This window comes from Acinetobacter sp. ESBL14 (genome assembly GCF_036668815.1).
Taxonomy (GTDB): domain Bacteria; phylum Pseudomonadota; class Gammaproteobacteria; order Pseudomonadales; family Moraxellaceae; genus Acinetobacter; species Acinetobacter gyllenbergii.
Window position 1 is genome coordinate 1,552,895 of record NZ_JAZEVS010000001.1, and the last position, 115,343, is coordinate 1,668,237.

At 41.2% G+C, this 115,343-nt stretch carries 103 protein-coding genes, 1 pseudogene and 1 riboswitch; of the genes and pseudogenes, 37 read left to right on the forward strand and 67 right to left on the reverse strand.

The annotated features are described in order from the left end of the window. Positions 1 to 142: 142 nt before the first annotated feature. On the forward strand, positions 143 to 1,519 hold the full coding sequence (locus V6E90_RS07660; protein ID WP_016540237.1) for an ABC1 kinase family protein: 1,377 nt from the start codon (positions 143 to 145) through the stop codon (positions 1,517 to 1,519). A 61-nt stretch (positions 1,520 to 1,580) separates the two neighbouring features. On the opposite strand, the gene pobA is transcribed toward V6E90_RS07660, so the two are convergent. Next, positions 1,581 to 2,804, reverse strand: coding sequence for a 4-hydroxybenzoate 3-monooxygenase (pobA, locus tag V6E90_RS07665; protein ID WP_332605002.1), 1,224 nt, complete (start codon positions 2,802 to 2,804; stop codon positions 1,581 to 1,583). A 139-nt stretch (positions 2,805 to 2,943) separates the two neighbouring features. Between pobA and pobR the strand changes: the two genes are divergently transcribed. After that, positions 2,944 to 3,759, forward strand: coding sequence for an IclR family transcriptional regulator PobR (gene pobR / locus V6E90_RS07670; protein ID WP_332605003.1), 816 nt, complete (start codon positions 2,944 to 2,946; stop codon positions 3,757 to 3,759). Positions 3,760 to 3,813: 54 nt separating this feature from the next. Here pobR and V6E90_RS07675 read toward each other — a convergent pair whose 3' ends face one another. The 13 genes from V6E90_RS07675 to paaA all read right to left on the reverse strand — a co-directional run bounded on the left by V6E90_RS07675 (position 3,814) and on the right by paaA (position 16,403). Further along, complete coding sequence (locus tag V6E90_RS07675) at positions 3,814 to 5,268, reverse strand: benzaldehyde dehydrogenase (protein WP_332605004.1); 1,455 nt, start codon at positions 5,266 to 5,268, stop codon at positions 3,814 to 3,816. 214 nt (positions 5,269 to 5,482) lie between these two features. Continuing rightward, a complete protein-coding gene (locus V6E90_RS07680; protein ID WP_332605005.1) occupies positions 5,483 to 6,085 on the reverse strand; it encodes a gamma carbonic anhydrase family protein in 603 nt (200 codons plus the stop codon). Beyond that, positions 6,072 to 7,031, reverse strand: coding sequence for a PaaX family transcriptional regulator (locus V6E90_RS07685; protein ID WP_332605006.1), 960 nt, complete (start codon positions 7,029 to 7,031; stop codon positions 6,072 to 6,074). Before V6E90_RS07685 ends, V6E90_RS07680 begins: the two co-directional genes overlap by 14 nt. Before the next feature lie 62 nt (positions 7,032 to 7,093). After that, positions 7,094 to 8,383: a phenylacetate--CoA ligase PaaK gene (gene paaK, locus V6E90_RS07690; RefSeq protein ID WP_332605007.1), complete on the reverse strand. Its 1,290-nt coding sequence runs from the start codon at positions 8,381 to 8,383 to the stop codon at positions 7,094 to 7,096. Between the two features lie 47 nt (positions 8,384 to 8,430). Next, positions 8,431 to 9,642 carry a 3-oxoadipyl-CoA thiolase gene (gene pcaF, locus V6E90_RS07695; protein ID WP_065343865.1) on the reverse strand — a complete coding sequence of 404 codons (1,212 nt, stop codon included), beginning with the start codon at positions 9,640 to 9,642 and terminating at the stop codon, positions 8,431 to 8,433. A gap of 12 nt (positions 9,643 to 9,654) precedes the next feature. Then, on the reverse strand, positions 9,655 to 11,193 hold the full coding sequence (locus V6E90_RS07700) for a 3-hydroxyacyl-CoA dehydrogenase (protein WP_332605008.1): 1,539 nt from the start codon (positions 11,191 to 11,193) through the stop codon (positions 9,655 to 9,657). 2 nt (positions 11,194 to 11,195) lie between these two features. Next, complete coding sequence (paaG, locus tag V6E90_RS07705) at positions 11,196 to 11,987, reverse strand: 2-(1,2-epoxy-1,2-dihydrophenyl)acetyl-CoA isomerase PaaG (RefSeq protein ID WP_065343863.1); 792 nt, start codon at positions 11,985 to 11,987, stop codon at positions 11,196 to 11,198. After that, positions 11,987 to 12,760 carry an enoyl-CoA hydratase-related protein gene (locus tag V6E90_RS07710; protein WP_332605083.1) on the reverse strand — a complete coding sequence of 258 codons (774 nt, stop codon included), beginning with the start codon at positions 12,758 to 12,760 and terminating at the stop codon, positions 11,987 to 11,989. The genes paaG and V6E90_RS07710 overlap by 1 nt, the downstream gene beginning before the upstream one ends. A gap of 10 nt (positions 12,761 to 12,770) precedes the next feature. Further along, positions 12,771 to 13,832 (reverse strand): 2Fe-2S iron-sulfur cluster-binding protein, encoded by a 1,062-nt coding sequence (locus V6E90_RS07715; RefSeq protein WP_023269883.1) that lies wholly within the window; start codon positions 13,830 to 13,832, stop codon positions 12,771 to 12,773. Between the two features lie 23 nt (positions 13,833 to 13,855). Beyond that, positions 13,856 to 14,356 (reverse strand): 1,2-phenylacetyl-CoA epoxidase subunit PaaD, encoded by a 501-nt coding sequence (gene paaD / locus V6E90_RS07720; protein ID WP_332605009.1) that lies wholly within the window; start codon positions 14,354 to 14,356, stop codon positions 13,856 to 13,858. A 16-nt stretch (positions 14,357 to 14,372) separates the two neighbouring features. Then, positions 14,373 to 15,128, reverse strand: coding sequence for a 1,2-phenylacetyl-CoA epoxidase subunit PaaC (paaC, locus tag V6E90_RS07725; RefSeq protein ID WP_332605010.1), 756 nt, complete (start codon positions 15,126 to 15,128; stop codon positions 14,373 to 14,375). 12 nt (positions 15,129 to 15,140) lie between these two features. After that, positions 15,141 to 15,431 (reverse strand): 1,2-phenylacetyl-CoA epoxidase subunit PaaB, encoded by a 291-nt coding sequence (paaB, locus tag V6E90_RS07730; protein WP_004807366.1) that lies wholly within the window; start codon positions 15,429 to 15,431, stop codon positions 15,141 to 15,143. A gap of 33 nt (positions 15,432 to 15,464) precedes the next feature. Continuing rightward, positions 15,465 to 16,403, reverse strand: a complete 939-nt coding sequence (paaA, locus tag V6E90_RS07735) for a 1,2-phenylacetyl-CoA epoxidase subunit PaaA (protein ID WP_016540251.1) — start codon at positions 16,401 to 16,403, stop codon at positions 15,465 to 15,467. 266 nt (positions 16,404 to 16,669) lie between these two features. Here paaA and paaZ point away from each other — a divergent pair, with 266 nt between their 5' ends. The 6 genes from paaZ (at position 16,670) to V6E90_RS07765 (ending at position 25,128) form a co-directional block, all read left to right on the forward strand. Beyond that, positions 16,670 to 18,772 carry a phenylacetic acid degradation bifunctional protein PaaZ gene (gene paaZ / locus V6E90_RS07740; protein ID WP_332605011.1) on the forward strand — a complete coding sequence of 701 codons (2,103 nt, stop codon included), beginning with the start codon at positions 16,670 to 16,672 and terminating at the stop codon, positions 18,770 to 18,772. An 88-nt stretch (positions 18,773 to 18,860) separates the two neighbouring features. Further along, a complete protein-coding gene (locus V6E90_RS07745; RefSeq protein WP_332605012.1) occupies positions 18,861 to 19,151 on the forward strand; it encodes a DUF1330 domain-containing protein in 291 nt (96 codons plus the stop codon). A gap of 414 nt (positions 19,152 to 19,565) precedes the next feature. Further along, positions 19,566 to 20,978, forward strand: coding sequence for a spinster family MFS transporter (locus tag V6E90_RS07750; protein ID WP_332605013.1), 1,413 nt, complete (start codon positions 19,566 to 19,568; stop codon positions 20,976 to 20,978). Positions 20,979 to 21,138: 160 nt separating this feature from the next. Continuing rightward, positions 21,139 to 22,350: an OprD family outer membrane porin gene (locus tag V6E90_RS07755; protein ID WP_332605084.1), complete on the forward strand. Its 1,212-nt coding sequence runs from the start codon at positions 21,139 to 21,141 to the stop codon at positions 22,348 to 22,350. A gap of 276 nt (positions 22,351 to 22,626) precedes the next feature. Continuing rightward, positions 22,627 to 23,913 (forward strand): acyl-CoA dehydrogenase family protein, encoded by a 1,287-nt coding sequence (locus V6E90_RS07760; protein WP_171068270.1) that lies wholly within the window; start codon positions 22,627 to 22,629, stop codon positions 23,911 to 23,913. A gap of 15 nt (positions 23,914 to 23,928) precedes the next feature. Further along, positions 23,929 to 25,128 (forward strand): acyl-CoA dehydrogenase family protein, encoded by a 1,200-nt coding sequence (locus V6E90_RS07765; protein WP_016540256.1) that lies wholly within the window; start codon positions 23,929 to 23,931, stop codon positions 25,126 to 25,128. Positions 25,129 to 25,222: 94 nt separating this feature from the next. Here V6E90_RS07765 and dsbG read toward each other — a convergent pair whose 3' ends face one another. The 3 genes from dsbG to dsbD are packed head-to-tail and all read right to left on the reverse strand — an operon-like array spanning position 25,223 to position 28,760. Next, entirely contained in the window at positions 25,223 to 25,969 is a 747-nt protein-coding gene (gene dsbG / locus V6E90_RS07770; protein WP_023269886.1) for a thiol:disulfide interchange protein DsbG, read from the reverse strand. Then, on the reverse strand, positions 25,966 to 26,814 hold the full coding sequence (locus V6E90_RS07775; protein ID WP_332605015.1) for a TlpA disulfide reductase family protein: 849 nt from the start codon (positions 26,812 to 26,814) through the stop codon (positions 25,966 to 25,968). Before V6E90_RS07775 ends, dsbG begins: the two co-directional genes overlap by 4 nt. Continuing rightward, a complete protein-coding gene (gene dsbD, locus V6E90_RS07780; RefSeq protein WP_332605016.1) occupies positions 26,811 to 28,760 on the reverse strand; it encodes a protein-disulfide reductase DsbD in 1,950 nt (649 codons plus the stop codon). The genes V6E90_RS07775 and dsbD overlap by 4 nt, the downstream gene beginning before the upstream one ends. Before the next feature lie 109 nt (positions 28,761 to 28,869). Between dsbD and V6E90_RS07785 the strand changes: the two genes are divergently transcribed. Together V6E90_RS07785 and V6E90_RS07790 are read left to right on the forward strand one after the other, a co-directional pair. Beyond that, positions 28,870 to 29,541, forward strand: a complete 672-nt coding sequence (locus tag V6E90_RS07785) for a response regulator (protein WP_016540260.1) — start codon at positions 28,870 to 28,872, stop codon at positions 29,539 to 29,541. Then, a complete protein-coding gene (locus V6E90_RS07790; RefSeq protein WP_332605017.1) occupies positions 29,538 to 30,890 on the forward strand; it encodes an ATP-binding protein in 1,353 nt (450 codons plus the stop codon). Before V6E90_RS07785 ends, V6E90_RS07790 begins: the two co-directional genes overlap by 4 nt. Before the next feature lie 29 nt (positions 30,891 to 30,919). Here V6E90_RS07790 and gorA read toward each other — a convergent pair whose 3' ends face one another. Together gorA and V6E90_RS07800 are read right to left on the reverse strand one after the other, a co-directional pair. Further along, positions 30,920 to 32,272, reverse strand: a complete 1,353-nt coding sequence (gene gorA / locus V6E90_RS07795) for a glutathione-disulfide reductase (RefSeq protein WP_332605018.1) — start codon at positions 32,270 to 32,272, stop codon at positions 30,920 to 30,922. A 159-nt stretch (positions 32,273 to 32,431) separates the two neighbouring features. After that, positions 32,432 to 33,676, reverse strand: a complete 1,245-nt coding sequence (locus V6E90_RS07800; protein WP_332605019.1) for an alkane 1-monooxygenase — start codon at positions 33,674 to 33,676, stop codon at positions 32,432 to 32,434. Positions 33,677 to 33,865: 189 nt separating this feature from the next. Here V6E90_RS07800 and V6E90_RS07805 point away from each other — a divergent pair, with 189 nt between their 5' ends. Next, positions 33,866 to 34,798 carry an AraC family transcriptional regulator gene (locus V6E90_RS07805; protein ID WP_032860438.1) on the forward strand — a complete coding sequence of 311 codons (933 nt, stop codon included), beginning with the start codon at positions 33,866 to 33,868 and terminating at the stop codon, positions 34,796 to 34,798. A gap of 49 nt (positions 34,799 to 34,847) precedes the next feature. Here V6E90_RS07805 and lpxA read toward each other — a convergent pair whose 3' ends face one another. The 12 genes from lpxA to rimO form a co-directional block, all read right to left on the reverse strand. Continuing rightward, positions 34,848 to 35,636, reverse strand: coding sequence for an acyl-ACP--UDP-N-acetylglucosamine O-acyltransferase (gene lpxA / locus V6E90_RS07810; protein ID WP_016540266.1), 789 nt, complete (start codon positions 35,634 to 35,636; stop codon positions 34,848 to 34,850). Further along, positions 35,633 to 36,118 carry a 3-hydroxyacyl-ACP dehydratase FabZ gene (gene fabZ, locus V6E90_RS07815; protein ID WP_004653316.1) on the reverse strand — a complete coding sequence of 162 codons (486 nt, stop codon included), beginning with the start codon at positions 36,116 to 36,118 and terminating at the stop codon, positions 35,633 to 35,635. Before fabZ ends, lpxA begins: the two co-directional genes overlap by 4 nt. A gap of 6 nt (positions 36,119 to 36,124) precedes the next feature. Continuing rightward, on the reverse strand, positions 36,125 to 37,195 hold the full coding sequence (lpxD, locus tag V6E90_RS07820; RefSeq protein WP_065343848.1) for a UDP-3-O-(3-hydroxymyristoyl)glucosamine N-acyltransferase: 1,071 nt from the start codon (positions 37,193 to 37,195) through the stop codon (positions 36,125 to 36,127). A 3-nt stretch (positions 37,196 to 37,198) separates the two neighbouring features. Then, positions 37,199 to 37,699, reverse strand: a complete 501-nt coding sequence (locus tag V6E90_RS07825) for an OmpH family outer membrane protein (RefSeq protein ID WP_016540269.1) — start codon at positions 37,697 to 37,699, stop codon at positions 37,199 to 37,201. 42 nt (positions 37,700 to 37,741) lie between these two features. Continuing rightward, positions 37,742 to 40,258 (reverse strand): outer membrane protein assembly factor BamA, encoded by a 2,517-nt coding sequence (gene bamA / locus V6E90_RS07830; RefSeq protein WP_332605020.1) that lies wholly within the window; start codon positions 40,256 to 40,258, stop codon positions 37,742 to 37,744. Between the two features lie 36 nt (positions 40,259 to 40,294). Continuing rightward, positions 40,295 to 41,650 carry an RIP metalloprotease RseP gene (gene rseP, locus V6E90_RS07835; protein WP_065343846.1) on the reverse strand — a complete coding sequence of 452 codons (1,356 nt, stop codon included), beginning with the start codon at positions 41,648 to 41,650 and terminating at the stop codon, positions 40,295 to 40,297. A gap of 5 nt (positions 41,651 to 41,655) precedes the next feature. After that, the gene (ispC, locus tag V6E90_RS07840) at positions 41,656 to 42,852 is read right to left on the reverse strand and encodes a 1-deoxy-D-xylulose-5-phosphate reductoisomerase (protein ID WP_262756569.1); all 1,197 of its coding nucleotides are present in this window, start codon (positions 42,850 to 42,852) and stop codon (positions 41,656 to 41,658) included. Beyond that, positions 42,853 to 43,677, reverse strand: a complete 825-nt coding sequence (locus V6E90_RS07845) for a phosphatidate cytidylyltransferase (protein WP_004653309.1) — start codon at positions 43,675 to 43,677, stop codon at positions 42,853 to 42,855. Between the two features lie 2 nt (positions 43,678 to 43,679). Further along, positions 43,680 to 44,429, reverse strand: coding sequence for a polyprenyl diphosphate synthase (gene uppS, locus V6E90_RS07850; protein ID WP_332605021.1), 750 nt, complete (start codon positions 44,427 to 44,429; stop codon positions 43,680 to 43,682). A gap of 7 nt (positions 44,430 to 44,436) precedes the next feature. Beyond that, positions 44,437 to 44,991, reverse strand: coding sequence for a ribosome recycling factor (gene frr, locus V6E90_RS07855; protein WP_004653307.1), 555 nt, complete (start codon positions 44,989 to 44,991; stop codon positions 44,437 to 44,439). Positions 44,992 to 45,068: 77 nt separating this feature from the next. Continuing rightward, positions 45,069 to 45,797: a UMP kinase gene (gene pyrH / locus V6E90_RS07860; RefSeq protein WP_004772000.1), complete on the reverse strand. Its 729-nt coding sequence runs from the start codon at positions 45,795 to 45,797 to the stop codon at positions 45,069 to 45,071. A 50-nt stretch (positions 45,798 to 45,847) separates the two neighbouring features. Continuing rightward, positions 45,848 to 47,191, reverse strand: a complete 1,344-nt coding sequence (gene rimO / locus V6E90_RS07865; RefSeq protein ID WP_005270747.1) for a 30S ribosomal protein S12 methylthiotransferase RimO — start codon at positions 47,189 to 47,191, stop codon at positions 45,848 to 45,850. Between the two features lie 328 nt (positions 47,192 to 47,519). Here rimO and glnL point away from each other — a divergent pair, with 328 nt between their 5' ends. The 5 genes from glnL (at position 47,520) to V6E90_RS07890 (ending at position 52,596) form a co-directional block, all read left to right on the forward strand. After that, positions 47,520 to 48,629 carry a nitrogen regulation protein NR(II) gene (gene glnL / locus V6E90_RS07870; RefSeq protein ID WP_016540275.1) on the forward strand — a complete coding sequence of 370 codons (1,110 nt, stop codon included), beginning with the start codon at positions 47,520 to 47,522 and terminating at the stop codon, positions 48,627 to 48,629. Beyond that, the gene (glnG, locus tag V6E90_RS07875) at positions 48,616 to 50,109 is read left to right on the forward strand and encodes a nitrogen regulation protein NR(I) (protein ID WP_016540276.1); all 1,494 of its coding nucleotides are present in this window, start codon (positions 48,616 to 48,618) and stop codon (positions 50,107 to 50,109) included. Before glnL ends, glnG begins: the two co-directional genes overlap by 14 nt. Before the next feature lie 142 nt (positions 50,110 to 50,251). Further along, positions 50,252 to 50,893, forward strand: a complete 642-nt coding sequence (locus V6E90_RS07880) for a TetR/AcrR family transcriptional regulator (RefSeq protein ID WP_016540277.1) — start codon at positions 50,252 to 50,254, stop codon at positions 50,891 to 50,893. A 112-nt stretch (positions 50,894 to 51,005) separates the two neighbouring features. Next, on the forward strand, positions 51,006 to 51,926 hold the full coding sequence (gene argF, locus V6E90_RS07885; protein ID WP_016540278.1) for an ornithine carbamoyltransferase: 921 nt from the start codon (positions 51,006 to 51,008) through the stop codon (positions 51,924 to 51,926). 145 nt (positions 51,927 to 52,071) lie between these two features. After that, positions 52,072 to 52,596, forward strand: a complete 525-nt coding sequence (locus V6E90_RS07890) for a protein tyrosine phosphatase family protein (RefSeq protein ID WP_016540279.1) — start codon at positions 52,072 to 52,074, stop codon at positions 52,594 to 52,596. Here the strand turns inward: V6E90_RS07890 and ispF are convergent. Further along, positions 52,584 to 53,075: a 2-C-methyl-D-erythritol 2,4-cyclodiphosphate synthase gene (gene ispF / locus V6E90_RS07895; RefSeq protein WP_332605022.1), complete on the reverse strand. Its 492-nt coding sequence runs from the start codon at positions 53,073 to 53,075 to the stop codon at positions 52,584 to 52,586. The two genes, V6E90_RS07890 and ispF, sit on opposite strands and share 13 nt — an antisense overlap. Positions 53,076 to 53,173: 98 nt before the next feature. Here ispF and V6E90_RS07900 point away from each other — a divergent pair, with 98 nt between their 5' ends. Next, positions 53,174 to 53,821, forward strand: a complete 648-nt coding sequence (locus V6E90_RS07900; RefSeq protein ID WP_016540281.1) for an A1S_1983 family putative colistin resistance protein — start codon at positions 53,174 to 53,176, stop codon at positions 53,819 to 53,821. A gap of 44 nt (positions 53,822 to 53,865) precedes the next feature. On the opposite strand, the gene V6E90_RS07905 is transcribed toward V6E90_RS07900, so the two are convergent. The 5 genes from V6E90_RS07905 to V6E90_RS07925 all read right to left on the reverse strand — a co-directional run bounded on the left by V6E90_RS07905 (position 53,866) and on the right by V6E90_RS07925 (position 60,077). Further along, positions 53,866 to 55,110, reverse strand: a complete 1,245-nt coding sequence (locus V6E90_RS07905) for a D-amino acid dehydrogenase (RefSeq protein ID WP_332605023.1) — start codon at positions 55,108 to 55,110, stop codon at positions 53,866 to 53,868. 182 nt (positions 55,111 to 55,292) lie between these two features. Continuing rightward, positions 55,293 to 55,382: riboswitch (glycine riboswitch) on the reverse strand. Positions 55,383 to 55,520: 138 nt separating this feature from the next. Continuing rightward, positions 55,521 to 56,012, reverse strand: a complete 492-nt coding sequence (locus tag V6E90_RS07910) for a hypothetical protein (protein WP_065343841.1) — start codon at positions 56,010 to 56,012, stop codon at positions 55,521 to 55,523. Positions 56,013 to 56,988: 976 nt separating this feature from the next. Then, positions 56,989 to 57,288: a hypothetical protein gene (locus V6E90_RS07915; RefSeq protein WP_332605024.1), complete on the reverse strand. Its 300-nt coding sequence runs from the start codon at positions 57,286 to 57,288 to the stop codon at positions 56,989 to 56,991. Positions 57,289 to 57,559: 271 nt separating this feature from the next. Further along, positions 57,560 to 58,954: a class II fumarate hydratase gene (gene fumC, locus V6E90_RS07920; protein WP_332605025.1), complete on the reverse strand. Its 1,395-nt coding sequence runs from the start codon at positions 58,952 to 58,954 to the stop codon at positions 57,560 to 57,562. A 115-nt stretch (positions 58,955 to 59,069) separates the two neighbouring features. Further along, positions 59,070 to 60,077 (reverse strand): SDR family NAD(P)-dependent oxidoreductase, encoded by a 1,008-nt coding sequence (locus V6E90_RS07925; protein ID WP_065343839.1) that lies wholly within the window; start codon positions 60,075 to 60,077, stop codon positions 59,070 to 59,072. A 67-nt stretch (positions 60,078 to 60,144) separates the two neighbouring features. Between V6E90_RS07925 and tusD the strand changes: the two genes are divergently transcribed. Genes tusD through V6E90_RS07945 form a run of 4 tightly spaced genes read left to right on the forward strand, consistent with a single transcriptional unit; the run spans position 60,145 to position 61,543 of the window. Then, positions 60,145 to 60,513, forward strand: a complete 369-nt coding sequence (tusD, locus tag V6E90_RS07930; protein ID WP_016660232.1) for a sulfurtransferase complex subunit TusD — start codon at positions 60,145 to 60,147, stop codon at positions 60,511 to 60,513. Positions 60,514 to 60,556: 43 nt separating this feature from the next. Continuing rightward, complete coding sequence (locus V6E90_RS07935) at positions 60,557 to 60,907, forward strand: hypothetical protein (RefSeq protein WP_016660231.1); 351 nt, start codon at positions 60,557 to 60,559, stop codon at positions 60,905 to 60,907. Positions 60,908 to 60,918: 11 nt separating this feature from the next. Then, complete coding sequence (locus V6E90_RS07940) at positions 60,919 to 61,194, forward strand: hypothetical protein (protein ID WP_016540288.1); 276 nt, start codon at positions 60,919 to 60,921, stop codon at positions 61,192 to 61,194. Positions 61,195 to 61,231: 37 nt separating this feature from the next. After that, complete coding sequence (locus V6E90_RS07945; protein ID WP_016540289.1) at positions 61,232 to 61,543, forward strand: TusE/DsrC/DsvC family sulfur relay protein; 312 nt, start codon at positions 61,232 to 61,234, stop codon at positions 61,541 to 61,543. Between the two features lie 10 nt (positions 61,544 to 61,553). On the opposite strand, the gene V6E90_RS07950 is transcribed toward V6E90_RS07945, so the two are convergent. Continuing rightward, a complete protein-coding gene (locus tag V6E90_RS07950) occupies positions 61,554 to 62,417 on the reverse strand; it encodes a DMT family transporter (RefSeq protein ID WP_332605026.1) in 864 nt (287 codons plus the stop codon). 124 nt (positions 62,418 to 62,541) lie between these two features. Here V6E90_RS07950 and V6E90_RS07955 point away from each other — a divergent pair, with 124 nt between their 5' ends. Further along, positions 62,542 to 63,939 (forward strand): aminotransferase-like domain-containing protein, encoded by a 1,398-nt coding sequence (locus V6E90_RS07955; protein ID WP_332605027.1) that lies wholly within the window; start codon positions 62,542 to 62,544, stop codon positions 63,937 to 63,939. 4 nt (positions 63,940 to 63,943) lie between these two features. Here the strand turns inward: V6E90_RS07955 and V6E90_RS07960 are convergent, their stop codons facing one another. The 8 genes from V6E90_RS07960 to V6E90_RS07995 all read right to left on the reverse strand — a co-directional run bounded on the left by V6E90_RS07960 (position 63,944) and on the right by V6E90_RS07995 (position 72,063). After that, positions 63,944 to 64,426: a winged helix-turn-helix transcriptional regulator gene (locus V6E90_RS07960; protein ID WP_016540292.1), complete on the reverse strand. Its 483-nt coding sequence runs from the start codon at positions 64,424 to 64,426 to the stop codon at positions 63,944 to 63,946. Between the two features lie 181 nt (positions 64,427 to 64,607). After that, entirely contained in the window at positions 64,608 to 65,837 is a 1,230-nt protein-coding gene (locus tag V6E90_RS07965; protein ID WP_332605028.1) for a molybdopterin molybdotransferase MoeA, read from the reverse strand. After that, entirely contained in the window at positions 65,837 to 66,760 is a 924-nt protein-coding gene (moaCB, locus tag V6E90_RS07970) for a bifunctional molybdenum cofactor biosynthesis protein MoaC/MoaB (protein ID WP_065343835.1), read from the reverse strand. The genes V6E90_RS07965 and moaCB overlap by 1 nt, the downstream gene beginning before the upstream one ends. A gap of 17 nt (positions 66,761 to 66,777) precedes the next feature. Further along, positions 66,778 to 67,293 (reverse strand): molybdenum cofactor biosynthesis protein MoaE, encoded by a 516-nt coding sequence (locus tag V6E90_RS07975; protein ID WP_332605029.1) that lies wholly within the window; start codon positions 67,291 to 67,293, stop codon positions 66,778 to 66,780. Between the two features lie 2 nt (positions 67,294 to 67,295). Further along, complete coding sequence (locus V6E90_RS07980; protein WP_016540296.1) at positions 67,296 to 67,547, reverse strand: MoaD/ThiS family protein; 252 nt, start codon at positions 67,545 to 67,547, stop codon at positions 67,296 to 67,298. Positions 67,548 to 67,569: 22 nt separating this feature from the next. Next, on the reverse strand, positions 67,570 to 68,601 hold the full coding sequence (gene moaA / locus V6E90_RS07985; RefSeq protein ID WP_016540297.1) for a GTP 3',8-cyclase MoaA: 1,032 nt from the start codon (positions 68,599 to 68,601) through the stop codon (positions 67,570 to 67,572). A 289-nt stretch (positions 68,602 to 68,890) separates the two neighbouring features. Continuing rightward, positions 68,891 to 71,170: a molybdopterin-dependent oxidoreductase gene (locus V6E90_RS07990; protein ID WP_332605030.1), complete on the reverse strand. Its 2,280-nt coding sequence runs from the start codon at positions 71,168 to 71,170 to the stop codon at positions 68,891 to 68,893. Positions 71,171 to 71,187: 17 nt separating this feature from the next. Further along, entirely contained in the window at positions 71,188 to 72,063 is an 876-nt protein-coding gene (locus tag V6E90_RS07995; RefSeq protein ID WP_332605031.1) for a MaoC/PaaZ C-terminal domain-containing protein, read from the reverse strand. A 327-nt stretch (positions 72,064 to 72,390) separates the two neighbouring features. On the opposite strand from V6E90_RS07995, the gene dsdA reads away from it, so the two are divergent. Beyond that, entirely contained in the window at positions 72,391 to 73,716 is a 1,326-nt protein-coding gene (gene dsdA / locus V6E90_RS08000) for a D-serine ammonia-lyase (RefSeq protein ID WP_332605032.1), read from the forward strand. Between the two features lie 84 nt (positions 73,717 to 73,800). On the opposite strand, the gene V6E90_RS08005 is transcribed toward dsdA, so the two are convergent. After that, positions 73,801 to 74,676 (reverse strand): LysR family transcriptional regulator, encoded by an 876-nt coding sequence (locus V6E90_RS08005; protein WP_262756600.1) that lies wholly within the window; start codon positions 74,674 to 74,676, stop codon positions 73,801 to 73,803. A 245-nt stretch (positions 74,677 to 74,921) separates the two neighbouring features. Between V6E90_RS08005 and V6E90_RS08010 the strand changes: the two genes are divergently transcribed. Beyond that, entirely contained in the window at positions 74,922 to 76,067 is a 1,146-nt protein-coding gene (locus tag V6E90_RS08010; RefSeq protein ID WP_332605033.1) for a YbfB/YjiJ family MFS transporter, read from the forward strand. A gap of 25 nt (positions 76,068 to 76,092) precedes the next feature. Here V6E90_RS08010 and mobA read toward each other — a convergent pair whose 3' ends face one another. The 5 genes from mobA to V6E90_RS08035 form a co-directional block, all read right to left on the reverse strand. After that, positions 76,093 to 76,719, reverse strand: coding sequence for a molybdenum cofactor guanylyltransferase (mobA, locus tag V6E90_RS08015; protein ID WP_065343827.1), 627 nt, complete (start codon positions 76,717 to 76,719; stop codon positions 76,093 to 76,095). Next, the gene (locus V6E90_RS08020) at positions 76,716 to 79,496 is read right to left on the reverse strand and encodes a molybdopterin-dependent oxidoreductase (protein ID WP_332605034.1); all 2,781 of its coding nucleotides are present in this window, start codon (positions 79,494 to 79,496) and stop codon (positions 76,716 to 76,718) included. The genes mobA and V6E90_RS08020 overlap by 4 nt, the downstream gene beginning before the upstream one ends. A gap of 319 nt (positions 79,497 to 79,815) precedes the next feature. After that, a complete protein-coding gene (gene nirD, locus V6E90_RS08025) occupies positions 79,816 to 81,435 on the reverse strand; it encodes a nitrite reductase small subunit NirD (RefSeq protein ID WP_332605035.1) in 1,620 nt (539 codons plus the stop codon). 11 nt (positions 81,436 to 81,446) lie between these two features. Continuing rightward, on the reverse strand, positions 81,447 to 83,993 hold the full coding sequence (gene nirB, locus V6E90_RS08030; protein ID WP_332605036.1) for a nitrite reductase large subunit NirB: 2,547 nt from the start codon (positions 83,991 to 83,993) through the stop codon (positions 81,447 to 81,449). A gap of 28 nt (positions 83,994 to 84,021) precedes the next feature. After that, positions 84,022 to 85,374 (reverse strand): MFS transporter, encoded by a 1,353-nt coding sequence (locus V6E90_RS08035; protein ID WP_023269907.1) that lies wholly within the window; start codon positions 85,372 to 85,374, stop codon positions 84,022 to 84,024. A 528-nt stretch (positions 85,375 to 85,902) separates the two neighbouring features. Here V6E90_RS08035 and V6E90_RS08040 point away from each other — a divergent pair. From V6E90_RS08040 to accC, 5 genes are all read left to right on the forward strand, one after another. Continuing rightward, the gene (locus V6E90_RS08040; RefSeq protein WP_016540322.1) at positions 85,903 to 86,493 is read left to right on the forward strand and encodes an ANTAR domain-containing response regulator; all 591 of its coding nucleotides are present in this window, start codon (positions 85,903 to 85,905) and stop codon (positions 86,491 to 86,493) included. After that, entirely contained in the window at positions 86,494 to 87,528 is a 1,035-nt protein-coding gene (locus V6E90_RS08045; RefSeq protein ID WP_332605037.1) for an ABC transporter substrate-binding protein, read from the forward strand. A 723-nt stretch (positions 87,529 to 88,251) separates the two neighbouring features. Beyond that, positions 88,252 to 88,701 (forward strand): type II 3-dehydroquinate dehydratase, encoded by a 450-nt coding sequence (gene aroQ, locus V6E90_RS08050; protein WP_332605038.1) that lies wholly within the window; start codon positions 88,252 to 88,254, stop codon positions 88,699 to 88,701. A 27-nt stretch (positions 88,702 to 88,728) separates the two neighbouring features. After that, complete coding sequence (accB, locus tag V6E90_RS08055; protein ID WP_251117176.1) at positions 88,729 to 89,148, forward strand: acetyl-CoA carboxylase biotin carboxyl carrier protein; 420 nt, start codon at positions 88,729 to 88,731, stop codon at positions 89,146 to 89,148. 17 nt (positions 89,149 to 89,165) lie between these two features. Beyond that, complete coding sequence (gene accC, locus V6E90_RS08060) at positions 89,166 to 90,530, forward strand: acetyl-CoA carboxylase biotin carboxylase subunit (protein ID WP_016540326.1); 1,365 nt, start codon at positions 89,166 to 89,168, stop codon at positions 90,528 to 90,530. Between the two features lie 48 nt (positions 90,531 to 90,578). Here accC and V6E90_RS08065 read toward each other — a convergent pair whose 3' ends face one another. Further along, a complete protein-coding gene (locus V6E90_RS08065; protein WP_065343821.1) occupies positions 90,579 to 91,058 on the reverse strand; it encodes a hypothetical protein in 480 nt (159 codons plus the stop codon). Positions 91,059 to 91,261: 203 nt separating this feature from the next. Between V6E90_RS08065 and V6E90_RS08070 the strand changes: the two genes are divergently transcribed. After that, positions 91,262 to 92,752 (forward strand): amidase, encoded by a 1,491-nt coding sequence (locus V6E90_RS08070; RefSeq protein ID WP_332605039.1) that lies wholly within the window; start codon positions 91,262 to 91,264, stop codon positions 92,750 to 92,752. A 1-nt stretch (position 92,753) separates the two neighbouring features. On the opposite strand, the gene V6E90_RS08075 is transcribed toward V6E90_RS08070, so the two are convergent. The 10 genes and pseudogenes from V6E90_RS08075 to V6E90_RS08120 form a co-directional block, all read right to left on the reverse strand. After that, positions 92,754 to 93,923, reverse strand: coding sequence for an MFS transporter (locus tag V6E90_RS08075; RefSeq protein WP_332605040.1), 1,170 nt, complete (start codon positions 93,921 to 93,923; stop codon positions 92,754 to 92,756). Positions 93,924 to 94,240: 317 nt separating this feature from the next. Further along, the gene (locus V6E90_RS08080; RefSeq protein ID WP_332605041.1) at positions 94,241 to 94,729 is read right to left on the reverse strand and encodes a nucleotide triphosphate diphosphatase NUDT15; all 489 of its coding nucleotides are present in this window, start codon (positions 94,727 to 94,729) and stop codon (positions 94,241 to 94,243) included. Between the two features lie 163 nt (positions 94,730 to 94,892). Continuing rightward, the gene (locus V6E90_RS08085) at positions 94,893 to 95,510 is read right to left on the reverse strand and encodes a MarC family protein (RefSeq protein WP_065343817.1); all 618 of its coding nucleotides are present in this window, start codon (positions 95,508 to 95,510) and stop codon (positions 94,893 to 94,895) included. A gap of 80 nt (positions 95,511 to 95,590) precedes the next feature. Continuing rightward, positions 95,591 to 96,766, reverse strand: coding sequence for a hypothetical protein (locus tag V6E90_RS08090; protein WP_332605042.1), 1,176 nt, complete (start codon positions 96,764 to 96,766; stop codon positions 95,591 to 95,593). 145 nt (positions 96,767 to 96,911) lie between these two features. Continuing rightward, positions 96,912 to 97,265: an ethanolamine utilization protein EutQ gene (locus V6E90_RS08095; protein WP_332605043.1), complete on the reverse strand. Its 354-nt coding sequence runs from the start codon at positions 97,263 to 97,265 to the stop codon at positions 96,912 to 96,914. An 11-nt stretch (positions 97,266 to 97,276) separates the two neighbouring features. Beyond that, on the reverse strand, positions 97,277 to 98,593 hold the full coding sequence (locus V6E90_RS08100; protein WP_332605044.1) for an NAD(P)/FAD-dependent oxidoreductase: 1,317 nt from the start codon (positions 98,591 to 98,593) through the stop codon (positions 97,277 to 97,279). Between the two features lie 17 nt (positions 98,594 to 98,610). Then, positions 98,611 to 99,813: an FAD-dependent oxidoreductase gene (locus V6E90_RS08105; protein ID WP_332605085.1), complete on the reverse strand. Its 1,203-nt coding sequence runs from the start codon at positions 99,811 to 99,813 to the stop codon at positions 98,611 to 98,613. After that, positions 99,802 to 99,963 (reverse strand): annotated as a pseudogene (locus V6E90_RS08110) (rubredoxin); the annotation flags it as partial. The gene V6E90_RS08105 and the pseudogene V6E90_RS08110, both read right to left, overlap by 12 nt. A 27-nt stretch (positions 99,964 to 99,990) precedes the next feature. Continuing rightward, entirely contained in the window at positions 99,991 to 101,421 is a 1,431-nt protein-coding gene (locus tag V6E90_RS08115; protein ID WP_332605045.1) for an aldehyde dehydrogenase family protein, read from the reverse strand. A 1-nt stretch (position 101,422) separates the two neighbouring features. Then, complete coding sequence (locus V6E90_RS08120; RefSeq protein WP_278491835.1) at positions 101,423 to 102,613, reverse strand: aromatic ring-hydroxylating oxygenase subunit alpha; 1,191 nt, start codon at positions 102,611 to 102,613, stop codon at positions 101,423 to 101,425. A gap of 525 nt (positions 102,614 to 103,138) precedes the next feature. On the opposite strand from V6E90_RS08120, the gene V6E90_RS08125 reads away from it, so the two are divergent. Both V6E90_RS08125 and V6E90_RS08130 read left to right on the forward strand, forming a co-directional pair. Then, positions 103,139 to 104,803, forward strand: a complete 1,665-nt coding sequence (locus V6E90_RS08125) for a BCCT family transporter (protein WP_016660227.1) — start codon at positions 103,139 to 103,141, stop codon at positions 104,801 to 104,803. Between the two features lie 166 nt (positions 104,804 to 104,969). Then, positions 104,970 to 106,268: a M24 family metallopeptidase gene (locus V6E90_RS08130; RefSeq protein WP_332605046.1), complete on the forward strand. Its 1,299-nt coding sequence runs from the start codon at positions 104,970 to 104,972 to the stop codon at positions 106,266 to 106,268. Positions 106,269 to 106,352: 84 nt separating this feature from the next. On the opposite strand, the gene V6E90_RS08135 is transcribed toward V6E90_RS08130, so the two are convergent. Further along, a complete protein-coding gene (locus tag V6E90_RS08135; protein WP_332605047.1) occupies positions 106,353 to 107,273 on the reverse strand; it encodes a LysR substrate-binding domain-containing protein in 921 nt (306 codons plus the stop codon). 299 nt (positions 107,274 to 107,572) lie between these two features. Next, entirely contained in the window at positions 107,573 to 108,961 is a 1,389-nt protein-coding gene (locus tag V6E90_RS08140) for an amino acid permease (protein WP_262758182.1), read from the reverse strand. Positions 108,962 to 109,317: 356 nt separating this feature from the next. Here V6E90_RS08140 and fahA point away from each other — a divergent pair, with 356 nt between their 5' ends. From fahA to V6E90_RS08160, 4 genes are all read left to right on the forward strand, one after another. Further along, a complete protein-coding gene (fahA, locus tag V6E90_RS08145; RefSeq protein WP_332605048.1) occupies positions 109,318 to 110,622 on the forward strand; it encodes a fumarylacetoacetase in 1,305 nt (434 codons plus the stop codon). After that, positions 110,609 to 111,241, forward strand: coding sequence for a maleylacetoacetate isomerase (gene maiA / locus V6E90_RS08150; protein WP_332605049.1), 633 nt, complete (start codon positions 110,609 to 110,611; stop codon positions 111,239 to 111,241). Before fahA ends, maiA begins: the two co-directional genes overlap by 14 nt. A gap of 19 nt (positions 111,242 to 111,260) precedes the next feature. Further along, complete coding sequence (locus V6E90_RS08155; RefSeq protein WP_004653219.1) at positions 111,261 to 111,809, forward strand: VOC family protein; 549 nt, start codon at positions 111,261 to 111,263, stop codon at positions 111,807 to 111,809. 283 nt (positions 111,810 to 112,092) lie between these two features. Beyond that, the gene (locus V6E90_RS08160) at positions 112,093 to 112,872 is read left to right on the forward strand and encodes an IclR family transcriptional regulator (protein ID WP_332605050.1); all 780 of its coding nucleotides are present in this window, start codon (positions 112,093 to 112,095) and stop codon (positions 112,870 to 112,872) included. A 66-nt stretch (positions 112,873 to 112,938) separates the two neighbouring features. On the opposite strand, the gene hppD is transcribed toward V6E90_RS08160, so the two are convergent. After that, complete coding sequence (gene hppD, locus V6E90_RS08165; RefSeq protein ID WP_005189102.1) at positions 112,939 to 113,994, reverse strand: 4-hydroxyphenylpyruvate dioxygenase; 1,056 nt, start codon at positions 113,992 to 113,994, stop codon at positions 112,939 to 112,941. 469 nt (positions 113,995 to 114,463) lie between these two features. On the opposite strand from hppD, the gene V6E90_RS08170 reads away from it, so the two are divergent. After that, entirely contained in the window at positions 114,464 to 114,697 is a 234-nt protein-coding gene (locus V6E90_RS08170; protein WP_332605052.1) for a hypothetical protein, read from the forward strand. Here V6E90_RS08170 and V6E90_RS08175 read toward each other — a convergent pair. Then, positions 114,679 to 114,906, reverse strand: coding sequence for a hypothetical protein (locus V6E90_RS08175; protein WP_065343808.1), 228 nt, complete (start codon positions 114,904 to 114,906; stop codon positions 114,679 to 114,681). The genes V6E90_RS08170 and V6E90_RS08175 overlap by 19 nt on opposite strands. Positions 114,907 to 115,343 lie beyond the last annotated feature (437 nt).

Below are 115,343 nucleotides of genomic sequence, written 5' to 3' on the forward strand. Positions count from 1 at the left end.
AAGAGTAGTTGCTCTTATTGCACAAATTTAGACTGATAATTCAAGAGATTGAACTATTTTAATACGTTCAAAAGCTGTAATATCCGCTACAATTCAAGTCTCGGCTTTCAACCCTCCGATTTCAGCATAGGACTTTTCTTTCATGTCAGATCAGAACGATAAGCTTAAGAATCTAAAAACCTCATCGGTGGATCGTCGCTTATCTATTGCAAAAGCTTCTTTACTTGCTGGAACACGTTGGGCGACTGCAAGTGCTACTTCCCTATTTTCGAGTGAAGAAGAAAAAGAGAAGAAACGTAAAAAAGCCATGGCTGAACAGGCGCACTATTTAGTTTCTGAAATTGGGAAATTAAAAGGTTCAATCGTCAAGATTGGGCAAATGATGGCGCTTTACGGCGAACATTTTTTACCTGAAGAAATCACACAAGCCTTAAATACACTCAACAACCAAACTGTTGCCTTGGCTTGGCCTGCAATTAAAACGCACTTACAAGATCAACTGGGCTCGAAACTCGATGAGCTGACGATTGATCATGAACCGATTGGAACAGCCTCACTTGCCCAAGTCCATCGTGCTACCCGTAAGTCAGATGGTTTAGAGTTAGTGCTGAAAATCCAGTATCCAGGTGTTGCTGAAGCCATTGATTCCGACATGAATCTGTTTAAGAACATGCTGAAGCTCACTCGCATGGTACCTCAAACCCGCGAGTTTGATCAGTGGTTTGATGAAGTTCGTGAAATGATGCATCGTGAAGTCGATTATGGCATTGAAGCGGCAACGACACGTCGCTTTGCTGAGCGATTGAAAGATGATCCTCGTTATGTAGTGCCTGAAATCATTGAGGAATTTTGCGCTGAGAAAGTGTTGTGCATGACTTTTGAGCGTGGCGTACCAGTCAATAGCCCAGTAATGCTTTCCCTCCCTCAAGAGCGTCGCAACCGATTAGGCGAAGCCTCTTTAGAAATCGCAGTGCGTGAACTATTTGAATGGGGAGAAATGCAGACTGACCCGAACTTTGGTAACTACTTGGTTCGTTTAGGAAACGGTGAGGATGTTAAAGATAAAATTGTGCTACTCGACTTTGGTGCAATTCGCCAATTTGATAACAATTTACTGACCGTAGCCCGCAATCTGATTCATGCAGGTTATGAGCATGATAAAAATGCCATGGTTAAAGCTATGACAGGCTATGAATTTTTTGATGCCATGCCTGAAAGTGTTAAACCTGGTATGGCGGATGTGTTCCTGATTGCAACAGAGGCATTTAGCTGCCCAAGCAACAATCCAGATATGCCTACAGGGATTATGGATGATCAAGATCGCTATGACTGGAAAAAGAGCCAACTGCATAATCGTGTAATGCAACAGGCTGGTCAATCGATGGCGTCACGCTATTTCTCGATTCCACCAAAAGAATTTATGTTTATTAGTCGCAAATTCATTGGTGCTTATACCTTTATGACCGTGATTGAAGCAAAGACCAATGTACGTAAAATGATTCCGCAATTTGCTGAATAAGTTACTTATTCAATATTTAAAAGGCCTGCCCAACGCATTGGACAGGCCTTTTTTATTTGCTCTATTGAGCAATTGAAACATGGACTTGCTCAGTCATGTTTTTACTCTCATAGGGTAAACCCACATAATTTTCTGCTAAGGTCGTCTTACCCGCTGTAGAGCCAAGGATATAACTGAGTTCGGCTTGTTTAATCTTATGTTCAAACTCAGTTTCTGTTTCAAAGCGATGCAATAAGTGGGTCATCCACCAAGAAAAACGCTCAGCCTTCCAAACTCGTTGTAAACATTTTTCTGAATATTCCTGGATACCCTGATCTGAACCTTCGACATAATATTCAATCAATGCACTTGACAGATAAGCAATATCTGAAGCGGCAAGATTCAGCCCTTTTGCGCCCGTTGGTGGAACAATATGTGCCGCATCACCGGCTAAAAACAGCTTGCCGAAGCGCATGGGTTCAGTCACAAAACTGCGTAGTGGCGCGATACTTTTTTCGATTGATGGTCCTGTTAGCAACTTTTCGCGGCTTTCAGCATCTAAACGCAATTTGAGCTCTTCCCAAAACCTCTCATCTGACCAATCTTCAACTCGATCACTGATCGGCACTTGCAAGTAGTAACGGCTACGTGTTTCTGAACGCATACTGCATAAAGCAAACCCACGTTCTGATTGGACGTAAATCAATTCATCGGCAACGGGAGGCACATCGGCTAACACGCCTAACCAGCCAAATGGATACACTTTCTCATAGGTCTTGATTTTATCCTGAGGCACACTGGCTCGGCATATTCCATGATAGCCATCACAACCTGCAATAAAGTCTGATTCTATCTGGATGGTTTGACCATGATATTCAAATTGCACCTTAGGCTTTTGATAAAAATCGCTAATCTGTACATTTTGAGCTTCATAAAAGGATTTTAGGTGTGCAGCTTCTCGGGCAGCCATCAAATCTTTAGTCACTTCGGTTTGACCATACACGGTGACCTGCTTTCCGCCCGTTAGTGCAGATAAATCGACTCGATGCTTATGGCCATTGGTCAATATCTCAATGCCTGAATGCGGTAATCCTTTCGCTTTTAAATGCTGATCGACACCTGCCTGCTTAAGTAAATCGACAGAAACTTGTTCCAAGATACCTGCGCGTATCCGTGAAGCGACATAATCAGCACTGCGCTGCTCCACGATAATATGCTCAATACCAGCTTGGTATAGGAACTGCCCAAGTAACAATCCGGCTGGACCAGCACCAATAATTGCGACCTGTGTTGTTAAAATTTCCATGACATCTTCCTTGTGATCTCCTGTCTTTTAACTTACTGCTTTTAAGTTGTGTGCACGAGATAGCCAAGTTGAAAAGAACCGTTTATCATTTCATTTGTCCGAATAGCGGACAAAACATCACAATAACAGGAATGGAAGCATGGTTAAGGTTGATGCTGTATTAGAGCACCCTAGTTCATATGAACAGATTCGTCAGGAAGACTACATTGCAGGTTTAGCAAAGGGCCTAGCTTTACTGGAGGCTTTTGGGGTTGATCGACAACGTTTAAATGTCACTCAAGTGGCTGAACGGACTGGAATCAGTCGGACAGCAGCACGGCGTTATCTTAAGACTTTGAAATATCTAGGCTATTTAGAGACAGATGAGCATTATTTCTGGCTCACCCATCGTGTATTACGTTTCTCAAGTTCTTATTTAAGTTCAGCCCATCTGCCTAAAATTGCCCAATCTTTCCTGAATCTTTTATCTGCACAAACCACATTAACCTTTTCATTGGTGGTTCTAGATGATAACGAGGTAGTCCCGATTGCGCGTAGCTATCTGCCTCAACAGGATAATCTTCGTGTCAGCCCTTATGGTATGCATTTGGGCAATCGCTTACCTGCACATGCAACCTCAACAGGCAAAGTATTATTAGCAGCGTTATCTGAACAAGCTCAACGGGACTGGGTGAAAACGTTTGCTTTAAGACGTTTAACCCCTTTTACGATAACCGACGAAATCAAGTTTTTTGAAATACTGAAAGCAATATCACAAGCAGATTACTGCCTATCCAAAGAAGAACACGAACTCGGTGTGATTGCGATTGCTGTACCTGTGATCAATGCCCAAGGAAAAGCGATTGCAGCGCTAAACTGCATGTCACAGACCAACCGAGTACAAGAAGATTATTTAGTCCAGCAGATATTGCCGCTACTGCGCAACACCGCCAATGAACTACGCAATGTGATTTAAAGGGATTTGTCCCTAATGCTTTAGAGACAAATCAGAAGGAATTTCCAAGATAGCTTAGAATGGATAATGAGGCGCTTGTGCCTGAATCGTCATCCATTGCCATTGAGTAAACTCATCCGCATTCGCAGGTCCACCAATCCGTGTGCCATTGCCTGAAGCACCAAAGCCACCAAAGGGATTCACCGTTTCATCATTCACGGTTTGATCATTGATATGCAATAACCCAACATTCAGCTGTTGCCCAAGTTGCATACCACGGCCAACATTGGCAGTAATAATCCCCGCCGAAAGCCCGTAATCTCCATCATTTGCAAGTTCAATGGCCTGTTCATCGCTGTTAAAAGGAATCAGCACGGCAACAGGACCGAAAATTTCCTCAGCAAAAATTGGATTGTCCTGTTTGACATCTGCTAAGACCGTTGGTTCAAAAAACACACCATTGGCCTGTCCACCAACTTCCAGTTTAGCCCCATGCGCTATTGCTTCATTGACCAACTGCTCAACCCGTTGTGATTGTTTGGCATTAATCAAAGGGCCAATCGTGACATCGTTATGCAAAGGATTGCCCACCACAAAATTTTTGACCTTTTCAATCACACGTTGTTTGACTTGCGGATAGATTTTTTCCTGAATCAGGATTTTTCCAGAAGTCATACAGATTTGACCTGAATGCAAAAAAGCACCCCACGCGATATTCTCTGCCGCAAGCTCAATATCGGCATCGTCCAGAATAATTAGCGAGTTTTTACCGCCTAACTCAAGCGATACTTTTTTCAGTGTTTTAGCCGCATTTGCACCCACAATCCGCCCTACATGGGTTGAACCGGTAAATTGAATACTGGCAATATTTTTATCCAAGGTCAGTGCTTCGCCCACTTCAGCACCACCGGGCAGTACATGTAGCAGTCCTTGTGGTAAACCAGCCAATTCAAAAATACGGGCAATCGCATAACCGCTACAGACCGCGGTACGTTCATCAGGTTTTAAGACCACCGCATTTCCAAGCGCCAAGGCTGGCGCAACCGCACGTAGCGCAAGATACAATGGAAAATTAAACGGCGAAATCACACCGACCACACCTAAAGGCACTCGCTTAGCCAAACTCAATTTACCTGCTGCTGTTGGCAATAATGTGCCCTGATCAGCTGCGGGTAATGCAGTACAATGTTTGAGTACTTGAATAGCAATGTTCACTTCAAAACCAGCTTTTAACGGTAGTGAACCACTTTCTTTAACCAGCCATTGGATAATTTCAGCCTGATGTTCGGTTAGAATCTGCACAGTACGCTCAAATACTGACTGACGTTCTTGATAACTGAGCGCCCACCATTGCTTTTGTGCAATCTTGGCTTGCTGAGCCGCCTCGACCACATCGGATGCATCGGCATAACCAATCTGTCCTAAGGACTCACCTGTCGCAACTTCAACCACTTGATAACCGTTTTTGGCAGATTGCCATGTACCACGAAATAATTTTTGATCCCAAATTTCTTTTGTTAAAATAGACATCATTAACCTCGTTGTATTTCCTTAAATAAAGTATTCACTTTTAGGCCGATTTACATCCAAAAATGTAGTGAAAATGCTTTCCTGTATTTTTCTGACTTAAAAAGTAGAAAAATTTACAATCCATCATCAACTAATATTTAAAAACAAACTGTTGCTTTTTGATGTCTGGTTATCGCGGATGTTCAAAAGAAATTGATCAGCTCAAATGTTCTATTTATGCTGTTGTTGGTTTAATCTGATGATTGGACTGAAAATCTTGATAGGTCTTACGTTCAGGTGAATTTTCCACTAAAGGCAGGACTTCTGTCATGCTGTTTAAACAACGCTGCGCCAAGTGAATATATTCTTGCGTTCCTTTGATTTTCCATTCACGTTCTTGTTCGGATAACTCTCGCACAACTTTTGCAGGGCTTCCCATTGCCAGTACATTGGCAGGGATTTGATCTTTAGTTTTGACTAAACTATTTGCACCAACAATGGTATTTTCACCAATTTCAGCATAATCCAGAATCACACTATTCATGCCAATCAACACATTTTTACCAATACGGCATCCATGCAAAGTGGCAGCATGACCAATATGCCCCATTTCTTCAATCAGGGTGATACTTTGTGGAAAACCGTGAATGATACAATTGTCCTGTACATTGGCATTCTGCTTGATATGGATACGACCAAAATCCGCACGTAATGAGGCAAATGGCCCAATATAAGCTCCAGCTTCAATGATCACATCACCAATTAATACCGCAGTAGGGTGAACAAATGCACTGGGGTGAACCACAGGAATCACCCCATCAATGCTATAACAAGGCATGACTCAACCTCTCGTTACTCTGGGTTAAGCCACCAAAACGACGCCAAAAATGTGCAGTTGCATTTGGCATTGGCCCTTCTGAGGTTGCAGCGACTGACAGGAAATAGTCATCTGCCGCTTCAAAAACTTTCTTATAAATATTCATGGATAAAGTACGAGCATTGATTGCAGGCCAGTCCGCAGATAACAGCTCTAGGGGTAATGCAGGGTCTTTGAGTAAAATCCGACGGTAATAATGGATCAGTAAGGTACGAATCTGAAAGGCTTGAATCGGTTCAATCACTTCATCTTCTTGCATCAAGATCGTACCAATCTCTCTAAACATATCCAGAAATTGGAGATAGCGTTGACGCAGTTCATCAATTGGCCAATTGGTTTCTAACATACGGCTAATGGTGTCAGTTGAGTTATTAAACAACTGTAAGGTCTCGGCCTTAAACACCACCACTTGTTCACTCATATTGAGATCAACCAACAACTTTTGCAATTGCAGACGATTCGAACCTGGATAAGCCATCAGATTGGTGGAAATATTGGCAAAGCCCAACCACTCCAACTCTTTCTTTAAAAAAGCCTTATTGTCAGTGTCTAGACTCGACATCAAAATCAAATCCCAAGAATGATCCCATTCTTTCATTTGATCATTATAAATCCGCTGCTCAGCCTGTAAGTATTTTGAACGACTGGCATCGGTAATACGATAAAAACTGGTTCTGCCGATCTTGTCTGAACCAAGCCAATCACTTTTAACCAAGCGAAAAACTGAAGTTCGTACAGCACGATCATTAAAATTAAATAGCTCCAGTAACTGAATCAAGCTGGCAAGGCTAATGTTACCGCCACGATGCAACACCGAATCCCCAAAAATAGTGGAAATGAGCGAAGTTCCGCTTAAGGTTTCATTCTGAATAATCGAATCAATAATTTGCTGTAACTTTGCACTCATACTTTTATCTTGGCGTTTAGATTCAGGATATAGATGATACTATACCCTGAATGGTCATAATGTTAAGCAATCTGACGCATATCAATGACGCGTTTTGCTTTCCCTTCAGAACGTGGCAAGGTCAGTTCGTTGACCACCTCCACAGTGACTGAGATCCCAATCATGGTTTTAATCCGCTGCATCAACTGCTGAGCCAACTGCTGCGCCTGCTTGTCACAGTTATGGCACATTTCGGTACGGATATGCAAAGTATCCATATGACCTTTCTTTGCTACCAAAATTTCATAATTCGGCACCAGACTTGGCACTTGTAAAATCTGTTCTTCAATTTGAGTCGGGAAAACATTAACACCACGAATGATCAGCATGTCATCACTACGGCCTACGATTTTATCCATACGGCGCATGGCAAGGTTCTGTCCAGCCAATAAACGGGTTAAATCGCGGGTACGATAGCGGATAATCGGCAAACCTTCTTTGGTGATGGTGGTAAAGACCAATTCACCGAGTTCGCCGTCCTGACACACTTCACCTGTTTCTGGGTTAATAATTTCAGGATAGAAATGATCTTCCCAAATCGTCAGTCCTTCACCTTCATTCAGACATTGCATGGCAACACCAGGGCCCATAATCTCCGATAAACCATAAATATCCAGTGCTTTGATATTTAAACGCTCTTCGATCTCACGGCGTAACTCTTTTGACCATGGCTCAGCACCAAAAATACCAACCTTTAACGAAGTATTACGGGCACTGCCGAATTGCTGCTCCAGTTTTTCAATAATGCTGACGCAATACGATGGCGTGACCATAATTGCTGTCGGTTTAAAGTCCTGAATCAGTTGCACCTGTTTCTCTGTCTGACCACCTGACATCGGAATCACGGTTGCACCCAAACGTTCAGCACCATAATGGGCCCCTAAACCACCAGTAAACAGACCATAACCATAAGCCACCTGAATCATATCTTTGGCACTTAGACCTGCCATACGCAGACAACGCGCCACGATGTCCGACCAGGTATGAATATCTTTTTGGGTATAACCGACTACAGTGGGTTTGCCTGTGGTGCCTGAAGAGGCATGTAAACGTACAATCTGCTCCTGTGGTACTGCGAACATACCAAAGGGATAGTTCTCTCTTAAATCCTGTTTGGTGGTAAAAGGAAATTTAGCCAGATCATCCAAGTTAATAAAATCATCTGGATGCACACCTGCTGCATCAAACTTTTTCTTATACACTGGGCTATGCGCATAAACATAGGTCAAGGTATCTTTTAATCGTTTGGTTTGCAACGCTCGTAACTCCGCAAGCGTCATTTTTTCTACATCTTCTGTGATGAGGCTATCCACTGCCGTCTCTCCTATGTCGTTATATTATTCGAACCGTTTCAATTGCTTTAAGCTAAATTTTCTAAGATTAGGGCGACACCTTGCCCGACACCGACACACATGGTGCATAGTGCATATTTTCCTTGGCGTCTTTTCAACTCTCGGGTTGCCGTCATGACTAAACGCGTCCCACTCATACCCAGTGGATGACCCAACGCAATTGCACCACCATTCGGGTTGACTCGTGCATCATCATCCTTAAGCCCTAACTCCCGCATACAAGCCAGAGATTGTGCAGCAAAAGCTTCGTTGAGCTCAATCACATCCATTTGCTCTAAACTGAGACCTGTTTGTTTCAACAATTTTTGCACCGCAGGCACTGGGCCAATACCCATATATTTCGGTTCAACCCCAGCACTGGCAAGTCCCACCACACGTGCCAAAGGTGTTAAACCATGCGTATCGGCAAATTGACGATTGGTCAGTAACACACAAGCCGAGCCATCATTGACACCCGATGCATTACCCGCAGTCACGGAACCACCTTCTTTACGGAATGGCGCTTTTAATTTCGCCAAGCTTTCCAGACTGGTCTCTGCTCTAGGATGCTCATCTTGGCTAAAAATGGTGATGTTCTTTTTACGATCAACCAGTTCAACGGGCAAGATTTCATCCCTAAAAAAACCATTTTGTTGTGCCACAGCCACTTTTTGTTGACTACGAATCGCAAACGTATCTTGGTCTTGCCGGCTAATCTGGTATTTCTCAGCCACATTCTCAGCCGTTTCAGGCATGCTGTCAGTGCCATAGTCGGCTTTCATCTTTTTATTAACAAAACGCCAACCGATGGTGGTATCAAATATTTCAGGGCTACGACCAAACGCTTCTGTTGGCTTGGCCTGTACAAAAGGTGCCCGACTCATGGATTCGACACCACCCGCCAATACAAATTGAGATTCACCCGATTTAATTGAACGTGCTGCCAAACCGACCGCATCCAGCCCAGAAGCGCAGAGACGGTTGACTGTCATTGCTGGAACTGACTCAGGTAAACCTGCTAACAACGTCGCCATACGCGCGACATTGCGGTTATCTTCGCCCGCCTGATTGGCACAGCCTAAAAACACTTCATCTAAATCCTGCCACGGTAAATGTGTATGCTTTTCTTTTAGATGTTTGATTGGCAATGCCGCAAGATCATCAGTACGCACCGAACTCAATGAGCCTGCATAACGTCCAATGGGGGTACGAATAAAATCACAAATTAAAACGTCTTCCATGATCGCTCCTGCTTATGCACATTCTGTTAAATTTTTTGAATAGTCAGCAATCACACTTTGCTGCTTTGCCACGTATTGCTTGAGATAAAGACTTGCACGATATTTTTCTTCGCCGTAGATGGCATATAAATTGTTTAGCGTTGCCAAGACGTATTCAGCACCCAATTGCATCATCCATTGAAACGGCCCTTTAGGATAATTGACGCCATAGCGCATGGCATTATCAATATCTTCCATACTGGCAATCCCATGCAGACTGGCTTCACAGGCTTCATTGATCAATAAAACTATGGTCCGTAAAGTTAACAGTGCGGGATGATCGCTGATCCAAAGAACCTTGATCTGTTGTTGAGCAAAAAACGCTTCGATTTTTGCCAGATCTTCAGCTTGGCAAAGATGATTATGGCTCAGTACTACGGCTTGCGCTTGCGCGAAATCATGGTGCCAATCCATCAAGATGGTTTTTCGACTTAAATACTGTAAATTGGCAGATTCACCCTGACTTAAACGTAGATCAATATCATCAATTTGAATGATATTTTCATTGCTTGTTAAAGCACGACTTAAGCCTAGACGTTCTAATAAATGCGAACATTGAGCCCATGTACCTTTAACTTGAACATCAGCATGAAAGGATTGAGTGACAATGGTTTGAGGCTGAAAAGTCGCATACTGATTTTTTTCATCGTAGTGATAGAAACCTTGTTTTGACTTGCGCCCCCATGTACCAGCATCAACTAATTCTTTCTGAATCAAACTTGGACGATAACGCGGCTCATAAAAGAACGCTTCATACACAGTTTGAGTCACGGAAAAATTGACATCTTGTCCAATTAAATCCGTTAATTCACACGGCCCCATCGCAAAACCACCACACTGCTTTAAGGCATAATCCAGTTGGTCATAAGTTGAAACCTGTTCTTGTAAGGCACGAAATGCTTCTGCATAAAATGGACGGGCAATCCGATTGACAATAAATCCTGGCGTTGACTTGGTCAGTACCGGGATCTTTTTCCAAGCCAGCATCAAACTTTTTAAAGCCTGACATAATCCTGCTGGTGTTTTTAAACCTTGCACAATTTCCACCAGTTTCATCACTGGTGCAGGATTGAAGAAATGTAGCCCCACGACACGTTCAGGTTGTGGAATCCCAGCCGCAATCGCAGTGACTGAAATTGAAGAGGTATTGCTGGCAAAAATAGTATGTTCACTACAAATAGCCGCAAGCTGTTGAAACAAAGACTGCTTCACTTGCAGTTTTTCCACTACAGCCTCAATTACTAATTCAGCATTGGCTAAATCGTCTATACCATTGGCAATGTTTAAACGTGAACATGCCTGCTGGGCTTGTTCTGCCGTTATCTTGCCTTTTTCAACCAATTTAGCAAAAGTCTGATGCAATCCATCCACCGCCTGCTTGGTCTTTTCATGATCAAGATCATAGAGAATGGTAGAATGACCGTGTATGACTGCCAACTGAGCAATACCGATTCCCATGGTTCCAGAACCGATGACAGCAATACGGGCATGAGACAAATCCAGATTATTCATGCTTAACGCCCCTGAAAGTTTGGCTCACGCTTATTCATAAAGGCTTGAACCCCTTCACGATAATCCTCCGAACGCCCAGCAATACGCTGTAGGTCTCGTTCCAAGTGCATCTGTTCATCAAAACTATGATTACTGGATTGATGGATGGCCTTTTTAATCAATGACAAGCCAAAGGTCGGCTGCTTGGCTAAACGTTCTGCCAGTTCAGTGACCTTGCTTTTCAATTCACCATCTTCAGCCACATCCCAGATCATGCCCCATTCTTTGGCAGTTTCCGCTGGTAATTTGTCACCCAGCAATGCGAGCCCCATAGCACGTGCATGACCGACTGCACGTGGCAAGAACCAAGTTCCACCTGAGTCAGGAACCAAGCCTAAACGGCAAAATGCTTGTACAAAGTTGGCAGATTTGGCGGCAATCACCAGATCACAGGCCAAGGCAATATTGGCACCTGCCCCTGCAGCTACACCATTCACCGCACAAATCACAGGTTTCGGCATATTTACGAGGGTTCTAATCAACGGGTTATAGTAGGTTTCAATCGAGTAACCCAAATCAGGCGCCGCAGCATTTGGATCAACCACACGGTCTCCAAGATCTTGACCTGCACAGAAACCACGGCCTTCACCACTAATCACGATGCAGCGAACTTCTGGTTTTTTTGCCCACAGATTCAGAATCTCGGCGACCTCGCGGTGCATCTCGACGTTAAAGCTATTTAATGCTTGGGGACGATTAAAGCTTAAATAACCCACCGCATTTTTTTCTTCCACGATAATATTTTTATAGTCCATCACTCACCTCTAAACACTGGTTTTCTTTTTTCAAAAAATGCATTAATGCCTTCATTTCGATCTTTGGTTGCTGCCAACCAAACAAAATTTTGCCGTTCGGATTTCAGTCCCTGACTTAAGGTGGTCTCATGAATACTTTTGATCGATTGTTTGATCACGCGAATCGCTAAGGGAGCTTGTTTGGCAATCTTGCTTGCCAGTTGAATGGCGTATTCCACCGTGAGTACAGTCGGCACCACTTCACTACAAATCCCATACTGCTGCGCTTGTTTAGCTAAGATCATTTCACCTGTCATTGCCCAGCGCATGGTGAGTTGCTGCCCCACTAAACGCGCAAGACGTTGGGTACCACCTGCACCAGGTAACATGCCCAAACCAATCTCTGGCAAAGCAAATTTGGCATTTTCACCACAAATCACCATGTCAGAATGCAACACCAGTTCAAAGCCTGCACCCAAGGCATAACCATTTACTGCGGCAATGATAGGTTTGGTAAAACTGTCGATCTTCTGCCATAACTTTGGGCGAATATCGAGCTGTAAAGCCACTGCATCCATTTCTGCCAATTCACTCAGATCGGCACCTGCAGCAAAACAATTACGATTGCCCGTCAGTACAACCACGTTCACCTCAGGATTATGTTCTGCTTGTTCCAGCAGCTCACATAGACCCTGTAAAGTGGCATTATTCAAAGCATTGCGTTTTTCTGGACGGTTTAAGCTGAGCAGCATGACACCCTCAAGCGGTGTTTCAACCTGAATCAATGTTTGCATCGCTTTCTCTCTACTCATCAAAGCTCAAACGCACATTCGCGCCTTTCGGCAAAGTCTGGCAGCTCAGTACATAGCCTTTTTCCACTTCATCGTCTTCAAGGCTATAATTCAGGAACATATCCACTTCACCTGAAAGTACCTTACAGCGACAGGTAGCACAGACCCCACCTTTACAGGCATAAGGCAAATCTGCACCTGCACGTAATGCTGCATCCAGAATGCTTTCGTCCTCTTGCCCCACAGCAACGATCAACTCTCGTCCATCGAGTACGATGTTGACTTTTTCTTCTTTACGGTTGGCATCGGTTTCAGTTGGACGTTTGCGCACATGCCCCGTATTAAAGCGTTCCGTGTGAATCTTCTCTTTGGTCACACCATACATAGGAAAGAGGCTTTCAACGGTGTCCATCATTTCATCTGGACCACAGGCAAAGACATGGTCAAAGTTGGGTTCTAACACTTCATGTTCAAATAACTGTTTGAGCTTGTTCTCATCAATACGACCATTCAATAACTCACTGTCATTGAACTCGCGTGAGAAAATATTGATCAGTTGAAAACGCTCTTTAAACTGGTCTTTTAAATCCATAATCTGCTCGGAAAACATGGTCTGTTTCCACGAACGATTGCCATACAACAAGGTGAAATTTGCCGATGCTTGCTCAAACAGCACCTGTTTGATGATGGAAAGAATTGGGGTAATGCCACTTCCCGCAGCAATACCCAAATAGGACTGACCACCTGTGCGTGCTGCCTTCTGAAAAAACACCCCTTGTGGCGGCATCACTTCCAGTACATCACCGACTTTTAAATGCTCATTGGCCCAATGGGAAAACTGGCCCTGATCAATCTTTTTGACTGCAATGCTAATATCTTCTTTAGGCGCATAACTACAGATGGAATAGCAACGGCGAATTTCTCCAGCTTCGGTTAAATGACGAATGGTCAGATGCTGGCCCGGCTGAAATTGGAACTGTTGCTGTTGTTCAGGGACCAAATCAAAAGCAATACAGATCGCCTGATCGGTCTGAGGTGTAATTGTTTTTACTTTTAATGGAATAAATTGGCTCATGGCTGATTTCCTTATCCAAGACTTTAAATACATTTAAAATAATCAAAGGGTTCAAGGCAGTCCCGACATTTGTACAGTGCTTTGCAGGCAGTCGAACTAAACTCTGTCAGCAATCGAGTGTCGCGGCTTTTACAGTGAGGACAGACCACACCATCACTCAGATGCACATGTGTTCCGCATAGCTGTGCAGTCCCTTCTGGTGGCGCAATACCATAGGCTTGCAGCTTCTGCTTACCTGCATCCGACATCCAGTCCGTGGTCCACGCTTCTGATAAATCAATCATGACTTTTGCAGGGGTCAAATCTTCTGCCGCCAAGGCTTCGACTATTTGTGCTTTTAATAAGTCAGTGGCTGGGCAACCACTATAGGTCGGGGTCAATCGAACAATAATTTCTTGCTGCTCATTGAGTTCCACGCCACGAATCATGCCCAGATCCACAACGGACAATACCGGAATTTCTGGATCGCTGACCTTTTGTAAAACATCCCAACATTGGTCAATACAATGACGAATCATCTGCATGCTGATACTCCTTGTGCTACCAACTCATCTCAGGATAACTGCGTTGAATAGATTGCATTTCAGCCAACAGATAACCCAAATGCTCGGTATGCAAACCTTGTTTGGCCCCACGGCGATAGGCACCATTTTCAGGAATCGTTAATTCAAAACGCTTCAATTCCGCTATAACGATTTGCTCCCACTGCGCTTTTTCAGTGGAAAAATCAGCAATGATGCCTTGCTCAACCAGCTCCTGTTCTTCGCTCGTCAACTCGAACAGTTCCGCACTAAAACGCCACAAATTGTCTAAAGCCTGTTGTATACGTTGATGCGCTTCTGCTGTACTAAGACTCAAACGCTCCATCCAGCTAGTGGAAAAACGAATGTGATACTTGGCTTCTTTTAAAGATTTCACCGCCAATGCCGCGACTTCTGCTGTTGCGGATTGAGTTAAAGCCGTTAACAACAACACATGGTAATGATCGATCAGCCATTGACGAACGATGGTCTGTGCAAAATCACCATTCGGTTGTTCACATAGCAATAAATTAAAAAACTCACGTTCATTGCGGAAATAGGCCAGTTGATCTTCATCACGTTTTTCAGCTTCGTATTGGCCAGCCAAAGTCAGGAAATTTCGGGATTGTCCCAGTAAATCCAGACCGATATTGGCCAAAGCAATATCAATTTCCAACTCTGGCGCATGACCACACCATTCCGCTAAACGTTGCGCCAATACCAACTGGCTATCGCCGATATGTAATAAGAACTTAGATAAAATAGGATTATTCATTTGCATCCTCCCTTACATGTGCTCAATGCCATCAGGGATATGATAGAAAGTCGGATGACGATAGACTTTGTCCAATGCAGGTTCAAAAAACTCTGCTTTTTCATCTGGCTGTGAGGATTTAATCAGTTCTGAACGAACCACCCAGATGCTAATGCCTTCATTGCGGCGGGTATAGACATCACGCGCATGTTGCAGTGCAATTTCATCATCTGGGGCTCTTAAACTACCCACATGACGGTGGCTTAAACCTTGTTTACTACGCACAAACACTTCATAGAGCGACCAATTGTTGTTATTTTCCATTTCAATATCCTCAAATTTTTCCCTAAATCTTGTTTAAGCAACTTTGCCCACTTGGTTTTGCTGCTTTTTGGCATAAATCACGGCCGCATCTCGCACCCACTTGCCATTTTCCCAAGCCTTACGGCGTGCTTCGATCCGTTCATGATTACAAGGGCCACGACCCGCAATCACTTCATTGAACTCTTGCCAATCAATCTCGCCATAGCTGTAATGACCTGTTGCTTCATTCCACTGCAAATCAGCATCCGGTACCGTTAGACCGAGCTGCAACACTTGTGGCACAGTGTTATCGACAAATTTTTGACGTAACTCATCATTACTAAAGCGCTTGATTCCCCATGCCATGCTTTGCGCACTATTAGGAGAATGATCATCACTTGGGCCAAACATCATCAATGCAGGCCACCAGAAACGATTCACCGCATCTTGTGCCATTTGTTTTTGTTCGGGTGAACCCGCCGCCAATGCCATCATGGCTTCAAAACCTTGGCGTTGATGGAAACTTTCTTCTTTGCAAATCCGTACCATGGCACGTGCATAAGGACCATAAGAGGTACGGCATAAGGCCACCTGATTCACAATTGCAGCACCATCAACCAACCAACCAATTGCTGCTACATCGGCCCAACTGATGGTTGGATAATTAAAGATTGAGGAATATTTCATTTTTCCATCAATCAATTTTTCCATCATCTCATCGCGATCTGCACCTAAGGTTTCTGCAGCACTGTAAAGATAAAGACCGTGCCCTGCCTCATCCTGAACTTTTGCCAATAATACGGCTTTACGTTTCAAGGTCGGCGCACGGGTAATCCAGTTGCCTTCTGGGAGCATACCGACAATTTCTGAATGACCATGCTGCCCAATCTGACGAATCAAGGTTTTGCGATACGCCTCAGGCATTTCATCTTTGGCTTCGATGGTGATGTCATTGGCTATATTGTGCTCAAATTTCTGATACTTATTTTCCATTTGTAGATTCTCTTGAGAATTCCATCCATGAATCTATTTTTCGATACATAAAAAACAAAGTCAATTAATATTTTTGTATCAAATTAAAATCAATCAAAAAATTACGGACAAATTATTGTTTTATTTAAAACTATTAAAATAAATTAAAATTTAACCCCCCAATAAAAACAAAATAATGTTGACTTTTTGCTGAATCAAGATGAAATTATGAATCATATTTTAAGTATTTTTATAATTGATGTATCACATAAAAATGGAGTTTGATTATGCTTGAACAAGCACAACGTGAAGAAATAGCACAGGACACCGAATACCAAACCTCAACTCAACAGCTGCCACAACTGGCTTCTTATGTTTATGGAACATGGCATTCAAGCCATGAAGAAAGACGTACTGTTGTACATGCCATTACTGGCGAACCGATCTATAGCGTCAGCAGTCATGGCATCGACATGCATCAAGCCGTGCAATATGCCAAACAGCATGGTACTGAGCTGGCAAACTGGACCTTTCATCAACGTGCCAATGCCTTAAAACAAATTGCCCAACAGCTACTCGAGCAAAAGGAACAGTTCTATACGCTTGCCTACGCCACTGGTGCGACACGTAAAGATGCTTGGATTGATATCGAGGGTGGCATCCAAACCTTATTTGCCTATTCAAGTCTGGTACGCCGCGAACTCAATGACGAAAAAATTATTACAGAGGATAGCTGGATTCAGCTCTCTAAAAACGGCACTTTTGGTGCCAAGCATATTCTGAGTCCTAAAGCAGGTGTCGCAATACATATCAATGCCTTTAACTTCCCGATTTGGGGCATGCTAGAAAAAATTGCGCCAACGCTATTGGCGGGTGTGCCTTGTATCGTCAAACCCGCCACTGATGGTGCTCAACTCACCCAAGCAGTTGTTAAAGCGATTGAAGATACGCAAATTCTACCGAAAGGATCACTACAACTGATTTGTGGACAAATTGATGATCTTTTTGATCACTTAGGCCCACAGGACTGTGTCACCTTTACGGGTTCAGCCTATACTGGCCAAAAACTCCGCAACCACTCCCATCTGAACAAATATTCAATTCCATTTAGTATGGAAGCTGATTCGGTAAACAGTGCGATTCTCAGTCCATCGGCAAATGAGGCGACTATAGATTTATTTGTACGCGAAGTATTTCGTGAAATGACCACCAAAGCAGGACAAAAATGTACCGCGATTCGTCGTGCCTTTGTACCTCAAGCACTTCTTGAACAAGTGCAGCAAAAACTCAGCGCTAAACTAGCAAAAGTCGTCGTAGGTGATCCACAAAAACAAGACACCACTATGGGCGCGTTGGCCAGCCCTAAACAAAAACTGGATGTAGCTGCGAAAGTTGCAGAACTGGCGAAAGAAGCCAAAATTGTATTTGGTGACGAGACAACTTTCAAAATCAATGCTGACCATCCTGAGAAAGGTGTATTCTTCCCACCGACCTTGTTATTGTGTGAGCAACCACTACAGGCAAGCTTGGTACATACCACTGAAGCTTTTGGCCCTGTATGTACCTTGATGCCTTATCAATCAATTGACGAACTTTCCGATCTTGTGGCGCGTGGTGAAGGTAGTCTGGTCGCCTCTGTGGTAAAGAATAGTGATGAGAATGTCGAATTGATCATTCAAAAAATTGCGCCATGGCATGGTCGTGTACACATTCTGGATGAAGAATCAGCCAAAGAAAGTACAGGACATGGTTCACCACTGCCTCATTTGATTCATGGCGGACCTGGTCGTGCTGGTGGCGGTGAAGAACTAGGAGGAATTCGCGCAGTCAAACACTATATGCAACGGACGGCGATTCAAGGTTCACCGAACAGCCTTACTCAAGTGACGCATTCATGGACCGCGGGTTCAAACATCAAGCAAGACCGCGTCCATCCTTTTAAAAAGGATTTTGATGAACTGGTCATTGGTGAGCGTTTATTGACTGCACGTCGTACCGTGACTGAAGCCGATATTGTTAATTTTGCCTGCCTCAGTGGAGACTATTTCTATGCGCATACCGATAAAATCGCGGCAGCAGACTCTTTCTTCGGTGAGCGTGTGGCACATGGCTATTTCATTGTTTCTGCCGCAGCAGGTTTATTTGTCGATGCCGCACAAGGCCCTGTGATTGCTAACTATGGTATGGATAATTTACGTTTTGTTGAGCCTGTCAAAATCGGTGATTCTATTCGGGTTGAATTGACCTGCAAACAGAAAACCCCTAAACCACAAAAAGATCCATCTCAACCCGAACACGGTGTTGTGGTTTGGGATATCAAAGTCAAAAATCAACGTGATGAACTGGTTGCAACCTATGATATTTTAACTTTGGTTGCCCGCGCAGCTTAAACTAAGTACGTTGATGGATCCCATTGCGTATCCATCAACAATATTCGAGATATGCTGTGTTAAAAATAAACTCAATTCAGGAAAATCCATGAGTGCCTATATCATTCTTATTCGTACGCAATTAAAAAACCAAGATGAAATGAAGACCTATACCACTTTGGCACGTCAAGCGAGCCAAGGTTTTGCAGCTGAACCGATTGTTTTTTATGGTCAGTCTATTGCATTAGAGAATATCGAAAGCGACGGCGTTGCCATCATTAAATTTAGTAGTATGCAGGAAGCACAAAATTGGTATCACAGTGATGCCTATCAACAGGCCAAAAAGCATCGTGATTTGGCAGGTGAATATATGGTGATTCTGACCGAAGGATTAGGCTAAATATCTTAATTAAGATTTAATTACATATTTTCTTAAATTATATAATCCAAGAATCACTTTAAAAATTATTTTAACAATAATATAAATAGCCACGCCTATACATTTTTAAAATAAAAATCTCCCACAGCCAATGCAATGTTTATTTACATTTTATAAAAACATGAAAATTCAATAAAATAATTAAAATAAATACAATAATAACAATAATAAAAATAAAACCAACCTCAATATAGATTTCTTATTCTCTGTAAAAATCATTCTATTTTTTTTCAGTCAAATTAAAAATTAAGCTTTATTTAAGAATAGCTATTGAATCGAATCCATAAAATAAAATAGACTAAAAATGACACTAAATTATAAAAATAAAAATTATTTAGTATCACTTAATCCTCAGTCATCATAGGAAGATGCAGAATGAATGATAACCACCCAGAAAGCATGCTCAGGAATGAGCAAAAGGCAGAGCTATCGCCTGAACAAGTGATTCAAATACATCCAGAGCAGCATTTAGAACCCGAACGTTATGGCTACCAATGGTATGTCGTCGTGATTTGCATGTTGGCTTATATTCTTTCATTCGTAGATCGTCAAATTTTATCCTTGATGATCGAACCGATTAAACATGACCTAATGCTGTCTGACACTCAATTTAGTCTATTGCAGGGTCTGGCTTTTTCTTTGTTCTATGCCTTTATGGGCATCCCGATTGCCGCACTCGCTGATAAGAAATCAAGGATTAAGATTATTTCCATCGGCATCGCATTTTGGAGCTTAGCAACAGCCGCATGTGGCTTAAGCAAAAACTTTGCTCAGATGTTTCTCGCACGATTAGGTGTAGGTGCTGGCGAAGCTGCATTATCTCCTGCTTTTTACTCCATCGTGACCGATTTATTCCCCAAAGAGAAACTAGGTCGTGCGTTAGGGCTATATGCGATTGGTGCTTTTATTGGCTCTGGTCTGGCTTTTTTAATTGGCGGTTATGTGATTAGTCTTTTAAAAAATGTTGATTCAGTCGTCCTGCCAGTCATTGGGCAATTAAAAACCTGGCAACTCACTTTCTTTATCGTCGGACTTCCAGGTGTTTTACTCGCCTTAGTTATGATTTTAACGGTAAAGGAACCCATACGAAAAGGCTTGAAAGTTGATCAAAACGGGCAGCTAATCCAAGCATCATTTAAAAACTCAATTGCTTTTATTCGCACACACAGAAAGACCTTTTTTTGCCACTTTATTGGTTTCTCGTTCTATACCATGATGCTGTACTCGCTACTTGGATGGGCGCCAGCATTTTACATGCGACACTTTGGTCTAGACGCCAGCCAAACAGGCTACATCCTCGGCAGTATTATTTTGGTTGCAAATACGGCTGGAGCTCTATTTTGCGGATGGCTCATCGATCATTTCTCTAAAAAGGGGTATAGCGATGCAGCGATTCGAGCAGGAATGATCGGCTGTGCAGCACTTATTGTCCCAAGTGTGCTGTTTACCCAAGTCGATAATATGTACTTATCCTTTGCCTTAATTTTTGTGGCTATGTTTTTCTCAACCTTTCCGATTCCTGCGTCGGCTGCTGCAACTCAAATGCTTACCCCGAACCAATTACGTGCTCAGATCTCAGCAAAATTTCTACTGGTTTCAAATTTGATTGCTTTAGGTGTAGGTACAACCGCTGTTGCGCTATTAACAGATAAATATTTTCAAAATACATTGATGGTGGGTAACTCCATCTCAATTGTAAATGCAGTTGCAGGCTTACTCGGTGTATTTCTGCTCTACAAAGGCTGCAAATATTATCGTGAAAGCATCAAACACGAACAACTCGGCTAAAAGTTGTTACCTCCCTTCCTTCAAGCTATATGAAGGAAGGTGCTCAATCTGAATTTTAAAATAATAGCGCCGAGGGATGGCGTACTAAAATTGGATATGGATGATGAATCACGTACATAAATTTAACCCGCTATACTTAAGAGCAGCAATTTTATTCGTCATGCTTGGATTCTTCAGCCCGATAGTTGTTGCTGCTGAAAACGGCAAATCTACTCAGGAAGAGTGGAAATTGACCCTGAAAAATGCCTATATCAACCGCGACTATGACAACCCAAACCTCAAAGATACAGGTAGCTGGTCACAAGCAGCGTCTTTATTCTACAAATCAAATATGCAGGATACACCCCTACAAATCGCAGATAAGCCCGTCACAATTGGTGCAGATGCTTCTGTTCAATATGCAGTGCGTTTAAGTAAAGATAAGCATGTAGCCGATACCGTCTTACCATTTGACACACAAACCCAATCACAAGCATCTGACTTTTTAAAATATGGAGCAGCGCTTAAACTGGGTTATGACAAAACCTTGTTCAGTATTGGTGAATTATGGCTTGATCTGCCAGTCACCGCAGTTGATAACAGCCGCCAGTTACTCGCTTCCTATTGGGGAGCCAACTTAAAGTCGCAACTCTCTGATCAACTCTATGCCGAAATTGGGCGAGTCACCAAAGTATCTCCTCGCAATGAAGAGGATTTTCGCAAGTTTTCCTTTACTGCCAATGGCAAAACTGAATATTCCGATGGTTTAAATTATCTAGATTTACGCTATCAGTTCACCCCATCCCTTAAAGCAGAATATTACTTTGCTAATTTAGAGGACTTGTATAACAAGCACTATCTAGGCTTAGACCATACATGGAAGCAGCCAAATTTCAGCCTTAACTCCAAGTTCAAGTATTTCAATGCCAAAAATGATGGCAATAACTTTGATATTGATGCCCAAAATATTGGAATTCTGGAAATGCTCAAAGTTAAAAATCAGTCTTTTGGTTTAGGTTATCAGCAGATTATGGGTGAGTCCGCTTATCCGCTGCCTGACGGTTTTCTGCCTGAAACCTATTTTATTAACTGGAATGCCACAGGCTTCTTTAAAAAGAATGAAAAGTCTTATCACCTGATGTATGGCTATGATTTTAAGGACTACGTGCCTGGGCTAAATGCGATGGTGAAATATGTCTATGGTCATGATTTTAAAGCAACCAATGGTGAGAAAAATCATGAGACTGAATCCAATCTCATTCTTAACTATGCCTTTCAACAGCCCTATCTCAAAGGCTTTGCACTGCAATACATTCGCATTGACTATGATGTGAAACACGGTAATGACTTTGGTGAGGACCGTTTATTCGTGAATTATAGTAAACGCTTCTAAGTTGAAACCATGATCACTGGCAGCCATTCCGATATGACCCAGTGATCATACAACGATTCAATAACATCAGTGCTCTGTCATTTTGGTCAATTTTAAAAAAAACAATTTCGCCCATATTTTTTTTAATATTTAAAAAACAATATGATAAAAAACAATAAACGGCTATTTCACCCTTTATCTTTCTCCAATCGGCATGTCAAACAAGACATAGTTTTTTGAGCAGGAGCATGTCAGCATAAATTTACAACCATCCTCTAGGATAAAATCATGTCTAATATGATGAATAAGGCTCAAGGTCTTGGGCTATCTTTGATCACCAAACTCGCAGGAAGCGAAATGCTTGATCAACTCAAATTAAGAAAATTTGTAGAGAAATCATTATATCAAGGTTCAAAAACAGGCTTTAAAGTACTCAATAAAACACAAAAAGCATTTAAGCCACAACCAATCGATAAACAGCGTCTTCCAAATCAGAGCAACAAAAATCTGTTTGATCTCAGTTTGACTGAAGAACAGCAAATGACGGTTGATGCTATGTCACAATTTGCTGAAGAAGTGCTCTACACATTGGCACATGATGCAGATCATCATGCTCAATTCCCAGAAGAACTGTGGCAACATTTGGTTGATTTGGGGCTCAACTATTATGCGTTGCCAGAAGCATTGGGTGGTGTGGCAGCAGAACAAAATATTGTGAGTAATATTCTAATTGCAGAAAGCTTGGCGAAGGGTGATTTCAGTCTGACCGCAGGTTTGCTGAGTACCTTTAGTGTCATCAATGCAATAACCCGTTGGGGTTCAACTCAAGTTCAATCCATGTACTTACCGGTGTTTGCAGAAGATACTGATGTTACGGCGACGTTTGCCTTTCAGGAGGCAACCCCTGCTTTTAACCCATACCAGTTAAAAACCACGGCATCTGAAGCCAATGGACAATTCTATATTACGGGTGAAAAGAGCTTAGTGCTTTTAGGTGATATTGCCGATGTGTTCTTGGTCAGTGCGGAGTTTAACGGTCAAGCTGATATTTTCGTGGTGCAATCCAATGAAACGATTGCCATCAAAGCCAACCCTGCAATGGGTCTAAAAGCTGCTGAAACGGCGACTCTTCAATTTAATCAAACGCCAGCCTTACGCTTAGGCGATGCTGATTTTGATTACACCGCCTTTGTCGATCTAGGTAACTTGATGTGGTGTGCTATGGCGATTGGGACTTGTGAAGCAATCAAAACCTACTGTATTAAATATGCCAATGAACGTACTGCCTTCGGAGAACCCATTTCTCATCGTCAAAGTGTTGCATTCATGATTGCAGATATGGCGATTGAAATTGATGCGATGCGTATGCTGGTTTTAAATGCTGCGAGTTTGGCAGAAGCTGGCAAACCGTTCCATCGTGAAGCCTATCTTGCTCGCCTGCTCTGCGCTGAAAAATCAATGAAAATGGGCACAGATGGCGTTCAGATTCTTGGCGGTCATGGCTTTACCAAAGAACATCCTGTTGAGCGCTGGTATCGTGATCTTCGTGCGACTGCAATCTTGCATTCTGGCTTACATGCTTAATTTTGGAGAACAATAATGAATTTACAAAATCCGAAAAAATTCAAAATGCTGGTTGATCAGGCACACGAAACTGCACTCAATGTACTCCGTCCGATTTCACGTAAATACGATAAAGCTGAACATGCCTATCCCAAAGAGCTGGATATGCTTGCGGCTTTACTGGATGGCATGAATGAAAGTGGCGAAGGTGTTGGTGCTGCTAATGCCAGTAAACGTGGAACAGCTAATCTGGACGCTGTTGTAAACGGCGGCAATATGTCTGCGGCACTCGGCATCATTGAAATGTGTTATGGCGATACGGGTCTATTATTGAGTATGCCCCGCCAAGGTCTGGGCAACTCTGCGATTGCAGCAGTCGCCAATGATGAACAGCTGGAACGCTTCAAAGGCACTTGGGCAGCCATGGCAATTACCGAGCCAGGTTGTGGTTCAGATTCAGCTGCGATTCGCACCACAGCAACCAAAGATGGCGATGATTATATCCTGAATGGCGAAAAAATCTTTGTCACTTCGGGTGACCGTGCTGATTCGGTTGTGGTCTGGGCAACCTTGGATAAAAAATTAGGTCGTGCTGCGATCAAGTCTTTTGTGGTACCAAAAGGCACAGCAGGCATGAAAGTTGAGCGTCTTGAACACAAACTGGGCATTAAAGCCTCAGATACCGCGGTAATCAGCTTTATCGACTGTCGTGTGCCCGCTGCTAATTTATTGGGAAACCCTGAAATTGATGTGGCTAAAGGCTTCGCAGGTGTAATGGAAACCTTTGATAATACTCGCCCGCTAGTCGCAGCCATGGCCGTTGGTTGTGCCAAAGCATCCTTAGAACGCATCAAAGAGATTTTCAAAGATCAGCTTGATCCAGACTACACCACTCCCTACTTACAGACCTCAAATCTAGCAGCACAAATCTATCGTATGGAAGCTGAGTGGGAAGCTGCACGTCTATTAATGATTAAAGCAACCTGGATGGCAGACAATAAAAAGCCAAATTCGAAAGAAGCATCGATTGCTAAAGCCAAAGCGGGTCGTGTGGGTAATGAAATCACGCTCAAATGTGTGGAGTTAGCAGCCAGTGTTGGCTATGCTGAAGATGAATTATTGGAAAAATGGGCGCGTGACTCAAAAATTCTGGATATTTTTGAAGGTACGCAACAGATTCAGCAATTGATCATTGCCCGCCGTGAATTGGGTAAATCATCAAGTGAACTAAAATAATTTTGAATCGGCAATAACCTAAAAAGGACGTTTTGATAACGTCCTTTTTATTTGATGTATCGCCATATAAATCGGTATTTCTATTCATCGATTTTTATTCAAAAACATGTTTTAAATCCTTAGGTAAGCCCTGCGCTGTTTCCATTTGACCTTGACTATTTTTCCAGACTAAAGCTGGTGTGGCATAAAAACCATATTTATTCATCATTTCTTCATTCGATTCCAATTTTTCTGCAAGATGCGCTGGAATCGGTTTTAATTCTTTCAATTTTTGTTTCCCTTTCGCCGCATTAAATGCTTCAAAAACCTGCTGTGGATTGGATGCAGCCAGAAGCGTGGCAGCCTGTCCTCGGCTTTCCGCACGGATCACCCCGACTTGGATATGGCGCAGTTGCACCTTGCCTGCTTTGACATAAGGACGAGCCTTTTCCCAAAATGTATGACAATATGGACAATTTGGATCAGAGAAGACATAAATAATCCGTGGTGCTTTGACATTACCATCCTGAATCCAAGCCGATTTTTCCAAACTTTTCCAAACATCATCCAAAACCGATTGTTTGACATGCGTATTCAGCGCATCAACGGTTAAATTATCCCCCTTGGCATTGTGCAAATCCCCAACGATATAATATTTATTGTCATTCGAAATAAAAACCGTCATTGGATTTTGTTGCATATGTCCAGCCCAGCCTGTCATTTGGGCAGGTGCTTCAATTTGTTTAACAAAGCTAAATCCGTCTTTTTCCAGTTTCTGTTTGATGGTTGGGACTGCGGCAAATCCTTGCGCTGTAAAGCATGCGAGAGCAACAGCAGCTAAACGTTTAAGATTCAGGTTCATTGAGAAGATACCTCACGTAGTTGAGTAATTTTTTGCAGATATTGTTTCAGCATTGCAGGACTAAGTTCCCCCATATGCCGCTCTACGAGTTGCCCCTGAGCATTGAAAAATAAAGTACTGGGCATACCATACATCTTCATTTGTTGTGCCATTTCGCCATTTGGATCGGCTAAAACGTTTTTAAAATTGAACTGGTGCTGGCTGAGATAATTTTTAATGACATCCGTGGTTTCACCTTGATTGAGCATGACAAAATGGATATTTGGATAATCTTGTTGTGCTTGGTACAACACAGGCATTTCTCGATGACACGGCGGACACCAGCTTGCCCACAAATTAATCACAGTAGGTTGCCCAATAAATTGGGTTAAAGCCTGTGGTTGCTGTTGCAAGTTATTAAAGCTAAGTGCTGGATATTCAGCTTGGACTTGAAAAGGCTTAAGTAAGGCTAGATTTGCAAGTTGTACCGCAATAAAGACCAGTAAACTACTGCCTAGCATCTTGTACTTTAAAGCGCGATTTTTCCAAATAAACCACGCAGCGGCAGCCATCATGCCCGCAAAGAGGCTAAAGCCTTTATCCTGAATCTTGATAATATCAATCGGATGTGAAAAGTAGGCATCCGCATGTATCAGTACGAAAACGGCTCTTGCCGCAATCAACCCAATCAATACAGCTGACCAAAGCGAATCTTTATAGTGCTGCCAAGCATTTTCAGACCATTGATTCTTTCGACTGAGGTACATTCCCCATAAATATACAGCGAACCATCCCAGTAAAATACTCAGTAATGACCATGGCACTATAAACCCACCGATATGTAGTGCCTCTGAAGACATCATCATGGTTGCACTCCAGACAGTTGCTTAACATTCTGAACCAACTGATGGGCAGTAAATGTGCCGGTTAAACGTAAATTTCGCTGTTCCTCATGCTGTTCATTCAGAAATAAAACCGTTGGCGGCCCTAAAATTTGACGTTGCTTTAAAATTAGGTCTTGAGACGCTTCATAATGGGTTAAATCCAATTTAATTCTGACAACATTGGCAATGGCGGCTTGTACCTCTACTGATGGAATCACTTGACGTTCAATCGGCTGACAAGCAACACACCAATCTGCATAAACATCGATTAGAACTGGCTGATCAGGATGAGCTGACAAGGCTTGCTGTAACTCTTGTTGATTTCTCACCACAATCCATTGATGTAAGCTGGACACCTGTTGTTGACTCAAAGATGATAGTGCAAGATGTGCGTGCCATGTGCCTGTTGCAGCCACAACACTAATCACAGCAAGTATCAGCAATCGATGCGTTAATTTCATGATGTGTCGCAGAATTGTGATTAAGTATCCTGCAGCGACAAACAGTACAATGGCAAAAGCAGAATGATAGATTGCATTTCCCAGTAATGGACGAGCAAAATAAATCGCCATTGCCAGCATTACAAAACCAAAGCTAAATTTTAATCGCTCCATCCATAATCCAGGTTTAGGTAAATACTTTGCCCCAAATACACTGGCAATAAACAAAGGAATTCCGATTCCCAGACCCATCAAGAATAAGTAAAGCCCACCTAACCAGCCATGTTCAAGTTGTGAAACATAAAGTAAAGCGCCTGCAAGTGGCGCACTCATACATGGGCCCACGATTAAAGCAGATACTGCCCCCATCACACCCGCACCAATAAAGGTTCCACCCTTCTGTGATTGTTGCAGCCGATCTAGACGTTGTAATAAGGCCTGAGGTAAAGATAATTGATAAAGACCAAACAGGTTCAATGCAAACACAATAAACATCAGTACAAATAGGCTGATGAAAACTGGGTTTTGAAACCAGCGCTGAATATTAAAGCCAAGCTGAGCCACCACCAACCCCATCAACGCATAGACCAATGCCATACTGACTACGAAAGTGATCGCAATTAATGCAGCGCGGTGTCCTTTCTTCTGCTGAACTAAAATTCCTGAAACAATTGGAATTAAAGGCAAGGAACACGGTAAAAATGCCAATAAGATGCCAAGCCCCAAGAAAACAAGGATATTGATCCAGACGGTTTGGCTAGACAATAAATGCAGAAAAAACTGATCATTATTCCAGTCCTGTTTGAAACTTTGCTCAGATATCGATTGAGCAAGAGAACTCGATTTCGCTGCTGAAACAACGCTGCTATTGCTGTCATTCTCTATGACATTTTCAATCTGGTCTGCATCCGACAGCTCAGCCTTTTGCTGAACATTTTCAGCATCAGTAAGGGCTGGTACTGCTTTCGGCGCGATTGGTGCTGTTTTTGCAGGCTCATCGCGCAGAACTGAATCTGGTGTGGTCTTTTGCGGTGTTTGCGCTAAAAGTGCCAAATTGGTTTGAGAAGATACGGGCTTAGTCTGTGGTAACAAACCAGTGTCGTCCGTCTGAATCGTCATTCGTTGTACAGGATAACAAAGCCCATCATCGGCACAGCCTTGCCATTGAATCTGGTATTTTTGATTCGGCTGTACCTTAAATTCCGCAGTCACGTTATTGTAGTGGACATCGGTTAGGCCAAAGGTAGGGTCATCTTTTTGCTGCCCTTTTGGCAAATTTAAGTGAATATTTTTCCCATTCGAAATGACTTTGAATTGATCATGATAGAGATAATATTTGGGCACAATGTCCCATTTTAATTCTGCAGTATCTTTAGAAATAGAACTGGCTTCAAATTTAAATGCTTGATCTGGCGGCAGAAAGTCTGAAGCAGCCCATGTGCCACTACTTAGCCCAAGAAATAGAGCGGTTAAAAAATGAAATCGCATAACAATAGGTCTAAAATTCAATATGCAGGCATTATCAAATAGACAAAATTAAGAGAACATTAACAGCTGTATTTGTTTGTAAAATGAGTACACTGATTGAGGAAAAGCCATGTTTGTCGTACTTGTTGAAGATGACCCCTATATCGCACAAGGGATTGTCGCCGCACTGGATTATCTAAATATTTCGGTTGAACATGTCAATACTGCCAAAGCTGCGGATTATTTTATTCGAAACAGCGCGGTGGATTTATGTTTATTGGATTTGGGCTTACCCGACCAAGATGGATTGGAGCTCTTACAGACATGGCGAAAAGACGGTTTGCACGTACCTGTTCTGGTTCTTACAGCACGTAATCAAACGCAGCAATGTGTTGAAGCCCTCAATACAGGTGCGGATGACTATCTGACCAAACCTTTTGATTTGCCTATTCTGATTGCCAGAGTCCATGCTTTAGCAAGACGGAACCGCGGCTATTCCTCGAACATCTTACAGATAGGCGATTTAAAACTGCATCAAGATACGCAACAAGCCTATTACCAAGATCAATTGCTCAACCTCTCTCGCCGTGAATACAGCTTGCTTGAAACGTTTATGCTCTACCCAAACCAGATCCTTAAAAATGAGCATCTCATTGATAAAGTTTATGGTTTTCAGGACAGTATCGAAAGTAATGCAATTAATGTCCATATTTACCATTTAAGGCAAAAAATTCACCCAGACATCATTCAAACCATTCGGGGTGTAGGTTATCTGTTCAAAGTGCCTGAGCAAAGCATATGAAAAATTACAGTTTAAAATGGCGATTAGTCACCACGATTTGCTTTGTATTTATTCTGCTGTGGTCTTTGGTATTTTATTGGCTTTATGTCGATCTGGAAAAACGCCTACAACAGACCTTAGATGAGCGGCTTTCAGCTTCAGCATTAATGGTTGCCCATTTAATTCAACAACTCCCTGTTGATCAAATCATGAATAGCTTGGATTCAGTACAACAAAAACATAATCCGCAAAATTTAATCGTCTGTGAGGTTTCACTTTCGAGTTATGACCCTGCAGAAGACCAACAAGTTTTAGTAAGAACCCAAGGTTCACCCAGTTTAACCAGCAGAAAAGCAGGCTTTAGTACTTGGCAGGAAAATGGCATTGATTGGCGTAGTTATGTCCTGCAAAAGGGCCAAATACGAGTCGTCACTGCGGAAAAATTACAACTACGCTACTCCTTGCTCAAACAAATTTTACAATCTGTGCTGATGCCTTTAATCATTACTTTAATTCTATGTATTCTTTTGATCTTATGGATTATTCGTGTCGAGTTTCTACCACTGGATCACATTGCACAACGCCTGAGAAAACAACAAGACCAACATTCTTCAGCAGCAGCAACCGATCTACTCGATTTAAACACTGAAAATATTCCAAAAGAAATTCAACCCTTTGTAGACAGCATATTCGCGCTTGTACACAACTTGCATCAGAGCCTGGAAAATGAAAAAAGCTTTAGTGCATTTGCTGCACATGAACTGCGTAGTCCACTCACTGCCATTAAAACCCATGTGCAGTTAAGTAAACTGATGCTGATGCAATCTCGGCAAGATCAGCAAAAACTGCTGAATAATTTAGAACAAGCAGAATTCAGCATCCAGCGATATGAACAACTTTTGGAACAATTACTCTTGTTAAGTAAAACAGAGACACTTGTTCAACCAGAGCTGAATAGAGTCGATGTTACTGTTAGCCTCAAACAGGTGATCAATGAACTCGAGCAAAAATATCACGACCTACCACAGCAATTAGAAGTTGATTGGAATAGTTTATCTCTACTGAAACTCCCTGATGAAGCTCTAAAGATTGTGCTTAAAAATTTAATTGAAAATTCGTATTTACACGCGCAAGCCCCAATTCAAATCTATATGCAAACACATGATTTAGTGATTAGTGATACAGGTCATGGTTTAAACGACCATGATCTTAGTTTACTTACACAACGATTTTGGCGTAAATCTGCATACAACAACGGTCATGGACTCGGGTTAGCATTGGTAAAGTTGCTATTGGAAAAACATGGCTTCACAATCAGGTTCAGCCAAAACGCCCCCAATGGTCTTAAAGTGGTCATTTCTCAATTATAAGAGAGCGAAATGACCACACAGATAAGACACTAGCGCATGGTGACAAACTCTTCGGCTGAGGTTGGATGAATTGCAACTGTATTATCAAAGTCTTTCTTGGTTGCCCCCATTTTTAAGGCAACAGCAAAACCTTGTAAAATTTCATCCATCCCAAAACCTATGCCATGGATACCCACAATTTTTTCATTATCCCCCACACAAACCAATTTCATTTTGGTCGGTTGGCGATGTTGGGTAATGGCACTATACATGGCAGTGAATGAGGAGTTATAGACTTTGACCGCCTGCTGACCATATTGTTCAATTGCCTCTTTCTCAGTGATCCCCACCGTTCCAATCGGTGGATGGCTAAACACCACGGTTGGAATATTGTCGTAGTCTAAATGCTCATCTGGTTTCTGATTGAAGAGTCGTTCAGACAGTCTACGTCCAGCGGCAACCGCGACCGGTGTCAGTTCCATTTTCCCTGTAATATCCCCGACAGCATAGACACCTTTTTGTGAGGTATTCTGGAATTTATCGACTTGAATATAACCACGATCATCAAGCTGAACATTCGCTTTGTCCAAGTTTAAACGTGCAGTATTGGGTTCTCGACCCGTTGCCCAGATCAGACAATCTACGCTATGGCTTTCACCATTTTCTAAATGCAGTACCACGGAACCATCCACATTTTTTGTGACTTTTTCAGGTACGGCTTGGGTATGTACAGTGATGCCATCGGCTTGCATGACCTCAACCAAAGTTTCACTTAAAAACGAATCAAAACGTCTTACAGGTAAATCTTTACGAATAAACAATCCAACCTGAGAACCTAAAGCGTTCAGCACACCCGCCAATTCAACCGCAATATAACCTGAACCAATCACGGCTGTGGTTTTTGGTAAAGCAGTCAGTTCAAAGAAACCATTTGAGTCAATCCCATATTTAACACCTTCTATATCAGGTAATGAAGGCTGTGTCCCTGTTGCAATTAAGATATGATCCGCTGTGAATCGCTCACCGTTGACTTCAATGGTATTTTTATCAATAAAATAAGCAGATCCCTGAATAAGATCAACATTATTCTTGCTTAGGCTATTTTGATAAGATTGATGAATTCGATCAATATAGGCCTGCCGATTCTTGATCAAAACCTGCCAATCAAATGACTCAACTTTACTGTTAAAGCCATAATCAGGCCCATACTTTTGAATTGACTCAGCTACATGAGCTGCATACCACATGACTTTTTTAGGAACACAGCCTACATTGACACATGTTCCACCAATCTCTGCTTTTTCGATCAATGCGCATTTTTTGCCATACATTGCCGCACGATTAACCGATGCAATTCCGCCGCTACCACCACCTATTGCAATATAATCATAATGTTTTGTCATCATCGCCTCATAAAATTGATTACAAGATTATTTTTAAGTTATACATAGGTATACAGCAAGAAAATTTAAAATCCTTACTTGGTTAAAGTTTTAATACAAGAAAATAAAAAGGCACTGATGATGACTCATCAGTGCCTTACTTTTGGGAGGCTTCTTGGATTATTCAGCAGTCGCGGCTTCAATTTGAGCTTGCTGCAAAGATTGATCGACTACACCAAATTTCTTAAACAGTTTTGCACGACGTTTTGGGAAAATATTGGCTTTGTTTAAATCACCTTTGTAGTGATCAAAGACACGCTTATCCATCATTTTTGACCATAGTGGTGGAATTAATGCAGGTAATAACATACTTGCATAACCACTTGGCAATTCAGGCGCTTCATCAAAATGACGTAATGCTTGGAACGGACGTGTCGGATAAGCGTGATGATCAGAGTGACGCTGTAATTGATACAAGAATAAGTTAGTCACAATATTATTATTGTTCCAGCTATGTTCTGGCATGGTCCGCTCATACTTACCATTCTTATCTTTCTGACGTTTTAAACCATAGTGCTCGATATAGTTAATAATCTCAAACAAGCTAATGCCATAGAATGCTTGAGTCGCTAAATAAGGAATAACCCCTTTACCAAACAAACCGACCATCGATGCATGAAAAGCTGCACTCATGCCCCAACCTTGCAAGAGTTCATTTTCAGTTGACCAAAATTCTTTACCTTTACGTTTTAAACGATTGGTTTCAATCTCAATGGCTGATTTAAAAGAACCAATCACGGTACGTGGCCAGAACTCGTAGAATGTTTCACCCATTTGTGAAGATGCTGGATCTTCAGGTGTCGCAGCACGTTTATGGTGGCCATAAGGATGTTCAATTCGGAAATGATTATAACCTGTTGGCACGAGGGCTAAATGCGACAAAATATGGTCAATACGATCATGTTTATGACTCAACTCATGTGCAGTGTTGATCGCAATTCCATTGATGGCACCCATTGAAATACCAAGAAAAATCTTATCAAGAAACGATGTTTCTTTACGGCTGGTTAAATAACACGCATACACATTAGCCGCATATTGCAATGGAATAAAGCTTTTCACCAAACGCGAATAGTACGGATCTTTCTCAAGAAGTCGAATATCTTCATCAGTTGGGTTATTGGCATCTTTACCAATAATGGTATCAATCGTCGGAATGACGATGTGTAAAACGATTGGGCCACCTAAAGCGAAGATTTTTTTCAATGGGCGCGGCGCAAATTGATAAGCTGCTAAAATCCCAATTCCGATTACAGGCAAAGCTGGGCTAATGGCCCATAAATAACGTTTACGATCCAACTCCGTTTTTGACTTTGGAATGCTTACTGGCGTAAGTTCTTGTTCAACATTTACTGGCGCATTCATCATCATATCCATGTCTTTGTATATATATACATATTTTCAAGAATTATGGCTTTCATGACAGTTGCAAGCGTCCAAAAAAGCTATGTCAAAGTCTTTGGCATCATCCACCCTGTTTTTGTCCTAAAAACACATATTGAGTTATTGGCACAGCTCTCTATAATTTAAATGAATACATCGTTAAAAAATCATATGGATGCTTTAAGTAAAATATTTGCTGATATTCATTTAAATCACACTGAATATCTCTACTTGAAAACTCAAGGAGAATGGAGTTTTATCTGCCAAGATCAAACCGCCTTAATTGTTCATATTGTTTTAGTTGGTTCTGTTTTTATTCAAATTGACGCGCACAATAGTTTAACTGCACATGCTGGTGAAATTGTGGTTATTCCATCTGGCAAAGCACATACAGGTGCAGATAATGCGATTACCAAACTGGTTGATGCTGTTGATATTTCAAAGTTTTTCAATGGTCATAAAGAAGATGCTATTGAGTTCGGTACACACTCATCCGAAAAAAATCTGATTCTAACAATACGTTGCCAAATTGACACCATTATGGCCAAGCCTTTTATTCAGGCTTTACCATCAATTATCCATCTTCAACATGGAGATACCAATGCACCTGAATGGCTGCAAATCGGCTTACACTTTTTGGCCTTAGAAACCCAAAATATCCAGGCAGGTCGCGATATTATTATTGATCATCTGGTGAATATCTTATTGATCAAATGTATTCGAGATCATATCCAACAGATCTCGACTCAACATGGTTGGCTCAGTGCACTCAACCATCCTGAACTGAGTAATAGCCTTGCTGCAATCCATAATCATCCTGAAGATGCTTGGACAGTTGAATCATTGGCAGAACAATGCTGTATGTCACGCTCAAAGTTTGCCAGCCTCTTCCATGAAGTAATTGGTGAGTCTCCTCTCGCCTACTTACAACAGCATCGTATGCGTTTAGCCAGCCAGTATCTACGTAAAAGTAATTATTCTGTACAACAAATTGCCAATAAAGTTGGCTATTCTTCAGAAACAGCGTTTAGTCAGGCATTCAAGCGAACCTTTGAACACTCTCCGAAGCAATATCGTCAGCAGTTTATTGAACAAGAAAGTTAAAGTTATAAAAAAAGACACCGCGGTGTCTTTTTTCTTTTCTGCTCAGTTATTAACGCACAATACCGCGTGTTGATTGTTCTAAAGAATCAATAAACAGTTGCGCTTCAGGTGTTTTTACTAGAATTTCATTACGAATTTGTTCAATTGCCTGTTCTGTCGTTAGACCAGATTTGTAGATCAGCTTATACGCTTCTCTTAAACCTTGAATGGTATCTCTAGACCAGCCCTTACGACGCATTCCTTCGATATTCATACCAAAGGCACGTGCAGGATTACCAGAAGCCATAATATAAGCAGGTACATCTTTAAGAATTAAAGCAGCTCCGCCGATCATGCTATAAGAGTCAATCTTACAGAATTGATGAATACCAGCATTTCCACCAACAATCACGTGGTCGCCAACATGAACATGCCCAGCCACACCGACATTATTTGCAAAAATATTATGATTGCCAATAACACAGTCATGTGCAATATGTGTATTCACCATTAATAGGTTATGGCTACCAATCTTGGTCAAACTATGATCCTGAACGGTACCGCGATGCAAGGTACAATGCTCACGAATCGAATTATGATCACCAATTTCTAACCAAGTTTCTTCGCCTTGATATTTTAAATCTTGGCAAATTTCACCAATACTCGAGAATTGGAAAATATCATTATTTTTACCAATTCGCGTAAAACCACCAATAACAACATGTGAATGTAATTTTGTACCAGAGTCAATACTTACATTTGGACCTACAATACAATAAGGACCAATTTGTACATCAGAAGCGATTTCTGCAGACGGGTCAATAATTGCTGTAGGATGTATTAAATTTTGACTACTCATGTCTGCTCTATTTTCTGGTGGGAAATAATAATCTCTGCTGTCGCGGCAACCTTGCCATCAACACTAGCGGTACAATTGTACTTGTAAATGCCACGTTTTTGCATCACAAGTTCAGATTTTAAGATAAGCTGGTCACCCGCAACAACTTGTTTTTTAAATCTGATTTTCTCAGCACCCGCAAAAAGAAACAAAGAACCTGCTTTTGGCTTTTGATTGGTAAGTACAAAACCCAATATACCAGAAACTTGTGCTAGGGCTTCAATGATCAGCACACCCGGCATAATTGGATAAGTTGGAAAATGCCCTTGTAAAAACTCTTCATTAATCGAGACGTTTTTATAACCGACAATACTATTCTCAGTTACTTCTGTAACACGATCGACTAATAAAAATGGATAACGATGCGGTAAATATTCACGAATCGTAAGAATATCCATGGGTAATTCAGGCATTGTAAATGCTGGAGATGTAGACTCAGTCATAATAAATTATTTACGTAACTTAAAGGTTGATTCAAGGGACTCTAATTGAGCTTGCATATGATCAAGCCTTTTAGTGATTTGGGTCAATGGCACATCTGCTAATTGTCTCAGACGGACAATTGTCTTTTTCCAATGACTATTTTCAAACAAACCCATCCCAGAAGAATACGTTCCTGGCTCAGAAATATTTTTTGTGACCATTGACATTGCTGTAAGTGTGACATTATCAGTAATTTCAAGGTGTCCAACCACGCCTGATGCGCCACCCATGATACAGTTTTTGCCAATTTTCGCACTTCCTGCAATTCCGCAATTTGCAGCAATCGCAGTGTTCTCTCCAATTTGGACGTTGTGAGCAATTTGCACAAGGTTATCAATAATGACACCATCAGCCAAAATCGTATCGTCCAATGCGCCACGATCAATACTACAATTTGAACCAATTCGAACATCATTTCCAATACGAACTGAACCCAATTGAGCAATACGATGCCACTTGCCCTGATAAGGCGCAAAACCAAAACCTTCTGACCCAATCACAGTATTCGCATGAATACGAACACGATCTTTTAGTTTAGCCGCCCCTGTAATGGTGACATGTGCATCAATAAAGCAATCTTTACCAATCTCAACATGATCATCGAGAAATGCATGCGCTTGAATAATGGTATTGTTCCCCACCACACAATTTTCACCGATCACCACATAGTGCCCGACATAAGCATCATCAGCAATGATTGCTGAAGGATGAATCTGGGCTGTACGTTCAATACCGCGTTGAGTTATCTTTTTTTCAAATACATGGGTTAAGGTGGCAAAAGCCAGATAAGGATTATCAACAACAATAAAATTTTGTTTACTTGTAAGTTGTTGTTTGAGGGCCGCGGTGACAATGTACACACCAGCATGGCTTGCTTCGGCTTGCGCCAAGTATTTCTCACCATTCACAAAACAGATATGTTGTTTTTGCGCATGTTCCAAACTTGCCAAATTAGAAATTTGAAAGTCTTTTTCACCGAAATGCTCACCTTGAACAAGGTGAGCAATTTCTTCTAAACGATAAGTACGTCTATTCATTGATTATTTAATAGCATTAACCTTTTGAATCATTTTATCAGTTAAATCATACTGAGCGTCAGAGGCAATCGTAGAATTTTTATTCAAAATAAAGTCTAAGTTGTTCTCTTTACGCAATTGTTCAGCAGCTTGCTTCACACGAGACTCAAAAGTCGTATTCATTGCCTGTAAACTTGACTGAACTTTCGTCTGTAAACCTTGTTGAGTCGAATTAAACTCACTAAGCTTTGATTGATACTGAGCAGTCAGCTTCTGAATATCCGCTTGATTCATTTTTTGACCCTCAGTCTGTGCTTTTTGCTGTAAAGACTCGATTTCTTTACCCAATTGCTCAAGACGAGTTGAAGTTGGTTTGACTGACTGAGTGAGGCTAGCATTTTGCTGTTTCAGATAAGTACTGCTCTCAACAACTTTAGCCAAATCGACCACAGCAAGGCCAGCTGCATTTACTGAAGCAGAAACCGTGAAGCCTAAACCTAACATCAACATTGCTAATTTTTTCATTATTACATCCTTTATATTTTACAGCGCTAAACGAGGTCGCCCTTAGAAGGTACGACCGATTTCGAATTGGATAGATTTAGTATCATCGCCTTTTTTATCATTCAGCGGGAATGCATAACTCAGTGATAATGGGCCAATCATGGTAATCCATGTGAAGCCAACACCAACACTATAACGCATATTGCCAAAATCTAACTTGTTGTTATCTTTACAATATTGCTTAATATCAACTTCTTTACCATCAATTGTGACATTACCTTTTGGCACATCACACTGAGTATCAAACACTTGAGCACCTTCAGCAAAGAGTACTGGGCGTACCTGACGAGTCCAATCCCCTTTAAATGGTAAAGGAAGTGCTAATTCTGTACCAAATTGAACTAAAGCATTACCGCCCACTTCTTCGGGATCAAGGTCATTTTGCTTAGTTTCTTGGAAAATCACACTTGGATATCTTGGACCTAAAGAGCTGTTATCGTAACCACGTACTGAACCATAACCACCCGCGTAGAAGTTCTTATAGAATGGTAAATCATTACCATAACCTAACTTACCGTAGCCACGAAGTACAAAGCCGCCCCAAAGTGATTTAAAGGCTTGCGCGTCATAGGTCATTTTTTGATAGTCGACATCACTACCTGGTAAACCAATTTCCAAACCAACTCGGTGTGACATACCTGAAGTTGGGAAAATTGGACGGTTTAATGTGTTATATGACCAACCCAAGTTTAAATTATAGGTCAAGAATGTACCTTCGAAAGCATTATCATAATTGATCAGCTTTCCTTCTTGGCACTTACCTGTTAATTGACCTGTAGTTTGATCAGTTTCTAAGAACTCAGTTGGACAATAGCTACTGCTTCCAGTCGCTTTACCGCCATTTGCTAACAAATAATCACGAATATAAGTTGAAACACTTGGTCCCGTTCTGACTTTAGTTTGGTCAATCCCTAAAGATGCACTCAAGCTTTGATTTTCATCAATTGGATAACCAAAACTCAAGCTACCGCCAATACTATCCGTTACATAGTTGTTAACGTTATAGTCTTCATTTAACTTGGTTTTACGATAGTAAACGTTATAACCACGGCTCACACCATCAATGGTGAAGTATGGATCGGTAACACTTAAGTTATAGTAATCTTGTGTTTCAGAACGCGACAAGTCGATCGCAACACGATTACCTGTACCCATAAAGTTAGTCTGGCTTAAACCTGCTTGGAAGGTTACACCACCATTTTGCGAGTAACCTACTGCTAGCGTGGTCGTACCAGAATGTTGTTCTTCAACATTGACATTTAAATCTACTTCATCAGGCGAGTTCGGCACACGAACTGGCTTAACGTCAACTGTCTTGAAGAAACCTGTACGCTCTAAACGAACTTTAGAAAGGTCAATCTTCTCATTGCTTGCCAGCGCACCTTCCATTTGACGCATTTCACGACGTAACACTTCATCTGCAGTTTTGCTATTACCCGTGAAATTAATACGACGTACGGTGACTTGTTGGCCTGGGTTAATATAATAGTTTAGGTTAACGATACCCGTTTGGTTATTAATTTCAGGTACCACATTTACTTCAGCATAGTAATAACCAGCATTACCATATTTGCGGAGCAAAAGCTGTTTAACTGCATTGACTCTTTCTTGAGAATAGGTTTCACCATCTTTATAGAGCTTAAGCATTTGTAATTCTTCAGGCTTATATAGTGCATCACCTAAGAATTTTGTTTCGCCAAACTTAAATTGACTACCTTCATCGACTGAAACCTCAATAAAGATATGCTTTTTATCTTCACTGATGTTCAATTGAGAGTTGATGATATTAAAGTTGATATAACCTTTATTTAAATAGAGGGCACGTAATGCTTCTAAACTTGCAGCCATCTTTTCACGGGCATAGCGGTCATTACGGGTCACAATAGAAGCCCAACCACTTTCCTTCACTGCGAAGGCTTGTTTGATATCGCTGTCACTGAATACAGTGTTACCAATAATATTGATATCAAATACTTTAGCCGCTGTACCTTCATTAAAGTTCAGCTTTAACTCAACACGGTTATTTGGACGAGCAACCGTTTCAACCGTCACATCCGCATCATAACGGCCTTGCTGGGTATATTGTTGTTCTAGCTCAGTTTCAATGGTCTGTAATGCAGACTTCTTAAATACCTCACCTTCAGCAATACCCATCTTCTTCAAACCTTGTTCCAAGGCTTCTTTCGGAATGAGTTTATTGCCTTTGAATTCCAACTTTGAAATCACTGGACGTTCTACAACTCGGAATACTAAAACATCATTTTCTTTATATGTTTTAATGTCATCGAATAAACCAGAAGCATATAGCGTACGGATTGCCTCAGCAATCATTGGATCACTGACTCTATCGCCACTATTTATTGGTAACATAGAATAGATACTTGCAGGTGTTAAACGCACTAAGCCATCAATTCGTATATCTCGTGCAAGAAACTCATCTGCTGCGTATGCTTGTTGTACCACTGCCATCGCACTAACCAGTGCCAAAGGCATTAATAAATGTGTGTGACGCATGCCCATATATTTTCCAGTAAGTTAAATTCCATTTGCGTTTTTTTATAAACGCATGAAGTCGTTAAATAAAGCCAAAAGCATCATGCTACCGAGCAGTACCATACCAACTTTTAGACCAAACATCTGTATTTGTTCAGAAACAGGTTTACCACGAATTGCTTCGATAAAGTAATAAACTAAATGTCCACCATCCAGCATTGGAATCGGCAGTAAATTTAGAATCCCCAAACTCACACTCATCAAAGCCATGAATGAGATAAATGTTTGCCATCCCATTTCTGCGCTTTGACCAGCAACTTTAGCAATTGTGATCGGACCCGACAAATTATCCAAACCGATTAAACCACGCACCATTTTAATGATGGAGTTAAAAATCATGCCTGAAAGCTGTGTTGTCTTTTCAAATGCAACACCCAGCGCTTCGATAGGTGAATACTGTATGGTTTGTTTATAATCATTCGGGATCGTGATTTTACCAGCATCACTTTTCACACCAAGCATTCCCGTCGTATTGCCCATATTATCGCGTTGCCCTTGAGGCATCACTTGTAAATGAACCAATTGACCTTGACGCATCACATCAATATTTAAAAGTTTCTCTGGTGATTTTTGCACCACATCCACCACATCAAACCAATCTTTCATTGCAACATTATCAATTGCAACAATTTGGTCTCCCACTTTCATGCCTTGGCGTATTGCAGCACCATCTGCACTCAGCTCTTTCACCGTTGCAGGAATGACTGGACGATAAGGTAAAAAGCCCAATACATCTAAAGGTGATTGACTCTGATCTTTTAAAAATTCTTTGATCGGTAAACTAAACTGTTTCTCAGTCCCTGCACGATCAACAACAATAGAGACCTGTCCAGTTTCGCCCACACGATTAACTAAAGCATAATTTAGTTTTTCCCATGTTGATGTTGTTTGCCCATCCACCATCAACACCTTATCGCCAACATGTAAATCAACCTGCGCTGCTGGTGTATTTGGCATGACTTTGCCAATACGAGTATTGAGTTGATCTTGCGCTGGCAGGAACAGAATCCAAAACAAGAACACAGCAAAAATCAGGTTAATCAATGGGCCCGCAGCAACAATCGCAATACGTTTCCATGGAGATTGGCGGTTAAACGCATAAGGTAAATCTTGCTCAGCAACATTGCCCTCACGTTCATCCAACATCTTGACATAACCACCAAGAGGTAAAGCCGAAAGTTGATATTGGATACCAGACTTTTTAGATTGCCATTTCAGTAGTGTTGGACCAAAGCCGATGGAATAAACCAGCACTTTAACACCAAGTTTACGTGCAACCCAATAATGACCAAATTCGTGAATTGCGATCAGAGGACCAAGCAACAAAATCGCTGCAACAATCATAAATAGTGCATTCATACGATTTAGCCTCCTATATCCACAATATACTTTTCTGCAATTCGTCTTGCGATCATATCAGTCTGTAAAATGATGTCTATGTTTTCTGCTTTAGCATTTTGTACAGTTTGCAAGGTATTTTCGACCACTTGAGTGATCTGAGTAAATCGAATTCTTTGCTGCAAAAAAGCGGCAACTGCAATTTCATTTGCCGCGTTTAAAATCGTTGGTGCTAAACCACCTGCACGCATCGCCTGACGCGCTAAATCCAAAGCTGGAAACTTAACAAGATCAGGTGATTGGAAATTCAATTGAGCTGTCTCAAACAAATTCAATGCAGGAACATGCGTCGCTAAACGTTTTGGCCATGCCAATGCATGTGCAATCGGCGTACACATATCAGGGTTACCCATTTGTGCCAAAGTTGATCCATCCACATATTGCACCATGGAGTGAATAATACTTTGTGGGTGAACAACAACTGTAACAAAATGTTCTGATATTGAAAACAAATGACAAGCTTCGATCAATTCTAAGCCTTTATTCATTAAAGTTGCAGAGTCGACTGAGATCTTTTGCCCCATTGACCAGTTTGGATGTTTACATGCCTGTTGTGGCGTTACATCATGCAACTGTTCTAAGGAATGATTTAGAAAAGGACCACCAGATGCAGTCAGTAGAATCTGTGACACGCCCAATTGAGGCTGTCCCGTTCTTTCTGCATTTAAATAATCATGCGGTAAAGACTGAAAAATAGCATTGTGTTCAGAGTCTACAGGTAACAACAGTGCCTGATGCTCTTTAGCTGCCTGCATCATGATGTCACCCGACATCACCAATGCTTCTTTATTGGCAAGCAAAACCCGCTTACCCGCCTTTACTGCTGCCAATGTAGGAAGTAAGCCAGCCGCCCCAACAATTGCCGCCATCACAATATCAACATCAGCATGTGCAGCGATTGAGATTAAGCCTGCCTCATCGGTTAAGATTTCAATCTGTTTTAAATTTTCTTGATCGAAGCGTTGTTGCAACTCAAGTGCTTTATCATTTGGCACAACAACAATTTTTGGATGATATTTTTTACAAATTTCTAAAAGTTCATCTAAACGACTATATGCAGAGACTGCAAATACAGTGTATTGGTCTGGGTGTTGTTCCAATACTTTTAAAGTACTTTGTCCAATTGAACCCGTAACACCCAATATACAAACAGCTTGAGTCATTTAAAGATCTACACCAATAAGTTTTAATATATACATACCTGTTGCAAAAATCGGTGCAGCGGCAAGTAAGGAGTCAATACGATCTAACACACCACCATGTCCAGGCAGAACACGGCCAGAATCCTTGATTCCTGCTCGGCGTTTAATCATTGACTCAAACAAGTCACCCAATACCGAAGCAAACACAGTAATAATTGAAAGAATTAAGAACAGAATAAGCTGTATTGCAGTTAAATTTAAATAGGTATACTGCACAACCAACATGATAATCACAGTTGTCGCGATACCACCATATAAACCTTCAACAGATTTATTGGGGCTCACAAAAGGTGCAAGTTTCTTCTTACCGAATTTACGCCCTACAAAATATGCACCACTATCCGCGCCCCAAACCAGGAGGAACAAATACATCAGCCACCATGGTGAGCTATGCCAAACAGCATAAAGCGCGGTGACTGCGGCAGAAATCAGAATAAACCCAACGATATGTAAGGATGCATTATACCAACTATCAGATTCGGGAAAATTCTTTACCCAATAGATACTGCCCAACCAAGTGAGAATAGAGGCAGCCCAGAGTAAAAGTGCTACATCATCAAAAAATAATGCCAGTGTCGCTACTGCTGCAACCGCGCCACCATAAATCCAAGCTTTAGGTTTTGATACCGGTGATGTTGCACGAGGCATAAGCTTAAACCACTCATAACCTGCAACCCCCGCGGCTAAAATCATAAGCATAAACATTGGATAATGTGATTGCGTTGCAAACATGCAACTTAAAACAACAGCAACTAACACCAATGCGGTAATAATCCGCTCTAACATTATTAATTCTCTATTTTCGCTTGTTGAATCTGTTCCGACGTTTTACCAAAGCGTCTTTCACGTCCTGAAAAAACACGAAATGCGTAATCCAACTCTTTTACAGTAAATTCTGGCCACAAAGTATCGGTAAAATACAATTCGGCATACGCAGCTTGCCATAACAGGAAGTTAGACAAACGGTAATCTCCACCTGTACGAATTAACAAATCAACAGCTGGAAGATCATTTAGACTGACATATTTATCAAATAAATCAACATTTATCTGATCTGCTTGAAGTTTTCCTGCAAGTACATCTTGAGCAATGTTTTTTGCAGCCTGCGCCATATCCCACATACCACCGTAACTAATCGCAATTGTTAGGGTCATGGAATCAAAAGCGGCCGTTTTTTGCTCAGCGAGTTGCATTAAATCACGCAATTCATTTGACAACCGAGAACGATCACCAATAAAACGCAGCGCGATATTAAATTGCTCCATACGAGGCAATTGCTCATGAATTGTTTCTTCCAACAATCTCATTAGCAAATCAACTTCGTATTGTGGACGATTCCAATTTTCACTTGAAAATGCGAAAACGGTTAGCGCACGAACACCTTCTTTTTTGCAATGTTCAACAATCGGATCCAAGACATTTTTGCCTTCCCGATGTCCATCGCCTTTTTGCATTTGCTTTTTTTTGGCAAAACGATTGTTGCCATCCATAATGATGGCAACATGTTGAGGAAGAAGCGCTTCTTCTTGCAAGGTCATAATAAAATCAGACCTTCATCAATTCTGCTTCTTTCGCTGCAAGACGCTTATCAACTTCTGCAACATATTTATCCGTAATTTTTTGAATATCATCTGATGCACGACGATCATCATCTTCAGAAATTTCTTTTTCTTTCAATAATGCTTTGAGATCACCCAATACATCACGACGAATATTACGAATTGCAACTTTGGCATTTTCAGCTTCAGCACGCGCAACTTTTTGCATATCACGGCGGGTTTCTTCTGTTAATGCAGCCATTGGTACACGGATTGCATCAGCAGTGATAGGATTTAATCCCAAACCTGCTTCACGAATTGCTTTATCAATCGCAGCAACCATCGAACGTTCAAATGGTTGAACCAACAAGGTACGCGAATCTTCAAGCCCGATATTTGCAACTTGATTCAATGGAACATCAGAGCCGTAGTAAGAAACCATCACACCATTTAAAATAGATGGGTGCGCACGACCTGTACGAACTTTAGCAAAGCCCAACTCTAAAGAGTCAAGCGATTTCTGCATACGCTGTTCGCTATCTTGTTTGAGATCGTTAATCATATGATCTTCCTTACTTATTCATTAGGTATTACAAAATATTTAGACATTAGTATAAAGAGCTTTATGACTCACGTACATTAATTCGTGACGTGAGTACCTTCTTTTTCGCCCATTACAACAGAAAGTAATGCACCAGATTTGTTCATATCAAAAACTTGTAGTGGCACATTGTGATCACGACATAAACAAATCGCGGTCAGATCCATCACACCAAGCTTTTCATCAAGCACTTGGTCAAAAGTTAAATTGTCATATTTAACCGCATCATCATATTTGCTTGGATCTTTATTATAAACACCATCTACTTTGGTCGCTTTCAAGATCAGGTTCGCCTCAATCTCAATACCACGTAAACATGCTGCTGTATCTGTGGTAAAGAATGGATTCCCTGTACCCGCAACAAATACACACACTTCACCTTGGCTCAAGTGACGGATCGCATCACGGCTTGAATATGGCTCAACCACTGTACCAATTGACAATGCTGACATTAAACGAGTTTTGATATTACGGCGCACCAACGCGTCACGCATTGCTAAGCCATTCATTACCGTTGCCAACATACCCATTTGGTCGCCTGTTACACGACCAACTAGGCCATCTTTCTGTAACTGGCTGCCGCGGTATAAGTTACCACCACCAACAACAATACCCACCTGCACACCCAAACCAACCAAGTGCGCAATTGAAAGTGACATTTGATCTAAAACTTGGGCATCAATACCCATATCTTTATTGCCTGCTAAAGCTTCACCCGAAAGCTTTAGCAAAATTCGTGCATAACGTGGATTTTTAGAAGCTGACATACTTTTACTCCAAACCGACCAATCTCAAATTTCTTAAATTTAATTCAACATCAAGCAGATTTAATCTGAATTAACTTTGCAAATAAATCGTATTCATCTGCATCGGTAATTTCGACTTCAAGCAGATCACCTGCTTTAATCACACTCTTATCAATATCTTCAACAAAAACATTGCCATCAATTTCTGGCGCATCTGCATATGAACGTGCAACTGCAACAGGGAATTCATCTTCCAAGCCATCCACAAGCACTGTCATTTTCTGACCGATACGCTTTTGTAATTTTGCCGCAGAAATCGCTTGCTGAACTTCCATGAAACGCTCATAACGATCTTGCTTAATTTCTTCTGGCACATGATCAGGTAAATCATTCGCAGTTGCACCTTCTACAGGCGAATACGTAAAGCAACCCACTCGATCAAGCTGAGCTTCTTTTAGCCATTCCAATAAAATCTGGAAGTCTTCTTCTGTTTCACCAGGGAAACCAACAACAAATGTTGAACGAATCACCAATTCAGGGCATTTTTCACGCCACAATTTAAGGCGCTCTAATGTGTTTTCGCTATGAGCTGGTCGCTTCATCAATTTTAAGATGCGCGGACTGGCGTGCTGAAAAGGAATATCTAAATAAGGTAGGATTTTACCTTGAGCCATCAAATCAATGGCAGCATCTACATGCGGGTATGGATAAACATAATGCAAACGCACCCAAATCCCAAGCTGACCAAGCGCTTCACACATGTCATAGAATTTGGTTTTAACTGGCTGACCGTTCCAGAAATCTAACTTGTACTTGGTATCCACACCATATGCTGAGGTATCCTGAGAAATCACCAAGACCTCTTTTACACCCGCACGTTTAAGCGCAGCTGCTTCATCCAACACCTTACCTACAGGGCGAGACACGAGATCTCCGCGCATACTTGGGATAATGCAGAATGTACAGCGGTGATTACAGCCTTCTGAAATTTTTAAATAGGCATAATGCTTCGGCGTTAAACGAACACCTTGCTCTGGAACTAAATCAATAAATGGGTTGTGTTTTGGTGGTGCAGGTACATATTCATGTACTGCTTCCATCACATCTTGATAGGCTGCCGCACCTGTTACCTTAAGTACATTGGGGTGCATTTGGCGAATTTTGTCTTCATCTTTACCTAAGCAACCGGTAACGATCACTCGTCCGTTTTCGCTCATGGCTTCGCCAATGGCATCTAAAGACTCTTGCACTGCAGATTCAATAAAACCACAGGTGTTAACAACAACCAAATCTGCACCGTCATAATCTGATGCAACCTGATAACCTTCAGTCTTTAACTGAGTTAAAATTCGTTCAGAATCTACCAATGCCTTAGGACAACCTAAAGATACAAAACCGACTTTGGGGGTCTTCATGAATCTGCGCTCCACTTGAATCGGCGTATTGTATGACTTTTCTTTGTCTACGCATAGCAGCAAAGCCATCTCTTTGTGTAATGCACCAAAATACGACCAAAATTTTAAACAAAATCTAACAACGCACCAATTTGAAGCATAATAAAATATTGAAATAAGCAGATGTATGTGAAAAATACCGTATAAATCGATTCTTTCAGATTTAAGTGATTGAAATTTAGTTAATACAAAGTTGGCTTGTATTTTGCATAAAGTACATTTTAGAAGTTAATGGCTCTTCATTAAAATTTATATTTATTGCGCCATTTTAAAACAGGACGATTCACAAATGGATCAACAGAACACTATCGACTATCGACTCTTAGTAGATAATCTGACAACTGCCATTTTATTGGTCGATAGTAAGCTTAATATTTTTTATTTAAATTCTGCTTGTGAAGCATTATTTGATATCAGCTTGTTACGCGCATCAGGTCAGCCGGTATTAAATTTGCTGCATGCACATGATGATACCTTCAATACGCAAGAAGCTTTGTTAAATACCTTAGAAAGTGGTCAACACTATACGCGACGTGAAGCAGTGATCAATGTGAATTTTAAACCTATTCATGTCGACTACACCGCTTCACAGCTCAATGCTGGTAAAAGTTATCACCCTTTACTCTTAATCGAACTTAATCCAATTGATCGGATGCTAAAAATTTCAAAGGAAGAAAACCTCGTTCAGCAACACCAAGTGGCTAGACAATTGGTTCGTGGTGTGGCACATGAAATCAAAAATCCTTTAGCCGGTATTCGTGGTGCAACTCAATTACTGGCACGTAGTTTAGGTGATGATAGCTATCGTGAGTTTACCGATATCATTATTAGCGAAGTTGATCGACTCACTAATTTGGCAGATACCATGCTTGGTTCTCGTCAATTACCAAGTTATGAACTCAGCAATGTGCATGAACCCTTAGAACGTGTTCGCTCACTCATCGCAAATCAAACCAAGAAAAAAATCAAGATTACCCGTGATTATGACTTGTCTTTACCCGATGTCATGGCTGATCGCGACCAACTGATTCAGGTCATGCTCAACATTAGTGTCAATGCAGTACAAGCCATGACCGAAAATAAAGAATTCTTTACAGATTCAGAGCCTGAACTGGTTTTAAGAACCCGAATACAACGCCTTGTTACGATTAATGGTGTATTAAATCGTTCAGCTGTCCGTATCGATATCGAAGACAATGGTCCTGGCGTTCCAGAAAGCATTCTCGAGTCAGTTTTCTATCCCCTCGTTACAGGTCGTGCCAAAGGCACAGGACTGGGTCTCAGTATTGCTCAAAATATTATGCATCAACATAACGGAATGATTGAGTGTCAATCAGTTCCAGGAAAAACCGTATTTAGCCTATATCTACCTTGGGAGTTAAACCATGTCACGAAATAAAATTTGGGTAATTGATGACGATCGTGCCATGCGTTGGGTACTTGAAAAAACCTTCAAAGAAGAAGGTTTTGATGTCACCAACTTTGAAGAAGCACAAACTGCATTGGAACGCCTACATGACGATGCACCCGATGTGATTTTAACCGACATCCGCATGCCAGGGATTGATGGTCTAACCTTCTTATCTAAGGTGAAGAACACACATCCCGACCTGCCTGTGATTATCATGACCGCGCACTCCGATTTAGAGTCTGCTGTATCAAGCTATCAAACAGGTGCTTTTGAATATTTACCTAAACCCTTTGATATTGATGAAGCCTTGGCACTAGTCAATCGTGCCATCTTGCATATCAATAAATTGCAACAACAAGAAGCAACCAAAACAGCCTCACCACTACAATCAACCGAAATTATCGGCGAATCCCCTGCAATGCAGGAAGTTTTCCGAGCAATCGGTCGTTTATCACAATCCCATATTACAGTGTTGATTAATGGTGAATCAGGTACAGGTAAAGAGTTGGTTGCTCATGCCTTACACAAACACTCGCCACGTCGCGCCAAACCATTTATTGCATTGAATATGGCAGCCATTCCAAAAGACTTAATTGAAACTGAGTTATTTGGACATGAAAAAGGTGCATTTACAGGGGCAAACACTCAACATCAAGGCCGTTTTGAACAAGCCAATGGTGGTACTTTGTTCCTCGATGAAATTGGGGACATGCCTTTTGAAACACAAACACGCTTACTCCGTGTTTTGGCAGATGGTGAATTCTACCGTGTCGGTGGACATATCCCCGTCAAGGTCGATGTACGTATTGTGGCTGCAACTCACCAAGATTTGGAAAAGCTGGTCAATGAAGGACGTTTCCGTGAAGACTTGTATCATCGTCTGAACGTGATTCGTATTCACATTCCAAAGCTGTCACATCGTAGCGAAGATATTCCAATGCTGGCGCAGCATTTCTTGGCTCGTGCAGGCAAGGAATTGGGTGTCAGCCCTAAAATCTTGCGTACCGAAACCACAGACTATATGCAACAACTGCCTTGGCCTGGTAATGTTCGTCAACTAGAAAATACCTGCCGCTGGTTAACAGTCATGATCACGGGGCGTGAAGTTTATCCAGAAGACTTACCGGCTGAACTTAAGCAAGCGTCTGTACATAAAACTAATGACGCACAAGCTGCATCAAATACCAGTCCTGCTTTGGTTGAACGTATTGCTGTACACCATTGGGATGAATTATTGGGTCAATGGGCAATTCAAAAGTTGAAAAATGGCGAAATGAAGATATTGGATATTGCTACACCCATGTTTGAACGCACTTTGATTAATGCTGCTTTACAACAAACCCGCGGTCGTAAACGCCATGCTGCCGAACTTTTAGGTTGGGGACGCAACACGCTCACCCGCAAGCTCAAAGAGCTCGGTATGGACTCGACCGATGACGAGGAAGACGAAGAAGTTCGCTCTGCTTAATGAGCAGCCATAAAAAGCGAATCCAAGTGATTCGCTTTTTTACTAAAATTGAGATGTTTTGAAACACACATCAATGTGATTACCATACAAGAGATATGGTTTTTGTTATACTAAGGAGGATCCCATTACTCCAAAGTAGATAATGACTGATATTTGCTATCCAAGCTGCGCCAAACCTCAAACTCGTCGTGGAGAAGAACGTCGTTTTGCCCTATTACTGTGCGCAACCGATTTGTTTTTAGAGAAAGGTTATGAAGCCGTGTCTTTGGATGACATCGTCAATCATGCAGGTGGTTCAAAAACATCCATCTATAAATACTTTGGTAATAAAGAAGGACTTTTTACCGCCATTTGTGATTACCGCAGGGAAGTGTTTTTCAAAGGTGTCTGTTTCCCGTATATTCCAGAAAAAAGCAATTTAAGAGACTACCTAACACAAACCCTACACCGCTTTTATCAACATATCATCCAGCCAGAAAACATTGCTTTTATGCGCATGTTTACCGAACAAACGCAGAAAGATGTCCAGCTTGCACATTACTTTTATGATCAATGTGCCCTTAACATTCAAAATACCATTGCCTTTGCATTAGAGCATGCTCACACCAAGGGAGAAATTTTTTGCGCCCAACCAAAGTTCTCCGCCATGATGTATTTCGGAACTTTGAGAGATGTTGAGTGGCGCAATCTAATGGGTTTAGACCTCTCTGAAAATGATGCAGAAATCATTGATTATATTAACTATTCCGTAGATTTATTTTTAAAAGCTCATCAAAAGGTCTAATTCTTTTGCATTTTCCCGAGCGTATAGTATAGTAGTCAATTCTTTTTTATTCACCACTCATCAAACAGCAATTAATTATTGTTTTTATTCAATAATTATTGTGGGAGTAGCTATGGCGCTTCGGCATTTCCTAACTTTACGTGACCTATCCTCATTAGAACTGCAACGCATTTTAGATCGTGCACAAGAACTTAAACGCATGCAACATAGCAATACGCTATACCAACCTTTTGCGGGTAAAGTTTTGGGAATGATTTTTGAGAAGTCGAGTACACGTACACGTATTTCTTTTGAAGCAGGTATTTGCCAGTTTGGTGGTAGTGCAATTTTTCTTTCACCACGCGATACGCAGCTAGGTCGTGGTGAACCGATTGAAGATTCTGCACGTGTGATTTCAAGCATGCTAGATATCGTCATGATCCGTACTTTCGGTCATGATATTGTAGAGCGTTTTGCATCTTACTCTACCGTTCCAGTGATTAATGGTTTGACTGATGATCACCATCCCTGCCAATTGCTTGCGGACTTGCAAACCTTCCAAGAGCATCGTGGCAGCATCGAAGGTAAAACAGTAGCTTGGATTGGTGATGGCAATAATATGTGTAATTCATATATTGAAGCCGCACACATGATGGGTTTTAAACTGAAAATCGCATCACCTGAAGGCTATGAACCTCAAGCAAGATTCTTAGCTGAATTTGCCGACTGCGTAGAAGTGTTTAATAAAGCTGAAGATGCAGCTGTGAATGCCGATCTGATTGTGACCGATGTCTGGGCAAGTATGGGACAAGAAGAAGAACAGAAACTCCGCGAAAAAGCTTTTTCCGATTTCCAAGTCAATGAAAAACTCATGGACTTGGCGCATCCTGATTGCTTATTTATGCACTGCTTACCTGCTCATCGTGGTGAAGAGATTTCAGAACATATGTTGGATCATAAAAATGCGGTCGTGTGGGATGAAGCAGAAAACCGCTTGCATGCTCAGAAAGCATTGATGGAATTCTTACTCAACGAGAATCTTAAAAAAGATTGAGTTGAATAAAAACAGCATCATTTGATGCTGTTTTTATTTGTGCGCTTTAAATTGAACACTGAAATAAAAACACTTATAGTAAGACAAGCCCTTTAGAATAAGTTTCTCACGATGTGAGAACTTCACTCAATACACAGCGGACGTTATGACTTCACTTGAACAAGCCTTATCTCAAATACCAAATTTTGCTTTGGTGCATGAGCATCTGTTTAGCTCTGCTCAACCGACTGCTGAGCAATTACAACACATTAAAGAATATGGTTGCAGCACAGTGATTAATCTTGCAACCAGCCAATCTGATCATCATTTGGCCAAGCAAGACCAGATCTGTTTAGATTTGGGGCTAAACTATATCCATATTCCAATTGGTTGGGATGTACCTTGTTCTGAGCAATGCCTGTTTGTTTTAGATCTGATCGATCATCTAGTCCAAAACGAAATCATTTGGCTACACTGCGATGACAATATGCGTGTCAGCAGCTTAATGTACCTCTATCGTCAATTCTATATGAATATTGATCTACCAACAGCCCAAGAGCTATTGCACCAAATTTGGGAACCCAATGAAACATGGACCGGCTTAATTCATAGCATTACTTTACAACTGCAAGGTCGTAAAGCAACGCAAGAACTCGAACAATCATTGATCAACAGCAATCATTTCGCTTGATGTGAGACCAACACAGTTGCGGTCGCCAAAATCCCTTCTTGGCGACCAGTAAAACCAAGCTTTTCAGTGGTTGTGGCTTTAATACTAATTTGAGTTACATCAACATCCAATACATCGGCAATACTTTGACGCATCTCTAAGTTATGTTTTGCCAACTTAGGGCGCTCACAAGCGATGGTAATATCAGCATTATTGAGTTGATAACCACGATCTAAAATCAATTGATAGACATGTTTAAGTAACAGGCGGCTGTCAGCGCCTTTGTACTCTGGATCTGTATCTGGAAAATGCTGTCCAATATCCCCCAGTGCCAAAGCGCCCAATAAAGCATCACTTAAGGCATGTAACACCACATCACCATCTGAATGTGCCTTTAAGCCGTGTGTATGTGGGATTCGAATACCAGCTAAGGTAACAAACTCACCTTCTTCAAATGCATGTACATCAATCCCTTGTCCAATACGAATTTGAGCAACCATATGATTTTCCTTTTACAATATACTGAACAAATCTTGTATTCAGGCTTTCTATTTCGCTATAGTACGTTGAGCAAATTAGACTGAAAGTATAAGTGATTATGCTGTTTAACACTGTAAGAAATCAATTAAAGAAAGCTGGTTACATCATCACATTGAGTTGTTTTTGCTCAACATTTGCCTATGCAGAAGCAATTGACTGCAGCAGCAATGATTTAAACGCTAAAAAAATCTGCTCTAAACAATATCAAGAGCAGCGTTTAAAGCTGAATGCCAAGTTTCTAACTGCCTATTTAGTAACAGATGCCCCACTACAGTTATTACATGACACCCAAAGCGTGTGGCTGAATCAGGTACAACAGTGCAAAAGTAAAAACTGCTATCAGCAGCAATTTGATGCGCGTTTGGACGATTTGAATTTTTACACCTCGATGAACCAAACATTGACACAGCATTATCTAAAATATGAACAAGGTAAGTTAGCCTCACAACCCGTTCATCTACAAATTCACCAACTGGATAAAGACAAACTTAAAATTGAAGGGACTGCTTATCGCAATCCGAATAACCGCTTAGAAACCCAAACACTTTCGTTACTGGCCTACAGTACGCCAGAGCAAAGAAATCAAATCATTGATAATGAAAAAAAATGCCAATATCAATTTGACTTCCAGAAAGCATTATTAATTATTAAATCCAAGCAGAAAGACTGTGACAGATTTACAGGGGTTTATCGTTTATACGATTAATCAAGATAAGAAAAAAGCCGATGTTTTAACATCGGCTTTTTGATTTAGTTTGGGTATTTTTGTGCAATTTCTTGGCTAATCAATACTGCTGTTGCTGCTGACAAAGTCCAACCTAAATGCCCATGTCCTGTATTATAAAACACCCGTGGTTGTTTGCCTTGTCTAACGACAGGTAACATATTCGGCATCATTGGTCGTAGGCCTGCCCAAGGTACAACATGCTCGGTGGAGATATCAAAGTTTTGGTTGACCCAATTAATTAAAGGCTGGATACGATCAGCACGAATATCACGATTATATCCATTAAATTCGGCTGTTCCCGCAATACGTAAACGATCTGCACCCAAGCGAGAAGTCACAATTTTTGCGCTTTCATCCAATAAACTTACCCAGGGTGCATTGTTTACACTACGTTCATCTTTAAGCTGCACAGTAATGGAATAGCCTTTTACAGGATACACATTCACATTATCCCCCAACATATCAGCGAGTTGATAGCTTCCTACACCACCACAAACCAAAACCAGATCAGCAATAATTTCAGTGATTCCATCCGCACTTGGATTGACATTTTCTGAGCTGTTTTTACAGTGAACAACCGCTTTATCATGGGTAAATTTAATATCCACCACATCCAGACCAAAACAGTATTTCACACCATATTGCTGTGTTCTTTCAGCCAATCCAACAGAAAATTTATGGATATCACCTGTCGCATCGCCCGCAGTGTAATAACCACCATAGTAGTCACCTGTTAATGTCGGCTCAATTGCTTTCATTTCTGCGGGTGTAATTGCATTTCGCTCTAACTTACCCTCAACCAAAACATCATTCACTTGCTTAGCAATTTGATAGTCTTCTTTGGTGTGGTACATATGTAAAATGCCACGTTTTTCCAGATCAAAAGCTATATTTTCTTTTTCCGCCACCTCAAACAAACGTTGCCTTGCCAATAGTGCTAAACGCACTGTTTCAATCGTATTGGCTTTATAGTTTTTAATATGGGTCAAAAACTCAACCAACCAACGATACTTATGTAGGCTAAATGAAGGGTTGAGCAATAATGGTGCATCTTTTTTACTCATCCATTTGATGCCTTTCAGCACCGTTGCTTTTTGGTTCCAAACCTCAGCATTACAGGCAGACAATTGCCCACCATTGGCAAAAGATGTTTCCATCGCTGGAAAAAGATGACGGTCAATTACGGTCACCTCATAGCCGAGTTTAATCAATTCATACGCAGACGTTACACCTGTAATCCCCGCACCAATTACAACTACATGTGGCATAGCAAACTCCTAGAAATGCATAACATTTCTTAATGCATAGCCCCATCTGTCATGGTACCTGAGAGTTTCGGCAGATGATTACCAATTAATCATTAAGCCTTCCCCTTCGGTGAGTGTTAATCGTAGAAGAAAAAAGTTGTTGTATATTTCTACAAGTTGAGCACTACTCTCCAGATTGTATTTCTATTATTACAGTCCTTCTGCCTGAGAGTTTCCGGGGTCGTTGCTCCTTCGGCGAGTTCATTGAAGAACTTCTCTCCCGCAATAATATTTATATCCTTATAAGCAATATATATGCCGCATAAAAATACAGACACTAAATTCTTGTAATTGTTTGTAGACGAAGATTTGTTCTATTTGACTCAGGGTTAATATCATAAAAAAAGCAGGCTAAAAGCCTGCTTTAATGCTTAAAACTTGCATTGCAAAATTTGATCTGAAAAATGTCCTTTCCAAAGCTCACGCAATGTTGGCAAATAGAATTTTTCTCCGATCATCACCAGTTCTGCATCAATCAGCGCATGAATCTCATGCATCAATACATAATCCAATGCAATCATGGACAACTGTGGCTGTGCTTGTGCAATCTGTTTCCGTTTTAGTTGCGCTTTTTTCACCAACTCATTGGCAAAATTTTTGTCTTTATAAGTCGTTATCGCACTTAAACGCAGCTCAATGATACCCCAACCTTCTAATAATTTTTTGAAAATTTCAAAGTCTTTAGACGTTGCTTCCCAAGTCACATTTTCCAAGTTATTGTCTTCGGGCAAAACGGGCAATAATAGATCAGCAGTACTTGGAAAAATTTTCTTTAAATTCAACAGAAACTTAACAGGATTTTCGTTTGGAAGATCAGAAAATTGGATGTTGGTTTTGGTATCTGTTAAATAGATATTGAGCATTAAAAAATCCTGAAATAAGACACTGTTTTGTATATTTAATTCAAATTTCGCAAAAACACGAAACACAAATAAAATTAAAACAGAATGGAATGATCATTTTAACAATTATCACGATTTATTCAATGTCGATTACTGCAATAGGTTTATTCACAAGCAGACAAAGAGGTTGAAAACCTTCATGACCCTCATTGGCCTATTCATAAATCAAACTTTTTACTTTTGATACATCCTAAGCTTAATCAACATAGTAGGCTTCACGTTAAGCAGATCATTAAAAATCAAGCCTCATCAACGACAAACTCAGTCCCATCAAAATGAGAAAACAGATCAGTTCTCCCACTGATGATGGTTAAAACTGATTAGGGCTCTATCAACCATCTACACCTTTGTGCAATCCATCAAAAAAACCATAACATTTCAGTTATGGTTTTTTTGATTAACATTTTAATACTGGGCCAGTATCAGACATAGAGCCAATTTCCCTTACAATATTAAAAATAAGTGATATCAATCTATGTTTACCACAAGCTTCAGTTAAAACATCATTTAAATAAAGCGCAGGGAAAATTTTACCCCCACAGTTTAATTAGGATTAATAACGTAAAAATACAAAATAAGTGTCGCTAGCAGAACGCTGGCTAAAGTTAGATAAAACCCCACTGTATTGAAGCTCTTTACAAATTTAACAATATTCATACCACCCCCAAATTACGCAGCAATTATCACAAAAAATAAGGGCAATGAGAACTACTTGTCGATAAAATATCATTTTTTGCTGACCGTTTGTTCTATTTTATAGCTTTATAGAATTTCAAGTCATAAATTATTCAAGTGAAATATACTCTAGTTTGAGTTTAGTAACGGTTGTAGCAATTTACTTAGCAGTACCGACGAGATACTGCTTGATAATGTACGGAAAATTTTCACAAGGTTATTTAAATAAAGATAACAGACGCTAATCGAAATAATTAGGCTTTTAATATGGAAATGACATTCTATATGAACTAGTTACTCTGTTCTTCTCATAATCAACTGTTGAATAAGAAATGAAAACCACTAAAAAGTCGTCATATAATTCAATCTCCGAAGAAGCAGGAATATAAGCTGTTTTATCAATTAAGAATGTTCCAATATGATCAGATGTTTTATTGATTAATGCGACTACCTTATCTTCTTTTAGCACTTTGGCTGCATCGCGCTCTGGTATAATTTTTACATCAATTTTTCTCTCTCTATTTTGCCCGTCTTTGACCGATACCCTGATCGTTTCACTCACCTGTTTTTCTATAACATTTTTTAGTTTACTTTGATTTAGACTTTGCTGATTACTCGTACTACAAGCAACGAGACAACTCATCAAGCAACAAAATATAAACATCTTAGGCATGGTGTACGACTAACCCTATTATGAAGCACATCATTGTAACGCTTGAACTGAATAAGTTTCAAATTTAGTCATTTACAGCAATCATCAGATGCCCCCCATAGAACCAGACATAAAAAAATCCCTCTATTAAAGAAGGATTTTTTTTATTCAGCTATCTGGCTTATTTGCTATTTGGAGAAACCATATTTTCGGGCTTCACCACTTCATCAAATTGCGCTTCAGTCACCAGACCAAGTTCAACCGCAACCTGTTTTAAGGTTTTATTTTCCTTATAGGCAGTTTTAGCAACTTTGGCAGAGTTCTCATAACCAATCACGGGATTAAGTGCAGTCACCAGCATTAATGAGTTATGTAAGAAATAATCAATTTTCTCACGATTCGGTTCTATACCTACCGCACAATGATCATTAAAACTATTACATGCATCACCTAACAACTGAACCGATTGCAGCAAGTTATAAGCAATCACGGGCATAAAGACATTGAGCTCAAAATTACCTGAAGCACCTGCCACATTAATAGTGGTGTCATTACCTAAGACTTGAGCGACGACCATCGTCATCGCTTCGCTTTGCGTTGGATTCACTTTACCCGGCATGATGCTTGAACCAGGTTCATTCTCTGGAATACGAATTTCACCGAAACCACAACGAGGGCCACTTGCCAACCAACGAATATCATTAGCAATTTTATTTAAGCTTGCCGCTAGTGTTTTTAATGCACCTGATGCAAAAACAGCTGCATCACGTCCTGCCAAAGCTTCAAATTTATTTGGTGCAGTAACGAATGGTAAGCCAGTAAGTTCGGCCAATTGTTCAGCTGCTTTTACGGCATAATCTGGATGGGCATTCAGACCTGTCCCTACCGCTGTTCCACCCAAAGGTAGTTCATATAAGCCTGCAAGTGCTTGCTGCAAACGTTTCAAGCCATGTTCTAGTTGAGACACATAACCACTAAACTCTTGACCTAAAGTCAAAGGCGTTGCGTCCTGCAAATGTGTACGACCAATTTTAACGATATCATCAAATTCTTCTGACTTACGCTGTAAAGTTGCTTTTAGCTGATCTACCGCAGGAATGAGTAACTCATTGATTTGAATACTGGCTGCTACATGAATTGCTGTCGGGAATGAGTCATTGGTCGATTGCGCACGGTTAACATGATCATTCGGGTGGACTGGTTTCTGCGCCCCCAAAACTTGACCTAATTTCTGATTAGCAATATTGGCAATCACTTCATTGCAGTTCATGTTACTTTGTGTGCCCGAACCCGTTTGCCAAACCACCAATGGAAATTGAGAATCCCATTGCCCTGCAATCACTTCTTCAGCAGCACCAACAATATACTGACTCAAATCATCAGGGAGTTGTTTTAACTCAGCATTGGTGATTGCAGCAGCTTTCTTCACAAGCCCCATTGCGCGAATCATGGCACGCGGTAAGCGTTCCTGGCCAATCTTAAAGTTCTGTAAACTTCGTTGCGTTTGCGCACCCCATAAGGCCTCATTCGGCACTTCGATTTCGCCCATGGTATCGTGTTCAATTCGCATTTGCATAAACAACCTCTACTCTATTTGGTTAAAGTTCTCACGGGCTGAAGCAAAGTGATGCTTTGGCTAGTTGCCGTTATCCTAATCAAAGCAGTTATAATTGTAAATAATAATCATTATCTTAATTACCCTTTAAGGTATTTAAATAAAATCGCCATTCATCTTCAATCATCTGGACTAGAGTACGTTTTGGTGACCAGTTTAAGTTCGTTGCTGCTTTTTCTATTGTTGCTCCTAATTTAGCGAGCTCTTGATGCTGAAATACCGCAGGCTGAACATTGACTTGGGTTTGCGTCACTTTTGCAATTTCATCTAATAAGCTTTGAATCGAGGTCAGTTGCGTATGCGCAATATTGAATGACTCTAAACAATTGTTCTGCGACTTCAACCAATTCAATGTCATTAAAATTGCATCACATGCATCTAATACATGTAGAAAACTCCGTTCAACCGTACCATCTGCTGTAGCTGCCTGATTTTGCAACTCGATGTACTCTCGTTGCATTGCAGCAACTTGCAAGGCTAAAGGCACAATATTCTTAGGTAATTGCGTAACAAACTCACCCAACACACCATGCTCAAATGCCCCTACGATATTCGATAATCGCAAGTTCACAATGCGCCATTCAGGATCAACTTTATAGGTATCAGCAATAATATCCTCAACAATTTGTTGTGATCGAACATAAGGATTAGGATAGCTGTAGTTAAATTCAGTCAGTTCAGATAATTTTTCATCTGATTGACCATATACCGCCAAACTCGAGAGATTGATTAATTGTCTCACCCCCATCCGCTGCATGGCTCTTAAGAGACTCATAATACTACTGACATTATCATTATAATATTCAAGCGGTTTTAAAGTGGATTCTTCTAAGGACTTAAAGCTGGCGGTATGAATCACCGTATCAATTGAATATTGTTCAAAAACTTTATTTAGTGCTGGGGTATTTCGTACATCCAACTTTGCAAATGGAATATACATGCCTGAAATATATTCGAGACGTTCTAAGGTTTGCAAGGTTGAATTGGCTAAGTTATCAACAATAACGATCTCTTGCCCATGCGCCAACAGACTCAAAGCAATATGAGAACCGATAAAGCCTAAACCACCTGTCACCAAAATCATTGTATACTTACCTTCCTTTAAATCTGTCCATCATCATTTTGCCAACTACGACCATAGTGAATATTCAATGAGTACACTACTGCTAATCACTTCTGCGCCTACATCAATTATGGCTTGGCATGCTTTTGGCTTAGCTCAAGCGCTTCAAAATAAGCATGAAGAATTGCTTGTCTTCTTTTACCAAGATGGTGTTCAGGTTGCGAATGACTTACAGTGGTTTCCTGATGATCAACGCAATCTAAAACATGAATGGCAAAAGCTTGGCATTCGACTCCCTGTCTGTGTCAGCGCCGCCCTTGCTCGGGGAATCACTGATGCGGACAATGCAAAACGTCATTCACTCCAACATCACAACTTAGCCAAAGGCTTTGAACTGGTTGGGCTCGGAGAGCTTGCTGACGCAGTACAAAGCTGTTCTCGTTTAATTCAATTTTAATTAAAGTTCTTTACTAGAGTGTTGCTTTGAAAAGGTAAATTGTGTGAAATCTGTACTCGTCATCCTAACGCAACCTAACTTAACAAGTTTGCAAGTCAATGAAAGCTTGTCCGCTACTATGGTTTTAGCAACCTTTGGTATTTCTGTCAAAGTATTATTAAAGTGTGCAGCAATTAGCTTATTAGACAATAAATTAGAATTCGATCAACTTAAACATGAGTTCAAAATTGCAGCCAACATGGTCGAAAGTTTTGAGTTTTATGATTTAACCCCAATTCTGATTGAATCTAAAAATCAAGAACTTAACATCGTTAAAAATACGGATCAGGAGATCGAATTTATTGATCTTACTCCTGAATTTACCCAGTCTTTTGATCATATATTGTACTGGTAAGGTGTCTCATTATGGAACAAACAACGCTCTTTTTAGTCCAATCTGCGGCAGATCAGGTGTGGTCTGACTTAGTAAAAATGGCACAATCTGATGACTTTATCGTACTAATGGGTGAAGCAGCCATTAAAGTGAACAGCTCAATAATAACTGCCTATCCAAACATTTATTGTTTAAGTAATGAACACAACCTGATTATTGAAGAATTAAGCGCGCAAATTCTGGCGATTGACTATGCTCAATTTGCTGACCTTAGCTTAAAATTCAAACGTTGTATTTCTTTGAAATAAGTTCTCTTCAATTCCTTTTATTTTTTTAGGCTATTTTATGCAGTTAGAATTAGACCAAGACGGCCATTTAGTAGATTACAGTATCTGGAATCAACAGGTTGCTCAGGAGTTGGCAAAATCCTTAGATTTACAATTAACTGATTGGCACTTTGAAGTTCTTTATGCAGTTAGGCAGTTTTATCAGCAATTTGGCCATTCACCAGCAACACGTCCATTGATAAAATTTTTAATGAAAACGATTAGTCCTGAGATTGATAATGCTGTGCTACAGCAAAGATTTAATACAGGTTTAGTTGCCCGTCATTTAAGTCGGTTAGCGGGCATACCAAAACCTGCAAATTGCTTATAATTTTTTCCAGTTAAGCAAATTTTTTGGCACAAGCAACACAGGCGATTACCGCAACCGTGACCGCGAACATGGCTGCACTGACTTGTTCATGCAATAAAACCGCAGCAATGACCAAACCAAAAATGGGTTGCAACAACTGTAACTGCCCTACTGTTGCTATCCCGCCTTGTGCCAAACCCTTATACCAAAAGAAAAAACCAATCAACATACTAAACAATGACACATAGGCTAGACCCAGTTTTGCCGACATCGAGATTTGTGCAAAACTTGCTGGCATATACAAAAATGAAATGAGCAGCATGATGGGTAAGGTAATAATCAATGCCCAGCAGATCACCTGCCAACCACCCAAATGTTTCGAGAGCTTTCCCCCCTCGGCATAACCAAAGCCACAGAGTATGATTGCCAACAGCATAAAAAGATCACCATAGTTAAATGCCCAACTTCCTGTTTGAATCAGCATATAACCAAAAACTAGTGCAGCACCTAAAACGGCAAACAACCAAAACACTAGATTCGGTCTTTCTCCACCTCTTAACACACCAAAAATGGCGGTTGCCAAAGGTAATAAACCAACGAAAACAATAGTATGTGCAGCACTAACATATTGAAGCGCTAAAGCAGTAAATAATGGAAAGCCAACCACGACCCCTATCGCAACATAAAATAGTGGCAGCCAATCTTTGCGCTCTGGTAATTGCTGGCGTGATAGTAAAATCAAAGCCAAACCAAGCAGCCCTGCAATAGCCGCACGTGCAGCCGTTAAGAAGGTAGGACTGAAATCCATAACTGCAACACGTGTTGCAGGTAATGAACCTGCGAAAATAATCACCCCGATCAGACCATTCATCCAACCACGACTTAAAGTTTTCATTTATTTTCTCCAAAGCTATATGGAGAATTTAAACTGTGATATGGTTTAAACACCATACACAGTACAGTACAATTCTAAATAACTGTATTGGTTTATTTACCCATACAGTTATGGATGTATCGTTATGAAAAGTACTAAAATTGAATTCGTGATCCAGCATATTCATGAACAAATAAAAGCCCGCTCTTTACTTCCTGGCTCGCGCCTACCCTCAGTCCGTGCTTTAGCTAGCTTGCTGCATTTATCTGTTTCAACGATTGTTGAGGCCTATGAACGTCTTGCTTCTCAAGGCATTATTGAAGCAAAGACAGGTTCAGGCTTTTTCGTCGCAGGTCCACTTGCACCTCTATCCATCTCGGAAATTCATCCAAAAATTGATCGAAGTATTGATCCACTTTGGATTTCAAGACAAGCCCTCGAAGCCAAACAAGGTGTTTTAAAACCGGGTTGCGGTTGGTTACCTGATGACTGGATGCCCCATGAAAATATCCGTAAAGCCATTCGTAAGGTATCTAAAGCTCCTGCTAGCATTCTGACTGATTATTCAACCCCACTCGGTCTGGCACCTTTACGTGAATTGCTCTCACGCAGAATCTTGAGCAAAGGTATCGAAGCACGTCCCAGCCAAATCCTATTAACTGATTCTGGCACGCAGGCAATTGATTTAATTTGTCGTTATTTCCTTAAACCGAATGATGTGGTGCTGGTTGATGATCCTTGTTATTTCAACTTTCATGCGCTGCTTAAAGTACACCAAATCCAAATTATTGGTGTGCCTTATACGCCGACTGGACCAGATCTGGAAGCGTTCTCCCAAGCCATAAAAAACTATAACCCACGCCTCTACATTACCAATTCTGGCATTCATAACCCGACTGGCGCTGTGCTCACTGCATCAACGGCTTATCAGGTTTTAAAACTGGTCGAACAGTCCAATTTGATTGTCATTGAAGATGATATCTTCGCAGATCTAGAACGACATAGTGCTCCGCGTCTTGCAGCTTTGGATGGCTTGTCGCGTGTGATTCATATTGGCAGTTTTTCTAAAACGCTGTCTGGTTCTGTTCGTACCGGTTATATCGCAACCCAATCAGAATGGATTGAAGACCTAGCCGATATAAAAATTGCCACCTGTTTTGGAGGGAATAACCTGTCCTCAGAAATTTTATATGCTGCATTGACTGATGGTAATTATCGTAAATATCTAGAGGAATTGAAAGTTCGCTTGGCCAAAGCGATGGATACAACCGTAAAACAACTTGAGAAACTCGGCATCAAAACATGGATTAAACCATCCGCCGGTATTTTTTTATGGTGTGAGTTGCCTGAACATTTCGATAGCGCACGTATCGCGCAGAATTGCTTAGAACACGGTGTGATTCTAGCCCCAGGAAATGCATTTAGCCAAAATCAAAACTTTAAGAATTTTATTCGTTTTAATGTGGCACAATCACTTGAAGCTAAGATCTTTGAGGTCCTATCCCATGCTATTCAGCATGAAATAGAACGACAACGGGAATAAAAAATCATGCTGTTTTTTGCTTTTGTTCGATAAAGGCAAAATAGCCTGGACCTGCCGCTACGCGTACATCTTTGGCCTGAATCGGTTGATCACATTCAGAACACACCACTTTGGGGTTAATTTTCCGACCACAGCTTTTATGGGTGAACTCAACAGGTTTACCTAGCCCCATATCCATCCATTTATCGGCCCATTGCACCATTGAAAGAATAATCGGATATAGGTCTAAACCTTTGTCCGTCAGTTGATATTCAAACCGCTCCTGACGATCAACATAAGGCACTTTGGTTAAAATATCATGTTCAACTAAACGCTTTAAACGCTCAGAAAGTACATGACGTGTCAGTCCCAAACTCCGCTGAAAATCATCAAAGCGGCGTATACCCATAAATGCATTTCTTAAGATGAGCATTGTCCAACGATCACCCAACACTGAGAGCGTCCTCGCCACTGAACACGGCTGGTCGCCAATTTCGTCCCATTTCATTATTATCACCTAATCATTTTTTTAAAGTTTTATTTAAAAGACTTCTATGTCTTGAACCGTCATGTTTAGAAACTAAACAATATAAAATATACACTAAACCACCTTATCCATCAGATGCAATATTGGCACTTGGCTAAAAGTACCAATATTCAGTCATTTTACATAAATTCATCAAAACAATTTAGTTATGAATGAATAACCCAGAAAGGAGCTGTCCTGCTTCCAGTTGGGTATTTGCGGGTATACGCACCAGACTATTTGCTTGCATGAGGTTACTCAGCATATGCGATTGTTGTTTCGCCAAGCTTTGGAACTTGAGTTGCCCTTGATCAAAATAAGCCTGCATTCTTAAAAAACGTTCACGTGCATCCGATTTTAAATCATGGGTCAGCACACCGCTCAACCATTGCAAGGGCTGGCGTTGGTTTTGCAAGGCATCTAGCAAGGCTTTGCCATAGACCTGCATACAAACATAAACAGCAGCAGGATTCCCCGGTAAACCCAATAAATAGCAACTCTGGGCTTGCTGTGCGTACTCGGCAAAGAACAGTGGTTTACCTGGTTTTTGCTTCACTTTCCAGAAGATTTGCTCAAAACCTGTTTCAAATGCACATGGGCGAACAAAATCATAATCGCCAACAGAAACACCACCTGTGGTAATGATCAAATCATATTGCTGTTTTAGCCGCTCAAAACATTGCGTCACCTCTTCGGCTGTATCTGCAATGTGCAAGATTTCCGCATCTATGCCATAGTCTTGCAACCAAGCTTTCAATAGCGGCCCATTGGCATCAAAAACTTTCCCTGCCTGCAAATCTTCTGGCGTTTCCGCAACCTCATCCCCAGTAATGACCACAGCTACTTTAGGTGCTTGGAAAACATCGATACTTTGTACACCTGCCATACTGAGTGCTGCGAGTGCGCCAATATTGATGCGCTGCCCAATATCTGCCAGTTGCTGACCTCGTTGTACTTCTTCACCCACAAAACGGATATCCGCTTGCGCTGAAATATGTTCAGTCAATCGAATCGTTTGATTAGCTTCAACGACAACGATTTCTTGTCGTGCAACATGCGTTGTTCCCTCAGGGGTTTTCCCACCTGTGAAAATACGAATCGCTTGTCCATCTTTGAGCTTATGCTCAGATTCACTGCCTGCCTTAATTTCACCTATCACGTCATATAGCGTGCCCTGAAGATTCTCAACAGAACTATTCAAGGCATAACCATCCACCGCACTTTGCGAAAAACTTGGCAGATCGACATTGGAATTGATCGCTTTGGCTAAATAACGATTCAGTCCATCGGCTAAAGGCAGCGTCTCAACTTTTAAAGCTTTAGGTTGGGTTTGCACCAATGCTAATGCTTCATCAATACTGATCAGACCTTTTTCAGCACCACATCCTGACATTATTCATAACCTCCCGGATGGGGTAGATCACGACAGACATCAAAAATATGCACCAGTGCAGGCAAAATTGCCGCCATGGATTCACTTGCGCCGCCACGGCTTCCCGGTAAGGTCACTAGCAATGAACGGTCTATAAAACCTGCAACACCGCGAGACATCGCCGCATAGGGTGTTCGTTTTTGTCCAAATGAGCGTGCTGCCTCCATTAAGCCATCGAGTTTGCGCTCCAATAGTGGCTCTAGGGTATCCACGGTAATATCGCGCTTGCCAATGCCTGTTCCACCCACCGTCATAATACAAGCATAAGATTTGGTCAGTTCTAGGACTAAATCTTTAAGCTGATCAGCTTCATCAGGCAAGATTTGATAATGAATCGGATCAAAACCTGCTTCGGTTAAGGTTTCAACAACAGACTTACCCGCAGTATCTGGTTTACGCCCTGCTGCAACCGTATCTGACAGTACAATTACTGCCGCTGAGACAGGTTGACGTAACGTACGTTTAAAATGTGATTTACCGCCTTTTTTCTTGAGCAATTTACATTGATCCAAACACAGTTCTTCGGGCTCACAATGTGGCTTAAGCATGTCATACAACGTTAAACCGGCTAGGCTTGCAGCGGTTAACGCTTCCATTTCCACGCCTGTTGGGCCAATGGTCTCAACTGTGGTCAGAATCACCACATGATCATCATATAGGTCATAATCAACATCGGCGCGGTAGATCGGTAATGGATGGCAGAGTGGAATCAGCTCGTCCGTACGTTTAGCCGCTAAAATCCCTGCAATACGAGCTGTTTTTAAGGCATCGCCTTTTTCAGTATTGCCATCTCGGAGTAACTGAATGCAATGCGCGGGTGCATGTAAAATCGCTTGTGCTTCTGCAACACGATAACTCTCGGGTTTCATCCCAACATTTTTCATTTTAACGTCCTAAACCCTTATTCGTGTATCTGCTCATGGCTACAATTTTCATGGTGGTGTGCATGTTGATGCGTCTTGACTGGAGTATTCGGTTCGACTGCATCTTTACGAATACAGCAGCCTTCGACATATTGACTGGTTCCATCCATAAAAAATTCTTCTTTCCAGATCGGCACTTCATGTTTGACCCGCTCCACGGCCTCTTCACAGGCTTGAAAAGCTTCACGGCGATGTGCTGCATAGGCTATGGCAATAATCGCAGTTTCACTGACATCCAAATAGCCAATCCGATGCATCACCCGAACATAAGAGACTTGATATTTCTCTTGGATTTGCTGTTCGATCTCACGGATCATTTTCTCTGCAACAGGTGTATATGAGGTATATCTTAAGGCTTTAACCGCTTTACCTTCATGATGGTTACGTACTGTACCAATAAATATATCAATGCCACCGCATTCAGGAAACGACTGAATTGGATCAAAGCTGTCTAGGCTTAAAGCCTGATCTTGAACTCTAGCAAATTCACGCATGTTTACCCCCCCGCCACTGGCGACAACAACACCAAGGTACAAGAAGTTTCTAAAGCGGTTTGCCGTGTAATGATATCTTCGCCTATCGCACAGGCACATTTTTCCATGGCATGATTTGCCTCAGGATAAAGTGTCACAATATGCGCCAATACATCTTTGACCATTCGGTCTGTTGCAAACTCAAATGCCAGCGGCTTTGGTAATAATCTTTCGATTGCCCCAAACGCTTCTATTTTAATCTCAATGGTTTGCATAGATTCTCCAGACCACTTTTATTTAACCACCCAACATATGCATGCTGATTTTACGTGCTTGTTGATGCTGTAGTGCATGATAGCCTTTGGCCTTATGCCAAATATAAGGCTTAATTTTTTGATCAAGCTGTTGTAATGCGTGCTGTTTAATATCCAGATTGGACTGCTTAACGGCTTCTAAGTCAGCTTTGATATTAAGCCCCTGCTGTGCAAACAGACAATTATACAGTTCACCCTGAGCCGTTAAGCGAATACGATCACAGTCACCACAAAAAGAATGCGTGATGGTTGATATAATGCCCAACTGATATTGACCATCCAATTGGTAGATCCGTGCAGGTTCATGCTGCTGTTGCAAGACTTGAATGTCATAATAAGGTTTGAGCTGCGCTAAAATTTCAGCCTCGCTCACCACCGCTTGATTGCTCCAATGCTGATCGCCATCCAGCGGCATAAACTCAATAAAACGTAATGGGATATTGTGCTGCTTTGCCCACTTTACCATTGGCAAAATCTGGTCATGGTTTTGACTTTGCATCAAAACACAATTAATTTTGAACGGAAGACCTGCCTTTTTTGCTGCTTCAATACCATTCAATACAGGGCTAAGCTCTTTTTTAGTCAATTGCTTAAATTGAATTGGATCAAGACTATCCAGACTGATATTCAGATCATCCAAGCCTGCTTGCTTCAATTGTTCCACATACTTCGCTAAATAATGGCCATTGGTGGTCATTGAAATGCGTTTGAGTCCCAAAGCCCGAAATGCCTGCAAATCCCGAATAAAGTGCACCACACCTTGTCGCATAAGAGGTTCCCCCCCTGTAATACGAATATTTTCAATCCCTTGTTGAACCATATATTTGCAAAAAACCAATAAGGTTTCAAAACTAAGTAAATCGTGTTTTTTCATCCATTGCGGGTGCTCAGGCATACAATAAACGCATTTGAAATTACAGCGATCCGTCACCGAAATCCGTAACTTACGCTTAGTGCGACCATACTGATCTTGCAAGATCGGTAAGCTCGTTTCAGGTCTCTCATGCTTCATCATACGCACTCATTTTGTGAATCTTTTTACTGGGTTTAGCACAGCTTCTGTGCATCCTTGTTTTGCTCATCACAGTGAATTATTTTTTTAAAGCAATAATTATTCCAATCACACAGCAACTTTATGATGATGTTGCTTATTTAATTGAATTAGTCACACTTTCAATCTACAAATAAAAATAGCGCCTGTCAGCATATTTTTGTTCAGTTTATATTGCACCAATTTCAAACATAATTTAAACAACATGAAAGAATTTGGTGCATTTAAGCAAAAATATCAATAGGCTAAAGGTCTAAGCGGTGAACCGCTCTAAACGTACAGGCACATATTTATGATAGGGTGTCTTAGATAACGGATCACAATGCTGAGCAGAAGTAAGACGATTCAGTTGTGGCCCAATCGGTTCCCCACCGCGATAGCGTAATCCATATCCATGCGGCAATGACACCACGCCTTTGCGCATTCCCTCATCAAGTTCGACCGTGACCTGAATCTTGCCATGCTCAGAAATACAGTGCAGCATCTGTCCTGTTTCGACCCCGAAAGTCTGAGCATCTTCAGGATTGATCCTTAAACGCCCTTCTGCATCGACTTTACGCCAAGCAGGATCACGATAAATTTGATTGGCGTTATAACTGCGACGTTCGCCTGCCAATAGAATAAAAGGATAATCTGTGGTTAAAGTCATTGAACCTTGTTTCAGTTGGGCCAGCTCAATGAACATTTCAGGAATTGCCAAACGAATTTTTTTGTCTTTATAGGCGATCAATTCCCAAACATCAGCATAGTCATGTTGTGATAACACCACACCTGAGCGTTGCTGCAAAATGTTCTGGAATAACTTAACGCCTAGGCTTAAACGATTGCCGACATAGCCTGCTTGCTTAACCGCTTGGTAATGTTGAGCTGCATATTGCATACATAAAGGTAATAATAAGGCAGTTGATGCGGCATCATTCGGCAACGTTTTGCCTAAAGTGCGATATACAATTGACGCGGCATAGGGAATTAACTTTTTATTTTTCGCAAAACTGACCCCAAGCGCACCGAAATAGGCAAGATAAGCCGTATTGGCTGAATCTTTTTCTGCAATTTTGCTCAATATCGGAAACTGTAGAGGGATCACTTGCATGGCTTCGAGCAGACGGGTATAGATTTCCGCTTCAGGTAGACTGTTACCTTGAGCCTTAAATAAGGGGTGACGTAAATGAAAGCCATTCTTCGGAAATTCCAGATTAAATCCTGTAAATTCCCACTTTTCAAATTGGCTATGTGCAGGCAACACATAATGCGCCATCCGCGCTGTTTCAGTCATGGCCACATCGACCACCACCAAAAGCTCTAAGGACTGAAAAGCCTGTTCATAGGCAGCCGTATCTGGGTAGGTCAATAAAGGATTACAGCTATCTACAAATACCGCACGAACTCGCTTTTCCCCTGCTTTTAGAATCTCATCAGGCAATATATTTGGAGGAAAGAAGCCTGAAATTGGGAACATTTTATGATGTACAGTACGGCGATATTTAGGATTACGTTCATCAGTATTGCTTAGAATTGGAATAAACATGGTATGCAGATTATTGCCGCCTTGTTGACCAAAATTTCCTGTGAGTAAATATAAAAGCTTTTCCAAATAACCGTTTAAAGTGGTATTTAAGGTGTGTTGAATACCAAGATCAATCCGGACACAAGCACGTTGCGCTTTAGCAAAATCACGGACGATCTGATAAACCAGCTCCACAGAAACATCAGCTTTTTGGATATACTCTTCAATTGGAACCGCCAAGAAAGCTTGTTTGACCTGATCAAAGCCATGCGTATGCTGCTGAATAAATTGTTGATCATACAGTCCTTCTTGCAGCATGATTGCGATCATGGCCGACATCAGATAAGCATCGGTTCCTGGTTTTAATTGCACATGAATATCGGCTTGTTTAGCCGTTTCAGTCACACGTGGATCAAACACCACCATGGTCCGATTCGGATCTTTTTTAATATGTTTTAAGGTGTCACGTGCGTTTGGAATCCCATGCGCCTGAAAAGGATTAGTGCCAATAAATAATACATAATCCGCATGCTCAACGTCTTCGGTGGTATGACAAGCCTGACTGCCGAACAAACGACCATTCACCCAGAAATCACCTGTTTTTTCCTGCGCCAAAGAATTGTAGGAATAGAAACTTTTCATGGCATAAAGCAACTGACGACCATACGCAGCACCTAAATGATTACCCTGACCGCCACCACCTACAGATGCAAAGGCAGTTCCACCATGACTATTCCGAATCTGTACCAACTGCTCAGCAATTTCCTGAATGGCTTGTTCCCAGCCAATCTCTTTAAACGAACCATCTGCCTGACGTTTTAACGGCGAAGTTAAACGATCAGCATGTTGTTGGTAATGCTGCAAACGTGCGGCTTTTTGACAGACATACCCCTGCGAGAAAGGATGATCATCATCCCCTTTAATTTTCTTAAACTGGTTATCTTCAATTTCTACACTGAGCCCACAATTGCGTGAACACAAAATACAAGCCGTTACATCCTGTCTTGCTGCTGTTAGCGTCGTCATTGGTCTCACCCTATTATTTATGAATATTGGCCCATTAAACAGATTTGCCCTGCTGAACCAACAACACGGAGATACTTTTGTTCCTGCTCGGTACTAGTTTCAACTTGGTTATGTTCAGAAGGAAGTTTGACAGGTTTTAGAAATCGGACATCAATTTGCTGAATCGGTTGTGGCAGTAATTCAAAACTACGTGCAAACACCCCAAATCCATGCAACACTTTTTGACCAAAGTTTGAGAGTTTGGCTAATGGTGTAATCCAATGAATCGGATTAAAGTCACCTGTGAGTAAGGCAAATTTCAAACCATCATCTGAACGAGTCGACCATTCGCCTAGTGTCTGCCAAAGCTTAGTGTCGCTTGTTTCCGTGCGTTTGGTTTTTTCAAAATGAGGCAGAATAAAAGCCATATGTAGTACTGCTTCTACCAATTCAGGTTCAGCAATCGTACCTGTGGTAATTTGAACTGAAACACGTGCCAAACCATTACGTTCATCCACCTGTGCGATCTTGGCTTGAATCATGAGTTTTTCAGTTCGTGGAATCATGCCATGAATTTTCAGGCTGACGCCCTGATTGATCACTTTGCTTAATGGGTAGTGAGTTTGAAGCAATAATCGTGTTGCAAAGGACAGTCCCCATTGTGACACCATATGTGGGGGGATTGAGTCTTGATACTTACCAGGCTCAGCACCACTCCATTGGATGTAATGCTCAATCAAATCTTGACTCGGCGCATCAATCACCTCATTGATCGGTGCAAGTGTCTGCCAGTCGACTTGAGCAATCTTGGATTTTTTTAGACTGCGTAAGCCTATTTTCCCCAGTCCTGCCAAAGTTGCCTGATGTTCAAATAAAAATTGCAATGGAATCTGCTGGTAACGAATCGCAAACATATGAAACTCCTGTTCCTTTTATTTTTCTCACTGTTCAAACCATATTTGGGTTAATTCTAGTCCTGATTAGATATGCCTGATATGGTCAAAAATCAATTAAGTTCTAAAATAGAACTCATTTAATTAAAGGTCAAGTGTCCTGGTCAGAAATTAAAAAAGTTAATCTCCAATCAAATAATATCATTCACCAAAAGTCTGCATTAAAAACGTGAAAAATCATTGTTCTTGGTTTAATCTCAAGCATACTGGAAGACTTATCCAAATGTATGTAATCTCTTTGGGCAATTCGCTGTTATTGATGTATGTAAAATTTTTATGAGAAACCGAATGGATTCGAATCAAATTCAAAACCTTGTTACACACTATCCCATTATTAAAGACTTGATCGAACTCAAAGAGACAGTTTGGTTTAACCCTAATTTCACCACGCTAGATGAAGGTTTACCTTATGTTGGGCTTAATCAATCGGATATTGATGATGCCCGGGACCGCTTAGCACGTTTTGCACCCTACCTCATGGCTGTTTTTCCAGAAACGCTTGCAACTCAAGGTATTATCGAATCTGAGCTAATTAATATCCCGAATATGCAGCGGTCTCTTGAAACGTACTTTGAGCAAAAAATTGCAGGCAAACTCTGGCTGAAAAAAGACAGTCATCTGCCAATTTCGGGATCAATTAAGGCACGAGGTGGTATCTATGAGGTACTTTATCGAGCAGAACAACTTGCATTAGAAGCCAATCTGCTTACTCTTGACGATGATTATGCAAAACTGGACAGCCCAGAATTTAGAAATTTTTTCAGTCAATACAGCATTGCAGTTGGCTCTACAGGTAATCTTGGCCTTTCGATTGGCATCATGAGCGCAAAGTTAGGCTTTGATGTGACGGTACATATGTCAGCTGATGCCCGCCAATGGAAAAAGGACAAGTTACGTTCACATGGTGTAAATGTTATCGAATATGATCAAGATTATGGTGTGGCAGTAGAACAAGGCCGAAAAGCAGCATTAGAAAATCCAAATTGTTTTTTTATTGATGATGAAAATTCTCGCACTCTATTTTTAGGGTATTCAGTCGCTGGCGAGCGTCTAAAGAAACAATTTGATCAACTTCACCTGATTGTAGACCAAGATCACCCTTTATTTGTTTATTTACCTTGTGGTGTCGGTGGTGGGCCTGGTGGTGTTGCATTTGGTCTCAAAATGGCCTTTGGCGATCACGTGCATTGTATCTTTGCCGAACCCACTCATTCACCCTGTATGTTACTCGGTGTAGCCACTGGTTTACATGATGAAATTTCAGTTCAGGATATCGGTATTGACAATATTACGGCGGCAGACGGTCTTGCAGTAGGACGTGCTTCTGGCTTTGTTGGTCGTGCCATGCAACGATTATTAGATGGTTTTTATACATTGGATGATCAAACCATGTATCGCTTGCTCGGGATGCTCAACCAGTCTGAAAACCTAAAACTTGAGCCTTCTGCGCTTGCAGGTATGCTAGGCCCGATTTTAGTCAACCAACATCAAGCTTATATCGATTTGCATCAATTTACTGAACAGCAGTTACAGCATGCCAATCATATTGTATGGGCAACTGGAGGTGGGATGGTTCCTACAGAAGAAATGCAAAACTATCTGGCGCAAGCATAAACCTATCTCAATCTGAGCGATGAACAGAGAAGTTACACTTCTCTGTTTTCGCTTAAATCAAACTAGTTTCTCTTTTGATATTGACTAGATCATCAATTTTAATTGTTTAACGAAATGATGCATATTGGTCGCCCATGTGCTCATATCCCGATGCGCAATCAGATAGGTATTGATCTGCGCTGTAGCTGAGTCGATGGGATGAATATTCACACTCTGGGCAAAATGGGATTGCTGGACATAACTCATCGGCAGGATGGCAAGACCAACATCCAAACTAACACAGCTAATAATGCCATCTAAGCTGCCCATTTCAATCACATTGGCCGCAGGCAAATAATGAGCAGATAAGAACTGATCAATAGCTTTGCGATAACTGCAGCCTTGCTTAAAAGCAATAAACTTCTTTTGCGTTAAATAGTCATTTGAGAGCTGTTGCGGTGCATGTTTTGAGGAAATTAGTACCAGTTGCTCCGTCCAGACATGCAAATTGAACAATCCTGCAATTGGCTCGTGATTCGCGACAAATGCACAGTCCAATTTAGATGCTGTGACTAAATCAATTAAGTCTCGGCTTGGTGCAGTGCTGAGCGCAAACGGAAAGTTTGACGCATGCTGTTGTAAATTGCGAAATAAAGATGGTAGTCGAACTGCTGCCGTGGTTTCCATACTCCCGATTTCCAAAGGCAGATTGGCTGCAAGATGATGATTGGAAAAACTATCCAAGAGCTCTTTTTGTAGATGCAGCATTTTTTCAGCATAACCATACAACTGCTGCCCAGCTCTAGTGGGTTGAATTGGGTTCTGCCGATGAAGCAATTCGACATTCAATTCTGTTTCCAGTTTTTTGATATGACTGGTGACATTCGATTGCACCGTATAAAGCGTTTTTGCCGCCTCAGAGAAACTCCCTAACTTCACCACCATCATAAAAATTTCTAAAGACTTAATCTGCATTGCCATCACTATTAGAGATAGTTGGTATCAATTCAAATCATTTTACATGATTAATATCTCTTGTTTAAATCTTATTGAATTTTTCAAGATGTAAAAATGATTCAAAATGAACACTTCTAAACTTCTATTTTTGATCTGTATTTTAAGTTGCTTTAGCTATGGGCTTTATATACTTGACTACAAATTTCTTGCTAAAGCACAACCTCTAGAGCACATGCGTCATAGCGACTAATTGCTGGAGTAAACAGGCCATGACTGAGCTAGTAAAAAACAGCAACAGCGCTCTACAAGCTGCAATCAGTGCAGCGCTAATTATGGCGATTGGTATGGGTTTCGGCCGCTTTGCTTTTACAGCAGTTTACCCACATATGATTGATGAAGGCATTATCAATTTACCTCAGGCCAGTTTGGCAGCTTCTGCAAACTATGCGGGCTATTTGTTTGGTGCCTTATTCGCGATCAAGATTAAATCACAGCAGAGCTATCTCAGTAGTATTGTCGCCACTGTCGGTACGGTAGTTTGTCTGATCCTGCTTGCCTACATTAACACGATTAACCAGATCATCTTGATTCGTGGTCTGGCGGGCATTTTTAGCGCCTTTGCCATGGTGTCAGCCTCAATATGGCTGCTTGAACAGCAGAAAAAAACACATCAAGCCCCTATTTTGTATGCAGGCGTTGGTCTCGGGATTGCCCTCTCTGCCGAGCTTTTGGTTTTTGGCACACATCTGAGTTGGCACAGCAAAATACTGTGGTTATTGCTCGGCATATCCAGTTTGGTTCTTGGCTGCATCGCCATGTTTGGCTTATCACGGGCTCAACCCAATGCTGTTTCAGCTCAGAATACATTCAATACCAATAGAAAAATCCCCCATGCCTACGCTTTGATTCTCATTTATGCCTTGGCTGGTTTTGGCTACATCATTACCGCAACCTATTTACCTTTGCTAGTCAAACAGGCCTTACCGAATATTGATGCAGCACAGATCTGGGCGATCTTCGGCTTGGGGGCGATCCCTTCCTGTTTTTTTTGGCATTATCTCCATGACAGACTTGGGATTCGAATCGCTTTATCTTCTAATCTGGGAGTACAGGCTGTTGGCGTTGTATTACCCATCATATTGCCAACCGCTTTGGGTTATCTGTTGAGCGCATTACTGGTGGGTGGAACCTTTATGGGAACGGTGACAATTGCCATGCCTGTGGCACAGCGTATCGCTCGCCAAGCACAAAATAATTTAATTGCCTTAATGACCGTCGTCTATGGTTTAGGTCAGATTATTGGTCCCATGGTGTCAAATGCATTATTTTCTATTTATCACACGCTCAACAGTTCCTTGCTGGCTGCATGTTCTGCTTTATTAATTGCCACAGCGATCAGCCTAAAAGCGACGTAATTGAATGAGATAAGTTATGCACAGATTAATCTGAAAACATCTGCTTAAAGGCTTTCATCTGCTTGTATTGCTGTAACTCATCCAAGGAGTTAATGCTGTGACAAAACAGACTTTGCTTTTGAAAATGTACTACTTGGGCATTGAGCTGCTTGAAACAGTCTCGTAGGCTTAAACGATCCTCAGCAATCGCGTGCGCCAACACAGGCAAACTCTCTCGCTTTAGCAAACAAAATGGATATAAAGCATCTCCATTGATATTGACATAAGCCACTTGTGACTGCGGCTGCTTTTGCAAAGCACGATGCAGTTTGAGCACAACCTGATTGGGAATATAAGTCACATCACAGGGAATGAATAAAGCATAGTTGGCTTGCAAATGTGACCATGCACTTTTCATCCCCATCAACGGACCAAGGAAACCATTTTGGTCATCTATATAACATTGAATATCAGGTTCAATTTGTTTGTAAATCGAACGATCACGATGGCTATTTACCCAAAGCTGTTGTACCTCAGTCTTAAAATATTCGCAGATTTTTAACAGTTGAATCTGATCATCAAACTGTTGCAACAGCTTGTTCATACCATTCATCCTGCGAGCTTGCCCTCCCGCCAAGATCACCAGATCTGTAGCGGGATATTCGGTATTCATGCTTCTGCCTCCAATTGACAGGTTTTAATCAGACCACGAATTTCAGGTAAACAAGAACCACAATTGCCACCTGCTTTTAAACATGCCGTGACCTGCTTTTCATGCGTGATATTTTGCGTTTTAATGGCTTCGATAATCTTATTTTTACCCACTTTAAAACAACTACAGACCAATGGTCCATCGTTATTTGCAGCAGACATCGGCATCCCAGCCAGCAAAGCTTTACGATGCAATGCACTCAAACGCTCACGTTTAAACAAACTCGCCACCCAATCCCGATCTGGCAATAAATCCGCAGGTGCAATATAAAAACTGGCAATCAGAATCCCGTCTTTTAAGATCACACTATGACTGAGCTGCGATGAAATATCCTCCAGACTTAACCATTCATAAGTTTCATCCACAAAAGGCAGGAAGCTTTTCAGATTCTTTTGGGTCTCATCAATACTGTGACGATCAGCAATTTCATAACGGATGGCTTTTGCAGTTTTGATTTTGGTCCACCACGCACAATGTTGCAAGGATGCTTTAATCTGATGTTCAAAACCTTCACGGACATAGAGCACGCCTTGCCAAGTGGTATGGAATGGTTGAATGGCCACAGGGGTATGTTTAAACTCAGGTTCGCCTGAAATCGCATCCACCACAGGATTGACCACTTTACCAATCCGCGCATCAGAAGCGACCTGCTCAGTCCAGTGAATTGGTGCAAAGATTTGGCCACGGCGCACCCCTTGCGCCAAGGTCACACGTAACACACAGCGGCCCCATTCCGAGCGGACTTCAACCAAAGCTTTATCACGAATACCAAATTTTAAAGCATCATTCGGGTGGATCTCGCAAAATGGTTCAGCACGATGTGTGGTGAGGTTTGCCGATAAACCGGTACGGGTCATGGTATGCCATTGATCACGAATCCGCCCCGTATTCAATACCAATGGATAATCTTCAGAGATCGCATGCACTGGATCGATGGCAACAGTGGGAATCAGTTTGGCTTTTTTATTTTGATGGCTAAAACGCCCCCGATCAAACAGCTGTTCAACCGCAACACTTTGCCCTTTCTCCCAGACTGGCCATTGGATTGGGCGCAGATGGTTATATTCATCAAGACTTAGACTCATTAAACCTTTTAAATTGAAATAACGGAAATTTTCAACTTGGTCTCGTTGGTCAACACTGGCATTTTGATAAGCCGATAAAGCCGCATGTTCATTAAAAATGTCACAGGCATTGCTAAACTCAAAACCAGTAAAACCGAGTTTTTTTGCAACTTCTGCCACCGCCCACCAATCCGCTTTGGCTTGCTTTGGCGGATTTAAAAAAGCACGTTGTCGTGAGATACGGCGTTCAGAATTAGTGACTGTGCCATCTTTTTCCCCCCAACCCAGCGCGGGTAACAATACATCTGCATAAGCCGTGGTATCGGTATCTGCACAAATATCTGAGACCACGACAAACTCGCATTTTTCCAATGCACATTTGACCTGATCTGCATCGGGTAAGCTCACCACAGGATTGGTTGCCATAATCCAGATCGCTTTGATTTTGCCACTTTCCACAGCTTGGAATAAATCCACTGCTTTTAAGCCTGCATTTTTGGCGATCACAGGACTGTTCCAAAAACTTTGCACTAGATGTTGGTGCGAAGGATTATCTAAATCTAAATGTGCTGCCAGCATATTGGCGAGTCCACCCACTTCACGACCACCCATGGCATTGGGTTGACCCGTCATAGAAAATGGCGCTGCACCTAATTTACCAATTTTTCCAGTGAGTAAATGGCAGTTAATAATGCTATTGGCTTTATTCACCCCTTGAGAGGATTGATTAACCCCCATCGAAAATAAGGTGATCACCTTTTCTGTTTGCGCAAATTTATCAAAGAACAGCTGTAATTTTTCTGCGGAGATCCCTGTGCGTTTCACTAAAGCATTAACATCTTGCTCACTTTCACTCGCTGCTAATAAAGCCTCCAAGCCCTCAGTGTAACTCTCTACAAAATGATGGTCGGTGTAATCATGATGGTAAAGATGCTGAAACAGGCCATTGAATAAAGCCACATCCTGACCGGGTAAAATCGGCAAATGTAAATCTGCTTGTTCGCAGGTACTGGTAAAACGAGGGTCGACCACCACCACAAACAAATCTGGATTCTTGCTCTTTGCTTGCATGATGCGTTGATACAGCACAGGATGACACCATGCGGTGTTGGAACCAACCAGAACCACCATGTCAGTATGTTCAAAATCCTCATAGCTGGCTGGAACAATATCTTCACCAAAAGCCCGTTTATGCGCTGCAACCGCAGATGACATACATAGGCGTGAATTGGTATCAATATTAGCGGTGCCTAAGTAGCCTTTAACAAACTTGTTCACCACATAATAATCTTCAGTCAATAACTGGCCTGAAACATAGAAAGCAACACTGTCTGCTCCATACTGGTCAATACAGGCTTGAAACTGATCTGCAATTTTCTCAATCGCCTGATCCCATGTCTTCACTTGACGATGGTTTTTACGACCAAACATCGGATGCAAGACACGAGTTTCCAAACCTAGTGTATCGGCTAAGTTACTACCTTTAATGCAGAGTCGTCCAAAGTTTGAAGGATGATTCATATCACCGGCGACTTGTACCGTCGTGCCATGCGTTTTATGTTGGACACTGACATCCACACCACAGCCCACGCCACAATAGGGACATGTTGTTTTTGTTATGATTGTTTCTGCTTGATCGGAGCGACTGTGTTCTAAATTTTGAATACTGTTCATGACTGCCCCTTTTACCTAGTTAATCCGCTGAACTTTACACTCAACTAAAAAAATCATTCTGAGTTCGTCTCCAGTTTCAGCTTATGGATAAACTTTCTAAAACTAGATTTTCTCATCACACACTATCGTGATAGGCGGCATGGATGCCGTCTTGTAGAGCTGCGGTAGCAAGGATGTACCGTCAGCTCTACAAAGGATTTTTGTTACTTTTCATCCTTGAAAAGTAAGGCAATGCCTTTACAAAAATTATCTGCTCATACATTACATATGCGGCAATGCCATTCATCCTTAACCTATTCTTCTCGAATGGGGTCAGCTTTCACCCTGCCTTTTTCATTGCAAAATCCTTACCAAATAACAGCTTGTTTCTAAATGTAGAAACGGGTGTTTGATCTGCAATTAACTCGGCATACCACATGCCATCCTCCGTATCACCAAACAGAACCGCACCAATCACTTTGTCTTTTTGGATAATGATACGTTTATAAATTTGACGCTTATCATCATTGAGAATGATGTCTTCATAATCTTCTTTCGGTTCAAAATTCCCAGCAGAGAATACGTCGACACCGCTGACTTTTAACTGCGTTGGTACCGTCGGTGATTTAAAGGTTAAGCTGCCATGTTCAGCCAAATGTGTTGCACAGATGAATGCTTGTCCCCATAACGGCTCAACTAGACCAAAGGTTTGATTACGATGTTCGATGCATTCGCCCACAGCATAGATACTTGGATCAAAGGTTTGCATAGTATCATTCACCAAGATGCCTCGGTTACAACGCAATCCAGCACTTTGCGCCAAAGCAATATTCGGACGAATCCCAACGGCAAAAATCACCAAATCAGCATTCAACACAGTTCCATCTTTAAGTCGGACTTGACTGACGTGTCCCTCTTCGCCAATCAATGCTTCGGTATTGGCTTCCGTAATGATATTGATACCCTTTTGCTCAATACTATGGCGCAACATGCGGCTGGCACGACCATCCAACTGACGCTCCATAATACGATCCATCAGGTGTAGAACCGTCACATTCATACCACGTTGTTTCAACCCATAGGCCGCTTCCAGACCCAACAAACCACCACCAATCACCACCGCATTCTTTTTGCTTTCGCAATATTTGATCATGGTGTTGACATCATAAATATCACGGAAGCTAATCACGCCTTTTAAATCCACACCTTGCACAGGTGGAATAAACGGCGATGAACCAGTTGCAATGATCAAACGATCATAATCAACGCTTTCGCCTTTCTCGGTATGTACCACTTTACGAGTACGATCAATTTTGATCGCAGGATCATCCGCAATAAATTGAATCCCTTTGTCGCGATACCATGCATGTGGATGCAGCATGATGTCATCAATGGTTTTTTCACCTGAAAGCACTGGCGATAGCATAATGCGGTTGTAATTGCCCCAAGGCTCCTCACCGATCACGGTGACGTCATAACGATCTGGTGCCATATCCAATAAGTCTTCTAGGCAACGCATCCCCGCTAAACCATTGCCAATCAGCACCAGTTTCAGCTTTTCTTGCGCAGCGCCATTGTTGGTAATATAAGTCTTTTGCGGAACAGACCCGACCCAGACCCGACCATTTTCAATTTTGGTTGGAAAAACCAAGAGCTTTTGATCTTTATCTTCCAAACAACGGCCCGTCGCTAAGCTGAAATGTTGTTTATAAATCGGCGATGCAATCACACGCTCACCTTGTAAATCACCAATGATGCCGCGACACATCACATTGGCTTGGCTGAACGGATCCTTATTGCTGAGCGCATAAATTCGCTTTTCATGCCCGACACGGAACAGTGCAACCGATTGACCTTCAATTAGTGCGCCTACGCCTGTGTTTGGTGTGATGTCATCCAACGCACATACCTCAACCCATTGATTTTCTGGCAACATATCGATGTTCTTTAAACTGGTCATTTGAGTTCTCCTTATGCTTCAACCATTGGGATACGATCGACTGAGCGTTCAGCGTCATTCAAAGGGCGAATCTGGTCACGTACTTGGGTAAATTGAATATGTGGATCAGCTTGCTGTTCTGCACTGGCATTGATATAGGTTTGGAAACGTTTCCGAATCTCAGGGTCTTCAACCGCAGTACGCCATTCATCTTGATAAGTGCCAATCACATGGCTCATACGGCTTTCAAGCTCTTCAGCCAATCCTAAGGAATCATCGACAATCACTGATTTGAGGTAATCCAAACCACCTTCCATATTGTCACGCCATACGCTGGTACGTTGTAAACGATCTGCGGTTTGAATATAGAACATAAAGAAACGGTCGATATAACGAATCAATGTTTCGGTATCAAGATCTGACGCCAATAGCTCGGCATGGCGTGGTTTCATACCGCCATTTCCACAGACATATAAGTTCCAGCCTTTCTCGGTGGCAATCACCCCAACATCTTTACCTTGGGCTTCGGCACATTCACGGGTACAACCCGACACTGCCATTTTCAATTTATGTGGTGAACGTAAACCTTTATAGCGATTCTCAAGTTCAATCGCCAAGCCAACAGAATCATCAACACCATAACGACACCATGTACTACCGACACAAGATTTCACGGTACGTAAGGATTTACCGTACGCATGGCCAGATTCAAAACCTGCGGCATTGAGTTCTTCCCAAATAAATGGTAACTGATGGATTTGTGCACCAAATAAGTCAACCCGTTGTCCACCGGTAATTTTGGTATACAGGTTATATTTTTTGGCAATTTGACCGACAGCAATTAAGCCATCTGGTGTGACTTCCCCACCTGCCATACGCGGCACAACCGAGTATGAACCATCTTTTTGAATATTGCCCAAGTAGTAATCATTACTGTCTTGTAGACCTGCATGGCTTGGTTCCAGTACAAAATCATTCCAGCACGATGCCAAAATATTAGCCGCCATTGGTTTACAAATATCACAGCCTAAACCATGACCATGTTGATGAATCAAATCATCAAAAGTCTTGATTTCATTGACACGAACCAAGTGATAAATCTCTTGGCGTGAGTATGGGAAGTGTTCACAAACATGGTTATTGACCGTTACGCCTTGGCGTTGTAGCTCAGACTTCAACACTTGTGTGACTAAAGGTGCACAACCACCACAGGCTGTCGCTGCTTTGGTACATTTTTTCAAAGCACCCAAAGAGGTTGAACCATCACAAATCGCTTGGCAGATATCAGCTTTAGAAACGTTGTTACATGAACAAATGGTGGCACTATCAGGCAATAAATCGACACCACTGCCACCTGCTTTAGCGCCCGAATCAGCAAAGCCTGGCATGATCAAACTTTCAGGCGTTTCTGGTAGTGCCAGCCCATTCAGCATCATTTGTAGTAGGTCATTGTATTCTTTAGCATCACCGACCAAGACCGCACCGAGCAACTTGGTTTTATCTGCATCGACCACGATCTTTTTATAGACCAAGCTATCTTCATCGGCATAGAAATAGCTGAGTGAGTTTGGTGTCATGCCATGCGCATCACCGACAGAGGCAACATCAACCCCCATCAATTTCAACTTGGTGCTCATATCTGCACCCGCAAAACAATGGGTTTCTTCGGCTAGGATATGTTTTGCGGCAATACGTGCCATGTCATAACCTGGTGCGACCAGACCATAGATTTTGTTATCCCACAGCGCACATTCACCAATCGCATAGATATGTTGATCTGAGGTTTGGCAATAATCATTGATTTTAATCCCGCCACGCTCACCCAATGCCAATCCACTGAGTCGTGCCAATTCATCACGTGGGCGAATACCTGCCGAGAATAAAATAATGTCTGTTTCCAGCTCGCTGCCATCCGCAAACTTCATGACATGGGTTGCACTATCACCCGATTCAATACATTGTGTCGCTTTTTGGGTATGAACTTTGACCCCAAGATTTTCAATTTTACGGCGTAATATTTTACCGCCAAGATCATCAATTTGTACTGCCATCAAACGCGGAGCAAACTCCACTACATGGGTTTCCAGATTTAAATCACGCAGTGCTTTAGCCGCTTCAAGACCTAATAAGCCACCACCAATCACCACACCTGTTTTAGCATTTAAACTTGCAGCACGAATAGCGTCTAAATCCTCAATGGTACGATAGACAAAACAGTTTTCACGATCATTACCTGAGATCGGTGGAACAAAGGCATAAGAACCTGTAGCTAAGACCAGTTTGTCATAATGAATCACATCACCGAAATTGGTGGTCACTGTTTGCTCTGCTGCATTAATTTCCACCGCTTTGGTGTTCAGTCTGAGGTCAATACCATGTGCATCAGCGAAATCAAAACGTGCTAAGGATAAATCTTTGGCTGTTTTACCAGAGAAATATTCAGTCAAATGGACACGGTCATAGGCAATACGTGGTTCTTCAGCAAGGATGGTAATTTCTAGTTCATCATCAGCTTTCTCTAAGATGGCTTCGATGAATTTATGCCCCACCATACCGTGACCAATCATCACTAATTTCATTGTGTTTCTCCTCAAATCTAATCTTTGATTAAGCTGCGCTACTTTGTTCTGAACGACGTTCCAATACCGCCTGTTCAAACAGCTGTTGTTCTTTTTGTTTATGCTCTACCGAAAACCGAATGAGCATTACTGAGCTTGCAGCAATCACCACCAAGCCACCTAAAACCATTAAACAGGTTTGAAAATCGACCATTCCTTTTAGCAAGAATCCTGCTGCGACTGCACCGACATTGCCACCTGCACCAATAATGCCTGCCACGCCACCCAGCGCTTCACGATCAATAAATGGAACCAAAGCATAGGTTGCACCACACGCCATATGGGTGAACAACGCGAAGATGGTCATACTAAGAATTGCAAGGACTGCACTATTCATATGCGCGAATAGCATCAGGAATAGCCCTTCTCCCAAGATCAACAAAAACAAGATTTTGGTGCGTCCGTCCAACCCTTTTTTTAGCGCGACTTTGTCTGAAACAATACCGCCAAGCGCACGGGCAAACAGTGCCAGCAAACCAAAAACCCCAGCTGCCAGTCCTGCTTCTTTTAAGCCAAAGTTGAAGTGCTCGACGTAATACATCGCAATGATGTTGTGCATGAAGATCTCAATGCCGAAACATGCTGCATAAGAGCAGAATAGAATCCAGACCCGATAATTACGCGCCGCGTGCAGTAGGATTGCCATGCCACCTTTTTTATCGCTTCCCACCACCACACCTTGCGCGCGCAGTTCTTTAAAATCGCCTTGTGGACAGTCTTGGGTCAGCTTCCAATAAAGCACACCAACGATCACCATCATCACACCGGGCACAAGTAATGCAATTCTCCAGCCCATGGCTTGTTCAACACCGAACATCACTAAGGCCGCTAACAGTAAAGGCATCAAGGCTTGTGTCGCACCACCACCTGCGTTACCCCAACCCGCGGAAGCGGCATTCGCAGTTCCAACAACATTAGAGGCAAACATGACGCTGGTATGGTATTGCGTAATCACAAAGCTGGCGCCAATTGCGCCAATCAATAAGCGGAAGAACAGAAAAGACTCATAACTGTTTGCTGCAGCAACACCAAATACGGGAATACTTCCAAGTAGGAGTAAAGCGGTGTAAGTTTTACGTGGGCCGTATTTGTCACACAATGGGCCAACGATCAAACGAACCACAATCGTGATTGCGACAGCAGCAATGTTAATATTGGCAATCTGATCTTTGGTGAGATGAAACTCGCCCGCAATCACGGGCATTAAAGGTGCACAAGCAAACCAAGCAAAGAAACACACGAAGAAAGCAAGCCAACTCATGTGGAATGCGCGCATCGCAGGTGCAGAAAAGTTGAATAACTTAATTGATGTGGCTTTTTTCGCCGATAAATCTAAAGACATTGCCATCTCCCATACTGAACGTATCTTGTGTTGTTGACACATCACGCTGTATCAACAAACCGATCAGATCGGACATCGTTGGCCGTCTTACAATTTTGCAAGTCATCTTTGACTCAGAAAATAAATAGCAATTGCTGTGCCAAGTATGGGAATCAACCTACAAAAAACTATTAACCATTGTTTTATATCATATTTATACATTTTTAATTTATTAAGAAATATCATCAAGCGAGTTCTATCTGATACATTCAGTGCAACGCCCTGTTTTAAATCACAATCTGCACTGCTTCAAAACAACTCTTTTTACGCACCCAAACAGTGCAATACTCATTCTAGAATAGATAAATCCATTTTCTCCATTTCTTCTCTTCCTTCATAACGGTACAATAAAGCGCATAAACAATACGCCAATGGAGCGATTGCACCGAATAAGAAATCAAAACACGTTGACTGGCACTAATTTTGCTTCAAAAACAATACGCACAGCACTTTATATCTGTGCACAACCCACCGTTTGACCTAAATACTATGCCGAAACTCAAGATCGCACTTATTGATGACGACCAGGCTCGGGCTGAATACATAAAAAACTGTTTAATTGAACATGACTTTGATGTAGTTGCTTGTTTTACCCTCGATCATCTCAATATTTTTAAACTCGAACATCTTCAAGCGGACGTCATTCTGCTTGATATGGATCATCCTCATCGTGATGTGATTGAAAGTTGTGTCAGCAACTTTGACCTACCAACAGTCTTGTTTACCAAGAACACTGATAAAGACACCATTAAACAAGCCATTGATGCAGGGATTACCGCCTATATCGTCGATGGCATTGATCCCAGTCGCTTACACACCATTTTAGACATTTCGATTGAGCAATATAAAAAGCATAAAAAGCTGGAATGTGACCTCAAAGATGCCAAAACCAAACTTGCAGACCGTAAAGATGTTGAAAAAGCCAAAGTATTGCTGATGCAACTGCATGGCTTAAGTGAAGATACTGCCTTTCAATTACTCAGAAAAAATGCCATGAGCCATCGTATGACCATTGGAGAAATGGCTCGACGTTTACTGGATGCCCAACAGCTTTTAAATAATCAACTAAAGGATGAATAGATGAGCCATTTAGTCGAATTAAAGAAAGTAGAAAAAACCGAATTACAACTGGGCTATATTCCATTACTTGATTGTGTTGCATTACTCTGGGCTAAACAGCGTGGTTTTTTTGAAGAGGTCGGCTTAAATGTCAATTTAGTCAAAGAAGCATCTTGGGCCAGCCTACGTGATCGTTTAGCTTTTGGCTTACTCGATGCCGCGCATTGCCTGTCTGCCATGCTGCCAGCAGCAGCGGTCGGAACAGATCAAATCGGGATTCCACTGCAAACACCGTTAGTGCTCAGTGAAAACCGTGCCTTTATCAGCTTAAGTCAAAAGCTCTGTTATGCACTGGATATTCAGAAACAAGATTCTGCGGAAAGTTCAGCCAAGAAGCTGACGGATTATATTCACCAGCACCAAAACGTCTCTTTAGCACATGTATTCCAACACTCGATTCATCACTATTGTCTGAGAGAATGGTTAGCCTTGGCCGATCCTAAACTGGCGCAATCCATTCAAATGAAAACCCTGCCGCCTCCTTACATGGTTGAAGCGATCAGTAACCATCTCATAGATGGATTTTGTGTCGGAGAACCGTGGAATACTCAAGCCGAGTTACAAGGTTTAAGTCACCTCGTCTGTTCGAGTCAGCATATTATTCCCAATGTTGCAGATAAAGTCTTAGCGGTCACGCAGGAATGGGCGCAACAACACCCAGATACCTTGATTGCCTTAACCAGCGCGATCATGAAAGCCCAACATGAATTGCGACTGCTGGATGATTTCAGTCCAGTATGGCAACTTCTGATTGAATTTGATGTGATTCAATTCGATTGCTCGCCAGAAGTCCATGTTGAAAAATACTTCACCATCCAAAATATCATTCGGAATTTTGTACAAGCTAGTGCCGAACCTAAAGCACAAGATTTTGAATGGCTGTTTCAACAAATGCAGAAATGGAATGGCTTCGCACTCGATGAAACGACTTATCGTGATCAGGTACAAAACTGTTTACTCGCTGAAACCTTTCAAGCAGCTTCACTCCTGTCATAAAAGCAAAACTAAAAAAAAGCTGTCTTGACATAGCAAGACAGCTTTGAAAGACCCATAAGAGACTGCCCCAATCAAAAGCAAGCTCTTAAGTAGTGTTATCTTATTCAAAGTATGGATATCTTTTTCGGACATTTTTATGTCATTAACTGCCATCTCAAATGTGAAATTTCATCATTTCTGCCAACTGAATCATGCATATAAACGTTCAATCCATAATCACCAGAGTCAATACCATTCAAGGCAATATTTCGTTTGCTTTTCTCTGGTTGTATAGTCGCTAACAGTGGATCTGCAGATTTTTTCAACTTTAAGTGGAACATCTGCAAAAAAATTATTAATACATGAAAAAACAATATGTTATTATTTTAAAGTCAGAAGATTTTTCTTAATTAGCTACACAGCAATCCGTATTTTTGCGGGTATTTAAGTCAGGTCAATCGATATAAATCTAAATCATTTGACTGCTGAGTTACACAATTCCCATGAACGAAATGGGGTAATTCAGTTTAAAATGTTTAAAAATTAAATTACGTTGAATTTTGTCATATTTTAACATTGCCAATTCCTTGCAAAGTTTTCATTATATGCACCATGCTTGGTATGCAAATTTCTTCATCGATTAAAACAAATTATAAAAAAATTGCAGAATTTTGTGCCATAATAAGCAAACTTTGCAGACATCTTGCAAAAAACTTTTGCAGATTTAGAATTGGAGCAGGCTGAATGAGCTCAACCATTTTGGTGATTCACGGACCGAATTTGAACTTGCTAGGAAAGCGCGAACCAGAGGTTTATGGTTATCTCACTTTGGATGATATTAACCAGCAACTCACTGCTCAAGCTCAACACGCATCACTTACACTCGATTCTTTTCAAAGTAACTGGGAAGGTGCGATTGTCGATCGCATTCATCAAGCACAAACTGAGGGTGTGAAATTTATCATCATCAACCCTGCTGCCTTGACCCACACATCAGTTGCTTTACGCGATGCCTTACTTGGTGTTGCCATCCCCTATATTGAGGTTCATTTGTCAAATGTTCACGCCCGTGAATCATTCCGTCATCACTCATATTTATCAGATAAAGCCATTGGCGTAATTTGTGGCTTAGGTGCAAAGGGTTACTCCTTTGCTCTCGATTACGCTATCGAAAAAATTCAATCTTCTAACTAATTTTAAACACATTAGGAATGCTCACTCATGGATATCCGTAAAATCAAGAAACTCATCGATTTGATGATTGAATCTGACTTACAAGCGATTGAAGTTAAGGAAGGTGACCAATCCATCTCATTAACTCGTCCTACACCTGTGTATGCGGCAGCACCTGTTGCAGCAGCGCCAGCCGCTTCTGCTCCTGCGCCAGCAGCAAAAACCCCTCGTGGTGCTGTTGAAACTTCTCCAATGGTTGGTGTGTTCTATGCAGCACCGAGTCCAGGCGAAGCGCCATTTGTAAATGTAGGTCAAACAGTTTCTGCGGGTGAAACATTGGGGATCATCGAAGCGATGAAAATCATGAACCCGATTGAAGCGACTAAGAGCGGTGTCATTGAAGAAATTTTAGTGAAAAATGGTGAAGTGATCCAATTCGGTCAACCACTTTTCCGCTACCGTGCCTAATTAGTCTGGGGATTCCTATGTTGCAAAAAGTATTAATTGCAAACCGTGGTGAAATCGCTTTACGAATTACTCGGGCTTGTAAAACTCTTGGCATTAAAACAGTGGGTATCTATTCAGATGCCGATAAAGATTTAATGCACTTACGCTTCGTTGATGAAGCAGTATGTATCGGACCGGGCGCAAGTAGTGAAAGCTATTTAAATATTCCTGCAATTATTACTGCTGCGGAAATTACTGGTGCGGATGCCATCCACCCTGGTTATGGCTTTTTATCTGAAAATGCTGAATTCGCTGAAATTGTAGAAAGCTCCGGCTTTATCTTCATTGGCCCACGTCCTGAACATATTCGCCTGATGGGGAATAAGGTTTCTGCGATTATCGCCATGAAAAAGTCAGGTGTACCCACTGTACCAGGTTGCGACCATGCAGTAACCATTCACAATGCGCTTGCTGAAGCCAAAGAAATTGGCTTCCCATTGATCGTCAAAGCTGCTTCTGGTGGCGGTGGTCGTGGAATGCGTATCGTAGAGCGTGTTGATACCCTGCTTGAATCTGTTCAAGCGGCACAACGTGATGCTGAAATGTGGTTCGGTGATGATACAGTCTATATGGAACGTTTCTTACAGAAGCCGCGCCATGTCGAAGTACAAGTTCTCGGTGATGGTAATGGCCATGCAATCCATTTATATGATCGTGATTGTTCTTTACAACGTCGCCACCAAAAAGTACTGGAAGAAGCACCAGCTCCAAACTTACCAGAACAAGCACGTGCAGATATTCTTGAAGCCTGTGTCAATGCATGTAAGTTAATGCAATATCGTGGTGCTGGAACATTCGAGTTTTTATTTGAAGATGGTGAATTCTTCTTTATCGAGATGAATACTCGTGTTCAGGTGGAACATCCGGTCACTGAGATGGTGACAGGTGTTGATATTATTGAACAGCAACTTCGTATTGCAGCTGGTTTAGGTCTAGAACTTGAACAAGAGCAAATCGAAGTTAAAGGTCATGCGATTGAATGCCGTATCAATGCTGAAGATCCAACCACCTTCTTGCCATCTCCAGGGAAAATTGAAAGTTTCTATGCACCTGGTGGCGCAGGAATCCGTTTGGACTCACATATTTATCAAGGCTATAACATTCCACCTTACTACGATTCAATGATTGCAAAATTAATTGCGCATGGTAAAGATCGTGAAACCTCTTTGGCTCGTATGCGTCAAGCTTTAGATGAAATGATTCTAACCGGTATTAAGACCAATGTTCCATTGCATAAAGATCTGATCTTGAAGGATAAAAACTTCTGTGAACAGGCAATGGATATTCATTATCTTGAAAAACATTTGCTGAAACAGCTTGAACAACAAGCTGAAAAAGCCTAAATAAAAAAAGCCTCTTATTGAAGAGGCTTTTTTTATAACGCAATCAATTTAAGGTAAAACACGGCGTAGCGTTGCAAAGCATTTATCGCCTTTTTCACTGGCACAAAAATCGATGGTCGAATCATTCGCCCACTTCACGAAATATTGAGAAACCTCACCTGTTTGGTCTTGCTTTTGACCCGAACAGTCCATTTCATTATTGTCATATTTGATTTGTAAAATCAGTGCAGGTAATCGCTCTTTATGATCTTCGGATGGCTGATAGTCATATAAGCCATAAGACCATTCTTGCCCACTTTTAACCACAACATCGCTTGCGCCACGGAAATTATAGTACTCGACACATTTTTTATTGTTCGGAATTTCCATTCCCCACAACCCCATGATTTCTGGACGAGTAGTGACACGAATTGCATTCGCTTTGGCGATCTGCTGCGGTGTTATTGCCGCTTTGTCATTTACGACCGTCTCTGCCATAGTCCATGTTGAGCAAGCCCATAATAATCCAATAATATAAATATTTTTCATAGATTTAATTAAGTCGTCATCTTAACGGTGCATAGGCCTAAATTAGCATATTTTTGGATAAAAACATGCATTCATAACCATATAAACACAATATTTTTACCATATCATTTAATTGCTTAGTTTGGCATTTTTTCAGGTATGCTATTTTTCAACTTGTATGTAACTTTTTACTTTATAAAGATTTAGCTTTAGGGATAAAAGCCATGAAATTTTCAGAATATATACAGTACGATGGTCTTGGATTAGCCCAGCTCGTCAAAAACAAAGAGGTTCATCCTTCCGAGTTGCTTGAAATTGCATTGGAACGGAGCAATCAGGTCAATCCGAAACTGAATGCCATCATTATCCCAATGTACGAACAAGCCAAACAACGCGCGCAACAAAACCTGACAGGTACATTTGCTGGTGTTCCATTTTTAGTTAAAGACCTATTTCAAGAATATCAAGGTGTGCCCACCTCTTATGGCAGTCAAGCACTCAAAAAAATCAATTACACACCAGACTTTAATGCAGAAATTGTCAATCGTTGGGAGCAAGCTGGAATTGTTAGCTTTGGTCGCACCAACACCCCCGAATTTGGGATTAAAGGGATTACAGAACCAGATGCTTGGGGTGCATGCCACAATCCATGGAATTTAAAACATAATAGCGGTGGTTCTTCGGGTGGTGCAGCGTCTGCCGTTGCAGCTGGGTTAATACCAATTGCAGGTGCTGGCGATGGTGGTGGCTCAATTCGTATCCCAGCCTCTTATTGTGGTTTATTTGGATTAAAGCCAAGTCGTGGACGTACACCCTGGGGACCACAATTTAGTGAAGCCATGCACGGCGCTGCTATGCAACATGTACTCAGCAAAACCGTGCGAGATAGTGCAGCCATGCTGGATGCAGTGCAAGGTCCTGAACAAACTTCATTATTTCGAATTGAAGCCCCTGAACAAAAATATTTAGATGTTATTCAGCAAGCCCCTAAGAAACTCCGCATTGCCTTTAATACTCAATCACCGATTGGCAGCAAGATTTCTAAAGACGCCATCCAAGCCGTGCAACGAACAGCGAAGTTGTTGGAATCATTGGGTCATATTGTGGTTGAAGATCGTCCGCAAATTGATGGGTTGGAACTGGCAAAAGATTTCGTCACCACATGGTTCAGTCAGTTCTCCTATATGCAGAAACAAATCAAACAAATGGCAGGCGCGACTGATCGTGATTTTGAACTCGATTCGATTGCTTTGGCCGCTTTTGGAGCGAAGACCACGGCGACAGAATATATTCATACCTTAAATAATTGGGGGCTATACACTACCCAGATGAATATTTTCTTTGAAAATTATGACTTATACCTCACCCCAACCACGGCCTCAGTCGCACCAAAAAATGGTGAGGTTGCCACACCCGCTTGGCAGAAACCTATTCTAAAAGGCTTGTTAAAAGTTGGTAAAGCGCATTATCTGGCGCAAGGTAAACTGGTTGAGAAAATGGTGCAGGACAATTTAAGTTGGGTACCTTTTACCCAGCTCGCCAATGTAACAGGCCTACCTGCCATGTCAGTCCCTTTGTTCTGGAATAAACACGGTATGCCACTTGGTAGCCAGTTTATTGCACCTTTTGGACGTGAAGACCGCTTGTTGCAACTTGCTGCTCAACTAGAACAAGCACAACCGTGGCTGCCACAATATAAGAATATCCAAATCTAGCTTAACTTTTGGCTGCTGTTTCCGCTTGATTCGGCAGCCATAGCACTAGTAATAACCCAAACAAAACCACCACACTGGCACAGTAGAAAATTGTCGCACCTGAAAAAATTTGCCAATAGTGCCCTGCCAATAAACTTCCAGATGCTACTCCTAAGCCCCACATGGTGCTATATAAAGCTTGCCCTCGGCCTTGCTGCTCGGGTGTAAAGTTTTGGAAAATCACTTTCATGGCAATCAGGTGGAACAGGCCAAAACTAAAGGCATGCAAACATTGAGCAAGCAACTGCCCAAGATAATGGCTTTCCAAGATACCGACCAAGAACCAACGTAGACTGGTCAAAATCAGGCAAATTACCACCAATGTCCGCCACGAAAAGCGGGTAAAGAACAGCTTTTGCGCCACAGCAAACATGACGATTTCAGCAATCACCCCCATCGCCCATAAACTACCAATTTGTGTAGTGCTAAAGCCTATTTCTTTTAGATAGTTACTATAAAAGCTATAAAACGGCGCCAATGAAAACAGCAAAATAAATTCAATGCTAAAAAATGCCGCCACAATAGGTCGTTTTAAAATCGGCATTAGCGGTTCAAGTGTTTTTTGTGAACTTGGTGCATGCTCTGGTTCTTTGATACTAAACGACCAGAGAAAGGCCAAAAATGAAACCGAGAGCAATAAAATAGGCAACATTGAAATTGGAATGATTTCCAGCAATGCTCCAATTACAAATACCCCCACAATAAAGCCAACTGAACCCCATTTACGTACTTTGCCATAGAGTTCTGCACGTTTTTCGCCTAACCAAAATAAGGTCACACCTTCAAACTGCGCCAAGATGGCATTTTGGAAGAAGCTGAAAATCAGCATCAACAAAGCCACTGATTGGAAGCTATTCGGGATGACGAAGATGGCAAACCAGATACAGGCTTCCATCCATGTCGCAATACGGACCAAAAGCATTCGTTTCCCTGATTTATCGGCAATCCAGCCCCAAATCAGCGGTGCAAAAAAACGGGTAATAATCGCAATTGAAGAAAGAATACCAATCTCTTGATAATTAAAACCTTGGTCTTGTAGATACAGGTTCCAATACGGCATGAAGGTTCCGACTATGGCGTAGTAGAAGAAGTAGAAACCTGCGAGTCTGGTATTGATGGTTAGTGATGGCATTGATTCATTTTATTCGTTGGCTAAACCTGAAATAACGGCTTATATCGTTCTATTTGAAGCTTCAACTCGCATTCAAACATATATGCTTTCGTCATTCATACTGGCTTGTATCCAAGCATCATACCCCTAAACTATCTCGAATAATTGATCCGATGAACATAAATCCGAATATAGAGCCTGCGTTCATTTCTATGTGAATAATACTTCATCATTATTATTTATTTTCGCGTCCCACAAAACCATCTTTTGCGAAGACCCTAGCTCCAAAGTTTAAACTCTAAAAAAAACTTTTTAAATCATATATTCATCAGAGTAAATCATGGTCTACGGTGATCCCAAGCCATGATCGGATAAGAAATCCATGACTCATGTAGCTTTTCTTCTTTCCAAACATTTAGCATTGCTTCCGATGCGGGAAATAAATTAGAGGGTAAGTCTGATAAGCTAAACCAAGCCCATTTATCAAAAATATCTGGTTCGGTGACCACAATTTGCGCTTTCATCTTGTTATTGTGTAACTGACACGACAGCCCTACCGTAGTATTTACAACGGGCGAAGACTGATTAATAAGTAGCGTAAATGGTTTAATATTCTGTTCTTCTAATTTTAAGCCTGTTTCTTCAAACACTTCTCTTAGCGCTGATTGTTCATAACTTTCACCAGCTTCAATTTTTCCACCAGGAAAACACCAAGAAGCCTCTTCACCCGCTTTAATACGCAAGCCCAATAAGACCTGATCTATATCATCAAATATCATCACGCCAACACCGACTATAGGTGCTAAATTTAAATTCTCAATCATCATATATTACCTGTGCAATACTTTTTATCTGGACTAAGTTATTTGAGATCCTATACAGAATATCAGCACTATTATGGTGACTTACGATTGCAGTAATAATACTAACGGAAAAGAACACCTCAATATAATTTTCCCATCATAAAAAATAGCATTCAAGCCAGATCTGCTAACCCGTTTTCATCACCAATCTGGTAACTCCATTCACAATCATATCAATTGCAATTGTGCCAATAAGCAATGCCGCCAACCGGCCAACAATGTCAAAATAACGATCAATATATTTAGCATGCTTATAACGCAAATGATCATGCGAGAGTTTCATCACGATTAATACACTACATGTTAAAAAAAGCGTACATGCAATCACAATTGCTGCTTCAGCCATTGACATGCTCATGCCTGTTACAACGGCAGCACTGATTGTTCCAGGGCCAATCATAAAAGGCATAGCCACTGTACCCGCTAAATGCTCTGGAGCACCTCGCATTTCGCCAATCGTATCCGCCCCTTGGAAAACATAGCGATAGCCAATGACCAAAAAAATAAGGCCACCAAATATCTGGAACGATTCAAATCGGACATTTAAATACTTACTAAAAATTGCCTCTCCTCCCCAAGCAAAAAGTATAAACACAACATAAGCAATCAACCCACCTTGTATCAGTGCACGATTAAATATTTTGGTCTCTGTATGTCGAATCAATCCAATCATATAAATACTCATCAGAAAGGGATTCAACAATGAGAAAAATAAGAGAAATGTGCTCAGATAAGAAGAGGTCATCGCCCCACACTCCAATGCGTCTTCAAGAGGTTAATCAACTTTCTACGGAAGATTGAGTCCATACAGTTGTTTGCAAGTGATTAAAAGTTATAAACAAACATGACATTCAGCAGCTTGTTCCACTGACCATCATCGCCGCCCGCTAATGAGTTTGCAGTTCCTCCAATAAATGGGTCATTTTTACTGGTGATATATTCGGAATAAAGCGAGATCTTCTTATAGTTCCAAGCTGCGCCGATGATATTACGTTGTGAGTTTTTATAATTCTGCTCATCTTTATTCAATCCACTCAAGACCACATAAGGCGTAACATTTAGTCCATTTATGACATCCTTAAAGGTATAATTCACATCCACGGAATAAAAAGTGCCACTATTTGCAATGTTGTACGCAGTATCAAATGAACCAAATGTGGAGTAATTAGAGATTGCATCCTTGTTATCAATTTTGATCTGTCCAGCAGTCAGGGTTATTCCCAGGTTCTGATAGTTGAGCGTATTAAATAATGACCAAGCTTTACGATTGCCGTCTTTATGATTCTGTTGATTCTCAAGTGTTGAATACCAATAACTTCCGCCAACAGCCATATCTAAGTCATCATTATTGAAAAAGCTAAGCTCTTGTTTGGCTCTCATTACAAACATATTTTTTTCTTTTAAACTTGTCATTTCAGAATCATTGGTTTTCACCATATTGGCGGAATAACGAGCCGTATCTTTATCTGCGGTCCCAGTATAATGACCACCATCGCGAGAAAAGTATGCTAAATCAATCTTAGTGGCTGAAGGTAATTCAATATGATAATTAATCCCTAGATTGAGTACATCTTGAAGCCCCATTGTATAATTGAGTCCTGCATAAAAGCTGCTATCCCAAAACCGACTAGGACCAAAAGGTACAGGCTGTAAGCCCAGTGTAATATGATCTGTACTGTTTAAACGATAACCCGCATAGGCCGACACTAAGGTTGAAAAGTCACATAATTCAGACCATTGATAACAACGCCACTGTACACTCCCAAATACTTTAGGTGATTCATAAGCGATATTCACAATCGCAGCATCAAACTTAATACTATTATCCGAGTCAATATTTGGACCATAATCTTTATAATTATATTTGGCTCGCAATGCACCTGAAACCGTCACAGCACCTGTATCAGTTTTTGGGTCACCCAAAGTCATTGCGGCAAAACTAGGAAGTGTCACCCCAGCTGCAAATAATCCTACACTTAACTTGCTAAATACGGTATGCATTCATATCTCCTTGTATAGATGTTGGTGAGAAATCTGTGGTTATTTCTCCCTCATTTTTAATCAAGAGACTTTGCTCATATGAGTCATAATCTAAAAAAACCAACACTGAAAATTAATTTTCAGCTTAAAAGTGGTGGAATTAAGTTCAAGATAAACCATGTATTTCTTTCCAATTACCTGGATATACTACGTAACCAAAGCAGGCATGCCCACCATAAATAAGTTCTGTACCCTCAGGTATCCAGAGCATCTGCCCTGGCCGAACTTCGCACTTCTGTCCATTTGCAGTGAGTTCAAAACAGCCTTCAATGACAAAAATGACTTCGTCATAAAGTAACTTCCAACTCACTTCCGCCCCTTCCCAACGTGCAAAACCGATACCCATATTTGGAGAAACATCGGCTCCTAATGCTCTAGCAACATAAGCAGTACCTTGAGGTGTTTCACCACGTAGGTTAAAAATCAATTGTTTACTATCAACTAAACGAACTTCACTCATTATCTTTTACCTTACAATTCACTACGGCTACGCCATTTTTCAAATCGAATACGAGTCTTCACGCCTAGACCTAAAAATGGTTCAGGTGGGTTTAAACTGGGCATACCTGTCACAAATTGAATATCACTTAGCGCTTGAGAGTCTGCACCTACAACCAAATCAGCTAAAAGCGTTCCTGAAATTGTGCCCCAAGCTGCTCCAACACCATTGTCACAAGCACTGGCATAAACACCATCTTCTAATTCACCAAAGAAATTGGTGAAGTTACGAGAAATTGCGTAAATACCGCCCCAAGTATGCGTAAATGGCACATCAGCTAACTCTGGATAACGTGCTAAAAAGGCTTTACGATGATCAGCCTGTATCCAGTGCCGATTATCATCACTGACATTGGCACCGTATTTCGGTACATGTTTATAAGTATTGCGGATCAAGATACGACGATCTGCTGTCATACGTAATGTTGTTCCAGCATGATCTGCTGGTGTTAGCCCCCAATCCAACTCACCCAGATAAATATTCATTTCTTGGTCTGTCAGTGGACGTGTCCAACTCGCAAAGGTCATGACGGGTAATAAGCGATTTTTCAAATATCCAAATTCACGCGTGAAAATACTTGTTGCTAGAAGGATTTTTGGCGTGATAATTAGGCCATGATCACCTTCTAATACCCATTGGTTATTATTTCGTTTTAAATCACGGATTGGTGATTGCTCTAATAATTCAACATTAGCTGGTAGATTATCGCCCATACCTCTTACTAGAGCTGCTGGTTGCATTAAGTAAGAACCTGGGGTAAAAATTGCACGACTATAAAAATCTGTTCCTAATACTTTTTTCAGCTCGGCCTTTTCAACCCAACGATAGGGTTCACCTAAATCTTTCATCAAATGTTCAAAATGATTGAGATGAGCTTCACCTCTTTCACCTACCGCACCTTGATATTTACCTGCTGCCGACCACTGACAATCAATATTATGGCGCTCTACCAAACCTTGTAATTGTGCAATTGCAGATCGGTTTAGACTTAACAACTTTTGCTTATGCGAAGGATCTGGATGTGATAATGCAAATTTATGGGGTAAATCAATTACAAACCCTGAATTACGACCTGAAGCACCTTCAGCCACACGCTGTGCATCTACTAGAATAATACGGGCATTCGGATTGAGTTCTGCCAATCTACGAGCTGCAGCTAATCCAGCAAAACCCGCTCCAATAATGGCATAGTCTGCTTTTTGTGGACCGATTAACTTTTTAGCAGGACCCGCTGGAGGCAATGCTGCATACCAACCACAGGTACGATCATCATTTGGTAAAGCAATCATTTTGTTATTCCTTTAACTTAAACTGTGGATGAACAGGAATCTAGTTTTTCAAGCCACTCAGTACGATGATGTTGCAATTGGCGTCCGAGTAAGGCAAAGCCTGTTAACCTGCCTTGTTCATTGTAGAAACCAGCAGCAAACTCTCCGTCATGTTGTTCCACTCTCCACTCACCTATCCCCATCGCAGGTAAGACTGATAACGGCAAAATTGGAGTTTTTACTAAAACTGGTGTTGATTTCAGATCTGCATCAGTTGACTGACCTAAAAGGTTATTCACCAATGCTGGTAATGCTTGCGTGATTGGATTGATATAAGGTGCCCACTGACCATTCACTTCCGCACAATCTCCCAAAGCAAAAATCGCAGGGTCGCTACTGCGGTGATCTAGTCCCGTACAGATTCCGCGTGCTGTTTCTAGACCAGCGGCTTGAGCAAGTACAATATTTGGTCTTAAACCGACTGCACTTAATACCAAGTCAGTTTCAACGGATTGACCATCCTGGAGAGTTAATTGGTAATGACCATTAGCTGAATGAATAGAACGGATACTATTTTGTAATTTCCACTCTACGCCTAACTCACTTAGCGCATTTTGTAATGCATGACCTAGAGGTTCTGGAATAAGACGTTCCATCGCCCATTTACCTAGCCCAACAACGGTAACTTTGACACCGTGTGCAGCTAAATCATTAGCGAACTCACAACCAATCAGACCATCTCCAAGAATTGTGACATGTTGTTTATTTGATAATTGCTGACGAAAACGGCAATAATCCGCGAGGTCATTTACGCTTATAGTTGCCGTAGAATCGCCATCAATCGGAATGACAGCTGGTGTTGCACCTGTAGCAAGTACGAGTCTGCCGTAAGGATAATTACCAATTGTGGTTTGAAGCTTTTTATTTTCCCGATCAATATGAGTCACTTTGGTATGTGGATAAACGCGGATATTTAAACGTTGTTCCCAGCTCAGAACAGATTCACGAACTAGACTATCTCCATCTTTACCCAATGCTAAAGCATTAGATAAAGATGGTTTGCTATATAAAGCCCCATCATCAGCAGTAAATACGGTAATAGACAAGTCTGCAGATTTGGCACGTAAAGCAGAAGCCAATTGATAACCCGCATGACCGCTACCAATAATCACCACGGGCTCAATCAATGCAGCTGCTACTTGAGGGATTTCGTCCTCCTCAACATCTGTGATATCGAGCATTTCAAAATCAGCTTTACCCACCTGACACTCTGGACACATCCAGTCATCAGGAACATCTTCCCACTTCGTTCCTGGTGCTATCCCATCATCAGGCCAGCCTTTCGCTTCATCATAGATCCAGCCACAGACAATACATAACCACTTTCTCATCCTGTCTATTTCCTTATTTCTTACACATTACACGCTATGTCTCAAACGAATAGCGATGTTACGAGTCTGAACATAACTGTAGATGGCTTCCTGCCCTTTTTCACGACCAAAACCTGATAAGCCCACGCCACCAAACGGTGTTTCAATACCACCTGCAAACCATTCGTTAATAAAGACCTGACCAGCAATAAGACGATTTGCAACTCGAAGTGTTTGATTTAGATTTTCACCAAACACACCAGCAACAAGACCGAAGTCCGTGCCATTAGCAATTGCAACTGCTTGGTCTTCATCATCAAAAGGCATGATCACCATGACTGGACCAAACACTTCTTCCTGAGCAATCGACATGTCATCTTTTGCTTCAATAATCGTAGGTAAGACAAAATAGCCGTCTAGATCTGCTGCTCTACCACCTGTTAAGATTTTTGCACCTTCTTCACGCGCTTTATCAATCATGGCAAGAATCTGTTGCTGCTGATCTTTAGAAACAACTGGTGTAAGTTCGGCATTACTTTCACCAATTCCTATTGTTAGGCTTTCTGCAAGATTAACGACCGCTGCTTTAACTTCTTCATAGCGACTACGGTGTACTAATAACCGTGACATTGCTGAGCAGACTTGCCCTGAGTTATAAAAAATTCCGACTTTAACACTACGTAGTAACTGTTCTAAATCAACATCTGCAAAAGCGATAGCCGCTGACTTACCACCCAACTCCATTACAGCAGGTGTTGCACGTTCAGCCGCATCTTTCAAAATGTGTTGGCCTGTTGCAACGGAACCCGTGAATACAATCTGATTGGTCTCTTGGTGTTTAACCAGATGAGTACCCACTTCGGAGCCTTTACCGCACAGTAAGTTCACTGCACCTTGTGGAAAACCAGCTTGCTCAATGGCTTTGATGAGTAAAACCATTCCTAAAGGCGAAACTTCGGGTGACTTGATCACCACGGCATTACCAGCTGCTAAAGCTGGTGCAAGTGAACGTGCACAGATCGAAACAGGAAAGTTCCAAGGTACGATCTGAACCGATACACCCATTGGAATATACGAAGTGAAATCAATATAATCTTTACCTAAAGGGACTGAGATTCCTTCAATTTTATCTGCCATACCTGCGTAGTATTCAAAATAACGAGCTGCTTCATCGAATTCTTCACGTGCCGTATCAACATTTTTACCGTTTTCACGACATAGGATTAATGCGCCCTCTTCTGCAATTTCACGAATTGCTTCTGCTGCTTTTAACATCCAAGTTGTACGTTGTGCAGGACGTACATCAATTAGTGCACCACTGTTTACACAACCTCTAGCCGCAGCCATTGCTGCGTCTGCATCTTCGATACTTGCACGTGCTACGGTTGCAAAAACATGAGCTGTTGCAGGGTTGATCACCTCAAATTGGCGTGCAGCATCTCGCCACTGACCATTCACATAGTTCAGGTAATGTTGCATGTTATGCCTCCAACGCAGCTTTGGCCTGAGTTGCTAACCACTTTTGAAAAAAGTGTGTTGGTAAATCCATTTCAGGAGAAAAAACCCCTCCACCAAAACCTGGTGAATGACGACCTTTCTGCATGTTTTCGACAGCAAAAACATCTTCAGCAAAAACTACCTTCCATGATTCCAATGTTGCTTCACGGCATGCATCATATTTGGCATTTAGAGACTCATCGCTGACGTAATATAGACGAAGCCTTTCTATGGTCTGTTCTGGCGCAATTGGATCAATCATCATGGCAAATGCATGATCAGCTTGAATACCTAACAATACGTTTGGAAATACAGCAACATATTCTGCATGGCGTAATTGTTCTTCAGGCCAAGTTGGGAATTTTGGTAAATGGGTGCCTGCTGTCGCTGATAGGTTATATTTATAACTACCCTGACCTGCAAAGCGATCTTCAAACATAATGTTGTAATGATCTTCAAGTTTGGAGTAAGTATTTAGCGCTGGATGTACCCAAGGCAAATGATAGGCTTCGCAATAATTTTCAACAGTCAACTTCCAATTGCTTTTTACTGGAAGTTCAAAATGTGAACCCACATTACTACTGCGGATGAGCTCTAAACCGTTTTCACCTAGGAAAGGTTTCCAACGCTCCACCAACGGTGCAATATGCGATTCAAATGTTGCGGCATCGCCAGAAATATTAACGAAGACCATATCCATCCAAATTGCTGAACGAAGTGCCTTTAAACCATGTTTTTCACACTTAAAACGTTCATCTTTGTGCTGGCCAATTCCACCGACATGTGGAGTACCTTTTAAATTACCATTCAGGTCATAGCTCCATGAATGATATGGACAGCGAATAACGCCTTCAATCGCACCTTGATCATGTACCAGTTGCATGCCACGATGGCTGCATACATTATGAAATACTTGAACTAAGCCATCACGGTTACGCATCATAACCAATGGCATACCCATAAAATTCACCGGCTTTACATAACTATTTTTAGGTAAATCCGAAGCAAAACCCACACACACCCATGTTTTACTTAAAATATTGTCGCGTTCGAAGTTAAAATATTCATTGCTGGTATAAGCTAAATTTGGCATACCATTAGATTCAGTAATTGGATTTAAAACATTATCAACTTGCTGAACCGTAATTAATTGTTGGCTAACTCGACTATTCATCTGATGATCTCCCTTATATTTGAATGAATGCAGAACTCCCTGCGCTGAGATGATTTGCACACTCTGCTATTTCTTTGGAGATTGTGTTAAATATCGAGTTGTCTCACAAACGACTTTTTAGCTAGGTATCTATGAGTTTTAATCATGCTCTTCAGATTTATTTTTTATGATCAAATTAAATATTAAAAAATAGAGTTCTTTGAAAAATCGAAGAATGATCCATCATTAATAAAAAATTGTTGTTGAAATTCCCTTATTAGAATGAGGGGGATTCTTCATATAAATTCTCTCCCGCTTGCGCGTAACGACGCTCATCCATTTAAAAAAGAAAAGTAACTTTCATTGCGGATTCAATACAGCTCAAAAATGACTTATGCAAGAGCTCTAATCATCTTCCATGATTAAAACTCACTGATGAATGAGAATAAATCAGTTGAGTGTTCTTCCTCCTCATTACTACTCTGTATTATTCGCATCTGATAGCTAATAGTTTTTAGCTATTTGCAACGCATCCAAGGAGGAGTTATGCGTATAACAACAGGGGCTACTGATTCTCATTCAGTCGTTTCAATAATTTCAAAAGTATTTGTAGTTGCATTCGTTATATTTTGTGCTGTTTTCGCAGATTCCGCGGGAAAAATATTCGCCGATCTCTCCAGTGTTTTATTACACAATATGAAGTGGTTTATTTTGTCTTCTGTGTCGGCAATGTGCTTTTTCCTGCTGTATGTGATGTGTAGCAGATACGGCTTACTTAAAATCGGGAAAGATACAGATCAACCTGAATATAGCTATTTTGCATGGATCTCCATGCTATTTTCTTGCGCTATGGGAGTTGGTTTGGTGTTTTGGGGTGTCGCCGAACCGATGAACCACTATGCAAGCAACCCTTTTACCAAAGGCTTAACCGATGAAGCAGCCAGTATGGCAATGCAAATTTCCTATTTTCATTGGGGTTTACACGCCTGGTCCATTTATTGTTTAGCCGCTTTAGCCATTGCCTACTTTTCATTTCGCAAAGGCTTACCCTTTTCATTACGTTCAATTTTGCATCCTATTATTGGCGATCGTATTTATGGCCCAATCGGGCATATCGTTGACATACTTGTGATTATTATTACAACCTTCGGCATTTCACAAACACTCGCCATCGGTGTATTACAGATTAATGCAGGCTTGCATAAAGTTTTTGATATAGAAGTCAGCGTTACTGTTCAATTTATTCTCATGATTTCATTGTCGAGTATCGCAACCTTCTCAGTTGTGCGTGGTATTGGCACAGGTATGCGCCGTCTTTCAGAAGTTAATATTATCTTATCCATCCTACTCATTTTGATTCTGATGTTTATCGGCCCTGCACGCTATATCACCAATTCATATATCGAAGGCATTGGCAACTATACATCGCACTTTATTGGGATGAGTTTATGGAGTGATGCCCAAAAAGATTCAGAATGGCAAAACTGGTGGACCGCTTTCTACTGGTTATGGTGGCCAACATGGGCCCCATTTGTAGGGATGTTTATTGCCAAAATTTCTAAAGGACGTACCATTCGCCAACTCATTTCAGGTGTGCTGATTGTTCCAACCTTAGTGACTTTCTTTTGGTTTGCAGTATTTGGTGGTTCAGCCCTCAAAATTGAACAAGATGTTCGTAAAAGTTTTGAACAACAAACCGCATTGATTGAAAATCAAATCGCACCATCTACAGACACGATGGTATCTCAAGCATCAACAATCTCACCTGCTGCTGTTGAATTTAAGGGTGGACCCATTGTAAAAGCAACTCAGCAAGATAATACACTGGCTGTATTTGAATTATTTAATGCCATAGATAGTGGATTATTCGGATCAATCCTCAGTATGGCGACTTGTCTGTTACTGATTACCTATCTCGTGACTTCTCAAGATGCGGGTACTCATGTGCTGTGTTTTCTAGATACGCGCTCCGAAAAGGATACACCGATCCGTATTCGAATCATTTGGTGTCTATTCGTTACCGCAATTAGTTTAGGTTTACTCTATGCAGGTGGCCTAAAAACAATTCAAGCCGCTGTTATTCTATTTGGCTTTCCAATTATCGTTTTCCTCACCATTTCAATGTTTGCCTTAATGAAGGCATTTAAACAGGAAGACATTGCCAATATTGCGGTTGTAGCAAAGCATCCTCCATGTGAACCAAAAGATTAAATTCTTTAGTTTGATACGAGGACATCGCAAGGAGAAGCATTCTAAAAATGATTCTCCTTAAAAAATTAAAATAGCGCTTTAAGAACTTATCCAAGAAACAACTTAATAGCAGATCGAGATGATTCATTCATCGGTGATCACTAAGCATATTATTCAAGGAAATTGAATGAAAAATAAAAAGCCTCACCAAAACCGCATGGCTAATCGCCATCCAGAACATTTAAATATGCATCAAATTGGGCCAGGTGACTTAGCAATATCAGAATGGAATCAGGCTGGTCTTACAATACCTAATCTTGATCACATGCATCAGTATCGGGTAGATCGCATCTGTAAATTATTAAAACGACAAGGGCTAGCAGGCATATTATTATACGATCCGATTAATATCCGTTATGCAACAGGTACAACCAACATGCAAGTCTGGTTGTTACATAATGCAGGACGCTATACCTATATATCTGCTGAAGGTGAAGTCATTCTCTGGGAGTTTGATCACTGCGATTTTTTAGCCGATCATTCCAAGGTTGTATCACACATTCGCCCCTCTATCTCATGGTTCTATTTTTGTGCTGGAACTCGAATTGATGAGCAAGTAAAAAAATGGGCGAATGAAATATATGAGGTGGTTTTACAATTCAGCAAAGGGAATAAAAAAATTGCCATAGATAAGTGCAATGACGAAGGTATTAAAGCATTAGAGCAACTCGGGCTCAGTATTGAAAATGGTGAAGTCATTATGGAACTTGCACGCGCGATTAAAGGCGAAGACGAAATCAGTGCAATGCGTTGTGCAGTCCATGCTACAGATACATCAATAAAAATTATGCATGAGCATTTAGAACCAGGGATTTCAGAACAGCGCTTATGGTCATATTTACATGCTGAAAATATTGCTCGTGGTGGCGAATGGATTGAAACGCGGTTGCTCTCCTCAGGCCCACGCTGCAATCCGTGGTATCAGGAGTGTAGTGGGCGTATTATCCAAAATGGTGATCTGGTCGGTTTTGATACCGATCTGATCGGTGCTTATGGCATTTGTGTGGATACTTCTCGGACATGGTTATGTGGAGATAAAGCGCCTACTGCCGAACAAAAAAATATTTATCAAATGGCATATGATCAAATTCAGTTTAATACCGAATTATTACGCACAGGTATAAGCTTTAAAGAACTTACGCACAATGCTTTACAGTATGATCCAAATCACTATAACCATTATTCCTTTCTTTACCATGGTGTAGGCTTATGTGATGAAGCACCTGGTATTTACTTTAAAGAAGCTTGGGAAAGTTATGGTTATGATGGTGTTCTAGAGGCGAATATGGTTCTGTGTGTTGAAAGTTACGTGGGACATAAGCAAGGTGGGTCAGGCGTTAAACTTGAGAATCAAGTTCTCATTACGGAAAATGGCCCCGAAATCCTGACCTTATATCCTTTTGAGTCACGTCTACTGATTAATTAAATTGTATAAAAGAGCTGTAAAGTTAGATCATCATATTTACTAGTCCGCAGCTCTTTTAATTTTTCTCTTTCCATCGAATACAAATTAATTCAAACCTTTTTGCCCAACTTGTCCCGGCAACTGCTCTAAAAGCCAATGACGGAACTGTTTGACTGTCGAAGGAATAACCCCTCGATCGGTAGGTTCTAACATACAGAAATTAGCTTGGGTACGTAATACTGTTTCAACAGGACGAACCAATGCCCCACTTTCTAAATAGTCATCGACTAAAGATCCCCATGCCAAAGCTACGCCCTGCCCATTAATGGCAGCCTGAATGAGCAGTGGATAATTATTAATATTGACTCTGCTTTTAGGCTTAAACATCGGATATCCCACCAAAGCAAACCATTCAGCCCAATTTACCCAATCCTTTTGCGATTCATCCAAAGACAACAAACTCTTTCCAAAGATATTTTCAGGGCTTTTGTCTTGAAATTGAGCAAGATAAGCAGGGCTACACACTGGAAATACTTCTTCAGGGAATAAGGGTGTAACTTTCATCTCAATTGGGGGTACTTTGCAATAAAATAAAGCTAAGTCACAATCCATTTTATGCAGGTCAAGAATCTTTTCGGTGGTTAATATTCTTAAATCAATACCTTCGTTTTGTTGAAAACTCGCCACTTTAGGCAATAACCATAAGGCTGCCATAGCATTGGTTGTAACAACAGTCACCTGATGCTCACCCTGCCATTTTTTAATTTCGGCGGTTGCTTGAGACACATCCTGTAAAGCACTGTATATCGTTTGATAATATTGTAAGCCAGTCGGTGTTAAAACAATATTTCGATTGGCACGGACAAATAACTCCTTCCCTAGATATTCTTCGAGTTGCCTAATCTGACGACTGATTGCACCTTGAGTTACATTCAATTCATTTGCTGCCTGAGTAAAACTCAGATGGCGTGCTGCCGCCTCAAATACAATCAAACTGTTCATGGGTGGTAGTGGTTTAATTCTCATGGACGCTCCTTGTTTATCCTATCTATCCATGTCGAACACCTATGTTTGGCCAGCTTGTTCAAGTAAAGGTGGCTAAATGTTCAAACAGACTGACTTCCTTGTGATGTCGCTCAATTAACTTATTATCGATGTAATAAATTATTTCATTCTTTTAATTTCGATAAAATCTCATAAATAACAATCAATAAAAAGTGAGAAAAACGAATAGATGTATGAGTTTTTCTCATTCAAAATAATTTTCCTATCATAAAAACAAAAAGGGCTGAAAATTCAGCCCTTTTTAACGATCAATTTACAACTTAAGCATCCGTATTCAGCGCCACACTTGGTTGAGCATTTCTCAATTTTCGCTGCTTCAAATAATAGGCCAGCATCAAACAGAGAATCCATGCAGGAATCATCATGACCGCGATACGCATATCTGCAGTCATTGACATCACCACAAGAATACTCAGCATAAAAATAATGCATAGATAGTTACTGAATGGATAAGCAATACTTGGGAACTTGGTTGTTTGCCCTTGTGCTTGCATGGCTTTACGGAATTTTAAATGCGTCCATGAAATCACCACCCAGTTAATCACAATCGCAGCAACCACTAACATCATTAGCAAACCGAATGCCTTCTCAGGAAATGCATAGTTCAACAAGACACAAAGTACAGTGACGAATGCCGAAACATAAACAGCATTGGTCGGAATACCACGTTTGTTGATTTTCTTAAGGAACTTAGGTGCATTACCTTGTTGAGCCAAGCCCAATAACATACGACTACTGCAATAGCTGGTTCCGTTATAAACAGATACCGCCGCAGTCAAGATCACAAAGTTCAACATGGTCGCAACGCCTTGGCTATCTAATGATGCAAAGACCATCACGAATGGGCTACCACCTTGCGCCATTTGGTTCCAAGGAAACAAAGCGAATAAGATGAAAAGCGTTGCGATATAGAAAATCAAAATACGATAGATAATTTGATTCACTGCTTTCGGCAAAGTTTTATCAGGATCACGTGCTTCTGCCGCAGTAATACCAAATAACTCGATGCCACCAAAAGCAAAGATAATCACAGCCATTGCCATCACTAGACCCTCTACACCAAATGGAAAGAATCCACCCAATGCCCAAAGGTTGCTGATTCCAGCTTGTGGCCCTGCCGTTCCTGTTGCAAGTAAATACGAACCAAAACCAATCATGGCCAAGATTGCTAAAATTTTGATGATAGAGAACCAAAACTCCATTTCACCAAAAAACTTGACATGCAAAAGGTTGATACCGTTAATTAAGATAAAAAAGGCCAATGCGGAAACCCATGTCGGGATTTCAGGCCACCAATATTGAATATATAACCCAATCGCTGTGAGCTCAGCCATACAGACCAGAACATTGAGTACCCAATAGTTCCAACCTGACATGAAACCTGCAAATGAGCCCCAGTATTTGTAAGCAAAATGGCTAAATGAACCACTGACTGGCTCTTGTACCACCATTTCACCTAGCTGTCGCATCATTAAAAATGCAATAAGCCCTGCAATCGCATAACCCAGAATGACCGATGGGCCAGCCAGCTTAATCGATTGTGAGATACCTAGAAACAAACCTGTGCCAATCGCACCACCTAGCGCAATAAGCTGGATATGCCGATTGCTTAAACCTGGGTTCAGGTTTCCTTGCTCCTGTTTTGACATATGATTATTCTCATCCGTGTCGCGTAATTTTTCTGTCTAAAATTACGTATATCATAAGTTAATCACAAATGCCTATATCTAACTCGAAAAATAATTAATTCACTTTTCGAATAACCGCGCATATAAACAGAAAATTCAATAAATAACAAATATTATGAATAATGTAATTAAATTATGTATTGCGTAATTAATTATTTTCAGTATGATAGAAATGAAGACGTAGGGATTTTTGCTCTAAGTAAACTAGAATTGGCAGATAAAAACTTAAATATCAATTTATCTTTCAACCACTTAATCAAAATACTCCCTAAACAAAGAGATTAGACCAACAGAATTAAAGACAAGGAAAGCGAATCATGGCCCATCATTTAACTTCTTTTCTTGAGATTGATGCCCAATCAGATTTCACAATACATAATTTGCCATACGGTATTTTTAGCGAGACCGCACAAGCTGAAAAACGCGTCGGCGTTGCAATTGGTGAATGGGTGCTTGACCTTGCTGCATTAGAGCAAAAAGGCTTATTACAGCTCACGACAGCAAACTGCTTTAATCAGCCAACACTGAATAAATTCATCGAAACAGGCAAACAGAATTGGCATACAGTTCGCAGCACTTTGCAAAGCTTATTGTCTGCGGAAAATCCGACCTTACGTGATGATGCAGATTTACGTCAGCAAGTGTTGTTTAAACAAGAAAATGTAGTTTTACATTTACCGATTCATGTTCCTGGCTATACCGACTTCTATTCATCTAAAGAACATGCCACCAATGTCGGCACCATGTTTAGAGATCCTAAAAATGCACTCTTGCCGAACTGGAGCGAATTGCCTGTCGGTTATAACGGTCGTGCCAGTTCTGTAATTGTCAGTGGTAAAGACATTGTTCGTCCTTCAGGTCAAATCAAATTACCCAATGAAGAACGCCCTGTGTTCTCGGCGACACGTAAACTCGACTTTGAACTCGAGACCGCTTTTGTAGTGGGGAAAGCAACTGAATTGGGTGAACCGATTACCATTGAAAACGCATGGGAACATATCTTTGGCATGGTGTTGTTAAATGATTGGTCAGCACGTGATATTCAACAGTGGGAATATGTCCCTTTAGGCCCTTTCAACGCCAAAACCTTTGCCAGTGCCATTTCACCATGGGTGGTAACGATGGAAGCGCTTGAACCATTTAAAGTCAAAGGTCCAGAACAACAGCCACAACCACTGGGCTATCTACAAGAAAACACCGCAAACAGTTATGACATTCACCTCAGTGTTGAAGTGCAGACACCTCAATCAGAACAAGCGGATGTGATTTGCCAAACCAACTTTAAATATATGTATTGGTCAATGTCACAGCAACTGACCCATCACACCATTGCAGGCTGTAATGTTCAAGTGGGCGATTTAATGGGTTCAGGCACGATTTCTGGTCCAACCGAAGATTCTTATGGCAGCTTACTGGAACTGACTTGGAATACCACCAAACCACTCAACCTTTCCAACGGCGAAAAGCGTGGCTTCTTGGAAGATGGTGACCGTGTTGTGATGAAAGGCTACTGTGAAAAAGATGGGATCCGCGTGGGTTTTGGTGAAGTTGCCAATACCATTTTACCAGCACGTCACTTTCGTCTTAATGAACAAAAGGACGAACGCTATGAAACTGTATAGTTACTTTCGTAGCTCTGCGGCTTATCGAGTGCGTATCGCACTCAACCTGAAAGCGCTGCCTTATGAAACTGAAGCCGTGCATCTCGTTAAAAATGAGCAACAGCTTGCAAGCTATCGTGCACTGAATCCAAGTCAGTTGGTGCCAACACTGCTTGACCAAGATCAGACCTTTACCCAATCGCTTAGCATTTTGGAATATCTGGAAGAACGTTATCCAACCAAAGCGCTGTTACCTAAAGATCTAGTGCAACGTGCCAAAGTCCGTGCTTTTGCACAAAGCATTGCCTGTGACATTCATCCAATCAATAACTTGAGAGTGTTGAAGTACCTGCAAAATGATCTTGCGATCAGTAACGAGCAAAAAACACTGTGGTACCGCCATTGGATTTTAGAAGGCTTTCACAGCTTAGAAATGCAATTACAACATTCCAATGGGCAATTCTGTTTTGGCTCACAGCCGACTTTTGCCGACTGCTGTTTGATTCCTCAAGTCTATAACGCCAAGCGCTTTAAAATTGATTTAAGTGCTTTCCCCAAGATTGAGTCGATCTATCAACATTGCTTAACCCTTCCCGCATTCTTGAATGCGACCCCAGAACAACAACCAGATTGGGAATAGAGATAAAAGGAGTTTTATCATGAGCTTTGCAATTAAAAAAATTCACCATGTGGCTTATCGCTGTAAAGATGCCAAAGAAACCGTCGAATGGTACAAAAAAATGCTGCATATGGATTTCATTCTGGCCTTTGCAGAAGACCATGTGCCATCCACCAAAGCCTTTGACCCGTATATGCATTTATTCTTAGATGCGGGCCAAGGCAATGTATTGGCATTTTTTGAACTGCCGACTCAACCAGATATGGGCCGTGATGAAAACACACCGCAATGGGTACAACATATTGCTTTTGAAGTGGAAGATTTAGATGCACTGATGGCAGCAAAAGCGCATCTGGAAGCGAATGATGTGAAGGTATTAGGGGTAACCAACCATGGTATCTTCCATTCGATTTACTTCTTCGATCCAAATGGTCATCGTCTAGAACTGACCTACAATGATGTCCATGCCGATGCCAAGATTGCACGCATTACCGAAGAAATGAAATTAGAAATGCTAGATGAATGGAGTCGTACCAAACGTGCGCCGCACCATACTCATTTCTTACATGAAGATGAACTTGGCGCATAAACTCAGTTTAAAGAAATTGGCATTAGCGTTGTAAAATGCTAATGCCTTTTTTTATGGTCTAAATTTAAAGCATTTTGTGTGTTTTTAAGGCATAGTAGGCTCAGCAAAATTGCGTGCAATCTCTCTAAAAACAATTGTATGCTTATGCAATTCGCCGATTTGATACATTTAAAAAGATGATTTCTATTTTGCCCGATGCTCAGGCATTATGTGCTGGATGTAAATTGTCCATGATTGAAAGCAACAAATACTGCGTGAATGCGCGCAGCTTAAGGGTTATTGAATGATTGAAGAAAAGTTATCTGGTGGGGTTCAATCACTTGAGGTCGGTTTAGCCGTACTGAATGCCCTTTTAGAACATAACAAGCCCATTATATTAAAAGACCTATCCAGTAAACTGGATATGCACCCTGCCAAGGTACACCGTTATCTGGTCAGTCTGATTCGCATGAATTACGCCAAGCAACTCACCGATGGTCAGTATGCTTTAGGCGATCAAGCATGGCGTTTAGGCTTGAACTGTATTCAACATACCGATGTGTTACAGCTGGTTCAGCACCTGATTTATGAATTACAAAACAAGATAGGCTGTGGTATTCAAATCAGCAAATGGTCGCCTAAAGGGCCTTTAGTGGTGCAATCAATTGAATCCAACCATCCGATTTCAATCGTGACCAAGGTTGGTTCAATCATGCCTTTGGTCAATTCCGCAGCGGGTCGTGTATTTGCCTCTTATATGCCTGAAGCCGTGATTAAGCCGTTGATGCAAGCGGAATGGGAAAAAGCGGCTAATAACCATTATCCGATTAAACCGACTGATTGGGATGAATTCTTAGTATTAAAAGAACATGTATTGCAACACGGTATGTCGATTGCTCAGGGCGACTTGTTGGTGGGAATCAATGCGGTGGGTCTACCAATCTTTAATGCGCATCATTCAATGGAATTTTGTATTGTGGCACTGGACAGTGAAATGTTTTTCTCGGTTCATGACGGCAGCGAGAACTTAGAACTGTTTAAACGTGAAGTTGCAGCAATCAATCAATATATTCAAACCCGTTAATGTTTCATCCATATAAAAAAAGCCAAGAAGCGAACTTCTTGGCTTTTTTATTTCATTTGAATGCAATTACTTTGCTTCTAATACACCACGGCGGATCTGGTCACGTTCGATGGATTCAAACAGTGCCTTGAAGTTCCCTTCGCCAAAACCATCATCATCTTTACGTTGAATAAATTCAAAGAACACTGGCCCAAGCATGTTTTGCGAGAAAATCTGCAACAACAGTTTTTTCTGACCATCTTTGGTATTGCCATCCAGTAAGATACCGCGTTTTTGCAGTTCTTCTGTTGGCTCGCCATGATTCGGTAAACGTTCTTTCAACATTTCATAATAGGTTTCAGGCGGCGCTGTCATAAACTGCATGCCGATTCCTTTTAATTTATCCCAAGTTGAAAGCAAGTCATCGGTAATAAACGCGATATGCTGAATACCTTCACCATTGAAATCTGCCAAGAACTCTGCGATTTGACCGTTGCCCTTGTCTGAATCTTCATTCAGTGGAATACGAATCATGCCATCTGGTGCAGTCAAGGCTTTAGAGGTTAAACCTGTATATTCGCCTTTGATGTCAAAGTAGCGGATTTCTTGGAAGTTAAAGATTTTTTCGTAGAAGTTCGCCCAATACTCCATACGTCCTTTATAGACGTTATGGGTTAAATGGTCGATTTCGTTCAGGCCTGCGCCTTTAGGATTTCTGTCCGCATCATCAAAGAAAACGAAGTCATTTTCATAGATATCACGATCCACAAGGAAAATTGGCATGCCACCAATCCCTTTGATCGCTGGGATATTGAGTTCCATCGGCCCAGCTTGAGAGTACATTGGCTCTGCGCCAAGCTCCACGGCTTTGCTAAATGCTTTGGCTGCATCGCGGGTTCTAAAACCCATTGCACAGGCTGAAGGACCATGTTCTTTAAAGAAGAATGAAGCATAAGATTCAGGCTGGTAGTTCAAAATAATGTTGATATTACCCTGACGCCATAAATAAACTTTTTTAGACTTATGCTTTGCGACTTTAGAAAAACCGATGGTCTCAAAGATTTGATCTAATCCGTTTTCCGTCGAAACAAATTCAATAAAAGCAAAACCACATAATTCTAATGGGTTATCTAAAATGTCCATCTAGTTTCCCTTATTTAGATAAATTCATCCGTTTAATGCTCTGTATAGGTCTTATTCTTCAATTGCTTAATCGCTATCTAAAAGCATCAACCTATACATGCGTTATCAGAAAAGGCGACCGGTGTTTTTATAGGTATGTAAAAGCATCCGTGTTAAAGCCCTTTCCGTCCATAAGTCAGCCAAATGAAGAAATCATGATTCTTGATCTTGGCTCTCAGCTATAAATTCATGCTACAAGAAAGCCTGAATTTATGCAATACATAATTAAATTATGTTATGTGTAATTTTATTACTATTTGAGTCTGCCAATGAAAGGTCGCTATTAAAGAGGAATTGGTTATCTGGCTAAATCAGACCATGGTCTCAAGCTGATACGAATAAATGTATTGTGAGTAGACTGCCTGTCTTATTTCCTTAACAAAGTTCGATTAGCTTAAGTCTATGAGCTACGCAGGCAAATGAGATAGACATGACGCAAACTTCGATTTTAGAACAGTTAACTCAACTCATTGAAAGCTATAGTCATAAGCATAGTGGTAGGCCACAAAAGATCTTGATTGGTTATAAAGCCTATTATGACTTGATGGGAAATTCGAGTTTTGCTGCTGAGGTCACTGACTCCGCTTTAAACCCCAATAAAAGAAAGTATAAAAAGATTAAAATTAAAGTCACCAAAGATGACTATCAGCTTGAGCTAGAGTAATTTTTCTGGCTTGTAGTCAAATCTTTAGCTTTCTTACCATACAAATACTCGGCAAGTAACGGCGCTGCGACCTCAGAACCACCTGCTGCAATACCAGCACTAAAAGTATTATTAGCACCTATCACAAGAACCGCTGCACCTAAAATCGCATGGCTGACCAGTTGAGCCGCTTTGTTCTTGTCTTCACCATGTCCAAACTGCTGCCACATAAAGTATAAAATACATCATTTATACGGTAATTTACTAAATAAATGTCTATCTGCTGGCTTTGTAACTTTCGATAAATTTCCACCCCAAACTTTTTTAGCTGCGCTAGATAAATTCAAAAGATCATCATCTCGATGAATATTATTCTCTATTATCTGCTTTTTCTTGGCAATTTCTTCAGCTTTAAGAACTTAACTTTTTTGCTGCTTCAATAACAACGCCACCACCTTTTTTGGCAACTGTAACGGTGCCTGTACTAATTTTTTCTGTCAGAGCATTTAATCTACATTCGAGAACGCAAGTTTAGTGAAATGACATAGAGTTCTAAACCCTACCTTTTAACACAGATTTTTGAGCACCACCGCGCTTACTTTTTTTATCCCGAGTTCAGGTTACATAGCTCTATGTACCTCCAACGAAAAAGGTATCTACACTTAGA

Coding starts and splice junctions, on each gene's coding strand:
- V6E90_RS07660 (WP_016540237.1), top strand. CDS start 143: ATGTCAGATCAGAACGATAAGCTTAAGAATCTAAAAACCTCATCGGTG.
- pobA (WP_332605002.1), bottom strand. CDS start 2,804: ATGGAAATTTTAACAACACAGGTCGCAATTATTGGTGCTGGTCCAGCC.
- pobR (WP_332605003.1), top strand. CDS start 2,944: ATGGTTAAGGTTGATGCTGTATTAGAGCACCCTAGTTCATATGAACAG.
- V6E90_RS07675 (WP_332605004.1), bottom strand. CDS start 5,268: ATGTCTATTTTAACAAAAGAAATTTGGGATCAAAAATTATTTCGTGGT.
- V6E90_RS07680 (WP_332605005.1), bottom strand. CDS start 6,085: ATGCCTTGTTATAGCATTGATGGGGTGATTCCTGTGGTTCACCCCAGT.
- V6E90_RS07685 (WP_332605006.1), bottom strand. CDS start 7,031: ATGAGTGCAAAGTTACAGCAAATTATTGATTCGATTATTCAGAATGAA.
- pcaF (WP_065343865.1), bottom strand. CDS start 9,642: ATGGAAGACGTTTTAATTTGTGATTTTATTCGTACCCCCATTGGACGT.
- V6E90_RS07700 (WP_332605008.1), bottom strand. CDS start 11,193: ATGAATAATCTGGATTTGTCTCATGCCCGTATTGCTGTCATCGGTTCT.
- paaG (WP_065343863.1), bottom strand. CDS start 11,987: ATGGACTATAAAAATATTATCGTGGAAGAAAAAAATGCGGTGGGTTAT.
- V6E90_RS07710 (WP_332605083.1), bottom strand. CDS start 12,760: ATGCAAACATTGATTCAGGTTGAAACACCGCTTGAGGGTGTCATGCTG.
- V6E90_RS07715 (WP_023269883.1), bottom strand. CDS start 13,832: ATGAGCCAATTTATTCCATTAAAAGTAAAAACAATTACACCTCAGACC.
- paaD (WP_332605009.1), bottom strand. CDS start 14,356: ATGCAGATGATTCGTCATTGTATTGACCAATGTTGGGATGTTTTACAA.
- paaC (WP_332605010.1), bottom strand. CDS start 15,128: ATGAATAATCCTATTTTATCTAAGTTCTTATTACATATCGGCGATAGC.
- paaB (WP_004807366.1), bottom strand. CDS start 15,431: ATGGAAAATAACAACAATTGGTCGCTCTATGAAGTGTTTGTGCGTAGT.
- paaA (WP_016540251.1), bottom strand. CDS start 16,403: ATGGAAAATAAGTATCAGAAATTTGAGCACAATATAGCCAATGACATC.
- paaZ (WP_332605011.1), top strand. CDS start 16,670: ATGCTTGAACAAGCACAACGTGAAGAAATAGCACAGGACACCGAATAC.
- V6E90_RS07745 (WP_332605012.1), top strand. CDS start 18,861: ATGAGTGCCTATATCATTCTTATTCGTACGCAATTAAAAAACCAAGAT.
- V6E90_RS07750 (WP_332605013.1), top strand. CDS start 19,566: ATGAATGATAACCACCCAGAAAGCATGCTCAGGAATGAGCAAAAGGCA.
- V6E90_RS07755 (WP_332605084.1), top strand. CDS start 21,139: ATGCTTGGATTCTTCAGCCCGATAGTTGTTGCTGCTGAAAACGGCAAA.
- V6E90_RS07760 (WP_171068270.1), top strand. CDS start 22,627: ATGATGAATAAGGCTCAAGGTCTTGGGCTATCTTTGATCACCAAACTC.
- V6E90_RS07765 (WP_016540256.1), top strand. CDS start 23,929: ATGAATTTACAAAATCCGAAAAAATTCAAAATGCTGGTTGATCAGGCA.
- dsbG (WP_023269886.1), bottom strand. CDS start 25,969: ATGAACCTGAATCTTAAACGTTTAGCTGCTGTTGCTCTCGCATGCTTT.
- V6E90_RS07775 (WP_332605015.1), bottom strand. CDS start 26,814: ATGATGATGTCTTCAGAGGCACTACATATCGGTGGGTTTATAGTGCCA.
- dsbD (WP_332605016.1), bottom strand. CDS start 28,760: ATGCGATTTCATTTTTTAACCGCTCTATTTCTTGGGCTAAGTAGTGGC.
- V6E90_RS07785 (WP_016540260.1), top strand. CDS start 28,870: ATGTTTGTCGTACTTGTTGAAGATGACCCCTATATCGCACAAGGGATT.
- V6E90_RS07790 (WP_332605017.1), top strand. CDS start 29,538: ATGAAAAATTACAGTTTAAAATGGCGATTAGTCACCACGATTTGCTTT.
- gorA (WP_332605018.1), bottom strand. CDS start 32,272: ATGACAAAACATTATGATTATATTGCAATAGGTGGTGGTAGCGGCGGA.
- V6E90_RS07800 (WP_332605019.1), bottom strand. CDS start 33,676: ATGAATGCGCCAGTAAATGTTGAACAAGAACTTACGCCAGTAAGCATT.
- V6E90_RS07805 (WP_032860438.1), top strand. CDS start 33,866: ATGGATGCTTTAAGTAAAATATTTGCTGATATTCATTTAAATCACACT.
- lpxA (WP_016540266.1), bottom strand. CDS start 35,636: ATGAGTAGTCAAAATTTAATACATCCTACAGCAATTATTGACCCGTCT.
- fabZ (WP_004653316.1), bottom strand. CDS start 36,118: ATGACTGAGTCTACATCTCCAGCATTTACAATGCCTGAATTACCCATG.
- lpxD (WP_065343848.1), bottom strand. CDS start 37,195: ATGAATAGACGTACTTATCGTTTAGAAGAAATTGCTCACCTTGTTCAA.
- V6E90_RS07825 (WP_016540269.1), bottom strand. CDS start 37,699: ATGAAAAAATTAGCAATGTTGATGTTAGGTTTAGGCTTCACGGTTTCT.
- bamA (WP_332605020.1), bottom strand. CDS start 40,258: ATGGGCATGCGTCACACACATTTATTAATGCCTTTGGCACTGGTTAGT.
- rseP (WP_065343846.1), bottom strand. CDS start 41,650: ATGAATGCACTATTTATGATTGTTGCAGCGATTTTGTTGCTTGGTCCT.
- ispC (WP_262756569.1), bottom strand. CDS start 42,852: ATGACTCAAGCTGTTTGTATATTGGGTGTTACGGGTTCAATTGGACAA.
- V6E90_RS07845 (WP_004653309.1), bottom strand. CDS start 43,677: ATGTTAGAGCGGATTATTACCGCATTGGTGTTAGTTGCTGTTGTTTTA.
- uppS (WP_332605021.1), bottom strand. CDS start 44,429: ATGACCTTGCAAGAAGAAGCGCTTCTTCCTCAACATGTTGCCATCATT.
- frr (WP_004653307.1), bottom strand. CDS start 44,991: ATGATTAACGATCTCAAACAAGATAGCGAACAGCGTATGCAGAAATCG.
- pyrH (WP_004772000.1), bottom strand. CDS start 45,797: ATGTCAGCTTCTAAAAATCCACGTTATGCACGAATTTTGCTAAAGCTT.
- rimO (WP_005270747.1), bottom strand. CDS start 47,191: ATGAAGACCCCCAAAGTCGGTTTTGTATCTTTAGGTTGTCCTAAGGCA.
- glnL (WP_016540275.1), top strand. CDS start 47,520: ATGGATCAACAGAACACTATCGACTATCGACTCTTAGTAGATAATCTG.
- glnG (WP_016540276.1), top strand. CDS start 48,616: ATGTCACGAAATAAAATTTGGGTAATTGATGACGATCGTGCCATGCGT.
- V6E90_RS07880 (WP_016540277.1), top strand. CDS start 50,252: ATGACTGATATTTGCTATCCAAGCTGCGCCAAACCTCAAACTCGTCGT.
- argF (WP_016540278.1), top strand. CDS start 51,006: ATGGCGCTTCGGCATTTCCTAACTTTACGTGACCTATCCTCATTAGAA.
- V6E90_RS07890 (WP_016540279.1), top strand. CDS start 52,072: ATGACTTCACTTGAACAAGCCTTATCTCAAATACCAAATTTTGCTTTG.
- ispF (WP_332605022.1), bottom strand. CDS start 53,075: ATGGTTGCTCAAATTCGTATTGGACAAGGGATTGATGTACATGCATTT.
- V6E90_RS07900 (WP_016540281.1), top strand. CDS start 53,174: ATGCTGTTTAACACTGTAAGAAATCAATTAAAGAAAGCTGGTTACATC.
- V6E90_RS07905 (WP_332605023.1), bottom strand. CDS start 55,110: ATGCCACATGTAGTTGTAATTGGTGCGGGGATTACAGGTGTAACGTCT.
- V6E90_RS07910 (WP_065343841.1), bottom strand. CDS start 56,012: ATGCTCAATATCTATTTAACAGATACCAAAACCAACATCCAATTTTCT.
- fumC (WP_332605025.1), bottom strand. CDS start 58,954: ATGCAAATGCGAATTGAACACGATACCATGGGCGAAATCGAAGTGCCG.
- V6E90_RS07925 (WP_065343839.1), bottom strand. CDS start 60,077: ATGATTTTGGTGACAGGTGGTTTAGGCTTTATCGGTTCTCATATTGCT.
- tusD (WP_016660232.1), top strand. CDS start 60,145: ATGAGTACACTACTGCTAATCACTTCTGCGCCTACATCAATTATGGCT.
- V6E90_RS07940 (WP_016540288.1), top strand. CDS start 60,919: ATGGAACAAACAACGCTCTTTTTAGTCCAATCTGCGGCAGATCAGGTG.
- V6E90_RS07945 (WP_016540289.1), top strand. CDS start 61,232: ATGCAGTTAGAATTAGACCAAGACGGCCATTTAGTAGATTACAGTATC.
- V6E90_RS07950 (WP_332605026.1), bottom strand. CDS start 62,417: ATGAAAACTTTAAGTCGTGGTTGGATGAATGGTCTGATCGGGGTGATT.
- V6E90_RS07955 (WP_332605027.1), top strand. CDS start 62,542: ATGAAAAGTACTAAAATTGAATTCGTGATCCAGCATATTCATGAACAA.
- V6E90_RS07960 (WP_016540292.1), bottom strand. CDS start 64,426: ATGAAATGGGACGAAATTGGCGACCAGCCGTGTTCAGTGGCGAGGACG.
- V6E90_RS07965 (WP_332605028.1), bottom strand. CDS start 65,837: ATGTCAGGATGTGGTGCTGAAAAAGGTCTGATCAGTATTGATGAAGCA.
- moaCB (WP_065343835.1), bottom strand. CDS start 66,760: ATGAAAAATGTTGGGATGAAACCCGAGAGTTATCGTGTTGCAGAAGCA.
- V6E90_RS07975 (WP_332605029.1), bottom strand. CDS start 67,293: ATGCGTGAATTTGCTAGAGTTCAAGATCAGGCTTTAAGCCTAGACAGC.
- V6E90_RS07980 (WP_016540296.1), bottom strand. CDS start 67,547: ATGCAAACCATTGAGATTAAAATAGAAGCGTTTGGGGCAATCGAAAGA.
- moaA (WP_016540297.1), bottom strand. CDS start 68,601: ATGATGAAGCATGAGAGACCTGAAACGAGCTTACCGATCTTGCAAGAT.
- V6E90_RS07990 (WP_332605030.1), bottom strand. CDS start 71,170: ATGACGACGCTAACAGCAGCAAGACAGGATGTAACGGCTTGTATTTTG.
- V6E90_RS07995 (WP_332605031.1), bottom strand. CDS start 72,063: ATGTTTGCGATTCGTTACCAGCAGATTCCATTGCAATTTTTATTTGAA.
- dsdA (WP_332605032.1), top strand. CDS start 72,391: ATGGATTCGAATCAAATTCAAAACCTTGTTACACACTATCCCATTATT.
- V6E90_RS08005 (WP_262756600.1), bottom strand. CDS start 74,676: ATGGCAATGCAGATTAAGTCTTTAGAAATTTTTATGATGGTGGTGAAG.
- V6E90_RS08010 (WP_332605033.1), top strand. CDS start 74,922: ATGACTGAGCTAGTAAAAAACAGCAACAGCGCTCTACAAGCTGCAATC.
- mobA (WP_065343827.1), bottom strand. CDS start 76,719: ATGAATACCGAATATCCCGCTACAGATCTGGTGATCTTGGCGGGAGGG.
- V6E90_RS08020 (WP_332605034.1), bottom strand. CDS start 79,496: ATGAACAGTATTCAAAATTTAGAACACAGTCGCTCCGATCAAGCAGAA.
- nirD (WP_332605035.1), bottom strand. CDS start 81,435: ATGACCAGTTTAAAGAACATCGATATGTTGCCAGAAAATCAATGGGTT.
- nirB (WP_332605036.1), bottom strand. CDS start 83,993: ATGAAATTAGTGATGATTGGTCACGGTATGGTGGGGCATAAATTCATC.
- V6E90_RS08035 (WP_023269907.1), bottom strand. CDS start 85,374: ATGTCTTTAGATTTATCGGCGAAAAAAGCCACATCAATTAAGTTATTC.
- V6E90_RS08040 (WP_016540322.1), top strand. CDS start 85,903: ATGCCGAAACTCAAGATCGCACTTATTGATGACGACCAGGCTCGGGCT.
- V6E90_RS08045 (WP_332605037.1), top strand. CDS start 86,494: ATGAGCCATTTAGTCGAATTAAAGAAAGTAGAAAAAACCGAATTACAA.
- aroQ (WP_332605038.1), top strand. CDS start 88,252: ATGAGCTCAACCATTTTGGTGATTCACGGACCGAATTTGAACTTGCTA.
- accB (WP_251117176.1), top strand. CDS start 88,729: ATGGATATCCGTAAAATCAAGAAACTCATCGATTTGATGATTGAATCT.
- accC (WP_016540326.1), top strand. CDS start 89,166: ATGTTGCAAAAAGTATTAATTGCAAACCGTGGTGAAATCGCTTTACGA.
- V6E90_RS08065 (WP_065343821.1), bottom strand. CDS start 91,058: ATGAAAAATATTTATATTATTGGATTATTATGGGCTTGCTCAACATGG.
- V6E90_RS08070 (WP_332605039.1), top strand. CDS start 91,262: ATGAAATTTTCAGAATATATACAGTACGATGGTCTTGGATTAGCCCAG.
- V6E90_RS08075 (WP_332605040.1), bottom strand. CDS start 93,923: ATGCCATCACTAACCATCAATACCAGACTCGCAGGTTTCTACTTCTTC.
- V6E90_RS08080 (WP_332605041.1), bottom strand. CDS start 94,729: ATGATGATTGAGAATTTAAATTTAGCACCTATAGTCGGTGTTGGCGTG.
- V6E90_RS08085 (WP_065343817.1), bottom strand. CDS start 95,510: ATGACCTCTTCTTATCTGAGCACATTTCTCTTATTTTTCTCATTGTTG.
- V6E90_RS08090 (WP_332605042.1), bottom strand. CDS start 96,766: ATGCATACCGTATTTAGCAAGTTAAGTGTAGGATTATTTGCAGCTGGG.
- V6E90_RS08095 (WP_332605043.1), bottom strand. CDS start 97,265: ATGAGTGAAGTTCGTTTAGTTGATAGTAAACAATTGATTTTTAACCTA.
- V6E90_RS08100 (WP_332605044.1), bottom strand. CDS start 98,593: ATGATTGCTTTACCAAATGATGATCGTACCTGTGGTTGGTATGCAGCA.
- V6E90_RS08105 (WP_332605085.1), bottom strand. CDS start 99,813: ATGCTCGATATCACAGATGTTGAGGAGGACGAAATCCCTCAAGTAGCA.
- V6E90_RS08115 (WP_332605045.1), bottom strand. CDS start 101,421: ATGCAACATTACCTGAACTATGTGAATGGTCAGTGGCGAGATGCTGCA.
- V6E90_RS08120 (WP_278491835.1), bottom strand. CDS start 102,613: ATGAATAGTCGAGTTAGCCAACAATTAATTACGGTTCAGCAAGTTGAT.
- V6E90_RS08125 (WP_016660227.1), top strand. CDS start 103,139: ATGCGTATAACAACAGGGGCTACTGATTCTCATTCAGTCGTTTCAATA.
- V6E90_RS08130 (WP_332605046.1), top strand. CDS start 104,970: ATGAAAAATAAAAAGCCTCACCAAAACCGCATGGCTAATCGCCATCCA.
- V6E90_RS08135 (WP_332605047.1), bottom strand. CDS start 107,273: ATGAGAATTAAACCACTACCACCCATGAACAGTTTGATTGTATTTGAG.
- V6E90_RS08140 (WP_262758182.1), bottom strand. CDS start 108,961: ATGTCAAAACAGGAGCAAGGAAACCTGAACCCAGGTTTAAGCAATCGG.
- fahA (WP_332605048.1), top strand. CDS start 109,318: ATGGCCCATCATTTAACTTCTTTTCTTGAGATTGATGCCCAATCAGAT.
- maiA (WP_332605049.1), top strand. CDS start 110,609: ATGAAACTGTATAGTTACTTTCGTAGCTCTGCGGCTTATCGAGTGCGT.
- V6E90_RS08155 (WP_004653219.1), top strand. CDS start 111,261: ATGAGCTTTGCAATTAAAAAAATTCACCATGTGGCTTATCGCTGTAAA.
- V6E90_RS08160 (WP_332605050.1), top strand. CDS start 112,093: ATGATTGAAGAAAAGTTATCTGGTGGGGTTCAATCACTTGAGGTCGGT.
- hppD (WP_005189102.1), bottom strand. CDS start 113,994: ATGGACATTTTAGATAACCCATTAGAATTATGTGGTTTTGCTTTTATT.
- V6E90_RS08170 (WP_332605052.1), top strand. CDS start 114,464: ATGACGCAAACTTCGATTTTAGAACAGTTAACTCAACTCATTGAAAGC.
- V6E90_RS08175 (WP_065343808.1), bottom strand. CDS start 114,906: ATGTGGCAGCAGTTTGGACATGGTGAAGACAAGAACAAAGCGGCTCAA.